The sequence below is a fragment of the Marinovum sp. 2_MG-2023 genome, assembly GCF_030548265.1.
Taxonomy (GTDB): Bacteria; Pseudomonadota; Alphaproteobacteria; order Rhodobacterales; family Rhodobacteraceae; genus Marinovum.
The window spans coordinates 1-115,343 of sequence record NZ_JAUOSD010000009.1; the positions used below are offsets into that span (position 1 = coordinate 1).

General features: G+C 59.0%; 106 protein-coding genes and 2 tRNA genes (1 of these 108 running past the window's edge). 51 read left to right on the forward strand and 57 right to left on the reverse strand.

Annotation, left to right across the window (positions count from 1 at the left end; genetic code table 11):
- Positions 1–121: 121 nt before the first annotated feature.
- Positions 122–553 carry an FISUMP domain-containing protein gene (locus Q4577_RS11745; protein ID WP_303469543.1) on the reverse strand — a complete coding sequence of 144 codons (432 nt, stop codon included), beginning with the start codon at positions 551–553 and terminating at the stop codon, positions 122–124.
- Positions 554–1,085: 532 nt separating this feature from the next.
- Here Q4577_RS11745 and Q4577_RS11750 point away from each other — a divergent pair.
- The 5 genes from Q4577_RS11750 to Q4577_RS11770 all read left to right on the forward strand — a co-directional run bounded on the left by Q4577_RS11750 (position 1,086) and on the right by Q4577_RS11770 (position 4,982).
- A complete protein-coding gene (locus Q4577_RS11750; protein ID WP_303469541.1) occupies positions 1,086–1,730 on the forward strand; it encodes a tyrosine-type recombinase/integrase in 645 nt (214 codons plus the stop codon).
- 69 nt (positions 1,731–1,799) lie between these two features.
- Positions 1,800–2,336: a hypothetical protein gene (locus tag Q4577_RS11755; protein ID WP_303469539.1), complete on the forward strand. Its 537-nt coding sequence runs from the start codon at positions 1,800–1,802 to the stop codon at positions 2,334–2,336.
- Positions 2,337–2,470: 134 nt separating this feature from the next.
- Positions 2,471–3,502, forward strand: coding sequence for a hypothetical protein (locus tag Q4577_RS11760; RefSeq protein WP_303469538.1), 1,032 nt, complete (start codon positions 2,471–2,473; stop codon positions 3,500–3,502).
- An 8-nt stretch (positions 3,503–3,510) separates the two neighbouring features.
- The gene (locus Q4577_RS11765; protein ID WP_303469537.1) at positions 3,511–4,020 is read left to right on the forward strand and encodes a hypothetical protein; all 510 of its coding nucleotides are present in this window, start codon (positions 3,511–3,513) and stop codon (positions 4,018–4,020) included.
- A gap of 218 nt (positions 4,021–4,238) precedes the next feature.
- Positions 4,239–4,982, forward strand: a complete 744-nt coding sequence (locus Q4577_RS11770; protein WP_303469536.1) for a hypothetical protein — start codon at positions 4,239–4,241, stop codon at positions 4,980–4,982.
- Positions 4,983–5,001: 19 nt separating this feature from the next.
- On the opposite strand, the gene Q4577_RS11775 is transcribed toward Q4577_RS11770, so the two are convergent.
- Both Q4577_RS11775 and Q4577_RS11780 read right to left on the reverse strand, forming a co-directional pair.
- Entirely contained in the window at positions 5,002–5,217 is a 216-nt protein-coding gene (locus tag Q4577_RS11775; protein ID WP_303469535.1) for a hypothetical protein, read from the reverse strand.
- 131 nt (positions 5,218–5,348) lie between these two features.
- Positions 5,349–6,068 (reverse strand): vWA domain-containing protein, encoded by a 720-nt coding sequence (locus Q4577_RS11780; protein ID WP_303469534.1) that lies wholly within the window; start codon positions 6,066–6,068, stop codon positions 5,349–5,351.
- Positions 6,069–6,211: 143 nt separating this feature from the next.
- Here Q4577_RS11780 and Q4577_RS11785 point away from each other — a divergent pair, with 143 nt between their 5' ends.
- Both Q4577_RS11785 and Q4577_RS11790 read left to right on the forward strand, forming a co-directional pair.
- Positions 6,212–7,522: a protein phosphatase 2C domain-containing protein gene (locus Q4577_RS11785; protein ID WP_303469533.1), complete on the forward strand. Its 1,311-nt coding sequence runs from the start codon at positions 6,212–6,214 to the stop codon at positions 7,520–7,522.
- 217 nt (positions 7,523–7,739) lie between these two features.
- On the forward strand, positions 7,740–10,025 hold the full coding sequence (locus Q4577_RS11790) for a CHAT domain-containing protein (RefSeq protein ID WP_303469532.1): 2,286 nt from the start codon (positions 7,740–7,742) through the stop codon (positions 10,023–10,025).
- On the opposite strand, the gene Q4577_RS11795 is transcribed toward Q4577_RS11790, so the two are convergent.
- Positions 10,006–11,019 carry a hypothetical protein gene (locus Q4577_RS11795; protein WP_303469530.1) on the reverse strand — a complete coding sequence of 338 codons (1,014 nt, stop codon included), beginning with the start codon at positions 11,017–11,019 and terminating at the stop codon, positions 10,006–10,008. The two genes, Q4577_RS11790 and Q4577_RS11795, sit on opposite strands and share 20 nt — an antisense overlap.
- Positions 11,020–12,325: 1,306 nt before the next feature.
- Between Q4577_RS11795 and Q4577_RS11800 the strand changes: the two genes are divergently transcribed.
- The 3 genes from Q4577_RS11800 (at position 12,326) to Q4577_RS11810 (ending at position 15,389) form a co-directional block, all read left to right on the forward strand.
- Positions 12,326–13,309 carry a tripartite tricarboxylate transporter substrate binding protein gene (locus Q4577_RS11800; protein WP_303469529.1) on the forward strand — a complete coding sequence of 328 codons (984 nt, stop codon included), beginning with the start codon at positions 12,326–12,328 and terminating at the stop codon, positions 13,307–13,309.
- Between the two features lie 87 nt (positions 13,310–13,396).
- Entirely contained in the window at positions 13,397–13,870 is a 474-nt protein-coding gene (locus tag Q4577_RS11805) for a tripartite tricarboxylate transporter TctB family protein (protein WP_303469528.1), read from the forward strand.
- Between the two features lie 4 nt (positions 13,871–13,874).
- Complete coding sequence (locus Q4577_RS11810; protein WP_244691536.1) at positions 13,875–15,389, forward strand: tripartite tricarboxylate transporter permease; 1,515 nt, start codon at positions 13,875–13,877, stop codon at positions 15,387–15,389.
- Between the two features lie 260 nt (positions 15,390–15,649).
- On the opposite strand, the gene ychF is transcribed toward Q4577_RS11810, so the two are convergent.
- Positions 15,650–16,747, reverse strand: coding sequence for a redox-regulated ATPase YchF (gene ychF / locus Q4577_RS11815; RefSeq protein ID WP_303469527.1), 1,098 nt, complete (start codon positions 16,745–16,747; stop codon positions 15,650–15,652).
- A gap of 227 nt (positions 16,748–16,974) precedes the next feature.
- Here ychF and trpA point away from each other — a divergent pair, with 227 nt between their 5' ends.
- On the forward strand, positions 16,975–17,766 hold the full coding sequence (gene trpA, locus Q4577_RS11820; RefSeq protein WP_244688911.1) for a tryptophan synthase subunit alpha: 792 nt from the start codon (positions 16,975–16,977) through the stop codon (positions 17,764–17,766).
- Positions 17,767–17,768: 2 nt separating this feature from the next.
- Here trpA and Q4577_RS11825 read toward each other — a convergent pair whose 3' ends face one another.
- Both Q4577_RS11825 and Q4577_RS11830 read right to left on the reverse strand, forming a co-directional pair.
- Positions 17,769–19,199 (reverse strand): ATP-binding protein, encoded by a 1,431-nt coding sequence (locus tag Q4577_RS11825; RefSeq protein ID WP_303469526.1) that lies wholly within the window; start codon positions 19,197–19,199, stop codon positions 17,769–17,771.
- Positions 19,200–19,203: 4 nt separating this feature from the next.
- Positions 19,204–19,752 carry a heme NO-binding domain-containing protein gene (locus Q4577_RS11830; RefSeq protein ID WP_303469525.1) on the reverse strand — a complete coding sequence of 183 codons (549 nt, stop codon included), beginning with the start codon at positions 19,750–19,752 and terminating at the stop codon, positions 19,204–19,206.
- 140 nt (positions 19,753–19,892) lie between these two features.
- On the opposite strand from Q4577_RS11830, the gene Q4577_RS11835 reads away from it, so the two are divergent.
- The gene (locus Q4577_RS11835) at positions 19,893–21,077 is read left to right on the forward strand and encodes an alpha-hydroxy acid oxidase (RefSeq protein ID WP_303469524.1); all 1,185 of its coding nucleotides are present in this window, start codon (positions 19,893–19,895) and stop codon (positions 21,075–21,077) included.
- Positions 21,078–21,096: 19 nt separating this feature from the next.
- On the opposite strand, the gene Q4577_RS11840 is transcribed toward Q4577_RS11835, so the two are convergent.
- Both Q4577_RS11840 and Q4577_RS11845 read right to left on the reverse strand, forming a co-directional pair.
- Positions 21,097–21,714: an N-acetyltransferase gene (locus Q4577_RS11840; protein WP_303469522.1), complete on the reverse strand. Its 618-nt coding sequence runs from the start codon at positions 21,712–21,714 to the stop codon at positions 21,097–21,099.
- Positions 21,704–22,867: an MFS transporter gene (locus Q4577_RS11845; RefSeq protein ID WP_303469520.1), complete on the reverse strand. Its 1,164-nt coding sequence runs from the start codon at positions 22,865–22,867 to the stop codon at positions 21,704–21,706. Before Q4577_RS11845 ends, Q4577_RS11840 begins: the two co-directional genes overlap by 11 nt.
- Before the next feature lie 207 nt (positions 22,868–23,074).
- Between Q4577_RS11845 and Q4577_RS11850 the strand changes: the two genes are divergently transcribed.
- The 3 genes from Q4577_RS11850 to Q4577_RS11860 all read left to right on the forward strand — a co-directional run bounded on the left by Q4577_RS11850 (position 23,075) and on the right by Q4577_RS11860 (position 24,985).
- Entirely contained in the window at positions 23,075–23,719 is a 645-nt protein-coding gene (locus Q4577_RS11850) for a 50S ribosomal protein L25/general stress protein Ctc (RefSeq protein ID WP_303469519.1), read from the forward strand.
- 151 nt (positions 23,720–23,870) lie between these two features.
- Complete coding sequence (gene pth / locus Q4577_RS11855) at positions 23,871–24,593, forward strand: aminoacyl-tRNA hydrolase (protein ID WP_303469518.1); 723 nt, start codon at positions 23,871–23,873, stop codon at positions 24,591–24,593.
- A gap of 20 nt (positions 24,594–24,613) precedes the next feature.
- Positions 24,614–24,985, forward strand: a complete 372-nt coding sequence (locus Q4577_RS11860) for a DUF2237 family protein (RefSeq protein WP_303469517.1) — start codon at positions 24,614–24,616, stop codon at positions 24,983–24,985.
- Positions 24,986–25,133: 148 nt separating this feature from the next.
- Here Q4577_RS11860 and Q4577_RS11865 read toward each other — a convergent pair whose 3' ends face one another.
- From Q4577_RS11865 to Q4577_RS11880, 4 genes are all read right to left on the reverse strand, one after another.
- A complete protein-coding gene (locus tag Q4577_RS11865) occupies positions 25,134–27,017 on the reverse strand; it encodes an acyl-CoA synthetase (RefSeq protein WP_303469516.1) in 1,884 nt (627 codons plus the stop codon).
- 130 nt (positions 27,018–27,147) lie between these two features.
- The gene (locus Q4577_RS11870; protein WP_303469515.1) at positions 27,148–28,941 is read right to left on the reverse strand and encodes an ABC transporter transmembrane domain-containing protein; all 1,794 of its coding nucleotides are present in this window, start codon (positions 28,939–28,941) and stop codon (positions 27,148–27,150) included.
- Between the two features lie 174 nt (positions 28,942–29,115).
- Positions 29,116–31,026, reverse strand: a complete 1,911-nt coding sequence (locus Q4577_RS11875) for a caspase family protein (protein ID WP_303469513.1) — start codon at positions 31,024–31,026, stop codon at positions 29,116–29,118.
- Between the two features lie 138 nt (positions 31,027–31,164).
- Positions 31,165–31,238: transfer RNA gene (locus Q4577_RS11880), tRNA-Gly, on the reverse strand.
- A gap of 166 nt (positions 31,239–31,404) precedes the next feature.
- Between Q4577_RS11880 and Q4577_RS11885 the strand changes: the two genes are divergently transcribed.
- The gene (locus Q4577_RS11885) at positions 31,405–33,303 is read left to right on the forward strand and encodes an amylosucrase (protein ID WP_303469512.1); all 1,899 of its coding nucleotides are present in this window, start codon (positions 31,405–31,407) and stop codon (positions 33,301–33,303) included.
- Positions 33,304–33,473: 170 nt separating this feature from the next.
- On the opposite strand, the gene Q4577_RS11890 is transcribed toward Q4577_RS11885, so the two are convergent.
- The 4 genes from Q4577_RS11890 to Q4577_RS11905 all read right to left on the reverse strand — a co-directional run bounded on the left by Q4577_RS11890 (position 33,474) and on the right by Q4577_RS11905 (position 37,454).
- Entirely contained in the window at positions 33,474–34,133 is a 660-nt protein-coding gene (locus Q4577_RS11890; protein WP_303469511.1) for an SOS response-associated peptidase, read from the reverse strand.
- 5 nt (positions 34,134–34,138) lie between these two features.
- Positions 34,139–35,338, reverse strand: coding sequence for a class I SAM-dependent methyltransferase (locus tag Q4577_RS11895; protein WP_303469510.1), 1,200 nt, complete (start codon positions 35,336–35,338; stop codon positions 34,139–34,141).
- Between the two features lie 167 nt (positions 35,339–35,505).
- Positions 35,506–35,811, reverse strand: a complete 306-nt coding sequence (locus Q4577_RS11900) for a DUF1992 domain-containing protein (RefSeq protein WP_303469509.1) — start codon at positions 35,809–35,811, stop codon at positions 35,506–35,508.
- A gap of 83 nt (positions 35,812–35,894) precedes the next feature.
- Entirely contained in the window at positions 35,895–37,454 is a 1,560-nt protein-coding gene (locus tag Q4577_RS11905) for a bifunctional UDP-sugar hydrolase/5'-nucleotidase (RefSeq protein ID WP_303469508.1), read from the reverse strand.
- Positions 37,455–37,646: 192 nt separating this feature from the next.
- On the opposite strand from Q4577_RS11905, the gene Q4577_RS11910 reads away from it, so the two are divergent.
- Positions 37,647–37,985, forward strand: coding sequence for a DUF952 domain-containing protein (locus Q4577_RS11910; RefSeq protein WP_303469507.1), 339 nt, complete (start codon positions 37,647–37,649; stop codon positions 37,983–37,985).
- Positions 37,982–39,040, forward strand: a complete 1,059-nt coding sequence (locus Q4577_RS11915) for a quinone-dependent dihydroorotate dehydrogenase (RefSeq protein WP_303469505.1) — start codon at positions 37,982–37,984, stop codon at positions 39,038–39,040. The genes Q4577_RS11910 and Q4577_RS11915 overlap by 4 nt, the downstream gene beginning before the upstream one ends.
- A 303-nt stretch (positions 39,041–39,343) precedes the next feature.
- Here the strand turns inward: Q4577_RS11915 and Q4577_RS11920 are convergent, their stop codons facing one another.
- Positions 39,344–40,762, reverse strand: a complete 1,419-nt coding sequence (locus tag Q4577_RS11920; RefSeq protein WP_303469550.1) for a serine hydrolase — start codon at positions 40,760–40,762, stop codon at positions 39,344–39,346.
- Positions 40,763–41,223: 461 nt separating this feature from the next.
- Here Q4577_RS11920 and clpS point away from each other — a divergent pair, with 461 nt between their 5' ends.
- The 5 genes from clpS (at position 41,224) to Q4577_RS11945 (ending at position 45,441) form a co-directional block, all read left to right on the forward strand.
- Complete coding sequence (gene clpS / locus Q4577_RS11925) at positions 41,224–41,580, forward strand: ATP-dependent Clp protease adapter ClpS (protein WP_244688893.1); 357 nt, start codon at positions 41,224–41,226, stop codon at positions 41,578–41,580.
- A gap of 18 nt (positions 41,581–41,598) precedes the next feature.
- Positions 41,599–42,573, forward strand: coding sequence for a class I SAM-dependent methyltransferase (locus Q4577_RS11930; protein ID WP_303469503.1), 975 nt, complete (start codon positions 41,599–41,601; stop codon positions 42,571–42,573).
- Between the two features lie 80 nt (positions 42,574–42,653).
- Entirely contained in the window at positions 42,654–43,454 is an 801-nt protein-coding gene (locus tag Q4577_RS11935; RefSeq protein ID WP_303469502.1) for an SDR family NAD(P)-dependent oxidoreductase, read from the forward strand.
- Positions 43,455–43,632: 178 nt separating this feature from the next.
- The gene (gene hemF / locus Q4577_RS11940) at positions 43,633–44,526 is read left to right on the forward strand and encodes an oxygen-dependent coproporphyrinogen oxidase (protein WP_303469501.1); all 894 of its coding nucleotides are present in this window, start codon (positions 43,633–43,635) and stop codon (positions 44,524–44,526) included.
- Between the two features lie 6 nt (positions 44,527–44,532).
- Entirely contained in the window at positions 44,533–45,441 is a 909-nt protein-coding gene (locus Q4577_RS11945) for an AEC family transporter (protein ID WP_303469500.1), read from the forward strand.
- Positions 45,442–45,690: 249 nt separating this feature from the next.
- Here the strand turns inward: Q4577_RS11945 and Q4577_RS11950 are convergent, their stop codons facing one another.
- Positions 45,691–46,239 carry an rRNA large subunit pseudouridine synthase E gene (locus Q4577_RS11950; RefSeq protein ID WP_303469499.1) on the reverse strand — a complete coding sequence of 183 codons (549 nt, stop codon included), beginning with the start codon at positions 46,237–46,239 and terminating at the stop codon, positions 45,691–45,693.
- Positions 46,236–46,685, reverse strand: a complete 450-nt coding sequence (locus Q4577_RS11955; RefSeq protein ID WP_303469498.1) for a nucleoside deaminase — start codon at positions 46,683–46,685, stop codon at positions 46,236–46,238. Before Q4577_RS11955 ends, Q4577_RS11950 begins: the two co-directional genes overlap by 4 nt.
- A 52-nt stretch (positions 46,686–46,737) precedes the next feature.
- On the opposite strand from Q4577_RS11955, the gene Q4577_RS11960 reads away from it, so the two are divergent.
- From Q4577_RS11960 to dtd, 11 genes are all read left to right on the forward strand, one after another.
- Entirely contained in the window at positions 46,738–47,523 is a 786-nt protein-coding gene (locus Q4577_RS11960) for a pseudouridine synthase (RefSeq protein ID WP_303469496.1), read from the forward strand.
- Between the two features lie 96 nt (positions 47,524–47,619).
- Positions 47,620–48,438: a TerC family protein gene (locus Q4577_RS11965; protein ID WP_244688886.1), complete on the forward strand. Its 819-nt coding sequence runs from the start codon at positions 47,620–47,622 to the stop codon at positions 48,436–48,438.
- A 52-nt stretch (positions 48,439–48,490) separates the two neighbouring features.
- Positions 48,491–48,679: a hypothetical protein gene (locus tag Q4577_RS11970; protein ID WP_244688885.1), complete on the forward strand. Its 189-nt coding sequence runs from the start codon at positions 48,491–48,493 to the stop codon at positions 48,677–48,679.
- Positions 48,679–49,557 carry a 5-bromo-4-chloroindolyl phosphate hydrolysis family protein gene (locus Q4577_RS11975; RefSeq protein WP_244688884.1) on the forward strand — a complete coding sequence of 293 codons (879 nt, stop codon included), beginning with the start codon at positions 48,679–48,681 and terminating at the stop codon, positions 49,555–49,557. Before Q4577_RS11970 ends, Q4577_RS11975 begins: the two co-directional genes overlap by 1 nt.
- Before the next feature lie 32 nt (positions 49,558–49,589).
- Complete coding sequence (locus Q4577_RS11980) at positions 49,590–50,789, forward strand: toxic anion resistance protein (protein ID WP_303469494.1); 1,200 nt, start codon at positions 49,590–49,592, stop codon at positions 50,787–50,789.
- 3 nt (positions 50,790–50,792) lie between these two features.
- A complete protein-coding gene (locus Q4577_RS11985; protein ID WP_303469493.1) occupies positions 50,793–51,749 on the forward strand; it encodes a DUF2927 domain-containing protein in 957 nt (318 codons plus the stop codon).
- 3 nt (positions 51,750–51,752) lie between these two features.
- The gene (locus Q4577_RS11990; protein WP_303469492.1) at positions 51,753–52,430 is read left to right on the forward strand and encodes a DUF6338 family protein; all 678 of its coding nucleotides are present in this window, start codon (positions 51,753–51,755) and stop codon (positions 52,428–52,430) included.
- 152 nt (positions 52,431–52,582) lie between these two features.
- A complete protein-coding gene (locus tag Q4577_RS11995) occupies positions 52,583–53,731 on the forward strand; it encodes an SPFH domain-containing protein (protein ID WP_303469491.1) in 1,149 nt (382 codons plus the stop codon).
- A gap of 198 nt (positions 53,732–53,929) precedes the next feature.
- A complete protein-coding gene (locus Q4577_RS12000) occupies positions 53,930–55,057 on the forward strand; it encodes a primosomal protein N' (replication factor Y) - superfamily II helicase (RefSeq protein WP_303469490.1) in 1,128 nt (375 codons plus the stop codon).
- A 186-nt stretch (positions 55,058–55,243) separates the two neighbouring features.
- On the forward strand, positions 55,244–56,155 hold the full coding sequence (locus Q4577_RS12005) for a carbohydrate kinase (protein WP_303469489.1): 912 nt from the start codon (positions 55,244–55,246) through the stop codon (positions 56,153–56,155).
- On the forward strand, positions 56,152–56,595 hold the full coding sequence (gene dtd, locus Q4577_RS12010) for a D-aminoacyl-tRNA deacylase (RefSeq protein ID WP_303469488.1): 444 nt from the start codon (positions 56,152–56,154) through the stop codon (positions 56,593–56,595). The genes Q4577_RS12005 and dtd overlap by 4 nt, the downstream gene beginning before the upstream one ends.
- Before the next feature lie 5 nt (positions 56,596–56,600).
- On the opposite strand, the gene Q4577_RS12015 is transcribed toward dtd, so the two are convergent.
- The 5 genes from Q4577_RS12015 to Q4577_RS12035 all read right to left on the reverse strand — a co-directional run bounded on the left by Q4577_RS12015 (position 56,601) and on the right by Q4577_RS12035 (position 66,105).
- On the reverse strand, positions 56,601–57,089 hold the full coding sequence (locus Q4577_RS12015; RefSeq protein WP_303469487.1) for an alkylphosphonate utilization protein: 489 nt from the start codon (positions 57,087–57,089) through the stop codon (positions 56,601–56,603).
- A 134-nt stretch (positions 57,090–57,223) separates the two neighbouring features.
- Positions 57,224–58,411, reverse strand: a complete 1,188-nt coding sequence (locus Q4577_RS12020; protein WP_244688877.1) for an HlyD family type I secretion periplasmic adaptor subunit — start codon at positions 58,409–58,411, stop codon at positions 57,224–57,226.
- Complete coding sequence (locus tag Q4577_RS12025; protein ID WP_303469486.1) at positions 58,411–60,744, reverse strand: ATP-binding cassette domain-containing protein; 2,334 nt, start codon at positions 60,742–60,744, stop codon at positions 58,411–58,413. The genes Q4577_RS12020 and Q4577_RS12025 overlap by 1 nt, the downstream gene beginning before the upstream one ends.
- The gene (locus Q4577_RS12030; protein ID WP_303469485.1) at positions 60,741–62,021 is read right to left on the reverse strand and encodes a TolC family protein; all 1,281 of its coding nucleotides are present in this window, start codon (positions 62,019–62,021) and stop codon (positions 60,741–60,743) included. The genes Q4577_RS12025 and Q4577_RS12030 overlap by 4 nt, the downstream gene beginning before the upstream one ends.
- A 160-nt stretch (positions 62,022–62,181) precedes the next feature.
- Positions 62,182–66,105, reverse strand: a complete 3,924-nt coding sequence (locus tag Q4577_RS12035) for an Ig-like domain-containing protein (protein WP_303469484.1) — start codon at positions 66,103–66,105, stop codon at positions 62,182–62,184.
- Between the two features lie 620 nt (positions 66,106–66,725).
- On the opposite strand from Q4577_RS12035, the gene Q4577_RS12040 reads away from it, so the two are divergent.
- From Q4577_RS12040 to Q4577_RS12050, 3 genes are read left to right on the forward strand one after another with little or no spacing between them, the layout of a single operon-like run.
- Entirely contained in the window at positions 66,726–70,148 is a 3,423-nt protein-coding gene (locus Q4577_RS12040) for a DUF2126 domain-containing protein (protein ID WP_303469482.1), read from the forward strand.
- Positions 70,149–70,195: 47 nt separating this feature from the next.
- Positions 70,196–72,583, forward strand: a complete 2,388-nt coding sequence (locus Q4577_RS12045) for a circularly permuted type 2 ATP-grasp protein (RefSeq protein ID WP_303469481.1) — start codon at positions 70,196–70,198, stop codon at positions 72,581–72,583.
- A gap of 6 nt (positions 72,584–72,589) precedes the next feature.
- Complete coding sequence (locus Q4577_RS12050) at positions 72,590–73,465, forward strand: transglutaminase family protein (protein WP_303469480.1); 876 nt, start codon at positions 72,590–72,592, stop codon at positions 73,463–73,465.
- Positions 73,466–73,557: 92 nt separating this feature from the next.
- On the opposite strand, the gene Q4577_RS12055 is transcribed toward Q4577_RS12050, so the two are convergent.
- Genes Q4577_RS12055 through Q4577_RS12070 form a run of 4 tightly spaced genes read right to left on the reverse strand, consistent with a single transcriptional unit; the run spans position 73,558 to position 77,513 of the window.
- Positions 73,558–74,310: an SDR family NAD(P)-dependent oxidoreductase gene (locus Q4577_RS12055; protein WP_303469479.1), complete on the reverse strand. Its 753-nt coding sequence runs from the start codon at positions 74,308–74,310 to the stop codon at positions 73,558–73,560.
- A gap of 31 nt (positions 74,311–74,341) precedes the next feature.
- The gene (locus Q4577_RS12060) at positions 74,342–75,190 is read right to left on the reverse strand and encodes a fumarylacetoacetate hydrolase family protein (RefSeq protein WP_303469478.1); all 849 of its coding nucleotides are present in this window, start codon (positions 75,188–75,190) and stop codon (positions 74,342–74,344) included.
- Complete coding sequence (gene eno, locus Q4577_RS12065) at positions 75,187–76,503, reverse strand: phosphopyruvate hydratase (RefSeq protein ID WP_303469476.1); 1,317 nt, start codon at positions 76,501–76,503, stop codon at positions 75,187–75,189. Before eno ends, Q4577_RS12060 begins: the two co-directional genes overlap by 4 nt.
- A 2-nt stretch (positions 76,504–76,505) precedes the next feature.
- Positions 76,506–77,513: a phosphotransferase family protein gene (locus Q4577_RS12070; protein WP_303469474.1), complete on the reverse strand. Its 1,008-nt coding sequence runs from the start codon at positions 77,511–77,513 to the stop codon at positions 76,506–76,508.
- A gap of 114 nt (positions 77,514–77,627) precedes the next feature.
- Between Q4577_RS12070 and Q4577_RS12075 the strand changes: the two genes are divergently transcribed.
- On the forward strand, positions 77,628–78,605 hold the full coding sequence (locus tag Q4577_RS12075; RefSeq protein ID WP_303469473.1) for a LacI family DNA-binding transcriptional regulator: 978 nt from the start codon (positions 77,628–77,630) through the stop codon (positions 78,603–78,605).
- A gap of 106 nt (positions 78,606–78,711) precedes the next feature.
- Here the strand turns inward: Q4577_RS12075 and Q4577_RS12080 are convergent, their stop codons facing one another.
- From Q4577_RS12080 to Q4577_RS12115, 8 genes are all read right to left on the reverse strand, one after another.
- Entirely contained in the window at positions 78,712–80,019 is a 1,308-nt protein-coding gene (locus Q4577_RS12080) for a TRAP transporter large permease (protein WP_303469472.1), read from the reverse strand.
- Complete coding sequence (locus tag Q4577_RS12085) at positions 80,016–80,579, reverse strand: TRAP transporter small permease (RefSeq protein WP_303469470.1); 564 nt, start codon at positions 80,577–80,579, stop codon at positions 80,016–80,018. Before Q4577_RS12085 ends, Q4577_RS12080 begins: the two co-directional genes overlap by 4 nt.
- Positions 80,580–80,766: 187 nt before the next feature.
- Positions 80,767–81,783, reverse strand: a complete 1,017-nt coding sequence (dctP, locus tag Q4577_RS12090; RefSeq protein ID WP_244688865.1) for a TRAP transporter substrate-binding protein DctP — start codon at positions 81,781–81,783, stop codon at positions 80,767–80,769.
- A 240-nt stretch (positions 81,784–82,023) separates the two neighbouring features.
- Positions 82,024–82,479 carry an OsmC family protein gene (locus Q4577_RS12095; RefSeq protein WP_303469468.1) on the reverse strand — a complete coding sequence of 152 codons (456 nt, stop codon included), beginning with the start codon at positions 82,477–82,479 and terminating at the stop codon, positions 82,024–82,026.
- A 99-nt stretch (positions 82,480–82,578) separates the two neighbouring features.
- Positions 82,579–83,469: an SMP-30/gluconolactonase/LRE family protein gene (locus Q4577_RS12100; RefSeq protein WP_244688863.1), complete on the reverse strand. Its 891-nt coding sequence runs from the start codon at positions 83,467–83,469 to the stop codon at positions 82,579–82,581.
- A complete protein-coding gene (locus Q4577_RS12105) occupies positions 83,466–83,675 on the reverse strand; it encodes a 4-oxalocrotonate tautomerase family protein (protein ID WP_303469466.1) in 210 nt (69 codons plus the stop codon). Before Q4577_RS12105 ends, Q4577_RS12100 begins: the two co-directional genes overlap by 4 nt.
- Before the next feature lie 147 nt (positions 83,676–83,822).
- Positions 83,823–84,554 carry a response regulator transcription factor gene (locus Q4577_RS12110; protein WP_303469465.1) on the reverse strand — a complete coding sequence of 244 codons (732 nt, stop codon included), beginning with the start codon at positions 84,552–84,554 and terminating at the stop codon, positions 83,823–83,825.
- A gap of 21 nt (positions 84,555–84,575) precedes the next feature.
- Positions 84,576–85,811, reverse strand: coding sequence for a GAF domain-containing sensor histidine kinase (locus Q4577_RS12115; protein ID WP_244688859.1), 1,236 nt, complete (start codon positions 85,809–85,811; stop codon positions 84,576–84,578).
- A gap of 900 nt (positions 85,812–86,711) precedes the next feature.
- Between Q4577_RS12115 and Q4577_RS12120 the strand changes: the two genes are divergently transcribed.
- From Q4577_RS12120 to Q4577_RS12140, 5 genes are read left to right on the forward strand one after another with little or no spacing between them, the layout of a single operon-like run.
- Positions 86,712–87,425, forward strand: a complete 714-nt coding sequence (locus Q4577_RS12120) for an amino acid ABC transporter permease (protein ID WP_303469464.1) — start codon at positions 86,712–86,714, stop codon at positions 87,423–87,425.
- 9 nt (positions 87,426–87,434) lie between these two features.
- Positions 87,435–88,091 carry an amino acid ABC transporter permease gene (locus Q4577_RS12125; protein WP_303469462.1) on the forward strand — a complete coding sequence of 219 codons (657 nt, stop codon included), beginning with the start codon at positions 87,435–87,437 and terminating at the stop codon, positions 88,089–88,091.
- A 32-nt stretch (positions 88,092–88,123) separates the two neighbouring features.
- Positions 88,124–88,930, forward strand: coding sequence for a transporter substrate-binding domain-containing protein (locus Q4577_RS12130; RefSeq protein ID WP_303469460.1), 807 nt, complete (start codon positions 88,124–88,126; stop codon positions 88,928–88,930).
- Between the two features lie 20 nt (positions 88,931–88,950).
- On the forward strand, positions 88,951–89,718 hold the full coding sequence (locus tag Q4577_RS12135) for an amino acid ABC transporter ATP-binding protein (RefSeq protein WP_303469549.1): 768 nt from the start codon (positions 88,951–88,953) through the stop codon (positions 89,716–89,718).
- A gap of 39 nt (positions 89,719–89,757) precedes the next feature.
- The gene (locus Q4577_RS12140) at positions 89,758–90,141 is read left to right on the forward strand and encodes a nuclear transport factor 2 family protein (RefSeq protein WP_244688855.1); all 384 of its coding nucleotides are present in this window, start codon (positions 89,758–89,760) and stop codon (positions 90,139–90,141) included.
- 71 nt (positions 90,142–90,212) lie between these two features.
- Here the strand turns inward: Q4577_RS12140 and Q4577_RS12145 are convergent, their stop codons facing one another.
- From Q4577_RS12145 to Q4577_RS12195, 11 genes are all read right to left on the reverse strand, one after another.
- Positions 90,213–90,839, reverse strand: coding sequence for a glutathione S-transferase family protein (locus tag Q4577_RS12145; protein ID WP_303469458.1), 627 nt, complete (start codon positions 90,837–90,839; stop codon positions 90,213–90,215).
- A gap of 4 nt (positions 90,840–90,843) precedes the next feature.
- Positions 90,844–91,473 (reverse strand): glutathione S-transferase family protein, encoded by a 630-nt coding sequence (locus Q4577_RS12150; RefSeq protein WP_303469457.1) that lies wholly within the window; start codon positions 91,471–91,473, stop codon positions 90,844–90,846.
- A gap of 36 nt (positions 91,474–91,509) precedes the next feature.
- Positions 91,510–92,043 (reverse strand): peroxiredoxin-like family protein, encoded by a 534-nt coding sequence (locus Q4577_RS12155; RefSeq protein ID WP_244688852.1) that lies wholly within the window; start codon positions 92,041–92,043, stop codon positions 91,510–91,512.
- An 89-nt stretch (positions 92,044–92,132) separates the two neighbouring features.
- The gene (locus Q4577_RS12160) at positions 92,133–92,819 is read right to left on the reverse strand and encodes a GntR family transcriptional regulator (protein ID WP_303469455.1); all 687 of its coding nucleotides are present in this window, start codon (positions 92,817–92,819) and stop codon (positions 92,133–92,135) included.
- Positions 92,816–94,303, reverse strand: a complete 1,488-nt coding sequence (locus Q4577_RS12165) for a tripartite tricarboxylate transporter permease (RefSeq protein WP_303469454.1) — start codon at positions 94,301–94,303, stop codon at positions 92,816–92,818. Before Q4577_RS12165 ends, Q4577_RS12160 begins: the two co-directional genes overlap by 4 nt.
- On the reverse strand, positions 94,297–94,782 hold the full coding sequence (locus Q4577_RS12170; RefSeq protein WP_303469453.1) for a tripartite tricarboxylate transporter TctB family protein: 486 nt from the start codon (positions 94,780–94,782) through the stop codon (positions 94,297–94,299). The genes Q4577_RS12165 and Q4577_RS12170 overlap by 7 nt, the downstream gene beginning before the upstream one ends.
- A 71-nt stretch (positions 94,783–94,853) precedes the next feature.
- Positions 94,854–95,804, reverse strand: coding sequence for a tripartite tricarboxylate transporter substrate binding protein (locus Q4577_RS12175; RefSeq protein ID WP_303469452.1), 951 nt, complete (start codon positions 95,802–95,804; stop codon positions 94,854–94,856).
- Between the two features lie 724 nt (positions 95,805–96,528).
- Positions 96,529–96,605 (reverse strand) — tRNA-Arg (locus Q4577_RS12180).
- 53 nt (positions 96,606–96,658) lie between these two features.
- On the reverse strand, positions 96,659–97,135 hold the full coding sequence (locus tag Q4577_RS12185) for a GNAT family N-acetyltransferase (protein WP_303469451.1): 477 nt from the start codon (positions 97,133–97,135) through the stop codon (positions 96,659–96,661).
- Positions 97,136–97,260: 125 nt separating this feature from the next.
- Complete coding sequence (locus Q4577_RS12190) at positions 97,261–98,187, reverse strand: MYG1 family protein (protein ID WP_303469450.1); 927 nt, start codon at positions 98,185–98,187, stop codon at positions 97,261–97,263.
- 111 nt (positions 98,188–98,298) lie between these two features.
- Positions 98,299–98,610 carry an ETC complex I subunit gene (locus Q4577_RS12195; RefSeq protein ID WP_303469449.1) on the reverse strand — a complete coding sequence of 104 codons (312 nt, stop codon included), beginning with the start codon at positions 98,608–98,610 and terminating at the stop codon, positions 98,299–98,301.
- A gap of 538 nt (positions 98,611–99,148) precedes the next feature.
- On the opposite strand from Q4577_RS12195, the gene uvrB reads away from it, so the two are divergent.
- Positions 99,149–101,320, forward strand: coding sequence for an excinuclease ABC subunit UvrB (gene uvrB / locus Q4577_RS12200; RefSeq protein ID WP_280520575.1), 2,172 nt, complete (start codon positions 99,149–99,151; stop codon positions 101,318–101,320).
- 36 nt (positions 101,321–101,356) lie between these two features.
- On the opposite strand, the gene Q4577_RS12205 is transcribed toward uvrB, so the two are convergent.
- Positions 101,357–101,929, reverse strand: a complete 573-nt coding sequence (locus Q4577_RS12205; RefSeq protein ID WP_303469448.1) for a hypothetical protein — start codon at positions 101,927–101,929, stop codon at positions 101,357–101,359.
- 261 nt (positions 101,930–102,190) lie between these two features.
- On the opposite strand from Q4577_RS12205, the gene Q4577_RS12210 reads away from it, so the two are divergent.
- The 3 genes from Q4577_RS12210 to Q4577_RS12220 all read left to right on the forward strand — a co-directional run bounded on the left by Q4577_RS12210 (position 102,191) and on the right by Q4577_RS12220 (position 103,748).
- Positions 102,191–102,376 (forward strand): PLD nuclease N-terminal domain-containing protein, encoded by a 186-nt coding sequence (locus tag Q4577_RS12210; protein WP_244688844.1) that lies wholly within the window; start codon positions 102,191–102,193, stop codon positions 102,374–102,376.
- 92 nt (positions 102,377–102,468) lie between these two features.
- On the forward strand, positions 102,469–102,849 hold the full coding sequence (locus Q4577_RS12215; RefSeq protein ID WP_303469447.1) for a VOC family protein: 381 nt from the start codon (positions 102,469–102,471) through the stop codon (positions 102,847–102,849).
- Positions 102,850–102,914: 65 nt separating this feature from the next.
- A complete protein-coding gene (locus Q4577_RS12220) occupies positions 102,915–103,748 on the forward strand; it encodes a 2OG-Fe(II) oxygenase (RefSeq protein WP_303469446.1) in 834 nt (277 codons plus the stop codon).
- Positions 103,749–104,141: 393 nt separating this feature from the next.
- Here the strand turns inward: Q4577_RS12220 and Q4577_RS12225 are convergent, their stop codons facing one another.
- Positions 104,142–104,411, reverse strand: a complete 270-nt coding sequence (locus tag Q4577_RS12225) for a DUF5665 domain-containing protein (RefSeq protein WP_244688840.1) — start codon at positions 104,409–104,411, stop codon at positions 104,142–104,144.
- 93 nt (positions 104,412–104,504) lie between these two features.
- On the opposite strand from Q4577_RS12225, the gene Q4577_RS12230 reads away from it, so the two are divergent.
- Entirely contained in the window at positions 104,505–104,885 is a 381-nt protein-coding gene (locus tag Q4577_RS12230) for a YbaN family protein (RefSeq protein WP_303469445.1), read from the forward strand.
- Between the two features lie 93 nt (positions 104,886–104,978).
- On the opposite strand, the gene Q4577_RS12235 is transcribed toward Q4577_RS12230, so the two are convergent.
- Both Q4577_RS12235 and Q4577_RS12240 read right to left on the reverse strand, forming a co-directional pair.
- A complete protein-coding gene (locus tag Q4577_RS12235; RefSeq protein WP_303469444.1) occupies positions 104,979–105,299 on the reverse strand; it encodes an antibiotic biosynthesis monooxygenase in 321 nt (106 codons plus the stop codon).
- A 78-nt stretch (positions 105,300–105,377) separates the two neighbouring features.
- Positions 105,378–106,220: a DUF6206 family protein gene (locus Q4577_RS12240; RefSeq protein ID WP_303469443.1), complete on the reverse strand. Its 843-nt coding sequence runs from the start codon at positions 106,218–106,220 to the stop codon at positions 105,378–105,380.
- Positions 106,221–106,362: 142 nt separating this feature from the next.
- Here Q4577_RS12240 and Q4577_RS12245 point away from each other — a divergent pair, with 142 nt between their 5' ends.
- Complete coding sequence (locus tag Q4577_RS12245) at positions 106,363–107,025, forward strand: hypothetical protein (RefSeq protein ID WP_303469442.1); 663 nt, start codon at positions 106,363–106,365, stop codon at positions 107,023–107,025.
- Positions 107,026–107,143: 118 nt separating this feature from the next.
- On the opposite strand, the gene Q4577_RS12250 is transcribed toward Q4577_RS12245, so the two are convergent.
- From Q4577_RS12250 to Q4577_RS12260, 3 genes are all read right to left on the reverse strand, one after another.
- Positions 107,144–109,429, reverse strand: a complete 2,286-nt coding sequence (locus tag Q4577_RS12250; protein ID WP_303469441.1) for a glycosyl hydrolase family 28-related protein — start codon at positions 109,427–109,429, stop codon at positions 107,144–107,146.
- A 199-nt stretch (positions 109,430–109,628) separates the two neighbouring features.
- Entirely contained in the window at positions 109,629–110,045 is a 417-nt protein-coding gene (locus Q4577_RS12255; protein WP_303469440.1) for a DUF4864 domain-containing protein, read from the reverse strand.
- 78 nt (positions 110,046–110,123) lie between these two features.
- The gene (locus Q4577_RS12260; RefSeq protein WP_303469439.1) at positions 110,124–111,767 is read right to left on the reverse strand and encodes a lysine--tRNA ligase; all 1,644 of its coding nucleotides are present in this window, start codon (positions 111,765–111,767) and stop codon (positions 110,124–110,126) included.
- A gap of 106 nt (positions 111,768–111,873) precedes the next feature.
- Between Q4577_RS12260 and Q4577_RS12265 the strand changes: the two genes are divergently transcribed.
- The gene (locus tag Q4577_RS12265) at positions 111,874–112,299 is read left to right on the forward strand and encodes a tellurite resistance TerB family protein (RefSeq protein WP_303469438.1); all 426 of its coding nucleotides are present in this window, start codon (positions 111,874–111,876) and stop codon (positions 112,297–112,299) included.
- Between the two features lie 11 nt (positions 112,300–112,310).
- Here Q4577_RS12265 and dacB read toward each other — a convergent pair whose 3' ends face one another.
- Entirely contained in the window at positions 112,311–113,813 is a 1,503-nt protein-coding gene (gene dacB, locus Q4577_RS12270) for a D-alanyl-D-alanine carboxypeptidase/D-alanyl-D-alanine-endopeptidase (protein WP_303469436.1), read from the reverse strand.
- Positions 113,814–113,913: 100 nt separating this feature from the next.
- Positions 113,914–114,516, reverse strand: coding sequence for a nicotinate-nucleotide adenylyltransferase (locus tag Q4577_RS12275; RefSeq protein WP_303469435.1), 603 nt, complete (start codon positions 114,514–114,516; stop codon positions 113,914–113,916).
- A 187-nt stretch (positions 114,517–114,703) separates the two neighbouring features.
- Here Q4577_RS12275 and ettA point away from each other — a divergent pair, with 187 nt between their 5' ends.
- Positions 114,704–115,343: the beginning of an energy-dependent translational throttle protein EttA gene (ettA, locus tag Q4577_RS12280; RefSeq protein WP_244688831.1), read on the forward strand. Its footprint extends 1,016 nt past the window's final position; 640 of the gene's 1,656 nt are visible here — the first part of the coding sequence; its start codon is at positions 114,704–114,706; the stop codon falls past the right edge of the window.

The following is a 115,343-nucleotide window of genomic DNA, read 5'->3' on the forward strand; positions in this document are numbered from 1 at the left end:
CTTCGCCTTTCAGCGCTTCCAATGCGACCTTGGCCTTGAACTCTGGGTGATGTTGCTTCCGTTTAGACATACCTGATCTCCTTCGTGTTGAAGATCAGCAGACTACAAATCGCAGCTTACGTCAGTGTCCGAATTTCGGGGGGTAGCTCAGAACGCCTCTCAAACGAAACTTTCCATTTTGAAGAATTAACTCTCCTGCCGCGAACTCACTTGGAGGCACGCCGACGTATATCAGTTTGGACTTTACTACCATAAAGTCCTCTAAGCCTATCTCACTTTCGAAACGGAAGAGTTCAGTTTCACATTGGCTAGTAACATGCCACCCCGTTGGACAAACGCCCTGAGTTCGTTCCTCGACTTCACCGTTCATGGCTGCATCCCAAGTGTAAAGCATTCCTTCACCGGGCGTGGGTTCTTCTTCAACTTCGTCATAAAAACCGTACCAGCCTTGATTCGTGCTGGGAGTTTCCTTGAGGTTGTCCGCGAACCAGCACTGGTCCCCAATCTCTACCAGCCGATAGGTGTTGCCCTGATCGGTGGTGATTTCTGTCATGCAGTCGCAGCCGGAAACTGAGATTAATTTGTCGTTGCAGTCCTCCGGTAGACCTGGGATGGTTTTGCCCAGAACAGGCGAGGTGCGTGAACTTTCAGCCGCTACATTGTTCGCGTTGGATGCGCTGTCAATTGGCAGCGGCCCTGTGTCTTCCTTTTGCGCATAATAGAATCAAATGCTGCCAAGCCCAAGCACCAACAGCCCGAAACAAGCCGCCAGCCACCAGTATGATTTCCTCATTTTCATAAATTAAATTCAGCCTGACATTATCACGAATAAACGATTTTTCAAAATTGCACTGGCTGTTTGGCGGGGGAGTGTCTGTTTTAGTCGTAAGCGACGGGTACGGCATACATCGCCCCTTTGCTTTTGCCAAAAGCGAAACTGTCCGTATCCTGATGTGGCGAAGCTTTTACAGGTTTCATAGCGTTGTCTCCTCTGCTGGAGCCACAGCCTAGCCGTCGCCCCCCGGGTTCATCGGCTCAAAATACCTTCGCTTTTGGCAGTAGCGAAACTGTAACCCCTAACAATCATGCGGCTGAGCCGCCCATCAAAAAAGAGCGCGTGGAACCGTGGCCGGATCATAGGGCAGAAACGGCCCCTTGCGCTGAGCGACATTCGAAAACTGGAAGCATCCCTGCCCCAGCGGGAACGCTGGCACGATCTGGCACTCTTGGGCGTAGCGCTCGATACGATGTTGCGGGCGACAGATCTGCTGGCTCTGCAGGTGAAAGACGTTCAGGCGGCGACGGGCGTGATCAAACCCCGCCTCGTACAAGCGCAACGCAAAACAGGGAACGTGGTGCAACCGGTACTGACCCCGACTACTCGGCAGTATCTGGCAAACTGGTTGAACAAAAGCGGCAAGCAACCGGGGCACTACTTGTTCACCCGCACCAAGCCGATGGGCGCGGCTCCGATTCCTCGGCCCCACTATGCCGAGTTGGTCAAATCATGGGCCGAGTGGCTGGGGTACGACCCCGCCGACTTTTCCACGCACTCACTACGGCGTACCAAGGCAGCCCATATGTATTGGGCGGGCGAAGACATCACCCTAGTGTCGCGCTTGCTCGGGCACAAGTCACTGACGCACACCGTCGAGTATCTGGGCATCAATCAGCATCAGGCGGAACAAGCGGCGCTAAGGCACGAGTTTTTGACGGGCTATACAGGATAGGCCTACGACGGTTTTTACCGTATCTAAACAAAAAGCCTGCTAAGTGGCTTGGTCATCGGACTGGTCAAAATGCCCCCCAAGTCAAACTTTTTTTGTCAAGAAAATTTGACTTTAAAACGGTTTTCGGTAGAAAATAGAGTTAACACTAAAATTTTGAAAATGGCAAAATTTGGAACGTTGGCTGCCGGAGCTTTGGTACTAACGACCGCCCTTAGTGCGGCAGAGCAGGCTGACGCGCAGGCAATTGAATTGACATTGCCACATCCAGACGGGGAAATATCGGTGGATGTTTCACGGGTCGCCTACGAAACACAGGCCGATATTTTGGCAGCGCTACAAGGTTGCCTTCAAGAGGGCTTCGCCTTTGCAGATGCCGATGAGAATGGTCAAATTGAAGGCAATGAACGATATGATTGGGATGATGAGCGCGCCTTTTGCGCTGAGACAGCTGAACGGGATTTTGGCATAGCAGAGGCAAACGTAAGAAGTGCTGAGTCACGAGCTGCTATAGCGGCAGCAGAAGCACGTAGTGCTGAAGCCCAAGCACGGATTGCCGCTATGACGGAAGAATTGATTCAAGGGGCACGCGAAGAGAACGATCTTTAGGAGCTAATTTGATAAAAAGTCGTGTTTCTGGTATAATCACGTGATTAATCTTTTTTAGAATGCCAGAAATTGGACCCAGTTCAGGTGAAACAGTGCCAACGGTTTCGTCTCCCGAACGTCCTGCCGAGGCGGTAATGGCTGAGGGTGAAGCGGCCGCAGCCGTGGTGCATGACCTCGAAGCTGATCACGCACGTGCGGAAGACCCTGAGCGACGGTGTGCTGATATCAAACTGTGGGTAGAAGCTGAGTTTGATTATTTTGGCGTCGAACCCAAAAACGACCCAGTGGCCGATCAACTAACGGAAATCCTGTTTGCCCATGAACAAACGCAGGTAGAACGTGGTCGTGATGATTATGATGTGACGGCAGAGGAGCGCCGCCGCCTAGATAGAGTGGTGGAGCGTGGATTTGTGGAGCAAGAGCAAGCGGAAGTACTTGATGCCGAGATAGCAGAAGCTGCAGCACTTGATGTCGAAGAGGTTAGAGCTGAAACAAATGCCGATGAAGATGTAGAAACGGCTGATCGATATGCTGATATCATTCGTGAAATGCAGGCTGAAGGGAAAAGCAACACCGAAATTATTGCTGAGTTGGCGAATAATGAAGCTGTTCCAGCCTCTGAGCGGGTGAAATTGCAGAGTTTTATCCGAATTTTGGATTTAGCGGCAGCTGTACCAGCAGATCGTGAAGTTATCGCAGCACGTATTAATCAGCTGGATATGAGCCAAGGGGTACCGGACCCGGTACAGTTTATTCAGACGGCAATTTTTAGTTCGCCCGACTACGACAATGGCGTGAGCCAAGCCACCCAAGACGCGATTGCCGCCGAATTTGGCATTACGCCCACGCGTCCGGCGCGACCGCGTAACGCTTCCGAAATGCAAACGACACTTCGTGAAGGCCGGGGAACGCGTGAAATACGGGAAATCCAAACCGTTGAAGAGCCGCCAGGCTCTGGCAACTTCGTGGAACGGGAGGTGGTGGTCGGGGAAGAACCGATTCCTTTTGATCCCGAAAACCCGCTGGTGCTATCCACCACCCCACCAATAACGGTGTTTCCGGTGTCTCCTGGTGGTGCCGAACACCGAGTGGAGGGCGTGGTTGAAGGCGGGGAGCCTGTTCGGTTGAAGTGCCAGAGTCGGGGGCGTTTCCTGCGGCAGAGGTGAACAACCGTATGAACGAGCAAATGATGAACACGGTGTTCCGCAATAGTGGGATGACTGGAGTCTTAGAACATTTTCATGGTCGGGGGGACTCAAGCCTAGGAGTCTCGGCGGAAACCGATTTTGCCTCGTTGGGGCAAAACGATATGACCCAATCCATCATGCAAGCCTTTATGGGCGAAAATACCACTTTAGGTGGACGGTTTTTAACCAACGGAGACCTGAATGCCTTTCGGGAAGGGTTACTCCATTTGACCCCTGATGGTGATTTAGGCGCCTTTAATCGTATGGATCCTGAAGTGGCTAACGGCTTGATGACAGCCATGTTTGGGTCTGACCGCGCTGATATTCAGGCCAATCTGGATCGAGCGCGACCGTTTATCAACACGGGAGGGGTGGAAAGCCCAAACTATTTAGCACTTTATAACAACCTATACCCAGAGGATGCCGCCAATGGCTATCCTAATCTTAGAGCTATTGGTGGACGCGGCGCGGATTTGCTTAATTTGCCTTCTGCCTAAGGTCAGTCATAATAAACAAAACTAACCTTTATCCCCTATAAGTGAATCAAATCATCCTCATCTGTATAAGGCCAGGACGGCACCGTTTATATTGGTTTTGGGAAGACAAGAAGTGTTCTCCAGATAGATACGATATTACCGGCTAGCTTGCGCGGACGGTCTAATGATGAAGTGAAAGGTTCTAAATCTATTAGTCAGTTTTTTTTGAGCTGGCGAATATGGTGTTGATTTCGGCAGAAGCGATGCAAGCTTATATGAAGTCAATAGATATGACCGGTGTCACCAAAGCAAATCCCGCTGAAGTACAGGTGCCAGCCTTCGATTTGGATCACCTGAAGTTGAGAGAAGCGGACGGCAATCTTCGAACACTGCGGATTCAAGCGCTGTTCACGGTGGTTGCGGCGTATTGGGAGCATACGCCCAAGCTGGCTTTGAAAACGGGCTTAGTGGCTGGGTTGTGGCGACACGGAATGCCCGCCCCAGATATCATACGGAGCATTGCGGTTTCAACTGGCAAGGATGGCCAGTTGATAAAAAGCTCTAGTTGCGACTCTGACATGATTCATGTGATCATTGACGCCTATTTCGCCAGTAAGGATCGCCCTACGCAAAGTGAGCTTTCTCAAGCGGATGCCAAGGAGATGCTTGATCGTTTGCTGGCAGCCACGCGCAGCGCGGTGCTTGGCAGTAAGGACGTGGCAAATACGGTTCTACACAGAGCCGATCTTCGTCGGCTGGGTTTGATCGACAATAGCGGCAAGGTTGACTTGGACCGAGTTAAAAAGGTCGCTGAACAGGTGTTTAGCGTAGAAAAACTGTCGTTTGACGATTTAGCCGCATGGGTGGATGAAAATTTCAAATCTGTCGAAACCAGTACCAATGACGTCACTAAGAAATCACAGGCAATGTTGAAAAAGAAACGAAAACAAGGTCGCCTCAATCGAAAACGCGGACGCCAGTAACGCGGTTAGTACGAGGCAATCAATCGTCCGGGGGATTTTGCTTTGGATCTTGAGCGAGCCGCTCAAAGGCTTCTTCGGCAATGCCGTAGAGTATTTCCAAGGCTTCAAAGACGTCATCATCCTCATAGTTCCGCGCGATCATTCCTAACATACCACGCGCGGATTCGATGCCGATGCGGCGTTCATTTTCTTGATGGTCGTCGAGTCCGCCGCTTGGTGGTTCATTTGCAGTCATGAATATTGGGTTAATGCAGCATGAGCATACCGTAACCCCATGCGTGACTTTTCGGCGGCGCGTTCAGGCGTGGAATTGGAAAGAGGGCGCCCCATGGCCGCCCTCCAATTCTACTTGGGAAAATGAAACAACTACATGGCCGCCTTGATGGTCGAGACCATAGTCGCGCCGACGGCGGCCAGAAAGTCGCGGAGCGCGCCGCCGTTGTCCCCGACAATATGCACCTGGCCGTCACTGGCGATCCGGGACAAAATGTCCTGATTGGCATCAGCCCCGTAGGCAACCGCTGTGACGTTCGCCCGTTCTTGCAGATCCTGAATATTCTTGTCGCTGACCCGTGATTGGCCGTCCGACAGGAACAGAACTTGCGGCTGCAAATACTGCCAGCCATCCGGGTTGGGACGGGCTTTGAAAGCTTCGATCTCGGAAATCGCAGCCAGGATCGGCGAGTCAAAATTGGTGCCGCCAGAAGCGATCAGGTTCAGGGCTGGCACAGAAGTTGCCGCCTCAGCCGCGCACAAAACATGGCTGGCATGGTTAAATGGGATGACTGTTACCAAGAAACCACCTTTGTTTGAGGGGTCCGCCAGCTGCAACAAGATTGACCCCATGGCCATTTCCAGTTCCTGAATCTTTTCGCCCGACATGGACGAGGAATGATCGAGCAGGAACAACACACGTTGCTTGACGTTGGACGCAACGCCGGTGGGCAGTTTCTTCTTCACCGTCATCTTCAGCGGCGGGAACGCCTGGGCGGCTGGAGCCGTGCTGCCCGACGGGAGAGTGGTTCCCGGCGCGGGGCTGGTTTGGCCCAGCGGAATGGTCGCGGCGGGGTGTTGGCTGATGGTCATCGTTGTCTCCTTTACTGTTTGGGTGATGAGCCACTGGTTTCATAGCCCGAGCCACCCGACCGGTAGCAGCGACGGAGTTCCGCCTCCTGACCTCCGCCTCGATCTGTGAAGATTGGAGAGCAGCTCAAATCACGGAGAGTGCCATGACCCAGTTGACCCGATTTCCCATCGACCAAAGTTTCAAGGATCGTCTAAAGACGCGTGAATTTTGTATTGATGACCCGGACAAGCGGCTTCCCACAAGAAACGAATTTCCGTCGCGGGTGCTGGATCTGCGCGGGCGTACTGGCAAGAACCAAGCCGCGCTGTTGCTGTCCGACCGGAATGGTCGTAACGGATCGGATCGATCCCGTGTGCTGCCTTGGCTTGCACCGCTCATCGGATGGGCCGGATGGCCCGAGCAGGCCAAAGCACATGATCACCAGCCGCCAATCTTTCAATGGCCAGCGGCCTCGCCCGCCGAGGGGATTGACCTCGCGACCAGAGCGTTGGACTGGCTGGGGCAGATCAGATTCGACGATCCGGTATTCTCTTCTGGAATGCTCGGGGCGCTGTTGATGACCCAGACTGTCGCGATGATGCAGCGACGGGCGATTCTGAAAGCGACGACCGCCACCGCACCTCCCGCCCAAGCCGACCTATTTGCGGACACCCTGCCAAATCCAAACAGAAGCGAAAAAGCGACGACATGGGCGGTGGACGCTGCCACCCGTCAAGGGCAGGTACGCGAAGAAAATCAGGACGCCCTGCGGGTGCTGCGCTTTGCTGATGACGTGGCGGTGATGATCGTCTGCGATGGAGCTGGTGGCATCGGCGGTGGGCATGAAGCCTCTCAATCGGCGGTTGCGGCGATTTCGGACGCGTTGTCTGCACGCTGGAACGATACCGCTACATTGGCCCGGGCGGATCTCGACGCGGCTATCGAAGCTGCCCGCGAAGCCGCACGCGTCGAAGACCTCGAAGGAGTCACTACGGCCCTTCTGGTGTTGCTGGATGGCGAAAACATGCATTTTGCCACGCTCGGCGATGGTGCCATTTCGGTCATTTGGCCCGATGGCATGGTCGGCCCAATGCAAGTCCCACACCATATCCTCGAAGGTCCTCACAACCCCCTAGTCGCGGATTGGGAGCACCGTGTGTACGAAGTCCCCGAGTGGGGAAGCTTCGCAGGGGTGGAATTCGACGAAAACGACCGCTTTGTCGTGCTGGCCCAAGGTCAATCTTTGACCGAACTGCCCACATGGCCTTACAAATGCGGCATGATCGGAGATATCCGTTCCTCGGATGGCGAATACCTGATCGTGGCCCCTAACGGGGGCTATGTAACGATGGTCGACAATCACGCTTATCTGGATGTCTTTCCTCCGCAAAAATTCGGCCTTAGCCCATTCCCATTCTGGGAACCGTGGCGCGATCTGGGCCAAGACCTCACCGACAAAGTCTTTGGTGAGTAAGCCACACGACCACCGAGCAGCTTCGCGCTCCGCCAGAATTCTGGCGGAGCGCTTTTCTTGGAATATCGTGCTTGCAAATGCTGATAAACAAGGCCCCAATCCCTCTGCAAAAAACCATTTCTGAGGCCTTGCCCTGACCGAAATAGATGAACTTTGGAGTGCTCTTCAGTCCGACCCGAGCGCCCGTGCCGATGACGTCATTCGTGCCTGGCTGCAGTTGGGCGTTTTGCTCTCAGACGGCGCACCCGAACCCTGGGATGGCCCATCGGCGCAGACCTGTTTTGCAACTGCATTGGATCTGGCCGCAGTGGGAACACCTGAATTTGCCGATGCACTGCTTGGTCATGCGTCGGCACTGGTCGACTGGAGCGACGCGCAATACGAACAGCGTCTCGAAGAAGCTATTCAACAACTGGAGCAGGCAGAAGACCTCTTCAAGCGTTTTGACGATGAAGTAGGGTGGCGTGAGGCAACCATTCGTCGTTGCCATGCCATATCCGAACTGGTTGGCAATCGTAGGTATGAGCTCATAGACACGGCAATCAAGGATGCGGAGGCGCTTCTGAAAGACAGTGCCGTCAAATTGGGGGCCGCTCAACGTGGAAACCTGAACTTGATCTTGGGTACTCTTTATCAGGATCGCCTTGAAGGTGAGCCCTCCGCCAACCTGGACGCGGCGGAAACGGCCTATCGTCAGGGATTGCAGGCCTTTCGACGAGCCAAGGATCCGAATGCAAAAGCTCAAATCTACCTTCAACTCGCGACAGTTTGCTTCACTAGGGTCGAGGCAGGCGACTTTGCTGCGGTTGGCGCGACAATCCGCTATGCGCGCAAGGCACGTACGTTAGTCAGCGACGTGGCACCGGTAGAGCTAAAAACTGGAATCATCAGCGTATTGGCACGCGCTTATGCTGCCCGAGAGGGTCGAGAATGGGTCTCCAACTTCAAAAAAGCCGAAGAGCTGCTTGCCGAGGGAATATCCTTAGCGGATGCTCAAGAATCTGTGGCTGGAGCGTTGCTACACCTCATACGCGCACAGATCTTCGTACATCTCTCGCAGCACCCGATGATTAACCGGTTACCGGACGCAATCGAAGATCATGATGTCGCGGGGCGTTTCTTCAGCCTCGAAGACACGCCGCAATGGTGGTTTCAGCATCGGGAAGTCGCTGGACAAATTGCGGGTATGTTAGATCAATCTGAAGGGATGATCGAAATCGCAGAAGATGCTTTTAGCGCGGCAAAAGACTATTTGGGAACCCGATCCAGCCACCTCGAACGACGGCACATTCTGTCTCTTTTGTCCCTGACCCTTGACCTTGGAGTGTTGGGCTACCTCGAACATCAAGGACCAGTGGAAGGGTTGCTGTTCGCGCGCCGATTGTTTGGGTTTTTGTCCGATTTCGATCCAACACCCATAGAGCACGGGCCAAACGCAGCCGAGATTCATTTTCTCAACCCCGCGACCGAAAATTATGGGTCTATCCTTTTGGCTTTTGGGGACGACTGCATCCGATATCCACTGGAAGGACTAGGGTTTGAGGCTTGGGAAGCGTCGCGCCTGGGTGAACTCAAAGACGCAATTAGCGGCTTGGCTGTGTTGTCTGACCCTGGAGGGGTTGCTGAGTTTGCGGATCATATCCAACGCTGGATTCATCTCGTATCCGGCAATCTCGACCCAGTCACTTCGGATATCGTCGACGAAGGCTTTGAAGAAATCATTGTTTTCGCATCCGGACCTTGGTCAACTTTTCCAGTCTCCGCTATCCAGCTGCCGGGGCCTGAAGGACGCCTTTTGGTTGATCAGGCCAGAGTCCTGCATGGTCCATGCGCGCATCAAGAAGAAAATACCGTCTTGGATAGGGTGCTCCACCTTTGTGACCCCAAGCTTGACCAGTCGTATGAAGAAGCTGCGTTAATAAAGGGCATGTCAAAGTCCTACACCCCCGTTGACCGACTAAGCGACATTCAACACATGCTGTCGTCCGGCGAACAATTTGATCTGATTCACGTAACTTGTCATGGCCAGTTCAATCCTGACTATCCTGATGGATCAGGCGTCATATGCCCAGACGGTGAAATTCTTACAGCTCTGTGGATATATGAGCATGCCCATTTGCAGTCTTGGCCTTTGGTTTGCATTGCCGCGTGCCTCAGTGGTGTTCCGGATTTTGAAAGTATGCCGCACGAAGGGTTTGGTCTCCCTTCGGCATTTATCAAAGCCGGTGCGCGAGCGGTGCTTGGGACACAATGGCCCGTTGACGACTTCGCGACCCGGCTCTTTGTGCAAGAGTTTTACAGCAACATCAAAAATGGAATGTTGGCCTCTCGGAGCTTTCATCAAACTCAGAAATGGATGCGATCTCTTGAGGAAGCCAAAATCGATCCAATCCAAGAGAGCTTTCCACGTTTCATCGACGGTGACAGCCACGTCTTCGACGAAGAACCATATCCCTTTAGACATCCCTACTTTTGGGCGGGCTTCACGCTCCATCTGGCGTAACCAGCCGATAGGTCGAGACGCCCACAAGCGCTGGGGTAGATGTTGCGGCTTGAGCCAAAAGTTCAGCGGCTATGTTCAGGAGATCTGAGTTTGTTAGTGGTTTCCGCACGTTTGCCGAACCATGAATGTTGTGCAACGCCAAACCGGCTCCGGATATGGCACAAAACCCGTACCGTCCGGGCGTGTTACCCATCATAAAGGGTCGCCCGCGTTTTGATATTCGCCAATTTCCGTAACCGTCCCCCTTGCGAATGGGTAGGGGCAATATCTGAGCTCTCACGGGGCGACCATCGGCTGTGGCCTCTTCCTGATCATCAATGAAATTTATAACCAGCGGTCGATCCTTCGCAACCTCTGCGTCAATCTCAAGAACAAATTCACTTTTGATTGGAAGGATCGTTTCAGAGGCAATGCTGACAGGTTCGCCCCCATCTTCAAGATCCATCCATCGCAGATTCTTGCCAGAAACAATCTGCGGCTCGATCCCCATGGGAGAACTTGCCGCTAGCGACTTGAGCACCATGATTGGATCAGCACCGCTCCAATTGACTTTGATTTGAACCCCGGAAAGCTGTCGCAACACTTGTTCAAGCGTACCGGCCCGTATTAATTCAGGATCAAGCGCATCAATCGCGTCCTGGCCGAACACACGGGCGAAACAAAGCGCCAAAAAATCCAGCTCGCGCTGGATCAGCGGTTTGTCATTTCCCTTCATGACATTGTCCAAACGGTTTCGGGCGGAGACGTCATTCAAAACCTCGCGCTGGCGCGTGTTTCCTTCATCGTCACGGTATTGTTCGGTAAAACTATGCGTAGCGTACATCCGCTGCGCGATCGCCGGGTATTTGGCCCCTCGACCGAACACGCCTACCGCCAATATGAAAGTGAATTTTGCCCGCAGATGTAAACCAAAGCCGATACTCTCCGAGGCCTTAATCTCCTCAGGCGTAATTTTGGTTTCAAATTCCGGTGGCGCTATGTCCTTAGTCGTCATGTCAATCTCCGATGCTCTTTGCTTTTGGCTTCCTAACATGAGTACGGCGTTGCGTCCCCCGACGGAGTTCCGTCGGAAGACGATGAAGCATGGAGAAACATCAGAAACCCGGGCTGTTTTGAGATGAGACACTCAGGCCTCTGCTGTGGTTTCACCTTGCCCCTGTCGCCACCTCGATCGGTTGTACTTGGTACAAATCTTGGTACGTTTTCGAGCCGAGGCGGTTGCGGACCTCTTGGCTCTTCGCCGCTAATCCCTTGAAGTTTGGCCACTTCTGGCTTACTTCTGGGGCGCAATCGGGTGAACCGTGCAATCCCTTCGTCTCCGCCACCTTCATATTTCATCCTTTATTTGCAGGGATTTATGAAGGTGATTGGCGAGCCTGAGAATTTGATTCGTCTAGGTTTGCGCCCCCTTTGGATCCCGCACAGCCTCGTGAAAGCTTCATCGGCATGCGGAGGGCGACTTGCGTCCCTTGTGTTAGTCACCTCAGCAAGAGTAGCGTGGCCAGTGACGGCCATGATCTCATGAGGGGATGCGCCGACCCCAGCCAAACGTCTCGCAATGGCTTTTCTCAAGCCGTGGGGGGCGCATTTCGGGAGGTTGGCGGCGTCGCGCCAGCTTCGCATTCTGTTTCCGAGTCCGTTGGCCGAACGCAGAACGAAATGCACAGGGAAGTCGATGAGAACGCCGCCGGTGTCTTCTTTTTTTGCCGCCGGTATTTCCAGGCACACCAAGCTGTTGAGATAAAGCGGGTTCGACGTCCTGTGGCATTTGGCGTCGTGAGCCAAAAATTCTGTCAACCCAGTGGCGCAGGGTTAATGGGTCCTAACCCCGGCAAGATCAGGGTAAGGTTGAATCCGACATAGTTCGCAAGTGACAGGCGCTTCCAGGTCGGCTGCACGTTTCACGCGACTGTGCAGGCGGGCAAGGGAAACGCCCTGTGGCAGCGAAGTCTTTGAAAATGATGCGAATGATCGCGACTGGGTTTTTGTGGCAAATGGGCGTTTCGACAATAGTCTGGTGGCCTGTCGAACCGGGGCCCGGCAGATCGAGGAAACGGTCTGATCGTCACGAACGCCTTCGCGATATCGCCGCTGGCGTGACTGCAGCAACCGCTGCACACCTAGCAGGCATTCGCCGAAAAACGTGAAGAAAATAGGCAAAAAACGCCACCGCCAACAGGTGCGAAGAATTTGTTGACCCACAAAGATTCATAGTATCTATTTCTTGAAATTGCCTGTGACCCGCAACTCCGGATTGTCCGGCTTTTGGGGGTGATGCAGGCAAAATGGGAGGAATAAAAATGATGAACCGCCGAAATTTTGCAGCGCTTGGTGCCCTTGCCGTCGCCGGAGCGATGACAGCCATGACGGCCACCCCGGCACTGGCCGAATATCCAGAGCGCCCGATCACGCTGATCGTGCCGTGGGGTGCCGGCGGGGGCACCGATGCCACCGGACGGATGATTGGCACGCTGTTGCAGGCGGAACTGGGTCAGCCCGTGGTTGTGGTCAACCGCGACGGCGGCAGCGGCGTTGTCGGGCACACTGCAATCGCCACCGCCGACCCGGACGGCTACACAATTGGCGTCGCCACGGTTGAAATCGGCATGATGCATTGGGCCGGTCTGACCGATCTGACATGGACCGCCTATACCCCGATCGCCCTTTACAATGCCGACGCTGCGGGCGTGATCGTGCGTGCCGACAGCGATTGGACCAGCGCCAGCGACGTGCTTGCCGCGGTCTCGGCGGAACCGGGAAAATACAAGGGCTCGGGCACCGGACAGGGCGGCATTTGGCATCTGGCATTGGCGGGCATGCTGAACGACGCAGGCATCAGCCCCGATGCGGTGCCATGGGTCCCCTCCAAAGGTTCAGCGGCAGGATTGCAAGAGCTGGCTGCGGGCGGCGTTGACATCGTGACCAGTTCGGTCGTCGAAGGCGCGGCAATGATCGCCGCAGGTCAGGCCAAGGCGCTGAATGTCATGGCAAGCGAACGCATCGGCGCCTTTGCCGATGTCCCGACGCTGAAGGAGACAACCGGTTCCGATTGGCAACTCGCGGCCTGGCGCGGCATCGTTGGCCCCGTCGGCATGCCGGATGAGGCAACCCAAAAACTGACCGTTGCCCTGGAAAACGTCTGGAATTCTGATGAGTTCCAGGAATTCATGAACGGACGCGGCTTTGGTCTGACCTGGAAATCGGGTGACGACTTTGCCGGATGGATGGAATCGTCCGACGCGTCGCTGGGCGCGGTCATGACTGCGGTCGGCTTGGCAAAATAGACCAACATTAGCGAAAAGCCATGCGATTGGGATTGGGCGGCGGCAGGCCGCCCAATTTCGCTCTGCAACAATTTTTGCGAGGTCGAAATGCGCTTCAATGATGCTGTTCCGGGCTGTTTCCTTATCCTTTTTGCGATAGCCGAGATCCTCTACACCCGGACCTTCCCCCAGCTACACGGACAGAACTTTGGCCCTGATCTGTTCCCGATCCTGATCGGCGGCGGGCTGATCATCTGCGGCGGCCTGCTGGTCTTTCAGGGCGTTGCGACACGCCGGACGGTGCCGTTGCTGACATTGGGTGATTGGTCCAAAGACCGCCGCACCGTTGTCAATCTTGGGCTGATGATCGGCAGCATGGTGTTTTATATCCTGTTTTCGGGCAGCCTTGGTTTTGTCGTGACCTCGACGCTCCTTATGACCTTGTTGCTGTCACGTCTGGGCACCGCACTTGTCCCCAGCATCGGGATCGCCGTGCTTGTCACGATGATCATTCACACCGTTTTCGCAAAAATCCTCCTGGTGCCGTTGCCCTGGGGCATTCTGCAAGCCATAGCGTGGTAAAAACATGACCTGGGACGTCCTTGTACAGGCTTTTGGTCTGGTTACTCAGCCCTATACACTGGGGGTTATGCTGCTGGCGGCGATGTTCGGCCTGTTTGTCGGCTCGATGCCGGGGCTGACGGCCACGATGGCCACGGCGCTGCTGATCCCCTTCACCTTTTTCATGGATCCGGTGCCGGCCATCTCGGTGATTGTCACCGCCGTTGCCACCGCGATCTTTGCCGGCGACATTCCGGGCGCCTTGCTGCGCATTCCCGGCACACCGGCCTCCGCGGCCTATTGCGACGAAACCTATGCCATGACCCGAAAGGGGCTGGCCGAGCGGGCGCTTGGCATCGGGCTTGTGACCTCGGTGATTGGCGGGCTGGTCGGCGCGGTGGTTCTGTCGTTCAGCGCGCCGTTTCTGGCCAAATTTGCCATCAAATTCTCGTCCTTTGAATATTTCTGGCTGGCCTGCCTTGGGCTGTCCTGTGCCGTCATCATTTCGTCGGGATCGACGATCAAGGGGTTTGTGTCGCTGTTGATTGGGCTGTTCATCGCAACAATCGGCATCGACGGCACAGCCGGGCATCCCCGGTTCACCTTCGGCAACGTCGAGTTGATGGCCGGGATCAGCTTTATCCCGGCAATGATCGGCATGTTCGCGATCTCCGAGGTGCTGCGCTATGTGGCTTCGACCCATAAGCCGCTGACAGTGCCAAATCATCCGCCCAGCCCGGTTTTCCGCGGTCTTGGACCGATCCTGCGCAAGTACAAGATGAATATCGTCCAAGGCAGCGGTCTGGGCGCAATCATCGGCATCCTGCCGGGTGCGGGTGCCGATATCGCGGCCTGGATCAGCTATGCGCTGGCCAAGAAACGCTCGAAAACGCCGGAAAAATTCGGAACCGGCCACCCAGAGGGGCTTGTCGCCGCAGGTGCTGCCAATAACGCCAGCATTGCCGGCGCCTGGGTTCCGGCCATCGTCTTTGGCATTCCGGGGGATTCGATCACCGCCGTTGTCATCGGCGTGCTCTATATGAAGGGCATGAACCCGGGTCCAATGGTATTCATTCAGAGCCCCGAGTTGATCTATGCCGTCTTCATGGCCTTCTTTCTGGCCAACCTTGCCTTGCTGCCGCTGGGCTTTGCAGCAATCCGGATGTCGCGCCAGGTCCTGCGAGTGCCGCAGCGCATCCTGATGCCGATCATCCTGATGTTCTGTGTGGTCGGCGCCTTTGCCATCAACAACACGGTGTTCGGCGTCACGCTGATGCTGGCATTGGGCATTCTTGCCTACATCATGGAAGAAAACGGTTTTCCCGTCGCCCCGGCCATTCTGGGCATCGTTCTGGGCGGCATGGTCGAAGACAACTTCATGTCGTCGATGATCAAGGCAGATGGCGAACTGATGGGGTTCTTCTCGCGTCCGATTGCCGCGACTTTGGGGGTCGTTACGATCCTGCTGTGGATGACGCCGCTTCTGCTGGCGCTATGGCGCAGAGCACGTCGCAGCGGAGCGGACAGCGCCGCCCCCTGACACGCACCCCCCGGCGGATAACCAATCGGTTCTTCGCCGGGTCGGATCAGGTCTGGCCATTACGGATCAGGCCAAACATGATCAGGCCAGACTTGATCAGACCAAACACAATCAAACAGACACAATCAAACCAGTGTGACAGGCCAAGCCACACCTGTTCCGCGTGAAGCGGAACAGGAAATCATCGCCATGCTGTCCCGGCACATTGCGCCGCGACGCCCGGACCGGGCCCCGCGCATGACGCTATGGCCTTGCAGACCTCAGGTGTTGAACAGGAAGTGCATTACGTCGCCATCCTTGACGATATAGGATTTGCCTTCAGCGCGCATTTTGCCCGCTTCCTTGGCGCCGTTTTCACCGCCACAGGCGACATAATCGTCATAGGCGATGGTCTCTGCGCGAATGAACCCTTTTTCGAAATCGCCATGGATCACGCCAGCGGCTTTCGGGGCGCTGGTGCCTTCGCGGATTGTCCAGGCGCGGGCCTCTTTGGGGCCGACGGTGAAATAGGTTTCCAGATGCAAGAGGTCGTAACCTGCACGGATCAAACGGGAAAGACCGGCCTCATCCAGGCCCATCTCGTCCAGGAACATCGCGGCCTCATCATCGTCGAGCTGGCTGATTTCCTCTTCGATCTGCGCGGAAATCACCACGGATCCCGCGCCCTCGGCCGCGGCCATTTCGGCGACACGGGCCGAAAATTCATTGCCTTCGGCGGCGCTCGCCTCATCGACATTACAGACGTAAAGGATCTTTTTCGAGGTCAGCAGTTGCAGGCCTTTCCAGGCTTTGACGTCCTCTTCGTCGACGTCGACCTGACGCGCGGGTTTGCCCTGATCCAGCATCTCCTGGGCCGCCGCCAGCAGTCGATCCTGCTGGATGGCCTCCTTGTCGTTGCCTTTCAGCTTGCGCACCAAACCAGCGCGCCGCTTTTCAATGCTTTCCATGTCGGCCAGCATCAGTTCCGTTTCAATCACCTCGGCATCGGCCACGGGGTCAACCCGGCCTTCGACATGGGTGACATCGCCGTCTTCGAAACAGCGCAGCACATGGGCAATGGCATCCACTTCGCGGATATTGGCAAGGAACTGATTGCCGAGGCCCTCACCCTTGGACGCGCCTTTGACCAGCCCGGCAATATCGACAAAGGTCATCCGCGCCGGAATGATCTGTTTCGACGTGGCGATCGCCGCCAATTTGTCGAGCCGCGGATCGGGCACCGCGACCTCACCCACATTGGGTTCAATGGTGCAGAATGGAAAATTCGCCGCCTGCGCCGCTGCGGTGCGCGTCAGCGCGTTGAAAAGCGTCGATTTGCCGACATTTGGCAGACCGACAATCCCCATCTTGAAGCCCATGACCGATGATCCTTTGACAGTGCGGGTGCATGTTCCGCGTGTTTTGCAGGCAATTTCACCCGGCGCTTCTATTTGGGCCGGAAGACAAGCGCAAGTCGTCGCCACATGTCACATCCTTTCGGGTCACGCCGCAAGGACGCCCCACAAGGGCCAGAGACGCCCCTGCCCCATTGCCAAGACCGCACAAATTCGGCACATGAAGGGAAAGATATCCGAAGGACAGCCGCATGACCCGTATCGACGCCAAATTCGCCGCGCTCAAAGCACAGAACCGTAAGGCCTTTGTCGCTTATGTCATGGCGGGTGATCCAGATTTCGACAGCTCGCTGGAGCTGGTGCGCGGCCTGCCCGGTGCAGGCGTGGATGTGATCGAACTTGGCTTGCCATTTACCGATCCGATGGCGGACGGCCCGACGATCCAGCTGGCCGGGCAACGGGCGCTGGAAAGCGGCATGACCCTGGACCGCACTTTGGAACTGGCGACAAAATTCCGCGAAACCGACAATGAAACGCCGATTGTCCTGATGGGGTATTACAACCCGATCTATTCGCGTGGGGTCGACACCTTTCTGGCGCAGGCCAAGACGGCGGGGATTGACGGTCTGATCGTGGTTGATCTGCCGCCGGAAGAAGACGAAGAGCTCTGCCTGCCTGCGCAGGCCGCGGGATTGAATTTCATTCGTCTGGCAACCCCGACCACCGACGCCAAACGCCTGCCCAAGGTTTTGCAGAACACATCCGGGTTTGTTTACTACGTGTCGATCACCGGAATCACCGGGTCGGCCGAGGCCCAGGCCGGCGACGTCGGACCGGAAGTGGCCCGGATCAAGGCAGGCACGGATCTGCCTGTGATTGTCGGATTTGGCGTCAACACACCGGAAAAAGCGGCGGATGTGGCCGGGGTGGCCGATGGATGTGTGGTCGGCTCTGCCATCGTCAAACGATTGGGCGATGGGGAACCGACAGCCGATGTGCTGGCCTTTGTCAAAACCCTGGCCGATGGCGCGCATAGCGCCTGACCTCACTCCTTTGGGGGCACTCCTTCGACCAAAAGATCCGCCATGCGGCGGATCAGCACGTCCCGTTTGACCGGCTTGGCCACATGGGCGTCAATGCCCCGCCGCAGGTATTCTTCGACCTGGTGGGTCATGGCGTTTGCGGTCAGGGCGATCACCGGGCAATGCGGCAGACCGGCCTCATCCTCATAGGCGCGGATCACGGCCGCGGCCTCCAGCCCGCCCATGACCGGCATGTTCACATCCATCAACACGATGTCATAGGCGCCACTGCGATAGGCGGTCACCGCCTGTGCGCCATCATCAACCATCGAAATGACCAGCGGATAGCGTTTCAAAAGGTGATGCAGAACAAGCCGGTTGGTCTTGTTGTCCTCTGCCACCAACACCTGCCAGGGCCGGGCGTATAATACGGCCTCGGCATCCAGCACCGGGCGTTTGCGGCGCAATTCACAATCCTCTGGCAAGCCAACCGCCACTGTGGCGGTAAACACCGACCCGCCTGTATCGGGCGCAGCAAATTCCAGGTCGCCGCCCATAAGGTGGCAAATCTTGCGCGAAATCCAAAGGCCAAGCCCGGTGCCGCCATGCTGTCGGGTGACAGAGGCATCGGTCTGTGAAAAAGGTTTGAACAGCTTTGAGCGTTTGTCAGGCGGGACACCGGGGCCCGTATCGCTGATCGCGACCACCAATTGCGCGCTATGCGCATTTTCCCCGGGTTCAATCTGGGCCGACAGGGTCACCCCGCCCTTTTGGGTGAATTTGATAGCATTTGATACCAGGTTCGACACCACCTGACGCAGTCGGGTTGGATCCGACAGCACCCGATATTGCCCGGTAATCGCAAAGTCGCGATCAAACGACAGTCCCTTTTCCAGCGCCTTCAATGCGTAAAGCCGGTAAACGGTTTCCAGCAGATCGTGCAGGTCAAAACCAACCCGCTCGATTTCCAACTGCTCGGCCTCGATCTTGGACAGGTCCAGAATATCGTTCACAATCGACAACAGCGCATTGCCGGAGGATGTCATGACATCCAGCATATCCTTCTGCGCCATGGCAAGTTGCGTGTCAGCCAAAGCCTCGGCCATCCCCAGAACACCATTCAACGGCGTGCGGATTTCATGGCTGATCATTGCCAGAAACGCGGTTTTTGCGTCATTGGCGCGTTCGGCTTCGGCCTTGGCCTCGGTCAGATCCGCAGTGCGCGACCGCACCTGATCTTCCAGGGTCGCGGCCTGACATTTCAGCGCTTCATTGGCTTCGAACAGCTCGCGGCTTTTGTGATCCAACAGGCGTTCTGCTTCTTCGCGGGCCTTGCGTTCGCGCAGATACCTGCGACGCGAAACAGGGCCATCACCCTGACTGCTGCCGCTGGTCGGGGTGTTTTCCGCGGGGGGACCGGTGCCATCGCCATGTCTTTGGCCGGCGCTATCCATCCAGCTATCCCGTCAATCGGATCAGAAATTGCGCGGTATTTTCATTGCCGGTCTCCGCATTGTCCAACACGGAAATTTCCGCCGGCGCGCCAAAATGCGCAACACAGGCTTCGATCATGCCATGACAGAACGGCACCAAGGGCCGGTCGGAACTATAGGTCATTTTCAACGCCTTGTCGCCCTGCCATTCGGTTTCAAAGGTCGGCAGTTCCGCATCAGGATAGAGTTTGCGCACCTCCACATGCACCTCGTTTTCGATCGCATCCAACATGACAAGGACATTGTCCTTGCCCTTGAAGAACCCCGGATAGGATTCAACAAAGCGGCTATGGATCCATCGGCCGAACTGACGTTGCAGATCCGGCACCGGGATTGTCGTCTGATCGCTGATCGCGCCAACGATCCGCATCAATTCCGAACAAGGATAGTTGCCGACCGCGCTATAGGCGCCGTCATTTTCCAACTCCAAAGTGTCCAGGATGTCGTCAACCGCTTCTTCACCGATGGCCTGTTCGGCCATGGCCATCAACTCGGTAAAAACCATACCCTTCATACGCGTCTCCTGTACTATTGCCGCGACGGTAGCGCAGATAGGTAAAGCACTGCTTAAATCGTTTGTGGCCTCTTGCCTTAAAACTCCAGTATTGGTAAAAGTTTCTGACCAATATCGACATCTCCCAGGAAAGACCCGGCATGGCAGTGATCACCTGTATTGAAGACCTGAAGCGCCTGTATCGGGCGCGTGCGCCCAAGATGTTCTATGATTATTGCGAATCCGGCAGCTGGACCGAACAAACCTTTCGGGAAAATGTTAGCGATTTCGACCAGATCCGCCTGCGCCAGCGCGTTGCGGTCGACATGACGAATCGCACCACAAAATCCCAGATGATTGGCCAGGATGTGGCCATGCCCGTGGCGCTGGCCCCGGTAGGCATGACGGGCATGCAACATGCGGATGGCGAAATCCTCGCGGCCAAGGCGGCAGAGAAATTCGGCGTCCCCTTTACCCTGTCGACCATGTCGATCTGTTCGATCGAGGATGTGGCCGAACACACCACGAAACCCTTCTGGTTCCAGCTCTACACCATGACGGACGAGGATTACGTCCGCCGCTTGGTCGAACGCGCCCGCGCGGCGAAATGTTCCGCCCTGGTGATCACGCTGGATCTGCAAATCCTGGGCCAACGCCACAAGGATCTGAAAAACGGCCTGTCCGCGCCGCCCAAACTCACCCCCAAGGTGATCGCCGATCTGGCGACGCGCTGGCGCTGGGGCTTGGGCATGTTGCAAACCAAACGCCGTGGATTCCGCAATATCGTCGGCCATGTCAAAGGCATTTCCGACCCGTCCTCGCTCATGGCCTGGACGGCCGAAAACTTTGATCCCTCGCTGGATTGGAACAAGATCGCCAAGCTCAAGGAACTGTGGGGGGGTAAGGTGATCCTGAAGGGGATCCTTGACGCCGAAGACGCCAAAATGGCGCTTAAGGTTGGTGCCGATGCCATCATCGTGTCCAACCACGGTGGGCGGCAATTGGACGGCGCGCTGTCATCTATCCGGGTTCTGCCGGAAATTCTTGACGCAGTGGGCGATCAGATCGAGGTCCATATCGACAGCGGCATCCGCTCTGGTCAGGACGTGCTCAAGGCCGTGGCGATGGGCGCCAAAGGCACCTATATCGGGCGCGCCTTTATCTATGGTCTGGGCGCAATGGGCGAAGCCGGGGTGACCCGCGCGCTGGAGGTGATCCACCGCGAAATGGATGTGTCCATGGCGCTGTGCGGCAAACGCGACATCGCGGATGTGGACCGCGATATCCTGTTGGTGCCCGAAGATTTTGGCGGCCGCTGGCAACGGGGCGCGCACAACGGCAAATGACGCGCTCCGCAAACGCCGGTCAGATTTCGAAGGCGGGTTCGTCAGTGAAAACCGGCACATGCGGTCCGGCATCCCGCGGCAGATCCCCGATCAGCCGCGGATCATCCGCAATCTCGATCTGTTGCCGTATCGGGGTAAATCCGCTGCGGCGGTAAAACCCCAGCGCCTGCGGGCTGTCCAGCGTGCAGGTGTGCACGTGGAAACGCTCGATTGGGCGGCCAAACGCGCGCTCGATCGCAAACGTCATCAGCGCCCGTCCCGCCCCCTTCCCGATCAAGGCAGAGGTCAGCCCGAAATAGGCCAGCTCACATTCACCTGTGACACGAAAATCCAGCTCCAACAGCCCCTCGGCCCGGCCCGCGACGTCAACGGTGAACACTTCGGTCCCCGGATCGCCCAGCACCGCGCTCAAGGCCGCATCGTCCAGCCGCAACCGCGAGAACCACAACCAATCCTGCCCCCCCACCCGGCAAAACAGATCCCGATACCAAGTCACGTCGGGGTCGGTGACACGCGAAATCGTCAGACCCGCAGGCAGAGCCGCGGATTTCGGCACCGGCGGGCTGCGCATCTCCAGATGGGTGACCACCGCCGCGACCTTGCCCTTTGGCACATCATGAAATCCATCAACCAGCATGGCGTCTCCTTTGACCTGCGGCCAGAAGCGGCGCAAGAATGCATGTGATAATCAAAAGCGCACCGCCCATCGCGACAAAGGATATGCGCAGGCCATAAGCCTCGGACACGAATCCCATGATCGGAGGGCCGATGAAAAAACCAGTGTAGCCAATCATGGAAATCCGCGCGATGGCGGCGGTGCGCACCCGGTCGCGCACATTCCGCCCGACGTGGGAAAATGCCATCGGCGCCACCACCGACACCCCGACACCCAAAGTGGCAAAACCGATATAGGCCATGGTCAGGCCATTGGCGAAACCGGCAACAAAGGCACCAAACGCCGCAACCGCTGCCGCAATTGCCATGACCGCGACCTCGCTGAACCGCGACACCATCGCCTGACCGCCCAGGCGACCCAACGCCATGGTCGCCCCCAGGATCGCCGGGCCCAATGCGCCCTCTGCCGCGCCGCCGCCCAGGGTGCGCTCCAGATGCAGGGCCGACCACCCCTCGGTGGCATTTTCCGCCATGAAGCCGACAAGGATCACCAAGCCGCCCAACAGCAGCAAACCGCGCGCTGCGGGCAAATGGCTGGCCTCGTCACTGTCCTCGGCAAGCGGCGCAGCCCGGTCGCCCATGGCCACCCGAACCAACCCCAGATTGACGACCGCCAAAAGCGCGAAAACCGCGATCGGCGACCAGCCCCCTTCGCGCAGCACCCCCGACACCAACGCCGCCACCGCATACGCCATGGAAAAGGTTGCATGGGCGAAATTCATCAACGGTCGCGCGCGTCGGGCCTCAATGGCGGACACTCTCGCATTCATGATGACATCCAGCGCCCCACTTGCCGCTGCAACGCAAAACATCGCCAAGGCAAAGCCCAGGGGCCCTGTCGCGATCCCCAAAGAGACCACCAGACAGCCCGCAACCAGCCCCAACGCGGCCAGCGTCCGCTGTCCGAGCTGCATGTCCAGCCGGGGCGCCAACCACATCGCCAGGATCGAGCCAGACGCCGCCACCAAAAGACAGATGCCAAACATCCCATCGGTGACATCGATCCGTGCCTTGATGGCGGGCACCTGCGCGGCAAATGCACCGAACACCAAACCCACCGTCATGAAACAGGCCAGAGGCGCGCGGGCGGCCGCAATATCGTCGCGTGAAATCATGGCCAATCCGTGCCATGGGTCTACAGGTTTGGCAATCGCCAAACTCTGCCCCGCCTCTTCCCGGCCTCTTCCCGGCAAAAACCCGGCCCAATCCCCCGGCAAGGGTGCAAAAATGACTTTTATTACCGGCTTTTTCGGTCTATAGGCGCGTCTTCACGCGGGGATACAGCCTTGGAGGATCCCCGCCCTAAACCAGGAGATAAACACATGGCAGGTGAGATCCCAGATCTTCACGCTTTGGAACGGACGGGGACAGGCAAGGGCGCCGCTCGTCAGGCACGCCGCGACGGCATGGTTCCAGGAATCGTATTTGGCGGCGACAACGATCCGCTTCCGATCCAGATTCCGTTCAACGTATTGCTGACAAAACTGCGCGCTGGCCGGTTCAAGTCGACGCTCTTCAACCTCAAGGTTGAAGGCCAGGAAGACGTGCGGGTGATTTGCCGCGACGTGCAACGCGACGTGGTCAAAGACCTTCCGACGCACCTTGACCTGATGCGTCTGCGCCGCACCACCAAGATCAACCTCTTCATTCCGGTCGATTTCATCAACGAAGAAACCGCGCCCGGCCTGAAAAAAGGTGGCGTGCTGACCGTTGTCCGCCCCGAGGTCGAATTGATCGTGACCGCCGGCGATATCCCCGAGCAGATCACAGTTGATCTGAGCGGCCTGGATATTGGCGACATCGTGCATATTTCGGACGTGAACCTGCCCGAAGGCGCCAAGCCGACGACAGACCGCGATTTCGTGATCTGCAACATTTCCGCCCCCTCGGGTCTGAAATCTGCGGATGACGAAGACGAAGATGCCGAAGCAGGTGATGTGCCCGCTTCCGAGCAATCGGCAGACTAATCCCGCCCAAAGCCGATCTCTTTGACCCGTGGTCAAAGTGGTTGGCCAGCATGATCTTTGAAAGCCCCGGGGTTGCACCTTCGGGGCTTTTTGCGTTGAAACAGGGCGCTGTGGCAGGGCAAGCTGTGGCGAGGGACAAAGGACAATGGCGATGCAGATCTTTGTGGGATTGGGCAATCCCGGTGGGCAATATGCAGGCAACCGGCACAACATCGGCTTTATGGCGTTGGACCGAATTGCCTCTGATCACGGGTTTGGCCCCTGGAAAGCGAAATTTCAGGGCCAGATCGCCGAGGGCCGGCTGGGCAGTGACAAGGTGCTGTTGTTGAAACCGGAAACCTTCATGAACCGCTCTGGCCAGGCAGTTGGCGAGGCGATGCGGTTTTACAAACTGGAGCCAAGCGACATCACGGTGTTCCATGATGAACTGGACCTCGCCCCCGGCAAGGTGCGGGTCAAGATGGGCGGTGGCCATGCGGGGCACAATGGTCTGCGGTCGATCCACGGCCATATCGGCGAGGCATACCAGCGCGTGCGGTTGGGGATCGGCCACCCGGGACGCAAGGAAATGGTGGCTGGCTATGTGCTGCATGACTTTGCCCGCGCCGATGACGATTGGCTGGTGCCGCTTCTGGATGGGCTTGGCCGGGGGGCACCGGACCTTGCGAATGGCGACAGCGGCAAGTTTCTGAACGCCATCGTACTGCAAGTGGCCCCTCCCCGCAATTCCAACAGAAGTGCCAACCGCACCGCCACCGCCACCGTCGGCACAACGCCCGCGAAGACACCTGCCAAGGTGAAGGAGCGGACCGCAGAGCCGGCACCCGAAGACACTCGCACCGCCCTGCAAAAGCTGGCCGACAAATTTCGCTGAGATCATTCAAGGGATACCCCATGGAAAAAGACCCCTCTGTCAATGTGCTTGGCGCCCCGCTGACCAGCTGTTCGATTGACCCGCTGACCGGATATTTTCGCGATGGCCATTGCAACACCTGCGCCGCAGATCAGGGCAGCCATACGGTCTGTGCCGTGATGACTGCGGAATTTTTGGCGTTTTCGAAATATGTCGGCAACGACCTGACCACGCCGCGCCCGGAATTCGGGTTTTCCGGTTTGATGGCGGGCGATCAATGGTGTCTCTGCGCCGCGAGGTTCCTTCAGGCCCATGACGAAGGCTGTGCGCCCAAGGTCAATCTGGCGGCGACCCATCAGAAGGCGCTGGAAATCGTATCGCTGGAAGTGCTGCGCGAAAACGCAATCGGCTAGCGGTCTGGATAGCTGGCGGGCGATAGTGCGGGCAATCGTCACGCCGTTGCGTGCCGACAGGCTGGGGGGCCAGCCCCCCAGACCCCCCGGGATATTTTCGGTCAGATGAAAGGCGAAAGGGTTAAGCCGGCACAGTCAGCAGCGGCGCCTACTCTGCCCATTCCCAGGGTCGGGTATAGGCCCCCAGCACATGGCTCACATCCTCTTCGCGGGTGATACCGGATTTCGCAATACGCGCCACCAGACCGCGTTTCTTGTCGTCGATCACGTCGGCCACATGGGCATTGACGCCACGTTCGGACAAGGCGGCGTTGTAGATGCGGGTGATGGCGTGTTTGCGCAGATCCGGTTTGAACACCTTGCCCACCGCCGTTTTCGGCAATTCATCCAGAATGGTGATATGCTTTGGATGCGCTGCCCGTTCATGCACATGGGTCTTGCAATGTGCCAGCAGCTCGGCCTCGGTGGTTTCGGATCCTGCCACCAGTTCGACAAAGGCACAGGGCAATTCGCCGGCATGGGCGTCGGGTTGGCCGATGGCCCCGGCAAATGCCACCGCCGGATGGGTCAGCAGCGCCTCTTCAATCTCGGCCGGGTCGATATTGTGACCGCCGCGAATGATCAGATCCTTGGCCCGGCCCGTGATCCAAAGATAGCCGTCGCCATCAATCCGCCCGAGATCGCCGGTGCGCAGGTAGATGTCTTCGTGGAACAGGTCGTGGTTTTTGTCGGCCTCGGTGTAGGTCGATCCGGCATAGACACCGGGATTGGCGACACAGATTTCGCCGATTTCGTCGACGCCGCATGCCTCGGGGCCATTGCCCGCGCGTTTGACGATTTTCACATGCGTATACGGCAGTGGCAGCCCGACAGAGCCGACTTTCTTCTGGCCTTCGGTGGGGTTACAGGACACCAGGCAGGTGGCCTCGGTCAGGCCGTAACCTTCGATGACTTGAACCTTCGACGAGGATTCGAACCGTTTGAACAATTCCATGGGCATCGGCGCCGAGCCGGAAAAGGCGGTTTTGACCGAAGAAATATCGGCATCCACCGGTCGTTGCATCAGGGCGGATACCGCGGTTGGCACGGTGATGATAAAGCTGATTTTCCAGCGCTCGATCAGTTTCCAGAAATTGTCGAACACCCCCTCGCCGCGATAGCCGGCGGGTGTTGGAAACACCACATGCGCCCCCGACGACAATGCCGCCATCAGGATGACATGCACGGCAAAGACATGGAACATCGGCAGCGGGCACATGATGTTGTCTTCTTCCGAAAACAACAGCCGTGCGCCCAGCCAACCGTTGTAGACCATGCCGGAATAGAGATGCTGTGCCACTTTCGGCATGCCGGTGGTGCCGCCGGTGTGAAAGAAGGCCCCGACCCGATCCTGTTGCGGATCTTCAAAATCCAGCACCTTGTTCTGGCGCGCCATTTCCGCGACGAAATCAAGAACCCTGGCGTGATGGCGATCCGGGGTTTTGGGCCGCAAGAACGGCACCAGCCAGCTTTTGGGCGGGCTGAGGTAGCTGTTGAGGTCAATCTCCAGCACATGGCCGACATCCGGGGCCTCTGCGACCGCGCGGGCGACCTTTTGCGCCACGTCGGTTTTGGGGAAACTCTTCAGCGTGACCACAACACGTGCCTTGGTTTCGCGCAGGATGGCAGAAATCTGTTCCGGCTCCAGCAGTGGATTGATCGGGTTCACGATGCCCGCGACCATGCCGCCCAGCAGCACATAAGAGGTCTCAAGACAATTGGGCAGGACAAAGGCCACCACATCCTTTGGCCCGATGCCGAGGCTGCGAAACAAATTCGCCGCCTGATTGGCCTTGGTCTGCAATTGCGACCAGGTCACGGTCTGGGCCGGGTCCTTTGGTCCCGACAGAAGTTGATAGCTGATGGCGGGCCGGTCCGGGAACCGTGTCGCAACCCGGTCGATCATCCCGTGAATTGTCGCCGGTTCCTGACGCGCAGCCCAAGGCATTTCAGTTTCAATGGCAACGCAATCGGCAGCTGATGCAAATCCCATGATAGTCCTCCCATGGCCCGTCTGATGCGGGCTTCATTCTTTGCCGACAGGATGCGTGTGAATATCCTACCACGCAAGAGTGACGCACCGGCGCAAAAAATGCGACGCTGCGTTCCAATTGCGCATTCGCCTATTCTGCGGCGATTCCATCGGTGAACTGCATGCGCGCCAACCGGGCATAAAGCCCATCTTCGGCGACCAGCGCATCATGCGTCCCGATGGCGGCGATCCGCCCCTGATCCAGCACCACAATGCGGTCGGCCTTTTTCACCGTGGCCAACCGGTGCGCGACGATCAGGGTGGTGCGATTCTGGCTCAGGGCGTCTACCGCGTTTTGCACCGCGCGTTCGCTTTCGGCGTCCAGCGCGCTTGTCGCTTCGTCCAACAGCAGCACCGGAGCGTCACGCAGGATGGCGCGGGCGATGGCGATCCGCTGTTTCTGCCCCCCCGACAACATCACGCCGCGTTCGCCCAACCCGCTGTCATAGCCATCCGGCAAGGCCGAAATGAAGTCATGCGCCGCCGCCGCGCGTGCCGCCGCCTCAATATCCTTGTCGCTGGCCTCTGGCCGCCCAAAGCGGATGTTGTCCCGCGCCGAGGCGGCAAAGATCACAGGATCCTGCGGCACCAATGCCATGGCCCCGCGAAAGGCATCCCGGCGCATGGCGGCAATATCGACCCCATCCAATGTGATGCGCCCCGATGCCGGGTCATAAAACCGCAGCAGCATCTGAATGATCGTGGTCTTGCCCGCCCCCGACGGGCCGACCAGCGCCACGGTTTCCCCCGGTTGAATGTCCAGCGACACCTGATCCAGCGCCGAAACATCCGGGCGCTGCGGATAGGTGAAGGTCACATTTTCAAACCGGATCGCACCGCGAATATTGGCGGGCAATGGCAAGGGACTGTCGGGATCATTGACCATATCCCTGGCATGCAGCAATTCAACAAGCCGTTCCGTGGCCCCGGCGGCCCGCTGCAATTCGCCGAAAATCTCGGACAGGGCGGCAACCGAACCCGCCACCATCACCGCATAGATCACAAATTGCACAAGGCTGCCGGCGCTCATGTCGCCGGCGCGCACATCATGCGCCCCGATCCACAGCACCCCGACCACGCCGGTGAACACCAAAAAGATCACGATGGCGGTCATCATCGCCCGCGTGATGATCCGCCGCCTGGCGGCGTCCAGCGATTTGTCCGTGACATCGGAAAACGCCTTTTGCGTCAACAGCTCATGGGTAAAGGCCTGGACGGTCTGCACCGCGCCGAGGCTTTCCGAGGCACGGCCAGAAGAGGCCGCAATCCAATCCTGATTTTCCCGGCTCAGGCTGCGCAACCGCCGGCCCAGCGTCAGGATCGGCACCACAACCGCGGGCACAATCAACAACACCAATCCCGTCAGCTTGGGCGAGGTCAACAGCATCAGCCCCATACCCCCCAGGAAAATCAACACATTGCGCAGAGCGATGGAAATGGACGAGCCGATGACCGACAGGATAAGCGTGGTATCCGTGGTGATCCGGCTGACCACTTCGCCGGTCATGATGCGTTCATAAAATGCCGGGCTCAATCCCATGACACGGGCAAACACCGCCTTGCGGATGTCGGTCACCACCTGTTCGCCCAGCCGCGTCACCAGCGCATAGCGCAGCGCCGTCCCAACCGCCAACAAGGCCGCAATCCCCAGTGCGGCGGCAAAATAGCGGTCCAGCAACGCGCCATCCACCCCGCCAAAATTGTCGATCACCCGGCGCACCGCCAAGGGCAGCACAAGCGAGGTCGCAGCGGTCGCGATCAGCGCCAGAATCGCCAGCGCCATCAGCCCCCGATAGGGCAGAATAAACGGCCAAAGCGCGCCCAGCGCCCCAATGCGTTTCGATTTGTCCCGCTCTTCCTGCGGTTGGGCCAATCCACGCGCCATGCGGCTCTCCTATCACGTCCGCTTGCGGTTTACGGAATGGAGCTGACGGGGGCAAGCGGTGGACGACCTGCCATAGGCTCTGCGTCAGGTTCAGATCAGGTTTGGGCCAGGTTTGGGGCTGGCGCTCTTGCCTGAAACCGTCTGGAACAATCCGACCGGTTTGACGCCCTGACGCTACTCTGCGGTCCGGGGTGCGCGCACCTGGCCCGCACGCCCAATCCGGATCAGCTGAAACCCATCCTGTCCCCCCGGTTCCGGCCGGATCGGTGTTTTCATTCCGATATCCAGAATCACGCCACCGTCCGCCAAACTGCGTGGGGTCCAGGGGAACTGATAGCCTTGGGAAAACCCCGGAATTTCAGCGAGCCAAAGATGCGACTGGCCCGAGATGTCAAAGCGTTCGACATAGGTTTTCCCCACCCCGTCATAGACCAGAACCATGCCGTTTTCATCCACCGCCGGCCAGACCCGTTCGGGAAACAGCGGGTCATGTTGCAACCGGATCTCGCGGCGGGTTTCACGCCCTGACCATTCCTTGATCATCAGGGTCATCTCATTGCGCCAGACCTGTTGTTCCTTGGTCCGATACAACAGGTAAAGCCCAAGCGGACCGGTGGTCCATTGCAACCCTTCGTGCCCCGCAACCGACACATCCGCCACAAACAATTGCTGGCCATCGGGCGCATAAACCTCGATCTCGCGTTCGGGTTTGTTGACGTAATATCCAATGGCGAAATGGCCGGATGGCTCAAAAAACATCGGTCGATAATCCGCCGGCTTCGTGAAAACCGGATCATGCACAACGCCGGTGGTCAGATCGATGTCAAACACCACATCCGGGGCATCCTCGGCCCGCGAATTTTTGCCATAGATACGCAACAACCGATCCGAAATCGGCACAGTCTTGTGGATAAACGCCACATCTCCGCCAATGAACCCTTTGGGATCACTCATGTTTCCCTGTTGGTCCACCAACCAGAACTTTCGGAAATCCATCAGCACCGCGCTGCCGTCCGGGCCCTCGTAAAGCGCATTGGCGAGGGTGTGCAACTCTTCTGACACCCGCTGTCTGCCCGCCCCGTCATAGCGCTCCAGGAACACTTTCAGGTATTGAAACTCTGTTTGTTTGTATTCCGCAACGCTGCGCAGAAACATCACGCTGCTGCCGTCCGGGGCGACAATCGGGGTGCCGTTCAGGTTCAGCGACATTTCCCCCGAAACCCGCTGTTCCACCGTCCAGCCGCCGCTGTCGATCACGGCTTCTTCGATCTGAGGCGGTGGCGGGGCCGATGTCGCGCCGCATGTGCCGCGCAGACAGGTTTTGCCCAGTTTCTGGCGATAGACCGCAGGGATTTGCAGGTGATTTTCCCGCCGCGCATCTTCGGCCGTGCGTTCCTGGGCCGCAAACACCGCATCCTCAAGATACATGTCAGAGGTCAGGACCGGCAGAAAATGGCGGGTAAAAACCGAATAGGGCTGATCCGGGCCATCCGATTGCAGCCGATCCAATGCGGTCTGCCCCTCGCCCGCGGAATAGATCACAAAAGAGCCCTGCACCGGCTCCACCCGCGCCAATCCGCGTGTATTTCCCGCGCTGCGCGTGCTTTTGCCCTCAAATGGATTGTCGCGACAGGCGTCGATGATGGCCAGGCTGAACAGCGCGCCCTGGGCCGCGATCTCGTCCAGCACCCCGTTCACACCGTTTTTCAACGCCAAAGACCGGCGCGCCAGCAGCCGGGCGGTGGCCTGTTTCGGGGCATCGACGGGAATCAGATAATTGATTCCATTGGCGCTCCAGCCATGGCCGGCAAAAACAAAAGCCACCTCATCCCCCGGCGCAATGCCATCGACAAACGTGACGATTGCCTCTTCCAGCGCCGATTCATCCAGATCCTTCAGATAGGTGACCACAAAACCCAATTCATCAAAGGCCGCCGCATAGCCGCCCGCGTCGCCATGGGTGTTTTGCAGCGAAGGCAGCTCTGAATAGGCGGCATTGCCGATGATCAGCGCCTGTTTGGCGGCCATTGCAGGCAGGCCCAAACAGCCAAAAACCAAGATCGCAAGCATCCGTATCGTGATCATCCGCCCCCTCCCCCCCGGTGTGGACTGGGGGAAGTATGCCGCAAAACCGCCAATTCTCAAAATGCGGCGGGCGCATGGCAATCACATCGGACCACCCGGCCCGGGAATTGTCGCTGCGTGATGTCGGTGGAGTTTGGCTGGAGCGGGCGGCGGGAATCGAACCCGCATCATCAGCTTGGAAGGCTGAGGTCTTACCATTACACAACGCCCGCCCAGCAGAAACGGTGATTACGTCATGCCGACGGGCAGGTCAACACGGGATTGACCAACATTGCAAAGCAACTGCGTTTTCCGCTCGCCCTCCGTTGACCAATGGCTGCGGCAATGCGACTTTCCCCGGCAATTCAATCCGATGTGACCAACAATCCAAGAGGTTCCATGCCCGATACGTCCCGCCCGGCCAGCCTGAGTGATCTTGACGTCTTCAAGCTGCGCTACGCCCGCAGCAAAGACGATCTGTGGCATATGCTGGAGCAGCTTTATGGCGATCACCCGGATTTCCAAGAGTTTCGCCGGGATTTGGACGACAGTTTGCGTCACGCGGCGCTGACACGCCCGGCGGCGCTCAAGGCGCTGGATATGGCACGCGATCTGGACCCGGACTGGTTCCAGCAGCCGGGCATGAATGGCTATGTGTTTTATATCGACCGGTTTGCCGATGATCTGGCGGGGGTGATCGAGCGGCTGGACTATCTGGTGGAATTGGGGGTGAGCTATGTGCATTTCATGCCCTGCTTGCATCCACGCCCCGGCGACAATGATGGCGGCTATTCCGTGATGGACTACCGCGCCATCAACCCTGACTTTGGCACCATGGCAGATTTCGAGGCCGTCACCGCCGCCTGTCGCGCCCGTGGGATCAGCGTCTGTGTCGATATGGTGGTGAACCACACCGCCAAGGAACATGAATGGGCGCAAAAGGCCCGCGCCGGGGATGCGACCTATCGCGATTATTATCTGATGTTCCCGGACCGCAGCCAGCCAGAGGCCTATGAGCGCAGCCTGATCGAAATTTTCCCCGACACGTCGCCCGGCAGCTTTACCTGGTACGACGACATCCAGCGCTGGGTCTGGACCACATTCAACGACCACCAATGGGATCTGAACTGGGCCAATCCGCGGGTCTTTCTGGATATGCTGCGCATCATGTTGTTTCTGGCCAACAAGGGCGTTGATGTCCTGCGGCTGGATGCGGTGGCCTTCATGTGGAAACGTCTGGGCACCAGATGCCAGTCAGAGCCAGAGGTGCATATGCTGCTTCAGGCTCTGCGCGCCGCCACCCGCATAGCGGCACCGGCGGTCATTCATCTGGAAGAGGCGATTGTCGGCCCTGCGGAAATGCTGCCCTATCTGGGACGTGGGGAGCATGACGGCAAGGAGGGCAACCTCGCCTATCACAACTCGCTTATGGTGCAATTCTGGTCCTCTCTCGCGTCGCGGGACACGCGGTTGATGACCCATGTGATGTCGACGCATTTCCCCCCGGTTCTGACCAATGCCACCTATGCCACCTATCTGCGCTGCCACGATGATATTGGCTGGGCGGTCACCGACGAAGACGCAGGCGCGACCGGGTTGAACGGTTTTCTGCACCGCCGGTTTCTGGCGGATTTCTATGATGGCAGCTTTCCCGGAACTTTCGCCAAGGGCGCGTTGTTCCAGTACAATCCCGACACCGGCGACAAACGCAACAGCGGCACCACCGCATCATTGGCCGGTTTGGAGCGCGCCCAGGACAGCGACAATGCCCTGCAAATCGCGCTGGCAATCGACCGCATCCTGATGGGGCATGCGCTGATCGCGGCCTATGGCGGAATCCCCTTGATCTATATGGGCGATGAGATCGGACTGACCAATGATTATGGCTATCGTGACACCCCGGCCCATCGTCATGACAGCCGCTGGCTGCACCGGCCCAGAATGAACTGGGACCGGGTTGCCGCCGCACATCAGGATCGCGAAAGCGTGCCGGGCCGGGTGTTCCACGGGATACGCCACATCCTGGCGCGCCGCGCCGAAACCCCCGAATTTCACGGCAAGATCCCGATCGAGGTGCTGGACACCGGCAACTCTGCGCTTTTTGCATTTGCCCGCCGCGCGCCGACCGGCGCAATGGCATGTGTTTTCAATTTCACCGAGACCTGGCAGGTATTGCCGACCAATTGGGTCATGTCCCAAGGCGCAACGCGGCTGTTCGATGTGTTGAGCGATCAGGAGGTCGGTGACCATCACGGGACCATCGCCTTGCCGCCCTATTGCGCGCTCTGGATACGGTGACGGGCGCAGTCAGGGCTTGCGGTGTTGGCCCCGGATGAGAACCCGCGCCAATCCGCCAAATGCTGTGTCAGGTGGCAACCGCAGAAGGGGGCCGGCCCCCTCGGCCTTTGGCCTCACCCCCGGGATATTTTTGGTCAGATGAACGTGGGAGAGAGATCTGAGCGCCGTTTTTACAGTGGCGAAATCAGGGTCTCGCCGGTTGCCCGGTTCGAATTCACCTTTGGATCGACGCGGTAATATTCCAACACATCCTCGTCCGCGGCCTGCATCAGCCGTGCCGCGCCTTTGCCGTGTTCGCCCAGCCACATTGCCCACTCTTCCGGTGGCAGGATCACCGGCATTCGGTGGTGGATTTTCTGCATTGCCACATTTGCGCCGGTTGTGACCACGGCGCAGCTGCGCAGATCCACCCCGTCCTGTGACCAATCCTGCCAGATCCCGGCCATGACCAGCGGCGCGCCGTCGGCGCGGAAGATATACCACGGCAGGCGATTGCCGTCGGCATCCTTGGTCCATTCATAAAACCCGGTCGCGGGGATCAGACACCGGCGGGTGCGACAGGCGCTGCGAAAGGCGGGTTTTTCGGCAATCGTTTCGGCGCGGGCATTGATCAGCAAGGGGCCATCATTGGGTGTCTTGTACCAATGCGGCAAGAACCCCCACCGCATCGGTTGCAACATGCGATGGTCTTCGCCCGCGCGGATCACAGCAATCCGGGTTGTCGGACAGACGTTATAATTTACCGGGTCAGGCAGGTCATTGGCCGGCGTGGCCTCGAACAGCTGCGCCATGGCATCATGGGGGAGAGTGACCGCGAAACGTCCGCACATGGGATTTAACGTAAAAGACCGGAGTAAAGAAGCAAGCCCCAGCCGGACAGCTTGTCCGCGGCCCTGCCCCAGAGCGCCGCGAAGCGGATCGGGTCCAGCCCGGCCCCTTTGGCAATGTCCCCTAGCGTATGCCGCCCGTTGACCTGCGCCAGCAATGGCGCGGCATCGCGCGGCAATTTCAGCGCGTTGCGCTCACCGCCCATGGTGACGGGGATTGGGCGGCCTTCGGCCACGGCTTTGGCCAGGACACCGGGGGCCACGCCGATCAGATGCGGCACCAGCGTCGGCGCGCGCCCATCCGCGATGCGCCCCGCGCTGGCGTCGGCCGCGACCGCATAGGCGATATGCAACCGCATGGAGCCGCACAATTGTTCCGCCAGCGCCATGCGCGCCACCGGATCCATGCCCGCAGGCACCGGGGCAAACCGCGTCGGATCATAATAGGACGGCGTGGTGAAGGAGCTGAGCGCCCAGCCCGTGCGCCCCAGCGTGGCCACCAGATCGGGCACGTCATAGGCCCGGTCCTGACCATGCAGCAATAAATCGTAAAACCCCGCATCCGAGTCGCGGTGATCGCCAAGATGTGGATTGCGCTTGAACGGGTGGCCTTCTGGCAGTTTTGCAAATGCCGCCTTGGCCGCCTTCAGGCGCTTTTTCGGCGGCAGATCAGCGAACATTGCACCAAATGCGGCCTGTAGCGGATAGACACCCGAACGCCCGAGCGGCGCATAAACCATGAACCCCATGCCACCACCGGGCGCAAGTGCTGCGCGCAAGGCGCGAAACCCGGCATCCGGATCAGGCAGGTGATGCAGCACGCCGCAGCAATCAATATAGTCGAAGTCCCCGAAGTCCGCCGCATCCAGCAGGCTGGCGGTGTGAAACGTGATATTCTCGGTCACCCCGCGCAGGCTGGCGCGTTCCTCGGCCACGGCGCGCGATGCGGTCGACAGGTCGACATAGGTGATCTGATGCGGGCGTTTCGCCAGTTTCAGAAAATGTGCCAGTTGGATCAGCCCGTCACCGGTGCCACCCCCCGCCACCAGAACCCGCAGCGGTTTTGTCCAATCGCGCTGGCCCGCAAACAGATAATGATCAAGCTCAACCGGATGCGAGGGCGAGCCGGTGATCAGGCGCTTGCCCTCATCCTTGGGATTGCGTTCGGGATAGGGATAGGCCTCGTAGTGTTCCTTGACGCTGACCATATGTCCCCCGTTTTGCCGCCTGTGTCATCCTTTGGGCCTCGGTGTGCCCCAGCGGTGATGCGGGGCCAAGGGCGAATTTCACGCGATGAAGGCGTTTCGCGAAACTTGATGCATGTGAGGCGGGAATTCCCTGCACGGAAATTGCGGGTTTAATCCGGGAACGTCCCCTACCGATAGGCTTTGCGCGCCAGTTCGATACGTGCGTCCATCAACGACATTTCTTTCAGAATATCCTGACGCCGGGTGCGGTCGCCGGTGTCGCGCAATTCCGCGCGCAGGCGTTCCAATTCACGCGACAGGCTGACAAATTCAGGCACGCCGCCGCTTTCCCTGACAAGACGGTTCAGCATCGCGTTTTCCGGGTCGTCACAATGCGGCAAGGGTTTGCCCGCGCCGGGAAGATCGTCAAATGCGCCCTCGGCCTCGGCCTTTTGAATGCGTTGGTTGATGAGATCGATCAGCGGATGGTCCATGATGCAATATCACCGATCTGATGCGGCCCGGCAAGGGATGGGAAACACGCGGCGCCGGACCCCGGCGCCGCGCAAAGGCAAGATTATTTCGCCGAAATACGGCCATCTGTATAGGGCATGAACGGACCTTGCGCCGCCAGATATTCCGCCGTCACATCGGCCAGATCCGGGCCATAGTCATAGGCGTTCATGGCATCGACGAACATCTTGTAGCCGTCACCGCCGTTACGCACATAGTTGTTCGACACCACGCCATAGACCGTTTCGGCCTCGATCGGGGAACCGCCAACCATCACGTCGGACACACGTTCGCCTGCGGGCATCGACGCGTCAAAGGCAAAGCTCATCCCCGCGACCTGCGGGAAACGACCGGCGCCCTCTTCGATCTGGCTGACGCCATTTTCCAGCGCCTCCAGCATGGTTGCGCCGGTCACCTGAAAGGTCGACAGCGTGTTCTGGAATGGCAGAACGGTAAGGACCTCGCCCATGGTCACTTCGCCCGCGTCAATCGAGGCACGGATGCCGCCGCTGTTGGCGATGGCGATCTGGATGCCCTGATCCGCAACGCGATCCAGCATGGCATCGGCAATCAGGTTGCCCATCGAACATTCCATCGCGCGACACACCGACCGGTCACCTTCGATCAGTTCTGCGGCTTCGGCCACGACCCGGTTGCGAATCTCTTCCAGCGGTTTGGCGGCTTCGGCAATGCGTGCCGCAACGGCTTCGTCCGCCAGAATCGCCGCGTCGACCAGCACAGGGTTGCCCGATGCTTCGGTCACGTTGCCGTCGTCGTCGAAGGTCACGTTCAATTCACCCAGATATTTGCCATAGGCATAGGCCTGCACGATCTGAACGCCGTTGACGACAGTCGGATAAGGACCATCCGCATTGTCATCATTATTGGCCAGATAGGTGTTCGAGTGGCCACCGACAATCACATCAACCCCGGTGGTATTGGCGGCAACATCCTGGTCCACCGCATAGCCGGAATGCGACAGAACGATGATCTTGTTCACGCCCATTTCGCTCAGCTTGTCGACCTCGCCCTGAACCGCATCGGCGGGCGGGGTGAAGATGATGTTTTTGCCGGGGCTCGCCAGCTCGTCGGTGTTTTGTGGCGTCAGGCCGATAAAGCCGATCTTTTCACCGCCCTGCTCGATCACGGTCGATTTCATCAGCTCGCCGGCCAGCAATGGCTCGCCCGAGACATCGGCATTCGACATCAGAATCGGGAAATCAATTGCATCCATGAAGCCGCGCAGAACCTCTGGGCCGTCATCGAATTCGTGGTTGCCCACGGTCATCGCGGTATAACCCATCTGGTTCATCATTTCGGCGGCCAGTTTGCCCTTGTAATAGGTATAGAACAGCGAGCCCTGGAACTGGTCGCCCCCGTCCACAAGCACCCAGTTGTTGGACCGCGCCTTGGCTTCGTTGATTGCGGTCATCAAACGGGCAGAGCTGCCGAAACACTTGCCTTCGGCGTCATCTTCGGCGGAACAGGGGCCATCATATTTGCTGACCGATTCAAACCGCGCATGAAAGTCGTTGGTGTGCAGGACAGTCAGTGAATAGTCGGCACTGGCCACACCCGCCGTCAGGGCAAGGGCAGCAGCGCTGGTCATAAGACGCACAGACATGGGAAACCTCTCAGTTGAATTTATGTCGTGATGCTGCATCGGGATTGGTTGCTTGTCAAAGCAAACCCGGCGCAAACCGGCGCAGCCGGCCACCCCGAAGCAGCCTCTGACATGTGATGGCCAAAATTTGCGACATGCGCATGACCCTGATGCCCTCTTGACCCCGGAACAGCGGCACGGCAAGCAACGCATATGCTGATATACAAGATATTCCGCGCCCCGGAGTGGGCAGAGCTGAAGCAAAACGGGGAAACCACTGGGGCGCCGGTGGATGTCACCGATGGCTATGTGCATTTTTCCACCGCCACACAGGTACAGGAAACCGCAGCCAAGCATTTCGCTGGCGAGACCGGTCTCGTGCTGTTGGCCTGTGATACCGATGCCCTGGCCGATGACATAAAATGGGAGCCTTCGCGCGGCGGTGCCCTGTTTCCCCATCTGTACCGCAATCTGCGAATTGCCGATGTGCTGTGGCAGCGGGATCTGCCCTGGGGTGGTGATGGCCATGTCTTTCCCGAGGATCTGCAATGACATTTCTGGAACAACTGGGGCTGAAGGCGCTTTATCGGGTTGATCCCGAAACCGCCCATGGTTTGGCGATCAAGGCGTTGCAATGGGGGCTGGCCCCAGCAGCGGGGGTTGTGACATCACCCCGATTGCAGACCGAAGTTGCCGGTTTGTCACTGGCCAATCCCGTCGGGCTTGCGGCCGGGTTCGACAAGAACGCCACCGCCCTGAACGGGCTGTCACGCGCCGGATTCGGCTTTGTCGAAGTGGGTGCCGCCACGCCCCTGCCACAGCCCGGCAACCCGCGCCCGCGATTGTTTCGCCTGACCGAGGATCGCGCCGCGATCAACCGTTTCGGGTTCAACAATGACGGTATGACCGCGATTGCCGCACGGCTGGCACAACGTCCGAGCGATGCAGTGATCGGCCTGAACCTTGGCGCCAACAAGACCAGCGAAGACCGGTCCGCCGATTTCGCGCGGGTGTTGGCGGCCTGCGGGCCGCATCTTGATTTCGCAACCGTCAATGTCAGCTCGCCCAACACCGAACGCCTACGTGACCTTCAAGGCCCCGAGGCGCTGCTGGCGCTGCTGGCCGGTGTGATGCAGGTGCGGGACGATCTGGACCGCAAGATCCCGGTGTTTCTGAAAATCGCGCCGGATCTGGATGCCGCGGCCCTGAGCGACATCGCGGGGGTGGCGCAAGAATCCGGGATCGACGGCATCATTGCCACCAATACAACCCTGGATCGTGAGGGGCTGGCATCTGACCATCGACAAGAAGCCGGCGGATTGTCCGGCGCGCCGTTGTTTGAGAAATCCACCCGCGTTCTGGCCCGGCTCTATGCCGAGACCGGCGGCAAAATCACCTTGATCGGGGTTGGCGGGATTTCCAGCGCCGAACAGGCCTATGCCAAGATCAAGGCGGGGGCATCTGCGGTGCAGCTCTATACCGCGTTGGTTTATGGCGGATTGTCCCTGGCGGGTGAGATCGCCCGCGGTTTGGACGAGCTTTTGCAGCGCGATGGGATTTCATCGGTCCGCGATGCGGTGGGAATCGATCTGAAACGCTGGCTCTGACCGCCACGCGGGGGCAAATCGGGCATTGTGGGCAAATTGGCCAGAATATCCGATTTGGACAAGCACTGGCCAATTTAGACCAATCTCGATCAATTTTATGTTCGATATGGATAGTGCCGAGCGCCGGCTGTGAACGCATTTTGTCCGGGATGAGCCCTGCCCGCACCCCGGGCCGACGATCGCCGAACCATCACCTTCAGGTATTGTGATTACCCTCTGACAGTGAACGATTTTTCCTGTTACTCACAGCCCCGTTCCGTATGGTTTCGCGGGGCTGCGTCATGGTGCCGTTCAGGAGGTCGTTCAGGACGGCCCGATCATGAAACAGGAGATATTGCGCGACTGTAGCCGACGACAGGCCAGATCCGCAGTTTCACGCGTCAACCCCATGAAATTGGCGTCAAATCCGTTCTTGCGTTTGGCCACTTTGCGCAATGCGCCGTCCAAGGTCGACATCTCGGTCAGGGCGGTTTTCAACAACACCTTTTCCGCCGCAAAATGCGATCCGTAGCGCCCGACATTGATGCCCCAATGGCGACCGCCGGATGTGGAAACGCGGGTGATGATTTCCTGCACTTGCTCACGCACAATGGGGTCCGGCGCGGCCGGTTTGATTGCCCCGGCGCTGGCCAGAACCACACCATTCGGACGTGCGGCCGGACGAATGGTCGGCCGGATCTCTGGGGTTGTGGCGCTTGCGGCCGGTGCCACATCCGCCAGCGAGGCCTGAGCAATCTTTTCGGCTGTGACCTCGGCCATGGCGTCGGCGATCCCCTCTTGCATCGCGGCAACAACAGCCGCTTCCGGCATTTTGGAGGTGGCGCCAGGACGCATTTTGGGACGTGGGCTTGTCAGCACTGCCAATTTGACCGCAATGGTCTTGCCCGCAGCAGGCTTACCGCCGCCGACCGGCGCGGTCGAGGCAATCGCCGTATCCCCGCCATTCGAAATCAAACCTTTATTGCCGTAATAGCGCGGTTTTTTCGGGCGGGCCAAAGCGACATGGGTGGGCGCACGTTTGAACCCAAGGTCCAGCAGCTCAGCGACCCGTGCGTTGCGCGTCGTGGTGGAGCGGCCGCCAAACACCGTGGCAATCACCCGTTCACGCCCGCGTTCCGCCGATGCAACAAGGTTAAAACCGGCTGCACGCGTGTAGCCGGTCTTGATCCCGTCGGCCCCTTTATAGCTGCTCAACATGCGGCTGTTGGTATGGGACACACTGCGCACGCCGGCATCGACCGTTTTGCGCGAGAACAGGTTGTAATACATGGGGTAGTCGTAAATCATGTGCCGCCCCAGAACGGTCATGTCCCGCGCGGTGCTCAGGTGGCCCTCCTGGGTCAATCCATGCGCGTTCTTGAACGTCGTGCGCGTCATGCCCATGGCCTTTGCGGTGCGGTTCATCCGTTGGGCAAAAGCCGCCTCAGACCCGGAAATCGCTTCGGCGATGGCGGTGGCAGAATCATTTGCGGATTTGACCGCTGCCGCCCGCACCAGATACCGAAGCTTGATGCTTTGCCCGGCCCGCAACCCCAACTTCGAGGGCGGTTCCGATGCCGCTTTGGACGAAATCTTGACCATCGTGTCCATCGAGATTTCGCCGTTCTGCACCGCTTCGAACGCGATATAGAGCGTCATCATCTTGGTCAGCGACGCAGGATGCAGCCGCGTGTTGGCATTTTCGGAATGTACAACCTTGCCCGATCGGGCATCCATGACCATCGCCGCATAGGGTGCCGCCGCCACACTGAGCGGAAGAACCACACACAGCCACAATAACGCAAGTACGACTACGCCCAAACGGGCCGAATCCACATTTCGGACCTTCACGATAAACTGCCTTCTGCCTCGTGCCGCCAGTATTCTGGTCAGCTTATTTTATTTTTGATTAAGGCTAGCCTACCATATGAGCTTAATTCTTTAAACCCTTAAGTTTACTGGAAATTCCAATAAAGTCCGGACTATGGAAACCAGATATTGGGCACGACAAGCGCGCCACCGCTAAACCGGCGATTGTGGCAACAATGTGGCCAACCCGACTCACCCAGGGCGCGATCCGCCAAACAGAGATTCCACAGCGAATTGGTGAAATGCATGTCAGCCCCTCTTTTCTATGAGGCCAATCGCGTTATATACATGGCTCCCGACGGATGCGTACCTCAGCTGGAGCCGACCCACCCAAGATGACCAATGCCCCCCTCATCCTGGCAGATCCGATCCTGTCGCAAGGCGACAAGAAAGACGGCACCGATAGTGGCGTCGTGGTCGAAACACGTCCCAAGACCAAGCGCCCGCCGCTTTACAAGGTGCTGTTGCTGAACGACGACTATACCCCGATGGAATTTGTGGTGCATGTGCTGGAACGGTTTTTTGGTCTCAACCATGCCCAGGCCTTCGAAATCATGCTGACCGTCCACAAGAAGGGCGTTGCCGTCGTCGGCGTCTTCAGCCATGAGATTGCCGAAACCAAGGTGGCCCAGGTGATGGATTTCGCCCGCCGCCATCAACATCCGCTGCAATGCACGATGGAAAAGGAATAGGCGCCCGCGCCGCCCCCGATGGCCCAGTCCCGTCTGTCCCTTGCGCTGTCTCAGGCTGCGCTGCCCGATGAGGGCACAATTGCGGTTTTCGAACCCACGCCCGACAGCGACCTGTCGGCCCTGCCCGCACATCGTGTCCAGATCATCAGCCGCGATGCGGTGACCCATGGCGCGCGCGCTGGCTTTGACTGCCGGACCACGGCAGACGGCCCAATTGCCGCCGCCGTGATATTCATGCCCCGCGCCAAGGCCGCAGCACAGGCCATGCTGGCCGATGCGGTTGCCGCCTGCCCGGATGGCGTGATCCTGGTGGATGGCCAGAAAACCGACGGGATCGACACAATGTTCAAGGCCTGCCGCGCGCGGGTCGAGGTGACCGGACAGATGACCAAGGCGCATGGCCGCGCGTTCTGGTTCAACGCCGCACCGGCCTTTGCGGATTGGCAGGCCACGGTAAAACTGGTCGATGGCTTTACCACCCGCCCCGGCGTCTTTTCCGCCGATGGGATTGATCCGGCGTCGGATCTTCTTGCCCGCAGCTTGCCTGCGAAACCCGGACGTCTTGTTGCCGATCTCGGCGCAGGCTGGGGGTTTCTGGCCGCACAGGCGTTGCAGGACGGCCTGATCGAAGAGCTGCACCTGGTGGAAAGTGACGCCATCGCGCTGGACTGTGCGCGCATCAACGTTCCCGATCCACGCGCGCGGTTTCACTGGGCCGATGTGACCCAATGGGCCCCGCCCGTCCAATTTGATACCGTCTTGATGAACCCGCCCTTTCATCAGGGACGCAAGGGCGCGCCGGAATTGGGACAGGCGTTTATCGCCACCGCCCGCCGCATCCTGCGCCCCTCTGGGCAATTGCGCCTTGTCGCCAACCGCCACCTGCCTTATGAGGCCGCGCTTCAGGCCGGATTTGGGCAGGTTGAGGAAATCGCAGGCAACAGAAAGTTCAAAATCCTGTCAGCGCAGCGGCCCTCTCGCCGCAAGGGGTAAGCCGCGCTAGGCTCCCTCTAGAGAATCAAGTCAAATGAATCAGGTCTAGGATTTCACGCCTAGAATATCAGGAGCGACAGATGGGTTTCTCGATCGAAGGCAAAACCGCGATTGTCACCGGGGCGGCCAACGGCATCGGCCTGGCCATTGGGCGGCATTTCATCAGCAAGGGCGCGAATGTCGTTTTTGCCGATATGGATGAAACCCGGCTGGCGGACGAACTGGACGGCACCGCCGAAGATGGGCCGGCACGATATTTCGCCGGCGACCTGCGGGAACGGCTGACACAGGCCAATCTGTTGTCGGCCGCACTCGATGCCTTTGATCGCGTGGACATCCTGATCAATGGCAGCCGCCAGATCCTGCCCTCCGATCCATTGGATATGGAGGACACATCGGTCGAGACCCTGTTGCAACAGAACCTGATGACGGCGCTGCGCCTGTCGCAACTGGTGGCAAAGCGTATGATCAAACAGGGCGAAAATCAGGAAAGCGGTCAGTTGGGCTCGATCATCAACATGTCGTCGATTGCTGCGCGCCGCACCCACCCGGATCTTTTGGCCTATTCAGTCTCTACCGCCGCATTGGACCAGATGACCAGATCGCTTGCCGTGGCCTTTGCGCCGTATCGCATTCGGGTCAATGCGGTTTCTTTTGGCTCTGTCATGTCGGCCAGCCTGAAAGGCGCGTTGAAGGAACACAAGGAATTTCGCGCCGATATCGAAGGGCACACACCCCTGGGCCGGATCGCCAGCCCCGGCGAACTGGCCGAAGCCGCGCAATTCCTTGCCTCGGACGGCGCGGGATTTGTCACCGGTCAGATCATGACGGTGGATGGCGGGCGCACGCTGCTGGATCCCGTGACCTCGCCCGCGCATTAACCACAGACAAAAACGCAGATCAGAAACACCGGCCAGAAACTCGGGCCAGAAACACCGGCCAGGAACTTGGGCCAGACACAGGCAAGCCGCCCGGAAAACCGGCGCGCGCAGATGGTTGCGCTTTGCCGCGCAGGCAGGCAAAGAACCCTTGCTGCGATACCCACAAAGGAGACGGGTCATGTCCATGGATTTCACAACAGAAAAACAGACGGCCGCCTCCTGGTTCCGCGACCTGCGCGACAGCATTGTTGCGGCCTTCGAAGCGCTGGAGGCCAGCCATGACACCGGCCCCTTCGCCGATATGGCCCCCGGTCAATTCGAAGTCAGTGAAACCAAACGCAGCTCTGATGACGGATCGGACGCCGGTGGCGGGTTGATGAGCGTCATGCGGGGCGGTCGGGTGTTCGAAAAGGTCGGGGTCAATATCTCGACCGTCTATGGCCAGCTTGGCGAAGCGGCGCAAAACGCAATGGCCGCGCGCAAGGGGCTGGCGGGCATGAAGGAAGACCCACGTTTCTGGGCTTCGGGCATCTCTTTGGTCGCCCATATGCGCAACCCGCATGTACCGGCCGTGCACATGAACACCCGCATGTTCTGGACCCCACATGGCTGGTGGTTCGGCGGCGGATCGGATCTGAACCCCTGTATCGAATATGACGCGGATACCGCGCATTTTCATGCGGTGCAAAAGGCCCATCTCGATCCGCATGGGATCGAAGAATATCCCCGGCTCAAGGCCTGGGCGGATGACTATTTCTATATCCCGCACCGCGGTCGGGCACGCGGGGTTGGCGGCATCTTCATGGATGACCGCAACACCGGCAACTGGGCGGCGGATTTCGCCCTGACCCAGGATATTGGCCGCGCCTTCCTGCCCGCCTTTGTGCCGCTGGTGGAAAAACGCCGTGTGATGGCGTTCAACGATGGCGACAAGGACACCCAGCTGATCCATCGCGGGCTCTATGCCGAATACAACCTTGTCTATGATCGCGGCACCAAATTCGGCCTGACCACAGGGCATGATGCCAATGCGGTGCTGATGTCCCTGCCGCCCATGGCCAAGTGGGTCTAGGACCACATGCAAACCCTGGCCGTCCTTCAGGACCCGATCCTGCCGGTGTTTGCCATCATGGCGCTTGGCTTTGTCATGGGGCGAATGGGCGTGGTCAGCGAAGACGACGCGCAATTGGTCAACCGTATTGCAATGTCGGTCTTTCTGCCGCTGATGCTGTTTGGCGTGATAGCCCGCGCCCCGATCCGCGATTTCGCGCCCGTGCCGACATTGATCTATCTCGCGGCGGAATTCGTGGTCTATGGGTTCGGGTTCTGGCTGGCTTACCGGGTGTTCAAACGCGGCGCACGTGAATCGGTGCTGCTGGCGTTTTCCGGCATCTTCGCCAACAATGCCCTTTATGTCCTGCCGATTTCCGTGCTGCTCTATGGCCGAGAAAACGTCTTGCCGGTCACCACGCTGATCACGCTGGATGCCATCGTCACCTTTGCCGGGGCGATGATTGCACTGCAATTGATGGAATATGGCCGGGTGTCACCGGGCACGGTGTTTCGCACCGTGGCGCGCACGCCGATGTTGATCGCCATTCTGCTTGGCATTCCCTTTGGCCTCAGCGATTTCGCCATTCCGGGGCCAATAGAAACCTTCCTTGATTTCAATGGTGCGGCGGCCGCCCCCCTGGCCCTGTTTGCGCTTGGGGTGGTCCTGTCCAGCACACCATTCCGCGTTGACCGAACGGTGGCGAGCTTCACCCTGATCAAACTGGCGGTATTTCCAACCGCGGTCGGCGGCGGCCTTTGGCTGATCACCGGCAATGATCCGGCATATGCGCTGTTCCTGTTGGGGGCCGCGGGCCCGGCCGGGGCAATGGCCTTTTCGCTGGCGCTCCTCCATGGGGTGCGCACCGATGCGATTGCCCAGGTCGTGGTCTACACCAGCATTTTGACACTGCTTTCCATGGCCTGGCTCGCCTGATCTTCTTCTGTTTTCAAATATCCTGGGGGGTGCGGGGGGGCCCCCCCCCCCCCCCGGGGGGGCGCCGGGGGGGGGGGGGCCCCCCCCAACAACACCACCCCCCCCCCCCCCCCCCCCCGCCCCCCCCCCCCCCCCCCCCCCCCCGGCCCCCCGGCCCCCCCCCCCCCCCCCCCCCCCCCCCCCCCCCCCCCCCCCCCCCCCCCCCCCCCCCCCCCGGGGGGGCGCGCGGGGGCGCCACGACACCAAAGATCAACCGTCGCGCCATTCCCCGGGGCGCAATCCCCCCAGATGCCATTCCCCGATCTGCGCCCGGATCAACCGCAACGTCGGATGCCCCACATGCGCCGTCATGCGCCGCACCTGACGATTGCGACCTTCGGTGATTGTCATCTCCAACCAGCAATCAGGCACCGATTTGCGAAACCGCACCGGCGGGTCGCGCGGAAACAGCGGGCGGGGTTCGTCCATCCGCCGGACCTTGGCCGGTCTTGTGCGGCCATCTTTCAGCGTCACGCCCTTGCGCAGCGCGTCCAACGCAGGCTCATCCGGGATCCCCTCGACCTGCACCCAATAGGTTTTGGGCTGTTTGGCATTGGGATGGGCAATGCGATGCTGCAAGCGCCCATCATCGGTCAACAGCAACAACCCCTCGCTGTCGCGATCCAGCCGCCCGGCGGCATAGACCTTGGGCACGTCGATATAGGCCGACAATGTCGGGCGGGTGGACCCTTCGGTGCCTTTGTCCGTGAATTGACTGAGCACCCCAAAGGGTTTGTGAAACAGAATCAATCGCGTCATCGCCGCCCCGCAAAGAATGATTTCAACAGCGTCTCTGCCGCATCCGCGCCGATGCCGTCATAGATTTCCGGCTGGTGATGCGCCTGTGCATGGCTGAACACCCGCGCGCCATGGGCCACACCCCCGGATTTCGGATCAGATGCGCCATAATAAAGCCGCGCAATCCGCGCCGCCGCGATGGTGCCCGCACAGATCGCACAAGGCTCCAGCGTGACATAAAGATCATGCCCGACCAGACGTTCAGACCCCAGTGCCGCACAGGCGGCCCGGATCGCCAGCACCTCGGCATGGGCGGTGGGATCAGACAATTCGCGGGTGCGATTGCCCGCCCGCGCCATGACCGCGCCGGTGGGCGCGACCACAACCGCGCCCACCGGCACTTCGCCGCGTTCCGCCGCTGCGCGTGCCTCGCTCAGGGCGGCCTCCATGTGAGATCGAAAAACCATGGCCTGTCATGCCCGCTTGCACGGCAATCTGCAACGCTCTAAGGCTGGCGGCATGGCTCAGAAAACTCCAGAAGGCGACCGTATCGCCAAAGTCCTTGCCCGCGCCGGTGTTGCCTCGCGGCGCGAAGCGGAACGCATGATCGAAGCCAGGCGCATCAGCGTCAATGGCAAGGTGATCGAACGCGCCGCATTGAATGTCACCGATGCCGACAAGATCGCGGTCGACGGCAAGCCACTGGATGCGCCGGAACCGGAACGGCTTTGGCTGTATCACAAGCCTGCCGGCCTGGTGACGACCCACAAGGACGAACAGGGCCGTGCGACCATCTTCGACGAACTGCCCGAAGAGATGCCACGCGTGATGAGCGTGGGGCGGCTTGACCTCAACTCCGAAGGTTTGTTGCTGCTGACCAATGACGGCGGCATCAAGCGCCGGATGGAGCTGCCCTCGACCGGTTGGTTGCGCCGCTACCGCGTGCGGATCAAAGGCCGGCCCAGCGACGCCATGCTGGAACCCCTGCGCAAGGGCACCCATGTGGATGGCACCGATTATCTGCCGATGATTGTCACGTTGGACCGGCAACAGGGCGCCAATGCCTGGCTGACCGTGGGGCTACGCGAAGGCAAGAACCGCGAAATCCGCCGCGCGATGGAAAGCCTGGGCCTCAGCGTGAACCGACTGATCCGAATCTCTTATGGTCCGTTCCAGTTGGGTCAGCTCAAACCCGGCGAGGTCGAAGAAGTGCGCCGCCGCGTGATGCGGGACCAATTGGGCTTGGAAGGCGCGCAGCCAGATCGCCCAAAACCTCAGCGCACCCGCCGCAACCGCAATAGTTGAGGTCGCCACCGGCATTTTCCCCCTGCCTGTCGTTGTTTTTTCATGAACATCTGCGCTATGCAGAGGCAACGTTATTTTTAAGGGCATTTCAGGAACATGGCCGATCTTCTGACCATCGAAAACCTGGGCAATCTGGTAATGCTGTGCTTTTTGCAGGCGGTGCTGGGGTTCGACAACCTGCTCTATATCTCGATCGAGAGCCAACGCGCGCCCGTCGCGCACCAGAAAGCGGTGCGGTATTGGGGCATTATCATTGCGGTCGCCCTGCGGGTGGTGCTGTTGTTTGTCATGATCCGGCTGATTGATGCGCTGTCAGAACCCTTCTGGATCGCCAATTGGGAAGGCGTTCTGACCGGCGGGATCAATTTCGCCACGCTGGTGTTCATCATCGGCGGCGTGTTCATCATCTATACCGCGGTCAAGGAAATCGGTCACATGCTGTCGATTGAGGATCTGCATACCGATGTCGAAGGCAAATCCGGCAAATCCGCCGCTCAGGTGATTGCGATGATTGTGTTGATGAACCTGATCTTTTCCTTTGATTCGGTGCTGTCGGCGATTGCGATTACGGATGTCTTTATCGTGCTGGCCACTGCGATCATCCTGTCCGGGCTGGCCATGTTGCTGCTGGCGGATGGGGTCACTCGGTTTCTTGAGAAAAACCGCATGTACGAGGTTCTCGGCCTGTTCATCCTGTTGATCGTCGGTGTTGTCCTGCTGGGCGAGGCCGGTCAGGCCGCCGCCCATGCCATGCATGACGATACGCTGGCGCTGAAGCTGTTTGGCTACGAAGTCATCCCGATGTCCAAGACCACATTCTATTTCTCGGTTGTGGTGCTGTTTGCGGTCGAAATCATTCAATCGGGCTACACCCGCAAATTGAATTCCGAACGCCGCACCACAGCTCGGCACTAGCGATGACAGGGCACATCACCTATCTTGAACGCGTAAGCGAGAGGGGGATCGCATGATCCGGTTTGTCATGCTGTTGGTGCTGGCTGCGGTTGTGGTCACGGTTGGGGCGATTGCGGTGGCGGTCTGGTCCACCGGTGACAACGCCCGTTCCGGCAAGCTGAACGGGGTTCAGAAAGTGGCCTATATCTGCCTGTTTGCGATGATGACCGGCGTGGCAACCGGCTGGCTGGGGGCAGAGTAATGGCGCAGAGATTTGGCGGCACCTTTAGCCCCGCTGGCAAGAATGACCGTGATTACGATGCCCGCCCGCTGAAGGTGACGGTGTCACCCACCGGCGCGCGGTCAAACCTGTTGTTTGTGCCCGGTGTGATCCTGGCCTTCATGTCCTTTGGGTCCGGGCCGGAATCGCTGGCTCTTGGGCTTGCCGGGGCCGGGACATGGACCTTGGCGGCCTGGTTGACCCGAGAGGGGCTAAAAGCCGAATCGGCCTATCATTCGCGCAAGGTGGCGCGCCGCCCTGCCCTGCCGCGCAAGATCATCGGATCGCTTCTGATCGGCGGCGGCACTGTTTTGGCGGGCTTGTCACAGGACACCGGCCTTGCGGCGGCGGCGCTTTATGGTGTGATCGGCGCGGCACTGCATATGACCGCATTTGGCCCCGATCCGCTGCGCAACAAGTCACTGGAAGGTGTGGACGAGTTCCAACAGGATCGTGTGGCCCGCGTCATCGACGAGGCCGAGGCCCATCTGGACGCAATGAAATCCGCCATTCGCCGCGCCCAGGATCCACGGATGGAGGCCCGCGTCGAACGGTTTCAGCAATCGGTGCGCGAAATGTTGCGCACGGTCGAGGAAGATCCGCGTGATCTGACCGCCTCGCGCAAGTTCCTTGGCGTCTATTTGATGGGCGCGCGGGATGCGACAATCAAATTTGCCGACATCTATGCCCGCAACCGGGATAGCGCGGCAAAGTCAGATTACCTGATGCTGCTGACCGATCTGGAAGAGAATTACATCGCCAAGACCCGCAAATTGCTGGAAGACAGCAACAGTGATCTGACGGTGGAAATTGATGTGCTGCGCGATAGGTTGCAGCGCGAAGGTGTACGGCTCGACTGAGCCGGGTATGTCATAACGGGGAAGGATGACCCATGTCGCAGAACGTAAGAGAGAAGGCCCAGGAAGCCCTGGCACTGGTTGAAGAAGTAAGTGCCGTTGTCCTGCCCGAACCGGTAGATGCGACTGCGATCGTGTCCCTGGATCAGGCCGACGCCACTGTCAGCACCGAAATCCGCCAGCGGATGGAAGAGATCGACATGGAGGACACCAATTCCATCGTCGCTTTCGGCTCTGCCGCCCAGGCCGAGCTTCAGGAAATCTCTCAGGCGATGCTGGCTGATGTCCGCAACAAGGATGTCGGCCCGGCCGGCGATTCCCTGCGCAGCATTGTCACCACCATTCGCGGCTTTTCGGTCAACGAACTGGACGTGCGCCGCGAACGCAGCTGGTGGGAAAAGCTTCTGGGCCGCGCCGCGCCCTTTGCCAAATTCACCGCGCGCTTCGAAGAGGTGCAGGGCCAGATCGACCGGGTGACCGACAATCTGCTGGAGCATGAGCACAAGCTGCTGAAAGACATCAAATCGCTCGATATGCTCTATGAAAAGACGCTCAACTTCTATGACGAACTGGCGCTTTATATCGCTGCCGGTGAAGAGAAGCTGAAAGAGCTGGATACCGTGGTCATTCCCGCCAAAGAGGCCGAGGTGAAGGCCGCGCCGGAAGACAAACAGGTGATGGAAGCACAGGAATTGCGCGACCTGCGTGCTGCACGCGATGACCTGGAACGCCGTGTTCATGACCTCAAACTCACCCGACAGGTGACCATGCAGTCGCTGCCCTCGATCCGATTGGTGCAGGAAAACGACAAATCGCTGGTGACCAAGATCAATTCGACCTTGGTCAACACCGTGCCGCTGTGGGAAACCCAATTGGCCCAGGCCGTGACAATCCAGCGCAGCGCCGAAGCGGCTGCGGCGGTGCGTGACGCCAATGATCTGACCAATGAATTGCTGACCGCCAATGCCAAGAACCTGCGCGACAGCAACAAGATGATCCGCGAAGAAATGGAACGTGGCGTGTTCGACATCGAGGCGGTGAAACAGGCAAACGCCGATCTGGTTGGCACCATCGAGGAAAGCCTGCAAATCGCGGACGAGGGCAAAGCCCGCCGTGCAGCCGCAGAGGCCGAACTGAAGAAGATGGAAAAGGAACTGCGCGACACGCTGGCCTCGGCCAAGGCACGCAAAACCGGGCTGGGCGACACCGCCGGCACCGCCGTTCCGGCGGCCTGAGCTATGGCGCGGGTACGGATCATTGCCGGTCTGGTGGCCAGCGCCTTGGCGCTGTCCGCCTGTGTTGCTCCGGTGGATCCGGTGCCCGTGCCGCCCGATCGGCCGGCGCCCGCACCTGTGGTCAAGCCGACCCCGAAACCACTCGGCCCCTCGCCGCAAAGTTTGGCGCTTGCGGCCTATTACACCCAGGTCGAAAGCCAATCTGTGGCCCAGGGGCTGCTGCGCACCGATGGTGGTGGCCCGGACACCCAATTCAGCCGCAGAATGCTGATCGAGAATTTCGAACGCATCGCGTTTTATGATGAATACGCGCGCGGTGCCGGGCTTCAGGCCGCGCGCGGTGGCCAAAGCCGCCTGAAACGCTGGGAACAACCGATCCGCATGCAGGTGGAATTCGGCGACGCCGTGCCAATCGAACAACAGGCCACCGACCGGGGCGAGGTGACGCGCTATGCCGCGCGGCTGAACCGGATCACCGGCCATCCGATCACCATTTCCTCCAATGATCCGAATTACTTCGTGCTGTTCATGTCAGAAGACGACAGCGCCGCCCTGCCCGCGCGGATCAAGGAGATTGTGCCGAATATCAACCAAAACGCCCTCGACATCTTTCGCAGCCTGCCAAAGTCGATCCACTGTCTGGTGATTGCCTTTTCCAGCGAACCGGGCGGGCATGAATATGCCAAGGCGATCGCGCTGATCCGCTCGGAGCACCCCTCTCTGCTGCGGAAATCCTGTGTGCACGAGGAATTGGCGCAGGGACTTGGCCTTGCCAATGACAGCCCACGCGCGCGCCCGTCGATCTTTAACGACGACGACGAATTCGCCCTGCTGACCACACATGACGAATTGCTGCTCAAGATGCTGTACGACCGCCGCCTGTCGGCTGGCATGTCCTGGCAAGAGGCACAGCCAACCGCCGAAATCATCGCCGACGAATTGCTTGGCGGACCCAGCTAACTGATGACCAATCTTCTGACACCCGACACGTTCGAGTTCTTCGCTAGATACCTACTTGCTGGATATGTCGTGATCTTTGTCAGGTCTGCCTTTGTGGTTGGCTTGCGGCCAAAGCCCGCGGAGTTGCTCATGGAAGCAGTGATCCTCAGTCTCGTAGCGCAGTTTCTGGTCGTGGGAATTGAGGTCGGTCATGATAGCGTAGTCTCAAGAAAGTGGTCCACTGACAAGCTTCCCGAATGGCTCTTGGTCCCGCCTGAAAACCTGAAACTAATTGTACGCGTCTTACTAGTACCGGCAGCACTCGGTTGCACGCTGGGGCTTTTTCTACAGTCGAATTGGCGCAACGGTGTCCTGAGACGGTTTTCGTTACCGGTTGTTCATCCAGTCCGAAAAGCGCACGACTATGCGTTTGGTCACGAAAGACCCCCTGGATTGGTCGAAATTACATTTGAGGACGGCACGAAAATTGGAGGATGGTTCGGCGAAAACTCTCTTGCCGCTACCGATGAGACTAGAAGTGACCTATATCTAGAGCGTGCCTATCTCATAAATGACGATGGCGACTGGCAGGAAACAGTCACACCTCGGGCGATTTTGATAAAACTACGGAACGTTAGATCTATAGAATTCTTGCTATCGGAGGACAGTATCGATGACGACGAAACGGCCAATGCTGGTTGACGGATACAGCGCACGACCAAAGCCTTCCGGGACTATTTACACAAACGGCCACCAAGCTACGGCGGCGTCTTCATCTAAGCCGCCCTCAGCGTCGCGACTGCCACGTGGAGAGCAATCTACAGTAAAACCACCAAAAAAAAGCTGACGCAAAAATGGGTATTTTCGATTTCCTCACCGGTGAATTCATCGACGTCATCCATTGGATCGACGACACCCGCGACACCATGGTCTGGCGCTTTGAACGCGAAGACCACGAGATCAAATATGGTGCCAAGCTGACGGTGCGCGAAGGTCAGGCGGCGGTGTTTGTCCACGAAGGCCAGCTGGCGGATGTCTTCACCCCCGGACTCTATATGCTAGAGACCAACAACATGCCGATCATGACCACGTTGCAGCACTGGGATCACGGCTTCAAAAGCCCGTTCAAATCCGAGATCTATTTCGTCAACACGACGCGGTTCACCGACCTGAAATGGGGCACCAAGAACCCGATCATGCTGCGCGACCCGGAATTCGGGCCGACCCGCATTCGCGCCTTTGGCACCTATACCGTGCGGGTCAAGGACCCGGCGCTGTTCATGACCGAAATCGTCGGTACGGACGGTGAATTCACCATGGACGAGATCAGCTATCAGGTCCGCAACATCATTGTGCAGGAATTCAGCCGCGTGATTGCCGGCTCGGGCATCCCGGTTCTGGACATGGCCGCCAACACCGCCGATCTGGGCAAGATGATTGCCGCAGAGATCAGCCAGATTGTTGCGGGCTACGGTCTGTCGATCCCCGAATTCTATATTGAAAACATCTCGCTACCGCCTGCGGTGGAAGAGGCGCTGGACAAGCGGACCTCGATGGGATTGGCGGGGGATCTGGGGAAATTCACCCAATATTCCGCCGCCGAAGCAATGACCAAGGCGGCCGCGAACCCCAATGGCGGCGGCGGCATGGGCGCGGGCCTTGGCATGGGGATGGGCATGGCGATGGCCAACCAGATGGCGGGAAACCAGGGCCCCTGGGGCGCACAGCCCACTGCCCAGCACGCCCCCGTCCAGCACGCCACAGCAGCCGTACACGCCGCGCCGCCCCCGCCGCCGGTCGAACATGTCTGGCACATTGCCGAGGCTGGCGAAACCAAAGGTCCGTTTTCCAAAGCAAAACTGGGCCGTATGGCAACCAGTGGCGAGATCACCCGCGAAACCTATGTCTGGACCGCCGGTCAGGATGGCTGGCTCAGGGCCGAGGACGTGCAGGAGCTGGCGCAATTGTTCACTATCCTGCCGCCCCCGCCGCCGGGCATGTGACACGCACCGTTTTTTCGGTCCGCTGGCCGAGGCAGTCCCGGACTTGATCCGGGACCTCCACCGCCGGTTTGAACAGAGGTCCCGGAGCAAGTCCGGGACCGCGCCTTTGCATTGGCAGACACCTCTGCCTCCACCGTTGTTGCAGTCTGGCGCGCACCCACCCTAAGGTAGATCATAGATTCCCCGGGATACCGTTTTATGGCCGACAGCATTTCCCCTCCCCCACCACCCGACGCCCCTGAGGCTGAGCATCGCTTCCCCTGCGACGAATGCGGCGCGGATTTCCGGTTTGATCCCGGCACCGGCGGGCTGAAATGTGACCATTGCGGCAATACGGATGTGGTTCAATCTGGACCTTGGGCCGGTGCCGCCCTCAAGGAACTGGATTTCCAGGCCGCCATACGCCAGCAATTGCCCCAGGAAGACATCGAAGAAACCCGTGTTTCCAAATGCCCCAATTGCGCCGCGCAGGTGGAATTCAACGACGTGGATCACGCCCGCGAATGTCCGTTCTGTGCCACCCCCGTGGTCGTCGACACCGGCACGCACCGCCATATCAAACCCCGTGGCCTGCTGCCCTTTGCGCTAGAGGAACGCGCCGCCCACAAGGCGATGACCGATTGGCTGGGCAAGTTGTGGTTTGCCCCCAACGGGTTGCAGGAATACGCCCGCAAAGGCCGCAAGATGGACGGCATCTATGTCCCCTATTGGACCTTTGATGCCGATACCAAATCTGCCTATCGTGGCGAACGCGGCACCGTCTATTACGAAACCCGCACCGTGACCCGCAATGGCAAGTCCGAAACACGCCGGGTCCAAAAGGTGCGCTGGCGCTCGGTTTCCGGCCGGGTGGCGCGGTTTTTTGACGATGTGCTGGTGTTGGCGTCCCGCTCGCTGCCCAAACGCTATACCGACAATCTGGAACCCTGGGATCTGACAGAGCTGGAGCCGTATCGCCCTGAATTCCTTGCTGGTTTTCGCGCCGAGGGCTATGCGGTCGAGCTTGACGAAGGCTTTGCCGAGGCCCGCAACCACATGGACCGGATGATCCAGCGCGACGTAAAATTCGACATTGGCGGCGATCGCCAGCGCATTCATGACATCGACACCGATATCAGCGCCATCACCTTTAAACATATTCTCTTGCCGGTCTGGCTGGCGGCCTACAAATATCGCGGCAAGACCTATCGCTTTGTGGTAAACGGACGCACGGGCCGGGTACAGGGCGAACGCCCTTGGTCGGCCATCAAGATCGCCATTGCCGTGGTGATCGGATTGGTTGTCGCGGGGGCGATTGGCTATGTCTGGGCCACGACACAACAATGATCACGCGGCGTGGCGCGGCGCACCCTGTACATGTCGCCCCGCGACCCGACGCCACATCCGGGCCACATCCGGTCCAATGGCTTGCCACAGACGGCAAATTACGTCATGTTAGCGCAAACAAATGGGCGCAAAAAGTGGCGCACTCACATCTGACCCCGGAGTTCCGGGCCCGAACAGGAATATCCCATGATCCTTTGCTGCGGTGAATCACTGATCGACATGCTGCCCCGCGAAACCACGTTGGGTGAATCGGCCTTCGCCCCTCATACCGGCGGCGCAGTTTACAACACCGCCATCGCGCTGGGCCGGCTGGGCGCGCCTGCGGGGTATTTCGGCGGGCTCAGCCGCGATCTGTTTGGTCAATTGCTTGAGGCCGACCTGACCGCATCCCATGTCGACAGCAGCCTGGCACCACGCAGCGACAATCCGACAACCCTGGCCTTTGTCACGCTGAAAGACGGTCATGCGACCTATGCCTTTTACGACGAAAACACCGCCGGCCGGATGATGGATCCCGCGGATCTGCCTGCCCTGCCCGAAGCGCTGACAACGCTGTTCTTTGGCGGCATCAGCCTGGTCAGCGAACCCTGCGCCGACACCTATGCAGCCTTGGCCAGCCGGGAAGCCACCAATCGCCTGATCATGATCGACCCCAATATCCGCCCCGGTTTCATCCGCGATGCCGCGCGCTATCGGGCCCGGCTGGACGCGATGATTGCACTGACTGACATCGTCAAGGTCTCTGACGAGGATCTGGAATGGCTGACCGGCGGCACCGATCCACAGGCCCTGATTGACCAGGGCGTCGGCGTTGTCCTGATGACCCGCGGCGCACAGGGCGTTCTGGCGCTCAGCGCCAAGGGCAGTCTGGACCTGCCAACCGAAAAGGCCAAAGTGGTCGATACCGTGGGCGCGGGCGATACGTTCAACGCCGGCATGTTGGCCGGATTGCACCAATCGGGACTGGCCGACAAAGCTGCCTTTGCCGCCGCAGATCTCGACGCTTTGAAACCCGCCATCGAACTCGGCATGCGCGCCGCCGCCATCACCGTCAGCCGCGCGGGCGCCAATCCGCCCTGGTCACACGAACTGGCATGAGAGCGGTCCTGCAACGGGTGTCAGAGGCCGCTGTCCGGGTCGATGGCCAGCGCATCGGCCAATGCGGCCCCGGCCTGATGATCCTGATCTGTGCCATGCAGGGCGACACCACAGCCGAAGCGGAAAAATTGGCGGCCAAAACCGCCCGCCTGCGGATTTTCCCGGATGAGACCGGCAAGATGAACCGCGCGCTGCGCGACATCAACGGGTCCGCCCTGGTGATCAGCCAATTCACCCTCGCTGCGGATTGTCGGCGCGGCAATCGGCCCGGGTTTTCCGCCGCTGCCCCGCCCGACATTGGGGAAACGCTGTACCTCGCCTTCGCCGAGGCGCTGCGCGGCGAAGGCATCACCGTCGAAACCGGCCGATTCGGCGCCAACATGCAGGTCAGCCTGATCAACGACGGCCCGGTGACAATCCCGCTGGATACCGACGGCTAGGGGGATCACCCCTGCCGTTTTACAAATTCGGTCAAAATCACAATGCGCTGGCCGTCGACCCGGCCCTCGATATGCCCGGCATTCTCGGCCACCAGCGAAATCCCCCGCACAGCAGTGCCGCGTTTTGCAGTGAACCCGGCACCCTTGACCGGCAGATCCTTGATCAACACAACCGTATCACCCGCCGCAAGGACCACACCATTGGTGTCGCGATGCACGACCTGCGGCACCGCACCGCCCTCGGCTTCTGCCAGAACCGCTTCGGGCAAGGCCCCCATGGCCAGAACTTCCTGCGCCCAAGGGGCCTCCAGCTTCACCAGGATCCGTGCCGCCGCCAATTGCACCTCTGGCCGCTCGGCCCAAACCGCACCGTGCAAACATTGCCAATGTGGATCGTCGCTGACATCCCCTGCCAAACCGGCCGCACATATCGCACAGAGCTGCACCTCGCCAACGGCAACCGCCTCTGGTGCATCACATAATTCACAAACCATCTGGTCCCAATCTTCTTCTCTTGAAAAATACGCATGCCGCCGCCGCCAAAAGCGCGGACAGTCGAACCCCGGGGGCTCATGTCGCCACAAACACCAAGATACTGCGCCTCCGCAAGGAGGCAAATTGAAATCAATCAGGGTTCGCGCAAAGCCTCACGGCTCTTGTAGAGGGGTTTCAACAGATATTGCAGCACGGTCTTTTCGCCGGTGTGCAATTCTACCTGAGCCTGCATGCCGGGCCGGATCTCGATCTGCGCCTGGCGGTCGGTCAGGCTCGACATATCAACGCGCAGGGTCACCTTGTAATGCGGGTCCTGCTCGGCTTCGCGCACGCGATCATCCTTGAAGGTATCCGCAGAAATGAAATCCACCTGGCCCTTCAACGTGCCATAGATCGTGTAATCATAGGCCGACAGCTTGACCGTGGCTGCCTGACCCCGGCGGATATTGGCGATGTCTTCGGGGCGCACCTGGGCCTCGACAAACAATTCCTCGTCCAGCGGAATGATTTGCAGGATTTCTTCGCCGGGGCGGACAACGCCGCCAATCGTAGTGACCGACAGATTGTTGACCATGCCATGCATCGGCGAACGCAACGTGGTGCGGTTCAATTGATCCAGGCTGGATTTCAAGGTCTGTTTCAGCGTCGCCAACTCTTTCAGAGTATCGGAATAGCCCTGTGCGCGCTCAAGCTCGGTTTGGGTGATCACCTCGTTATAGCGCACCTTCGCATCCGCATGTGCCTTGCGGGCGCGGGTCACTTCGATCAGGGCAACCACCTCTTTCGCCAGCATGTTCTCCATCAGCTGCAATTCGCTGGCAGCTTGTTCCAATACCAGTTCGGCACCGTCGCGGCGGCTGACATAATCCCCCTGCCGGGCCGCCAACAGCACGCGTTCCGACGCCACCATTTCCGGCAGCCGGACAATCAGATCGGCCGGCACCTCGAATTCCTTGGCGCCGTCCATTTCGGCCTCAAGCCGGATACGACGAATTTCCAGTGCCGCGATCTGATCCTGAAGGTCGTCAACCGAGGATTGGAACTGGGTGGCATGCAGACGGGCGAGCATATCGCCCTGCATCACGACATCGCCCTCTTTCACCATCAGTTCGGCCAGAATCCCGCCTTCGAGGTTCTGAATGATCTGGGGCCGCGACGACGAAATGATCTCGCCATCGGCGCGCACGATCTCGTCAATCCAGGCAAAGGCCGCCCAAAGGACAAACACCAGAACCGTGACCCCGCAAAGCCAGATCGTCAACGAGGGCCCCCGCAGCTGGCGACCGGCAAAGCCCGAAATATTGGTCGCAGACGCAGCCATCACGATGCCCCCCGCGTGTTGGTCAGATGTTCCAGAACCTTGTCGCGCGGCCCATCCACAGCCATGCGGCCGTTTTGCAGCACCATGGTGCGCGTGGCCAGCGACAGGATGGGCACCCGGTGGGTGGCAATCAACGCGGTGCGCCCCTCAAGCCAGGTTTCCAGCCGGGAAATCAACGTCTTTTCCAACGTTTGATCCAGCGCCGCCGTCGGTTCATCCAGAAGACAGACCACCGGATCCTGCAACCACAACCGCGCCCAGCCAATCGACTGGCGCTGCCCGATAGACAGGCCCGATCCGCCGTCGCGGATCTCCAGATCCAGCCCCTTGGGGTGGCTTTTCACGAATTGGCCAAGCCCGGCGAAATCCAAAGCCTCGAACAGCCGGCCGTCGTCCTGTTCCAGCATGTTCAGGTTCAGGTTGTCGCGCAGCGTGCCGGAAAACAGCCGCACATCCTGGCCCAGATACCCAACCGAGCGGCGGATGTCGCGCGGCGCGATCTGGCCCATATCCGTGCCATCCAGCAGGATACGGCCACTGGTCGGCGCATAAAGCCCGCTCATCAATTTCAGCAATGTTGATTTTCCGGACCCATTGGCCCCCAACACCGCAATTTTCTGGCCGGGCGTGATGCCAATGCCGGGAATGTCCAACACCGCCGGTGCATCTTCTTCATAGCGATAGGTGACTTCGCGGATTTCAAACCCGCCGTCCAGCCGGTCACGGCGCAGATAGCTGCGGGCGGGATCCTGATCCTGCGGCGCCAGCGCCACCCCGTCCAACCCTTCCAATGCCGCGCGCACATTGCCCCAGCGCGCCATTGTCGACGCAAGTTGCGTCAACGGGGCCAGCGTGCGCCCGGTCAGAATGCCGGTAGCAATGATCGAACCCACCGTGAACTGCCCCTGAAACACCAGATATGTGCCGGCAATCACCGCGCAGACATAAGTGGCCTGCTGCACGCCCTGGCTCCAGAATGTCAGCGCAGAGGCCAGCCGCCGCTGATCCGAAGACTTCAGCGATTGCAGCGTCGTCAGTTCCAGCCAAAGACGGCGAAACCGGTCTTCGCCGCGCTGTGTCTTGATCGTGTCCAGTTCCGATACGGCCTCATGCAACAGCCGCGATGCCTTGGTCGAGGCGCCCTGCATTTCCTGCGTCAGACGGATCATGCGTTTTTGCAGGAACACCGACGGCAACACCATCAACACACCGCCAAGGATCAACACCCAGACCACATTGCCCGCGATCGACGCCACAAGCAGCAGGAAGATGAACACAAACGGAATATCCGCCACCGCACCAACGCTGGAGGCGGTAAAGAACTCTCGTACCGAGGAAAATTCGCGCATCGACGCAAAAAGCGACGACGGGGACCGCCCCGGCATATCCGACCGCATCCCCAGAATCCGGTTCATCAACAGGGTCTGCACGTTCAATTCGATCTGCCGCCCGGCGCCGTCAATCAACCGCGCCCGCGCCAGTTTCAACGCTGCCTCCAGCAGCAAGGCAAAGCCGGCCCCGGCCGCCAGCACCCAGAGTGTCGCCTCACTCTGATGCGGGATCACCCGGTCATAGACCTGAAGTGAAAACAGCGCGACAGCAACGGCCAGAAGGTTCGCCACCAAAGACCCAAGTGCAACCTCGCCAAAATAGCGCGAGAATTTGGGAAACTGTCCCCAGAACCAATGGCCCTTGGATTGGCCGTTATTGGCGCCGGCCGATTGACCCGGGGTCTGGTTGGGATCACGCGCGGGGCCTTCGCCCTGCTCAGCTGTGGTCCGCGCGGGCACCGCAGAGGCCGCATCGGCCCGCACCAGACGTCCGGCAAAATAGGGCGTGAATTCCGCCAGCGGCACCGGCGCGCGGTTGTCGGGAAAGCTTGTGTCGAACAGATGGACCACATCGCCGTCCTGCCCCAGCACCAGCACCCATTGCCCGGAGGTCATCCATGCCAGCGCCGGCCAGATGTCGGCGGAAAGTGTCGGGTCGGGGTCCACCTTGGCCGCAACCCCGTTGGCCCCAAGCGCCGCAGCCATCAGCGCGGCATCAATGTCACCTTCTGGCCCAAGCTTTGCCTGCAACGCCTGTTCCAGATCCTGAACCACCACATCACAGCCCAAAAGCCCGGCATAGGTCCGCATCAGCAATGCGCGCGATTTGACCCGCTGTTCCTGTGCCGCCCGATCATGCTTCACCTGTTCTGCCGGTGCCGTGTCCGGGGTTTTTGATCTTGTCTCGTCCTTTGGTGCGGTCATCACCGGATCAGACGCCACCGCACGCAAGGGCGTGGGGCTGGCTTTGCGCCCACCCACGGATTTCAACCAGCGGCTCATATCTCTGACCCGTTGGCCAGCAACCCATAGGCCCGCGCCAGTGAGATCTGCACCCGCGCCAGATCATATTTCAGCGTGATCGCCGCCCCGCTTTGCCGGGCCCATGTTTCATAGACACCAACCACATCCATCACCTGTCGCGCCCCGGCCTCATACTGGGCCTGAAAGAGGTCAAGGTTATGTTTGGCTTGCCGCGCCAAGGTGTTTGCATCGGTCAATTGCCGGGCCAGCGCGACTTCGCGTTGGCGCAAGGCAGAGATTTTGCGCCGGGCATCTTCATCGGCTTGGGTGACCTTGCGGCCTGCGGCCTCCTTGGCGGCCTCGATCGCCTTGAGGCTGGCACCAGTGCCCAGACCCAGAAGTTGATCCGCCGCCAGCGAGAGACCAAAATCGGAATTGTCGCCGGACACGGTTCCCCCGGCCTTGAGCCCCGGAAGATGACCGGCACGGGCGATCTTGGCTTCTGCGATGCTGCGATCCCGATCGGCCTTCGCCTTGAGGACCGTCAGCGGCTCTGTGCCTTCTGCGTCGACCCGAAGCGCCGGAACGCCGCGCAGTTCCTCCAACGGATGCCCGGCCATGGCCGCCAGTTCCGCCAGCGCCGCGCGGGAATCGCCCAACGCGGTATCGCGTTGCGACCGGATTTCGGCCAGCTTCTGGCGAATGATGTTCAGATCAGACCGGTCAGAAACACCGCCCTGCACGCGTTCGTTCATCACCCATTCGAAATGCCCCATATCCTCCAGCGATCTTTCGGCCACGGTGATCTTTTCCCGGCCTTCTTCTGCGGCCAGATAAAGCCCCAACGCGTCATGCACCCGGGTGTTGCTGTCCTGTGACAGGGTCACAGCGGCAAATTCCACGTCATGGGCGGCAAAATCACGTTCGGCCTTTTTGCGGCCGTTGTCATAGATCACCTGTTCGATGAACAGCGATGTGACGAATTCCCCCATCGAATTCAGAGAGATGTTGGGACCAATCGACGGCAGCCAATTCTTGGAGGCCGCCTGCGCCCGCAGGCGTGCTGCGCGCAGCTCTGCTTCTGCGGTACGCGCAGAAGAGGCCATGACCGCGCCCGCCACCGCGCCATAAGGCGATGCCGGATCAAGGATGCTGCGCCGCTCCTGCAAGGTGGCAATGATCGGTGACGCCACCCCCTGTTTTTCCGCAGCAGCAGCAGTGTCGGCTTCGCCGCCCTGCTCTGCTGACCCGTTCAACATCGGTTTGGATTGCAAAAACCGCGTCACGGAATTACCCGCGCCGTCGCCATCGGACATACAGCCCGCCAATACCAACAGACACGGCAGAAGCCCTGCCGCCCGATTTGCCCTGTAGATGTCCCGCCTCATCCGCGCACTGCCTTTCGCGCTTGTTTTTATGGTCGGTCTTGTACGAAGCACGGGCCGCGGCATCGCCGCGGCCCTGCTAATGTTGGTGTCAGATGACAACGTTGGTGATGTCTTCGTCGATCAATACCGTCGCATCGCCCAATTGATATTCAGCAAAGCTCTGGCCATCGCCATTGGTTACGCGGCCCAGATGGGTCGCCCCGGTCAGGGTCACCTGATCGTCGCCATCGCCATAAACGGTCAGCGTATCGCTGGCACCGGACAGCGCCAGAACATCTGCCTCGCTCAGGGTCAAATGCGCCTCTTCGGCAAATTCCAGATCAACCGCTTCGACATTATGCGCGCCCAATCCGGGATTGCCGAGGCTGACCTCGGTGCCGACAACCTCGTCGTCAAGTACCAGATAGTTCGACCGGCTGTTGCCCGCATCATCCGTTGTGCTGACAATCAGATCCGACCCATCCGGCACGTTTTGTGCAAAGATGAAGTTGGTCTCGTTGATTGCCGGAATGTCGACGGCGGTCATGTTCACATCACTGACCACCCCGGCTTCAGACACTTGCAGAACATCCTGTGTGTCTTCGCTGAGCTGGGTGGAAATGCCACGAATACCGGTGACACCCTGGGTGATGCTTTCGATGATCGCCCCATCCGGGGCTTCGGTGTCGATTTGCAGAGTTTCGGTGATGGTATCGGTGTTGCCCGCCGCATCGGTGGCCGACACCGCGAAAGAGGCTTCATATTCGCCCAGCGGCACATTTGCTGCCGGGATATCCACCGTCCAGGCACCGCTGGCGGCCACCGTTGCCACATAATCCTGACCGTTGAAGGCGACAGACACCACCGACCCCGGTTCCACCTGCCCTGCAAGTTGCAGCGCATCGCCGGATTGCAGTTCTTCGATGTTGACCACCCCATCGCTGCCCGCAGAAGAGGACGTCAGCGCCAGCGTGTTGACAAAGGTGTCGATCCGCACAGGTTCGCTGATTTCGGCGACGTTGCCGACAGCATCGGTGCTTGTGACGCTTACGGTCGTGTCATATTCGCCGGCGGTGATCGATCCGTCTTCGAACATGGCCGACCAATTGCCATTGGCATCCACAACCCCGGGGCGGCTCTCGCCTTCGATCGTGACCATGACGCTTGCGCCCGGCTCGGTGGTGCCGGTGATGGTCACCCCCTGGCTGGCTTCTGCGGCGTTGATCACATCGTCGGTTCCGGCCGAAACGTCGAGATTGGCAAAATTCACCACCTCGGTGTCGACCTGAACACTGTCGCTGACCTGCAATGTGTTGCCCGCCGCATCGGTGGTTTCAGCCGTGATGTCGGCCTGATAGGTGCCGGGTGCGATCTCGTTCGCGCCATAGGTCGTGGTCCAATTGCCCGCCGCATCGGTCAGCGCGGTATGGGTCACCCCCGCCAATGTCACAGTGACAGTCGCGCCGGGATTGGACGTGCCCTGGATCACCACCCCGTCCGAAGCTTCGACCATATTGATGACATCGTCACCTTCGATCGCCTCAGACGACAGTGTCAGCGTCCCCGCATCGGTGTCAAAGCTCGCCATCTGGGTCTCGGTCCGGGTGTTGCCGGCCTGGTCCGTCGCGGTCAGATCAAGAGTGACAGATTGCTCGCCAGACGGCAGATCGGACGCCGGGAAGGCCACGCTCCATGTGCCATCCGCCGCCACGGTCGCGGCATGGCTGACACCATCAAGGGTGACAGTCAGGCTGCTGCCGGGTTCAACAACGCCCGTCAGGGTCAGACCCTGAAGCGCCTCTTCGGCATTCACAACCGCATCGCTGCCGCCGGGCAGCGCATCCAGCTGCAATGGTGTGACCAAGCTGTCGACCTGCACAGAACCGCTGGTCGTGGTCACATTGCCGTTGCTGTCGGTGGCGGTCACATTGATCGGCACCGAAACCTCGCCCGTGGGGACATCCGCGGTCGAATAGGACACAGACCATTGGCCATCAGCCCCGGCCAGCGTGGTCAGCGTCGCGGTGCCCATGGTCACCTCAACCGTTGCGCCCGCCTCGGCTGTGCCGGTCACCTGGACCCCATCGGCCCGCTCTTCCGCATTGATGACACCATCGGTTTCGATGCTGGCATCGTTCAGCGTGACCGAAACCTCGGTATCAATCTGTACCGTGCTGGCGGTGCCGCTGGTATTGCCTGCGGCGTCGGTCGATGTTGCGGTGATCGGCGCATCATAGACGCCCGCCGCAAAGCTGCCACCCGGCAGGGTAAAGCCCCAATTGCCGGATGCATCCGTGGTCACCGATTGGGTCACCCCCGCAACGGTCACATCCACCACAGCGCCCGGCGTCGCCGTGCCGGTGATCGCTAGATCCCCCGCCGCTTCACCGGCATTCACCACGCCGTCGCCGCCGATGATCGCAGTGTTGATGGTGATGTCATTGGGCACAGTGTCGATCGTGACCTGGCCCGACACAGAAGACGTATTGCCCGCCGCATCGGTCGAAGTTGCGGTGATGGTGGCATCATATTCACCAGGCTCAAAGCTGCCGCCGGCCAGGGTGAAACCCCAATTGCCGGATGCATCCGTGGTCACCGATTGGGTCACGCCCGCAACGGTCACATCCACAACGGCGCCCGGCGTCGCGGTGCCGGTGATCGCCAGATCGCCGGTCGCTTCATCGGCGTTCACCACACCGTCGCCACCAATGATGCCCGTGTTGATGGTGATGTCGTTCGGGATAGTATCCACCGCAAAGCTGCCCGATACCGACGATGCGTTTCCGGCACCATCGGTCGACGTCACGGTGATCGGCGCATCATATTCACCTGCGGCCAGGGTGCCGCTGGGCAATGTCGTGGTCCAATTGCCATCCGCGTCAGCCGTCACAGATTGGGTCAGGCCAGCCACCGCAACCTCAAGCGCTGCGCCGGGTGTTGCCGTGCCGGTGATCACAACCTCGCCGGCGGCCTCATCCGCGTTCACCACGCCTTCGGCGCCGATGACGGCGGTATTGATCGTGATGTCATTCGGGATCGTGTCGACCACAACCGTTTCGGTCAATGTGGTGGTGTTGCCAAAGCTGTCTTCCGACACCACGGTCACGTCGGTGGTATATTCCCCACCGGCAATTTCGTCCTGGGTGAAATCGACGGACCAGCCACCGGTTTCGTCCACGGTGGTTTCATGCGTGACGTCGTCGATGGTCACGGTGACCCCGGCGCCAACTTCGCCCGTGCCGGTAACCGTCAACCCACTTGGGTGCGCTTCGAGGTTGATCAGATCGCCCGCCTCTGCGGTGCCCCCGGTGACGGCCGTTGCCGGACCGGTCAGGTCAATCACCACTTCGGGACCGGTCAGCTCGGTCACGTCATCTTCGCCGTCGCCGGAAACTGTTACCTCAACAGGATAGGTGCCGTCGTCGGGGAAATTCTCACCCTCAAAGACAACTTCCCATTCGCCATTGTCATCAACAACGGTGTTCACGGTTTCGCCGCCAATGACCACTTCGACTTCGTCGCCAGGTTCGCCCGTGCCGGTGACCGTCACGGTTTCATCGGCACCATCGCCGCCCACGACAACAGATGTGTCGTCAACGGTCGGCGCAACCGGGCCCGCCCCGTTGCCTCCGCCGCCACTGCTGCCGCCACCAAGGGCCGCAAGACCAAGCGCCGCCGCACCCGCCGCACCAGCCGCCCCCAAGAGCGATCCACCGCCCAAAAGACCCGCGGCCAGCATCGACACTTCGTTGTCTTCCGCGCCATACACCTCGGCTGTCACCACCTCGGGACGGCCAGAGTGGATCAGCGCGTCGTTCGGCGACCACTTGCCCCATTCGGCGCTTTGACCATATTCGGCGAACAGAACGCCATTGTTGCCTTCGGCAAAGAATACTTCGTGCAGGACACCGTCGCTGCTGATGAACAACCGCGGCTCGTCCGCGACATCGGCAAAATAGCCTTGCAGCGTGATGACCCGGCCATCGGCCAATTCAATATGCAGATTTTCGCCGCTGCGGGTATATCCGCGCATGTCCGACTGCATCAAATTTAGTGAGACTTCCGCCCCGGGCGCCACTGCGATAACCGCGTTTTGGTCACCCGACTGTAATACGTCACGTTGAATTGCGCCCGCAGATGTGCGGACGACATAATCTATCGCATTCATAACTTTCACCGCTCTACCTCGCGTGACCTCTTTACACAGTGGGTCACGTCGTTTCATTACTTCGACATTACCTGATCCCCACGCCCCAAAAAAGACTTTTTTCGTTGTCGGGTCTAATTTTTGCGGGGAATCCAGAGACATCGGCATCACATGTGATGTGGATAAGTTCCGGGGCTTCAATGTTTTCGGGGAATTTGTGCCGTTTTTCGGGGGTCTGCCGCACCGATTTGCAACCGATTTCAACTGCGCCAGCCGTGACACAGGTTTGTCAGACAAATCGTCGACCCCTGCCCTGGGGCCTCGATGTTTGTTGCAGGACGGCAACGCATTGACCATCCGCGACCGCCACCGCCAGTCCCGATGCCGAAAAAGCAGGCAATCGCGCAAAGCTTTTATATTGCCGGGCCGTTGAAGGAAGCAGAGCTTTACATTGACTTACCCGAACAGGCATCAACTATGTCGGGGACCAAATGTAGGCGGACAATATGACTATTACGGCAAGCATCAGACATCTGACCCATTACAAATACGACCGCCCGGTCACATTGGGGCCGCAAATCATTCGCCTTCGACCGGCCCCGCATTCGCGAACGCGGGTCATCTCGCACTCGCTGAAGGTGACGCCGGAAGATCACTTTGTGAACCACCAGCAAGACCCCTATGGCAACTGGCAGTCCCGGTTTGTGTTCCACGAACCGGTGCGGGAATTCCGCATCGAGGTCGATCTGGTGGCCGATATGACGGTCTATAACCCGTTTGATTTCTTTGTTGATGAAACCGCAGAGAAGTTCCCGTTCAAATACCCGGACGAATTCGGCGACGATCTGGTGATTTATCGCAAACCGGAAAAAACCGGGCCGCGTCTGGCGAAATATCTGTCGAAGCTGCCAAAGAAGGCAAAGAATACTGTCGATTTTCTGGTTGCGCTGAACGCACAGCTTGAAAAAGACATCGGTTATGTCATCCGCATGGAACCCGGCGTTCAGACGCCCGAGGTGACACTGAAAAAGAAAAAGGGCTCTTGCCGGGACACATCCTGGTTGCTGGTGCAGATCCTGCGCAACCTGGGATTTGCGGCGCGCTTTACCTCTGGATATCTGATCCAGTTGAAGCCCGACCTTGTGTCGCTGGACGGCCCCGCCGGCACCGAAGTGGATTTCACCGATCTACATGCCTGGTGCGAGGTGTTTCTGCCCGGTGCCGGCTGGATCGGGCTTGATCCGACCTCTGGCCTCTTGACCGGCGAGAGCCACATTCCCCTCTGTTCGACACCGCATTACCGCAACGCCGCACCGATCACCGGCGGGTTCACCGCCGACGGCCAGCCCGAGGTCGAATTTGATTTCGACATGACGGTCAATCGCGTCGCCGAACACCCCCGGATCACCAAACCGTTTTCCGAAGACTCCTGGAAGGCGCTGGACAAGCTTGGCCACAAGATCGACGCCGAAATGGAAGAACAGGACATGCGCCTGACCATGGGCGGCGAGCCGACATTCGTGTCGATCGACGATTACGAAAGCCCGGAATGGAACACCGCGGCCGTCGGTCCGCAAAAGCGCGAGCTTGCGGATCAATTGATCCGCCGGTTGCGCGACCGCTTTGCCCCCGGTGGGTTCCTGCATTACGGTCAGGGCAAATGGTATCCCGGCGAAACCCTGCCGCGCTGGACCTTTGGTCTTTACTGGCGCCGCGATGGCAAACCGATCTGGTCCAACCCGGACCTGATTGCCAAGGAAAAGCCCGAGAAGCCCGCAGGCATCAAAGAGACCGAGGCGTTTCTGACCAAATTTTCACAGAACCTGGGGCTGGAGCCGGATTATGCCCAACCCACGTTTGAGGACCCGGCGGTCTGGGTGCTGCAAGAGGCGGATTTGCCAGTCAATGTCACGCCCGACGATCCCAAACTGAAAGACCCGGAGGCAAGAGCGCGCATTGCCAAGGTGTTTGCCCGTGGTCTGAACGAGGCCGCCGGCTTTGTCTTGCCGATCCAGCGCTGGCAGGCCAAATCGCAAAGCGGCTGGCGGTCGGAGCGCTGGAAAACCCGGCGCGGCCATCTGTTCCTGATCCCCGGCGACAGCCCGGTGGGGTTCCGCCTGCCATTGGGCGCCCTGCCCCATGTGCCAGAGGTGTCTTACCCATATGTCTATCCGGCCGATACCTCGCTTGATGTCGAAGATCTGCCGAACTTCCACGAAGAGGTCGACGAACGTCGTCGCCTGCTAACCGAAGAGCTGACGCGCATCGCCAAGGAAGAGGCCGCCGCAACGCCGGATGTCTCGAAGGAGCACAAACAACCGGTCACCGCCCCCGTGGATGACGGCGAAGGCGAGCGTCAGACCCGGATGGACCAAATGGCCCGCACCGGGATCGACCCGACCGAAGGCGCCGTGCGCACCGCAATCGCGCTGGAGCCGCGCGACGGCAAGTTGTGCCTGTTCATGCCGCCGGTGGAACGGCTGGAAGACTATCTTGATCTGTTGGCCACAGCAGAGAAAACCGCCGAGGAACTGGGCCTGCCGATCCATGTCGAGGGCTATTCACCGCCCAACGATCCCCGGATCAACAATATCAAGGTCGCGCCCGATCCCGGCGTGATCGAGGTCAACGTGCAACCGGCCCACAATTGGGATGACTGCAAGGCGATCACCAACGGCGTTTATGAAGAGGCGCGCAATTGCCGTCTTGGCGCAGACAAATTCATGATCGACGGCAAACACACCGGCACCGGCGGCGGCAACCATGTGGTTGTCGGTGGTTTGACGCCCAATGACTCGCCCTTCCTGCGCCGTCCTGACCTGCTGCGGTCGCTGATCCTTTATTGGCAGCGCCACCCCTCGCTCAGCTACTTGTTCTCGGGCCTGTTCATTGGCCCGACATCGCAAGCCCCACGGATTGACGAGGCACGCCACGACACGCTTTACGAGCTGGAAATCGCGCTGTCACAGATCCCGGCACCGGGCGAAGGCCCGGCGCCCCAACCTTGGTTGGTTGACCGTCTGTTGCGTAACATCCTGATTGACGTGACCGGCAACACCCACCGCGCCGAGATCTGTATCGACAAGCTGTTTTCGCCTGACGGCCCGACCGGGCGTCTGGGTCTGGTCGAGTTCCGCGGATTTGAGATGCCGCCGGATTCCAAGATGTCGCTGGCACAACAGGTGCTGATCCGCGCGCTTCTGGCACGTTTCTGGAAGGCGCCGATCCAGGGCACGCCGGTCCGCTGGGGCACGGTGCTGCACGACCGTTACATGCTGCCGCATTTTGTCTGGCAGGATTTCCTGGGCGTGCTGCGCGATCTGAAGCAACACGGGTTCGAGTTCCGCTCTGAATGGTACGAGGCCCAGCGCGAATTCCGTTTCCCCTTTGCCGGCGAGGTCGAGGCCGATGGCGTGCATCTGGAGGTGCGGCAAGCGCTGGAACCCTGGCATGTTCTGGGCGAGCGCGGCGCAATCGGCGGCACGGTGCGCTATACCGACAGTTCGGTGGAACGCATGCAGGTGCAGCTGACCGCGACCGAACCGGACCGCTATATCGTGGCCTGCAACAAGCGCCGGGTGCCGATGCATACGACCGACAGCTCCGGCGTGTCGATCGGTGGCGTGCGGTTCAAGGCCTGGCAACCGGCCGAAGCATTGCACCCGGTCCTGCCGGTCGATGCGCCACTGACCTTTGACATCTTTGACACCTGGACCGGTCACGCGTTGGGGGGCTGTACCTATCATGTGGCCCACCCCGGCGGGCGGAACTATGACCACTTCCCGGTCAACACAAACGAAGCGGATGCAAGGCGCCTGGCGCGGTTCGAAAAATTCGGCCACACACCGGGATCTTACTGGCCACCGGCGGAAAACCCGCATCCAGAGTTTCCAATGACGGTAGATTTGCGGCGCGCGCCGGGTGTATAGGGTCCGTTACGGGACCGACCCCACCCAAATAGAAAGACGCCGCATAAATGCCCAAGGCCGAGGCACCCTTTGACCTGATTTCAGGTTACGCGCCGCCCGAAGGCGTGCCGGACGAGCTGTTGCATCGCAATGGCACCATGCGGGATGTCTGGAAGCCATTGATCCGCCATCTGACGGGTCAAACACCAGAGGGTCTGTCGCGCGCCTTCACGCGCGGCGACCAATATCTGCATGATGCCGGGGTCTATTTCCGGCAATATACCCAGGACGGCTCTACCGAACGGGATTGGCCGCTCAGCCATATCCCGGTGATGATCGACGGCAGCGAATGGCAAACCGTGGTCGAAGGGATCACCCAGCGCGCCGACCTGCTGGAGCGGGTGATGGCCGACCTTTACGGTCCCGGCGATCTGATCCGCAACGGAATGCTGCCCGCCGAGCTGGTGGCGCAGAACCCGGAATGGCTGCGCCCGATCGTGAATGTCACGCCCCGGTCGGGGAATTTTCTGCATTTTCTGGCATTTGAAATTGGCCGTGCGCCCGACGGACGCTGGTTTGTTCTGGGCGACCGGACCCAAGCCCCGTCGGGGTCCGGTTTTGCGCTGGAAACCCGGATGGCAACAAGCCATGTGTTCCCGGATCTGTTTTCCGGCATGAATATCGAACGGCTGGCGGGATTTTATCGCCATTTCCGCGATGCGCTGATCGGGTTGCGGGAAACCGATATGGATCTGGTGGCGATCCTGACGCCCGGCACCAACACCGACACCTATTTCGAACATGCCTACATCGCCCGCTATCTTGGCTTTCTGCTGCTCGAAAGCGAGGAATTGAAGGTTGAAAACGGCCGCCTGACGGTCAGCACCATTCATGGCCCGCAACCGATCAGCGTGTTGTGGCGACGGCTGGATTCGCGATTTGCCGATCCGCTGGAACTTGACGAAGGCTCGGCACTTGGCACGCCGGGCATGGTTTCGGCGCTGCGCGGCGGCGCGGTGACCATGGTGAACTGCCTCGGCTCGGGTGTGCTGGAATCCCGTGCCATGCTGGCGTTTTTGCCCCGGATCTGTCAGCGGCTGCTGGGCGCGCCGTTGAAGATGCCCAATATCGCCTCGTGGTGGTGCGGGCAGGCCAAAGAGCGCAATTATGTGCTGGGAAATCTTGACCGCATGTTGATCGGCCCGGCCAATTCCACCCATCTGCCGTTTGATTCCAATGCCAGCTATACGCTCGGCGACGAGGTGCGCAGATCCACCCCCGGAACGGTACAGGATTGGGTCACTCAGGAAGGCAAAGCTCTGGTCGGTCAAGAGGCCGTGCGCCTGTCGACCACGCCGGCCATGATCGACGGTGCCTTGGTGCCGCGTCCGATGGTGGTGCGGGTCTTTGCAGCGCGCACACCGCGCGGCTGGGTGGTGATGCCCGGGGGCTATGCCCGGATTGGCCGCACCGCCGATCCAACCGCCCTGGCGATGCAGGCCGGCGGGTCGGTGGCGGATGTCTGGATCGTGTCGGACAAACCGGTGGCCAAGGACACGCTGGCGGAAACCCCCAAAGGTCCGTTCCTGCGCCGGATGCCGGGGCTTCTGCCCTCGCGCGCGGCGGACAATCTTTATTGGTTGGGCCGCTATGTGGAACGCGCCGAAGCGGCGGTGCGGATGCTGCGGGCCTATCATGGGCGGCTGGAAACCTATGGGCCGGACACCCTGCCCCTGACCGAAGCGATGGCGCTTTATCTCGAAGGCTGGGGCATGTCCCCGCATGAGCCCCTGCCGGACGGTCTTTTGGGATTGTTTGACTCGAGCCTTGGTTGCGCCTCCAAGGTGCGGGACAGATTTTCCACCGATGGTTGGAACGCGCTGTCGGATCTGGCCTCGACCGCGCGGGAATTCGCCCCCCGGCTGAACCACGGCGATGATGCCGCCCGCGCCATGGGCGTGCTGCTGCGCAAACTGGCGGGGTTTTCCGGGCTGGTGCATGAAAACATGTTCCGCTTCAACGGTTGGCGGTTCCTGTGGATCGGGCGCGCGTTGGAACGCGCCAATCAGACCGCCGCATTGCTGGCGCGGTTTGCCGATCCCGGCATTCCCGATGGTGGTCTGGATGTTGCCGTCGAAATCGGCGAAAGCGTGATGAGCCACCGGCGGCGCTATTCGGTGGAGACCAGCCGCGATACGGTGATCGACCTTTTGGCGCTGGACGACGACAACCCGCGATCCATCGCCTATCAGATCAATGAAATTCGCCGCGCCGAGGCCCATATGGCCGAAGGGTTGCATTTGTCGCGCATGGGTGATGCCAGCCGCCTTGTGCTGCGCATTCATACCCAATTGCGCGTGGCCCAGCCCGGCGACATCACCACCGAAAGCCTGATTGCGATGCGCGGCGAGCTGATCGAAATTTCCGACGCCCTTACAACAACATACCTGAGTTGATCCGCCATGCTCTATGATGTCAGACTACGGATCGCCTATCGCTACTACCAACCTGCCGCCGCCAGCCGCACCGTTTTGCGCATGGCCCCACGCGAAATGGCGGGGCAACAAACGCTGAACAGTCGGATCGACATCACGCCAAACCCGAACTATCGGCTGCCGGGTCAGGATTTCTTTGGCAATCCCACAGTCGAGGTTGCCCACGACATGCGGCTGGATGAGATCGAATTTGTCTTTCAGGGCCGGATCCAGCGCGATACGGTCGACACCTCTCTGGACCTCAGCTGCTCTGTCGCGGACATTGGCGGCGAGCTTGGCGGATTGCGCAGCATATCCCCGGCGTCGCCGCATCATTTCCTTGGTGTTTCTCCGCGAATTGCCGCCGACCCCGATATTGCGACTTTTGCCCGCGCGACGGCGACCCCACAGATGTCGACCCTTGATGCGGTTCGCGCCATCAGCCGCGCCATTCACGATACATTCGATTTCGACCCCGACGCCACCCATGTGGCCACCACCCCGCTTGAGGCGTTTCAGGCCCGGCGCGGGGTCTGTCAGGATTACAGCCACGTGATGATCTCGGCGCTGCGCGCACTTGGGATACCTGCGGCCTATGTCTCTGGTTTCTTGCGGACCGAACCGCCAGAGGGGCAACCGCGACTGGAAGGGGCGGATGCGATGCACGCTTGGGTCCGGGCATGGTGCGGGATGGAAAACGGCTGGATCGAAATTGATCCCACCAACAATGTTCTGGTCTCTGCCGATCATATCACCGTGGCTTTTGGCCGTGACTACAGCGATGTCGCCCCGGTCAAGGGCAGCCTGCGATCCTCTGGCGATCAGGACACGCTGCATACGGTGGATGTGGTGCCGGTGAGCTAGGCCATGCCGAAAGGCGGTGTGCGCCAACCCGCCCTCCGGCAACCTCGCCAAGCGGTTCCCCCCCTTACAGCCGCCCGCATCGCGCGGCCTGCTCAATAGGTCGCGCGCCCACCGGAGAGGTCGAAAACCGCCCCCGTCGAATAAGAGCATTCCTGCGAACACATCCAGCCGACCATCGCGGAAATCTCTTCCACCGTGCCCATGCGCCCCATCGGGATCTTGGCCAGCATATAGCCGATTTGTTCCTCTGTGACGTCGTCCAGCATTTCCGTTTTGATCACGGCTGGGCAAATCGCATTGACGCGGATGTTGCTTGTCGCCAGCTCTTTGCCAAGGCTTTTGGTCAAGCCGATCACTCCAGCCTTGGACACGGAATAGGCCGACGCATTGGGATTTCCCTCTTTGCCCGCCATGGACGAGATGTTCACAATCCGCCCGTAATCGCCCGTTTGCATATGGGGCACGATGGCCCGACAGGTGTGGAAGATCCCGTTCAGGTTCACGTTCATCACCGCGTTCCAGGTGTCGATCGGATAATCGACCAGCGCCGTGTTCACCCCCGCGATCCCCGCCGCGTTGACCAATATGTCGATACCGCCCAGCGCCTCGGCGGCCTGTGTAGCGGCGGTTTCGACATTGGCATAATCCGACACATCGACCCTGTCGGTGATCACCTTGCCTAATGGATCAAGCGCCGTTTTGGCCCGCTGCAGCGCCACCTCATTAACGTCCCACAGGGCGACAGAGGCCCCGCTTTCCAAAAACCGTTTGGCAAAGGCGAACCCCATACCGCGGGCACCACCTGTGATCACGGCCCGACGGCCCTGAAGATCCAGAGTATTCATATGTGTTCCCTTCTTCGATCCGCGCCTGCCGTTAAAAGGCGACAACCTTCTGTTTTTGTGAACCTAATCCGTCGATCCCAAGGGATACTTCATCGCCGACGTTCAACCAGACGGGCGGTGTCATGCCTGCGCCCACACCCGGCGGTGTGCCGGTGCAAATCAGATCGCCGGCCTCCAGGCGTGTGAATTCGGACATGTAGCTGACGATGGTTGCCACATCGAAAATCATCGTTGCGGTATTGCCGGTTTGCATGCGCGTGCCATTCACATCAAGCCACATGCCCAGGTTTTGCACGTCCTCGATTTCGTCTCTGGTTGCCAGAAACGGCCCGGTCGGACAGAAATTGGGAAAGCTTTTGCCTTTGACCCATTGACCCGACCGTTCCATCTGCCACGCCCGTTCCGACAGGTCGTTCACCACGACAAAACCGGCGACGTGATCCATTGCCTCTGCTTTGGAAATGTTGAGCGCAGGTTTGCCGATGACGATCCCCAACTCGACCTCCCAGTCCAGTTTTGTCATCTGGGCAGATTTGAGGATATCGTCACCCGCACCACAGTAGGTCACTGTGGATTTGTTGAACAAAATGGGCTCGTCCGGCACCGGTAGACCGGCCTCTTTTGCGTGGTCCGAATAGTTCAGGCCGACGCACCAGATGTTGAAGGGCTGCGCCACGGGCGGCGCCAACCGTTTGCCAGCGATATCCGCGACAGGCAGGCTTTGGGGATCGGTGGCTGCAAGCGTCGCCAACAATTCGGGCGACAGGGTTCGCGGGCCAAAGTCCTGCACAATGGACGAGGCATCGCGCGCCACGCCATCGGCATCAAGGATACAGGGAATTTTGGCGCCATACCGGTCACCATAACGTGCGAGCTTCATGATTTTTGTCCCTTGTTATTCTGTTGGCCCCACCATGTGTTCGCCAAGGGCGCCCCCCCGACAAAGGCCTGTGCGCCAAGCGTGTCCTGAATTCGGAGGCATTCGTTCCATTTCACCATCCGCTCTGATCGGGTGAACGAGCCGACCTTCAGCTGCCCCCCGCCCAATCCGGTCGCCAGATGGCTGATCGAGACGTCTTCGGTTTCGCCAGAGCGCGCCGAAACAATCGCGCCCCAGCCCCCGGCCCGTGCCTTGCGGAAGGTGTCAAAGCTTTCAGTGACGGTGCCGGCTTGATTGACCTTGATCAGCACCGCGTTGCAGGCGCCATCTGTCTGTGCCTGTTCCACAAGGGCCGCGTTGGTCACAAGGTAATCGTCGCCGATGATTTGCACCTTGTCGCCAAAACGGCGCGTAAACTCGCGCGTGCCGTCCTTGTCGGTTTCGGCAAGCGGGTCTTCGATTGAAACAATGGGATAGGCATCAAGCCAGCCGCCCAACATGTCGATCATGGCGCTGCTGTCCATGTCGCGATTTTCAAGCGCCAGCTGATAACGGCCATCGCTGCAAAACTCAGAAGCCGCAATGTCGAGCGATATGACAACCCGTTCACCGGGTTTCTCGCCCGCTTTTTCGATCGCACCGATCAGCGTTTCCAGCGCCTCTTCGTTGCTGTCAAACATCGGCCACCAGCCGCCCTCGTCGGCGACACCCGCCAGTTTCCCCCTGGACCGCATGATGTCGCCGGCCGCGAAATAGACTTCGTTCGTGATCTCCATCACTTCGTCAAAGCTGCTGGCGCCGGGGACCATGATCATGAAATCCTGAATATCGACGCGGCGTCCCGCATGGGCCCCGCCGCCAAAAATCTGGATTTCGGGCAATGGCAATGACGGTGTGAACCCGGTCTGATCCGCCACATGCCGCCACAAGGCACAGCCCGCATCCGCCGCCGCCGCATGCAGAACCGCGAGGGATGTCGCAACCGTGGCATTGCCGCCCAAGGTGTTTTTCAACGGTGACGGATCAAGAGCAAGAATGGCCGCGTCTGCGCCGGATTGATCCTGCACATCCCGCCCCTTGAGCACGGCTGCAATGGGGCCATTCACATTTTCCAAGGCACGCCCGACGTTCTTGCCCTGCAGCGCGGCACCACCATCGCGCAGATCAATCGCCTCACGCGTGCCACGCGACGCCCCTGCCGGTGCAATGGCACGCCCGATTGTGCCAGTGTCCAGAACGACATCCACTTCGACCGTTGGATGCCCGCGTGAGTCCCAGACCCGCCGCCCGATTACATCTTTGATATGTGACACGTTTATGTTTCCTTCAAACCTGTTGTCAGACGCTCAACCACCGCTGAAAGGGTTGAGGCCGGTTGTTCGATCAGGGAAAGGGCCAAGCCGCGCACCTGCGCGCGCTCGGCCTCATCCAGATATTCTACGGGGGATTTTCCGTCGACCCGCGCCAACATCAATGCCGGCAGCAGCCGGGCAACCCGACCTTCCAGCTGCGCCTGCGGCTCCCATGTTACATGGGGTGCATAGGCCGACCAGAAAGCGCCGATTTCCGCCAGCAGCGCGCGACGTGTTTCGGGGATATGCACGGACTTAAGCACCAGATGATTGAGGCAAAATGCCGTGTCGAAGCTGGCGTCCCCCATCGTCGCGCATTCGGCGTCCAGAACAATTGCCCCGCCGTCGCGAAACAGGATGTTCTTTGGGCTGACGTCGCCATGCACCAGAACGGCGGAACTGTCATAGAGCATAGCCGCCAATGCGTTCAGCTGCCCCGCCACTTCGGGATGGGCGCTGGCCGTGAAGGTCAGATAGGGCTCGATCCTGAGGGCGCGGAAATCGTCGTGATTTTGAAACGGGGTTTTGTTGAATGCCGGGGCGGTCGAGGCCGCATGAATGCGTCCGATCATGTCACCGACGATTGCGGCCTCGCCCTTTGGGGCGGCCCCCGCAAGCATCCGGACCTTCCACAGATAGACACCCGCGCCGGTGACAAACTCCATCGCAAAGCCATGTGCCGTATCCGACCTGCCAAAAAGCTGCACGGCGTTTTGTGGCAGGATGTCTGCGGCGACCTGTAACCACGCGTATTCTGCGGCGTTGCGATGCACCGGCGCGCGCCAATCCGCAGCGACCTTGAGCTTGGGCAAGGCAAACTTGACGCAATACTGCGCCTCGCCCACCGCAACACGCGCGATGTCAGAGGCGACCCCCCCCGTCAGCGGTACAATCGACGTAATTTCCGCGATACGGCCAAGCCCCAGATCCACGATCAGGTCTTTGCATCTCTGTTCCAGTGTCTGGGTCATTTGGCGTGGGTCCATGTATATGTTCACGTGAACATTTAAGATAAAGCACCTTTTTCTGTCAAGACACATCGCAAACTAAATGCTAGTAAACCGAAGTCTTGAAAGGTATCCGCTTTGACCCGCGTCACCATCAAATCGATTGCCAAAGACCTTGGCATTTCTCACATGACAGTCTCGCGCGCGCTGTCGAACAACCCGAATGTCCTGAAAGAAACGCGAGACGCCGTTCAAAATCGCGCACGTGAGCTTGGCTATGTGAAAAACGCCGCTGCGATGGCAATGCGGGGGGATGGGGCCAAGATTGTCGGCTTGGTTCTGCCCAATATCGTCAACGAATTTTACGCGCGTTTTGCCAATGCGATGGCCCTTGCTTGTGATGCCCATGCCTTGCAGCTTGTCATTCATCTGACCAATGACAATATCGAAACGGAACAACAGGCGCTTGACCGGCTGCGCGAAATTCAGGCCGCTTGTGTGGTGATGGTTCCCGCACCCGGGGATACACCCGCCAAGGTGTCGCCGCCGGATTCCATGCGGCTGATCGAGCTGATCCGCCGACGCGAAAGCCCGAACCCGAACCCGTCAATCCTTGTCGAAGATTCCCCCGCCATCATCGCGGCGGTGGCGCATTTGGCACAGGCCGGGCACAGCCGCATTGCCTATATCGGGGCGGATGAAACCCTGTCGAGCGGCCGAGGCCGCCTTGCGGCGTTTCTGGCCGGTGCGCATGATCTTGGGCTGGAAACCCCTGCTGAATTGATCCGAACAGGAACGCCCTCTTTCGAAATGGGCCGCAGCAATGCCGTCGAAATCCTGACGTCGCGCCAGGCCACGGCCCTGGTCTGTGGCGGTTTCGAAATCTCGAACGGCGCGCTCAGTGCCTTCATGGACAGCCTGGGCGCAAACGACAGTCAGCCGGCCTTTGTGGGCTATGGCGATCCGTCATTTTACCAATGGATAAATGGCGGCATGACGACAATCAGGGTGCCGGTGGAACCTCTGGTCGAAAGCGCCATTGCCTTGATTTCCGCCACCTCGCCCGCAGAACAGGTTCTGAAAACCTCTTTTCCGGCAGAGCTGGTCCTGCGCTAGGGCGAGCACCGCCACCCTGCCCCCCAAAACAAATGCGGCCAACGATCGGGAAACCACCCAAATCATTGGCCGCATCTGGTGCGCTTAAAGGGCGAAGGTCACGCCGTCATTTGGCATAGGCCAATTCGGGCAAGAAGGTCGCGATGACCGGAATGAAGAGGATCATCAGCAGGGTGATCACCTCAACCTGCAGAAACCACCAGATACCGCCGAAAATCTCTTTTAACGAGAAGGACGGTGCGACCCCTTTGAGCACAAAGGCATTCAATCCGACCGGGGGCGTGATCAATCCGATCTCCAGCGTTTTGACCACCACAATCGCCAACCAGATCGGATGCGCGCCCAGTTCGATCAGCGGCGGCACAAAAATCGGCACGGTCAGGAACATCACCGACACCGGATCAACCATACAGCCCAACACCAACAAGAGCAGGACATAGATACAGACAATGCCCATCATCGACATATCAAGACCGACGATATATTCGGACACCGCCCCCGATGCGCCGCTTACCGCCAGGTAGGACGAGAAGATCAAGGCCCCGACGAGAATGATGAAGATCACCGATGTGGTCTGCGCGGTGTCAAGAAAGACCTCTTTCAAAACCGCAAAGGACATCCGTTTGCGCAGCAATGCGATCAGAAAGGATCCGATGGCCCCAATTGCACCGGCTTCTGTCGGGGTGATGATGCCAGCATAGATGCCACCGATCACGACGCTGCCAAGTACCAGAAAGCTCCAGACGCCTTTCAAAGATTGCAGACGCTCTTCGATCCCGGCTTTGGGCAGGGCCGGCGCCATGTCGGGGTTACGGCTCACACGGATATAGATCATCACAAGGTATGCAAACGCCGTCAGCAGCCCCGGAACAATGCCGGCGATCAACAGCTTGGGCACAGATTCCCGCGCGATAATCCCGTATACGATCAAGTTGATGCTTGGCGGGATCATACCGGCAAGCGTGCCCACCGTGGCCACACAGCCAGCGGCCAGTTTGCGGTTCACCTTGAGACGCAGCATTTCCGGGATCGCGACACGCCCGAACACCGCAGTCGACGACGTTGTCGACCCGGAACACGCGGCAAAGGCAACGGCCGCAACCGTCGTGGAAATCACCACACTGCCCTTGAGATGCCCCAACCAGGCGCGCGTCGCCCGATAGATGTCCTGCGTGATGCCAGCCTTGGCCGCGACATGCCCCATAAGAAGGAACAGCGGCACCGCGCTCAGCGCATATCCCGACCCGATGTCGAACAACCGCCCGCCGATGGCGTCAAAGGTGATTGTTGTCCCGCGAATGAACGCAAATCCGGCGGCACCTGAAATCAACAATGAAATGCCCACGGGAACACGCATGACCATAAGGACCGCGACCATCCCAATCACAAACGGTAATTGCAGTGATTCAATCATGGCATTGCCTCATCTTCAGCGGGGTCGTTTTGCGGGACATCATTTTGTCCGTTTTCCTCAAACAGCTCGTCTCTGGTGATCAAATGGATCAACTGCGTCAGAAACCGGAGCGAGAACAGCGCCAGGCCAACCGGAATACCCGCACGGGCCCACCAGGTTTTCACTTCGACAATGCCCAGGACAGTGTCGCCCATGACATAGTTGCTCCATGCGGATTCCGCGCTTGTCCAGGTCAGGATGGCAAAGAACAAAAACGCAGCAAGAAGGTAGACACCCTCGACAACCTTTCGAAGGCCACGGGGCAAGTGATCGTACAGGATACCCACAGTGATATGGGCGTCATGGCGCTGGGAATATCCCAGGCCCAGATAGATCAGATACACAAACATCAAACTGACGTACTCATAAGCGCCGGGCAAGCTTATGGAAAACAGGGCCCGTGCAAAAACTTCGAGTACGGTGATGGTCATCATTATCGCAACGGCCATGGCCGACGCATAACAGGCGATTTCCTCCAGCTTTCTTTGCACCGCCAAGGTGCTGCTGGCCAAATTTGTCATTGAGACGTCCCTCCCTCAAATCACAGGCATTCGAACAGGCGGAACACATCGCGATCCGCATCGGGCCAAGGCCGGCCCACACTGCGCAGCGGTGTTTCGAAATCGTCGCGCCGCCCACAGCCTGTTCAGGTATTTTGGGCGGCGCGTTGAATGATCAGACGATATGTCTGGTCCAGTGCAGCTGAATTCAGCCGCCGTGCTCTTTCAGAAGCTTCAGGAAATCATCCAGAACCGCTTGACCGGCAAGACCATCTGCTTCGCGGGCCTCGACCCAGCTCTGCCATGCCGCGTCACGCACGCCCTGCATCTTGGCTTGTTCGGCTTCGTCCAGCTTGACGATTTCTGTCTGCTCTTTCAGCGCGGCAACCGCTTCAACTTCGGCTTCTTCAAGAAGGTTGCGGGCCTGGGCGACGGTTTCGTCTCTGACTTCTTCGATCACGGCCTTCACATCGTCCGGAAGGGCATTCCAGGTATCGAGGTTCATGGACACCGGCATCGGGAAGTAGAACCAATCCACATCGTCCCAGTAGCTGAAGATTTCGCCAAACCCAAAGGCATAGGCATCCGCAGGGGCACCGATGATCGCGGCGGTCACAACGCGGCGTTCTGCGGCGGCGGGCAGTTCACCCCATGGGATACCGTAAACAGTGATGTCCAACTCTTTCAGGATCTCGGCCGCGCCACCATGCGCACGGATCTTGGCAGACTTCAGATCGGCAATCGTGCGGATCGGATCATGCGACAGCAGCTGGATCGACCCCCACTGCCCCGGGAACAGGTACTTCTGGTTCATCGCGGTGAATTCAGCTTCGACCGCCGGTGTTTGGAAAAGATCGTGACCGGCCTGAACATGGGCCATCGGGTTTTCGGTCATGAACGGCAGCGATGTCACGTTCGCCAGCGGAAACAGACCGGGGTTATAGACCGGAGAGAATTCCCCCATGTCAAATGCGCCGACCTTGATGTTTTCGGGCTGGCCCGAAAGCTTGCCCAGTGCGCCGCCGAAAATGCGGGTGAATTTGACCTTGCCGTCCGAGCGCTTTTCGACTTCATCCATGAACCAGCGCGTCGCCAGGTTGGACGGGCCTTTGCCGGTATATGCATGGTATTTGAGGTTGATTTCCTCTGCCATGGATAGTGTCGGCGCGACCAGCGTGGCCGCCGCGACCAAGGCGCTTGCACATAGCGTTTTGACGAGTTTCATTGTTAAACCTCTCCCTTTTGTGTTTTACCGCGTTTGCAGATGCAAAGCGGCCTCCCTTAGCAGCGACCCATTTTCCGGGCGGTCTTGTGACCGCAGAAAATGCCGGATTGACGGTGTCGCTTAATCGTTGCTTAACGATCCTTTAAATACTTCGGCACGGGGGATCGCGCCGTGACTTTGCGGAAACCCGCACCAAGACAGGGCACATCCGCAAAATCGTTTTGTGATGCCAAGCCGCCCTTACTTGCGGACCCAGCTTTCCTGAATGTCACAGCCCGCCCGACGCAGCAAAACCGAAACCGGGCATTTCTCGCCCACGATTTTTGCCAGCTTCGCGATCTGTGCATCATCGGCATCGGTGTCGAGAATGACCTTCAGCTCAATCACCGGAAACGGTGTGCCGATCTCTGCCTTGCCGAACACCCCACGGGTGTCAAAATGACCGCATACATCGAATTCCATGCCGCGCAGATCAATTTTGAGAACGCCGGCCACATAGTTCGTGATGACATTCGTGCAGCCCAGAAAAGACGACAACATCGTCTCAAGCGGTGTCGCAAAAAGATCTGTCCCGCCACGCTCTGGCGGCTCGTCGGTGGTGACCACCTTGCCACGCGCAATCATTTCCGCGCGCGCATGGGTCACCGCGTGACCAGAGACGTCGATTTTGAACAGGTCGGGCATCACATGTGCCATGTTTCTTTTCCCTTTAGTGCATTTGTGGGTTGAAAAGACGGGGCCAGAAGACCCCGTTTCGGATTGCCGCGACAAAAGGCATGCAGTGTCGAGGCCTGATCAGAACAGCGCAAGACCCGGCGTTTTGACCTTGATGCGGTACAGCGATGTCGAGGACGTGAAATAGAGATCCCGCAGATCTTCGCCGCCCCATGCAAAGTTCGCAGTGAACTCTGCCATGCGGATCACACCCAGCGTTTCGCCCATCGGGGTAATCACATGAACCCCACCCGGACCGGTGCAATAGACATTGCCCCTGCTGTCGATCTTCATGCCGTCAGGATGGCCTTCGCCCTCGCCTACGGTCACGTCGACCCAGACGTCGCCGCCCGTCGCAGAGCCGTCTTCGGCAATGTCGAATTTCCGAATGTGCTTGCGCTCGGTGTCATTCACATAAAGCGCAGAGTGATCGAGTGAAAAGCACAGCCCGTTCGGTTGGGCAAAATCATCCGCAAGCCGGGTGATCGTCTTGCCATCAGGTGTCACGCAATACACTCCCTGCGCGCCCATTTCGAGGTCGCGTTCAACGCCAAAATAATCCAGGCGCCCATAGGTCGGATCGGTAAAATAGATCAGCCCATCCTTGCGCACCACGATGTCGTTCGGGCTGTTCAATTCTTTGCCGTCGAAATGGGTGGCGAGCGTCGTGATTGATCCGTCGGCCTCGGTCCGTGTGACCGCACTGTTCGCGTGCTGACAGGTCAGCAACCGGCCCTGCGCATCATAGGTGTTGCCGTTGCCCATGTGGCTTGGCTTGCGGAACGATGTCACCTTGTCATCCGAATCCAGCCGGAACATTTCGTTTCCGGGAATGTCGGAAAACGTCAGGTGCTTTTCCACCGGATGCCAAATCGGGCCTTCGGTGAACAGGAAACCGCCGGCCACTTTTTCAAGCACCGCTTCGGCGTCGACAATGACATGCATCCCCTTGGTACGGACCTCGATTGTCATGAGCCCGCCCTCAGCTCTTTGACCCGCACGCCGCCGGCGAACCAATCGGTCTCATCAATTTCATCAAACGTCACCCAGACGTTTTCAGCAGGGATTCCAGCGGCTTCTGCCAAAGATGCAGTGACGTCAGCCTGCACCTTGGCCTTAATGCCATCGGGGTCTTTTTCTATAACTTGTTTCACAATGCGGATGTTCACAAACGGCATCGAGCTTCTCCCTTTTGCTACTGCGCTGGATCAAATCCAGAACAGCCAGTTGTTCTGAGAGAAGGAGTAGAAGATATGAAACCCACGGTATGCGTAGGGTCGCGCATCATAAATGCGGGAACCCGCAGAACTTCGGCGACCGGTGGCTCAGGTCGATGATTGCGCCAGCCACGCCTGAAGCTTTTCCTCTTCGCGGCGCAATGTATCGGCGTTCAAAATGCCCTGTGTCAACGCTAGGGAAATCGCGCGCGTGCGTGAATTGAAGCTCGCCCCCCAGGCACCGGAGGGGATGTCGACCTTGTCCAGCCCGAGCTTCTGATAAAGGCTCTGCAATCTGCTTTGTGCACCGCGCAAGGACACGTTGCGCCGGGCTGCCATCGCCTTGTCCGTCAGGCCAAGGCACAGATCCACAAGCGCCTCGAACTCAAGCTCGCTCAAACCCGACAACCGATTGCCTGCCCTTTGCTGGACGCCCCGCACTTCGCGGTCGATGACACATTGTTCCGCGACAAAGACGCCCTGCAAGGCAAGCTTCAGCTGCTCATCCGGCGCGGATTTGAGGATATAGCCATAGACGGCGGCCTCTGGCACGATTTTGGTTATACCGCGAATATAGGCTTCTTCGGTGTAGTTCGACCAAAACAGGATCTTCGTTGCCGGCGCTTTGGCCCAGATTGATTTTGCAACATCAACGCCCGTGACCTTGGGCATTTGCAGATCCAGAAGAACACAATCGTATTGCGAAGACTTGAACGCCTCGATCGCGCCGGATCCGTCACTGGTCAGGGTCAGCTCTTCCAATTCGGCAAAGGTATTGCGTGCCAGACTTTCCAGGAAAGTCCGATGCAATTTGTCGTCCTCAGCAATCAACAGCCGCATGCAATGCCCCGCTTCAAAAAGTTATGTGATGTCACTTTCGACTTGCCCTGCATTCATCGGAACCACGATCCTGACCCGTGTGCCCACCGGCCCATCCGGGCGTTCGAAAAAGACCTGCGCCGAAATCAGATCCGTGCGGGTTTTGATATTGCTGATGCCACTTTGCGACTGCAAATCAGCGTCCTGAATACCTGTGCCATTGTCGTCGATTGTCACGGTCATATTGGTCCCGGCCTGGGCAATCCGCACGTCAAGCCGGCTGCATTCGCCATGTTTCAGCGCGTTGTTCACGGCCTCCTGGACAATCCGGTACACCGCAGTGCGCACGGTGTTTTGCAGGTCATCCATCTTGCCATCAGAGGCGTCATCCACATGCATCTCCATCGGGCGATGCATGTTCTTGAGACAGCGCTGCAAATGCGCATCCACGGCATCCGCAAACCCGAAAAGCTGCAACACACCGGGCTTCATGTCCTCAACGATACCGCGGACCTCGTCCAGACAATGATCCAATTCACCCTGGATGGCGGCAATTTCGTCCATCGCAGCCTTTGAGCCGCCCTCAATCCGCGACATCCGCCGTCGAATACGCGACAGGTCGGCCAGCGTCTGATCATGAAGATCCATCCCCAGCCGCTGGCGTTCACGTTCCATCCCTTCGGTCAGGCGAAGCGCCCCAATGCGCAAGGTGCGTTCGCGCCCCGTCGCCTCAAGCTCGGTTACGGCGGATTCCTTGGCTTCTTTGCCGCGTTCCAGTGCAAACAGATAGGCCGACACAAGATCCGCAGCACCTTGCGCCAGCACAAGCAGTTCTTCGCTGTAGAAGTTCTTTTTGTGGCTCGAAATGGCAAGCGAGCCGATCAATTCGCCCTGCACACGCAAAGGCACCACGATGCGGCTGCGCAGGTTGGCTTCGAAAATCGGTTTGCTGTCTGATCCTTCGAAATGAAACACCGGATCGGTCCAGGCATCATCGGTCAGAATATGCGCCACGTCGCCGCGCAACACGTCACGGATCGGGCTTTCCTCGGTGGGTTTTGCCGGGTTTTGTGTGTGGCTCCATGACGTGTGCATGCAAGCCTCGTAACAAATCTGCGTGCCCTTGGGATGCAGAAGCACAATGTCGAGGTGATCATGCGCAATCAACGCGCGCAGACGGTTGGCAAAATTTTCCAGAACCAGTTCATAATCTGTCGGACCGGCAATGGCCTGCGCAATCGACAAATAGCAATCCAAAGCCTCTTCTGCGTTTGGCATAAGAGCACACCCTCCCTCTTTGGATGTCACCAGTTGAACATATTCTGACCTGCTTATCAATTTAACCTCTTAATATCTGGCCGGTTTTTGGGTGTGGGCGGGGTAAGGCGCGCGCGGCACATCCCGCGCGGTGCGGCCATTTCGGACCCAACCGCCGAACGCGAAAAATGCGCTTTTTGCACGGGGCTCTGCGTGCCGGCCGGCAATGGTGCGGTGCCTGTGTTGTCCGGGCCAGTGGTGTCCCGGCCTGTGCTGCCTGAATGTGCCGTCAATGTGCGACCGCCAAAGAGAACCGCACCCTCACCCCGCGATGCTGGGGCTGATCCGCGCCAATTGCTTCGGCTTTTACCGGCTGAACACCTCTTGGGGTCGCGATGATGTTCTGTGCCATGATGGATCTGCCAATGTGTCGGGTCAGGTTTCTCTTGTTGGGGCGATCTGTTCACCTTTCGATCGGCTGCTGACGTGCAACCGGTTGCGGACAAGCCATAAATTGTTTGGCGCGCGACCGTAGCTGCGATGCACGCAGGAATTTTGCGGGAACCCGCAACGACGCATCGAATAATCCCCCAAAACAGGTGCCTCGCACCGGCAATAACCGCCGCCTGAAACAGGGCACACCGACCAAGGCGACCACGAAGAGCCGCACCTCAGCCGTCAGTCGGCAGGATGGCGACGTTCACTTACCCCCAGCTACGGCAAAAGAATCTGCCCATAATTCCACATAAATCTCAGCGCCTTACCCGGCGCCCGTGGGAATCCGGGACATTACCAGTTGACAAGATCTATAAATATACGCTGATATATTAACGTGTATCATGGGAAAATGTCCGCGATCTGGCCGCAAAACGCCCGAGACAAACGGACAGTTTTACACGTCTGCGGAGGAGCAGACCGCCAATGGCCGTTTCCATTTGGGAACGGCGCACAAAAAGGGGGGAACAGGTGTATCAGTTCAACTTTGCACCAGTATTCAATGCGCTCGACATGCTCTTGGTCGGTGTCTGGTTCACAATCCAGATGTCGGTCGCGGCGATGTCGCTTGGGCTGGTGGTGTCGCTTGTCGGTGCCGCAATAAAAACATCAGGACCGCGACCGCTGCGGCTCTGCGTCGATATCTATGTCGAACTGATCCGGAACACGCCGTTTCTGGTGCAGATCTTCTTTATCTTTTTCGGCCTGCCCGCGCTTGGCATTCGGCTGTCGCCCAATACAACCGCGCTTCTGGCCCTGACCACCAACTTCGGCGCCTACGGCACAGAGATCATCCGCGCCGGGATCAAATCCATCAGCAAAGGCCAGATCGAAGCGGCGCAGGCCATAGGCCTGTCATGGCTGCAAGTGCTGCGATACGTCGTGATCAAACCGGCGCTTCGGGCGGTTTATCCGGCGCTGACCAGTCAGTTCATCTTCTTGATGCTGGGGTCCAGCGTGGTGTCGGCGATTTCGGCAACCGACCTGACCGCAGCGGCCAATGATCTGAACTCGCTCACATTTGCCAGCTTCGAAGTCTACCTGGTGACAACGGTCATCTATCTGGCGTTGTCGATACTTTTTTCCACCATTTTTGCGGGCATCGGGCGGCTTTGTTTTGCCTATCCCGTCAACCGGTAGGGGGGCGTCATGATACGTGAATTCGGGACCAACGAGGTTATTTATATCGTGCTTGCGCTGCGCTGGACCATTGCGCTGTCGTTGATTGCCTTTGCCGGCGGGGCCGTGGGCGGATTGGCCATCGCATTGATGCGGGTGTCACGTCTGGGGGTTGCGCGGCTGTTTGCGGTGGGTTTCATCCGGGTGTTCCAGGGCACACCCCTGTTGATGCAATTGTTCATCGTCTACTTCGGTCTGAACATCATCGGGCTGCCAACCAATGCCTGGCTGGCCGCTGCCGTGGCCTTGGCGCTGCACGCCGCCGCCTTTCTGGGTGAAATCTGGCGCGGTTCCATCCAGGCGGTGCCATCCGGCCAGGGCGAGGCAGCGGATGCGCTGTCCTATGGCTATGTCACCCGGATGAAGGACGTGATCCTGCCCCAGGCCGCCCGCATTGCCGCCGCCCCGACAACCGGGTTTCTGGTGCAATTGATCAAGAGCACGTCGCTGGCGTCGATCATCGGTTTCACCGAATTGACCCGCGCCGGCCAGATCATCAGCAACGCCACCTTCAAACCCTTTCTGGTGATCAGCCTGGTCGCGGTTTTGTATTTCCTGCTGTGCTGGCCGCTGTCCCTGGCGGCGCGGCGGCTGGAAACCCGATTTGACCGGATCGCGGCACGATAAGCCACGACCACTTTTTTAACGGAGGAGAAACGATGAAACGTTCAATGACACGCGGTTTGATCGCCCTGTCCACGGCCATGGTGCTGGGCCTGTTTGGCACCGCACCGACCCAGGCGCAGGAGATTTCCGAAATCCAGCAAGAGGGCCTGATCAAGGTCGGTATGTTGGTGGATTTCCCGCCAGTGGGCTTCATGAATTCCGACAATGAACCCGACGGCTATGACGCAGACATTGCGGCCCTGCTGGCTGATCGGATCGGCGTTGACCTGACCATCGTGCCGGTCACCGGCCCCAATCGCATTCCCTATCTTCTCAGCGGCCAGGTCGATCTTTTGATTTCATCGCTGGCGATTACCGAAGATCGCGCCAAGAAGGTGGATTTCAGCGAACCTTACGCCGCCGTGCGCATCGGCATTTTCGGCCCAAAAGATCTTGAGTTGGCCACCGCCGCGGATCTGTCCGGCCATGTGATTGGCGTGACCCGCGCCAGCGGTCAGGACGCGACACTGACAAAGATCGCCCCGGCCGACACCGACATCCGCCGCTTTGACGATGATGTGAGCGCGGTTCAGGCGCTGCTGAGCGGTCAGGTCGAAGCCATCGGCGTTTCCAATATCGGCATGAAGCAGATTCACCAGATCGCGCCGGGCAAATTCGAAGAAAAATTCGAAATGAACCGCTTTATTCTGGCGCTGGGTGTGCACCCGGAAGGCGACGAAATGCTGGCCTACGTCAATACGTTCCTGAGCGATCTGAAGGCCAGCGGCCAATTGGAAGAGGTTTACCAGAAGTGGTTCGAAGAATCCTTGCCTGACTTTTCGGGTGTGGAAACCAAATGAACGCCCTGTCCTCGGCGAACATGCCATCAAAACCCGGGTCTGCACCAAAGGTGCAGGCTCCTCCCGCTGTCCGTCTTGTCGGTATAGAGAAATGGTATGGGGCGTTTCAGGCGCTGAAATCCGTGGATCTTACGGTACACAGCGGCGAACGGATCGTGATTTGCGGCCCCTCGGGGTCGGGCAAATCCACCTTGATCCGATGCATCAATCAGCTTGAATCAATAGAGAGCGGCACAATCGAGGTGAACGGGACAAAGCTGTCTTCTTCGCCGGCGCGGGTGCGTGAAAATCGACGCGAAATCGGGATGGTGTTTCAACAATTCAACCTGTTCCCGCATATGACGATCCTGCAGAACTGCGTACTGGGGCCGATCAAGGTGCGCGGGCTGGACCGCACCGAAGCCGAAAAAATCGCGCGTCATTACCTGGACCGGGTGCGCATTCCCGAACAGGCCGACAAATACCCGGCGCAATTGTCCGGCGGCCAGCAACAGCGGGTCGCGATTGCCCGGGCGCTTTGCCTGCAACCACAGATCATGTTGTTTGACGAACCGACCTCGGCGCTTGACCCGGAAATGGTCAGCGAGGTGCTCGATACGATGATCGACCTTGCCTCGGACGGGATGACGATGATTTGCGTGACCCATGAAATGGGCTTTGCCCGCAAGGTCGCGGACAGGGTGATCTTTATGGATCACGGCGAGATCATTGAAGAAAACGACCCGGTTGGCTTCTTCGATGCGCCGCGCCACGCCCGTACGCAAAGTTTCCTGGGCCAAATCTCCTGAGATTTCCCTCCCTCCCCCCAACCTGAAAAAGGACTGAAAATGGCTGACACGATTGATCCGATCGTTGAATTGAAACAAGCAGAGGCCGCGCGCTGTGACGCCCTGATGCGTGGCGACGTCGAGGGATTGGGCCAGATCCTGGCCGACAACCTGGCCCATGTTCATCTTCACGGCGGAATTGACGGCAAAGACGGCTATCTGGCCGGCGTGCGCGACCGGTTCCGCTTTTTGTCTGTCAAACGGGACAACCTGAACATTCGGGTTCTCGGCGACACGGCGGTGATGATTGGCGATCTGATCCAACAGACCCGCGCATTGGAAACCGACAGTGTTTTTGACACCAAAGCGGTGACAACCCAGGTCTGGGAACGGCGCGATGGGCAATGGCTGTTGAACACCTGCCACAACGCGCTTCCGGCCTGAACCTGATTGGACGGCCCCCGAAACAATGACCCGGACGCAGGCCACATCGGGCGCGCGTCCGGGACAGATCTTCAGGTCAGCGGCAACATGACATGGTCGCGGTACGCCGCTCGTTGACAAAGCCGCTTGTACCATGCGTCAAGTCCGGGCAAAGCCGGGCGGTCAATGTCCAGCGCATTCCAACGATAGGCCGAACACCCCAAGGGGATATCAGCCATCGAGATGTCGGCCCCCAACAGATAGGCCCGTTCGCTCAGATGCCGGTCAACCTGGGCCCATAGCGCGCAACAGGTGGCAAACGCCCCTGCAATGGCGGCGTCATCGCGATCCGCCTTGGCAGTGCGCACCAATTGCCAGAACAGCGTCGTCATCGGCGGGTGTATCGTCGTAAGATACCAATCCATCCATTGATTGGCGGTGCCAAGATCCTTTGGGTTCCCCAGCTGCCACCCTGCCCCATAGTTGGCGCAAAGATACCGGACAATGGCGTTGGATTCATAAAGTGCAAAATCCCCGTCCATCAGGACGGGGATTTGCCGGTTCGGGTTCAAATTGGCAAAATCCGCACTGTCAGTGCCGCCAAATGCGCCGCCGATGTCGTGCCGCGTCACGGCAAGATCCAGCTCGGCCGCGCACCACATGACCTTTTGCACGTTGATCGAATTGGCGCGGCCCAGAACCTCCAGCATGTGGGTCATGGCGTCAGCCCGCCGGGATCGCGCCAGCGTCATGCGGCACATGATATCCGCGAATGACCTGGGGGCGTGCGGCAATGGCCTGATACCAGCGCCGCACATTGGGATAGTTGCCAAGGTCCACCTGGTGCCATTCATGGCGCGAGACCCAGGGCCAGATTGCCATGTCGGCAATCGAATACGCACCAGCCACAAAATCATTATCCGCCAGCTGCCGGTCCAGAACCCCATAAAGCCGCGCCAGTTCTGTGGAAAGCCGCTCTGCGGCATAGTCCGACGCGCCTGGATTGAATCTGAGATAATGGTGCGCTTGCCCCGCAATCGGGCCCAGCCCGCCCATCTGCCACATCAGCCATTGCAGCACGTCGGAACGGGCCGGGCCATCAGAGGGCAAGAACCGGCCGTGACGTTCGGCCAGATAGATCATGATTGCCGCAGACTCGAATATCCTCTGATCTGTGTCGAGATCATGGATCGCCGGGATCTTGTTGTTCGGGCTGATGGCAAGGAACTCTGGCGCGAATTGCTGGTCCTTGCCGATATCCACGGCGATTGTGTCATATGGCAGACCCAGTTCCTCCAGCAAGATGGAAACCTTGCGGCTGTTCGGGGTTGGCCAGGCGTAAAAGCGGATCATGTGTGTACCCTCATATGATGTCCGGTGCGTGCGGGTTCAGTCGGCCTGAACTTCGCCGCGCGCCGGATAGTTGGCCGCCATGGCGCCATCGACCGCTGCCAGCAGCTCGTTGAAATGCGGACGCACGAATGGCATCGTCTGGACCGACATATAATACAATGCGCGATCGGGCTGAACGAGGAAAACACCAGGCTCGGAAAACAGGTCCGGCTCAACGATCCCAAGCGAGGATTTCCCGCGCGACGTCGAAATATAGAGCCCCCAGCTGCGGGCGTCTTCGATCGACAAACCGTAGCCCAGCCGCAGGTTGGACATGCCGACCTTTTCCGCCATCGCTTTGGCGCGTTCTTCCACGTCGGTCGAAACCGCCACAGTCCCGATGCCGCGTTCGGCAAACTCTGGGGTCAGACGTTCCAGTTCCTTGAGATAGTTGGCGCAGATCGGGCAATGCAGCCCGCGATAAAAGCAAATGACAGTGCCGCGTTCATTCGCTTCTTCGGACAATTTGAATGTCTCCCCTGTCACCAGTGGAACGGTCAGATCGGGGGTCTTTTTACGTGGCATCAACATAGGCTGTCCTTTCATTTGACATAAGAATTCTGTCACCGGCCCCAAGGTCCAGTGTTGCCCGCAGGCAAAGGTGGTGAAGTTTCGACTGTTCAGGCTAATTCGAAGGCGATTTGTCCTCGATTGACCATTTCTTCCACGCGCAAGGCGGTGGATTGTGAGGTTTCAAAAGTTTCGTCCAAAGCTTTCAATGCCGCTTCGGTGTCCCCCGCGGCCAAGGCCCGCGCCATGCGGCTGTGGGTATCGACGGCATTGCCCGGCCCGGCATTGGTCTCGCGCGCCAGAAGATAGCCGATCCGCCGCGAAATCGCGTGCAACGGGAATACCACACGACAGGCGATGTCATGGCGGGCCGCCTGGGCGACGCGATTGTTCAATTCCCGGTCCAGAGCCATGAAGGCATGGGTGTCCCCGGCAGCGCCCGATTCCTCGATCCGTTCGGCAAGTTGCCCGAAGCGCCAGCGCTCTGTGTCATCGGCATTGCGCACAGCGCGTTCTGTCAGAAACGGCTCAAGCCGACGGCGCACATCCAGCGATTTGATGGCGCGTTGCGCATCAATCGGCTCAATCAGGATGCCACGCCGGGGCATGACCGAAACCAGCATGTCACGTTCCAGCTTCTGCACGGCTTCGCGCACGGGCGTGCGGCCATAGCCACTCAGATCACAGAGGTTCTGTTCCGTCACCAGACGCCCCGGCGCGATAACAAGCGTGACAATCTTTTCCTCGATGTCGAGGTATACTGCGGATGAACGGCTTTCTGGGCGCTCGATACTCATGTGGCTTGCCTTCGACTTTTGATCAGGACGTACACTAAGGGAGCAATGACCAATGCGATAGTTGTCGCGCCCAAAGTTCCTGCGATGGGACGCGAAAAGAACTCGGTAAAGGCGCCCTGGCTCTTGGCCAGTGATGCCAGAAACGTGGATTCGAGGATCGGACCAAGCACGATCCCAAGAATGACCGGCGCCAGGGGGAATTCATTTTCCTCAAGGTAATATCCCAACAGCCCCGCCCCAAGCATCACCGCAATCGCGAATGTGGTATTTTCCACTGCGAACGCACCAACGATACAGGCCATGATAACCAGCGCCATCACCACGCCCGGCGGGGCCGAAAGGATGCGGCGAAACATCACGATTGCGCCAAAACCAAAGGGGACAAGCACGATATTGGCAATCAGAAAGGCGATGAAAACCGCATAGAGCAACGTCGGCTGCATCAGGAAAACCGTCGGCCCCGGATTAAGCCCCTTCATGTACAGCACGCCAATGATCACCGCAGTCAGACTGTCGCCGGGGATGCCGAACACAGTCGCCGGGATCAACGCGCCCCCGACGGCGGCATTGTTGGCCGCGGTTGCCGGAACGATGCCGTCCACCGTGCCAGTGCCGAATTTATCCTTGTTCGGCGACAGACGCCGCGCCACCGCATAAGAGATATAGGCTGCGATATCTGCGCCTGCGCCCGGTATCGCGCCAACCACCGAACCAATGATCCCGCCGCGCAGGATTGGCAGTTTCAGCCGGCCGATATGACCAAAGACGCCCTTGAACATGGCCGCGGGTTTCAGCGGCAGCATCTCGGGGCGCGCGACGGGGGATGCGCCAAAGCGAAACGCCTCGGATACGGCGAACAAACCGATCAACACCGGGATAAACGCCAACCCACCGACAAGGTTCACATTGCCAAAGGTAAACCGTTGCTGTCCAAACACCGGGTCCAACCCGACCATGCCAATGGTCAAACCGATGAAAAGCGATATCGCCCCCTTGGCCGGTGTGGCGTTCGAAGCCGCGATTGCCGCGACAAGCCCCAGACAGGCCAACCAGAAATATTCGAAGCTGGAAAAGCTCAGCGAGATTTCTGCCAGTGCCGGCGCCGCAAAGATCAACAGAAGCGCGCCAAAGATCCCGCCCAGAGCCGAGGCAACAAGACTGGTGCCGAGGGCAGTTTCCGCCTCGCCGCGCCGCGCCATCTGAAAGGATTCATCGGCATAAGCGGCCGAGGCAGGCGTGCCCGGCATCCGCAGCAACGCGCCGGGAATATCGCCGGCAAAAATGGCCATCGCCGCCAATGTGACAATACCGGCCAGCGCGGGCACCGGATCGAGGAAATAGGTCATCGGCACCAGCAGCGCGACGGCCATTGTCGCTGTGAAGCCGGGGATCGCACCAACGACCAACCCATAGATCGCACAGCCGATGATCACCAACATGGTCGACGGCTCCAGCAGGAGCATGAGAGAGTCAAAGGCTACCATGTGAGCACCCCGGAATATTTGGTCAAAATTCCCCAGGGCAGCGGCGCTTGCATGATCTGATAGAAAAAGCTGTGCAGCGCCAGCGTGCCAAACACCCCGACCAATGCCGCCAATTTCCAACGCCGTTCAAACCAGAAAACGAGACCAAAGATCAGAAACGGTGCCAGCAACAGAAATCCGATGGTCTGCGCCAGAAGGATATAGATCAGGATCGTTCCGACAAAGAGGCCAACACCCATGGCCCCGCGCCGCCCCTTGCCTTTGAAGGCGACCAAACCGGCAACACCCCCGGCCCCGGTCACGATCCGGCGCAGGATCAGGGCCAGCCCCGCCAACGCCATTCCTGTTCCCACAATGCCCGGCAGAAAGCCGGACCCATATTCGATTTGCGGCTGCTTCTGCAGGGTCTGCGCATAAAGCGCGATGCAAAGCCCAAGCGCCAGAAACAGAATGCCATTCAGTGTATCATCAAGTTTCATCCACCTTCCTTTCGTCAGGTTTGCCGGATGTCGTCAGGGCCGGTGGGCGGCCCTGACGACACGGCCACATGTCAAAGCCCGAGGGTAGACACGATTTCACGGACACTGATTTCTTCGGATTTCATGAACTCGGAAAAGCCATCGGCATCACGCCACTGAATGCCAAATCCACGCTCGGACATCTGGTTTTGCCAGGTCTCATCCTCGACGATATCGCCAATCGCGGCCTCCAGTTCCGCGGCGACATCCTGATCCAGCCCCATGGGGCCAACCACGCCGCGCCACGCCCCAAGCGAAAGCTCCAGCCCGACCTCTTCTGCGAGTGTCGGAATATCCGGGAAGGCCGCGAGCCGGGCATCACCGAACACCGCCAGCGATTTGATCCGGCCAGCCTGGATAAGCGGGCCTGCCTCTGGCACCGAAGTCGGCACCACGTCAAAGCCACCTGCGACCATATCCTGCAACGCGCCTGCTGCGCCCTGGCCCGCGATCATCCGCACCTGGGACAGGTCGACACCCCATTCAGACATGAGCGTTGCGGTCGCAATCGGCCAGGACCCGCCGCAGCCGCCGCCGCAAGCGATGGAATAGGCATCCGGCGCTGCCTTGATGGCGTCCAGCGCCTCGCCGATGGTGTTCCATTCGCTGTCGGCACGCACGTTAAAGCCGGCAGGGTCGAAATTATACTGTGCGATTGCGGTGAAATCATCCGCGTTGAAATCAGCCTGCCCCATGGGGGCGTAATGCGCGAAATTGTAGATCACGCCGATGGTGTAGCCATCTGGATCTGCTGATTTGATCGTGTTGATGCCGACAACGCCACCGCCCTGCCCCTGATTGACGACGTTGAACGGCACGCCGAATTTTTCTCTAAGGCGTTCGGCCAGCATCCGGGCCGTGGCATCGGTGCCGCCACCGGCGCCGGCCGGGACGACGATGGTCACGGGCCGTTCCGGCCAGTCAGCCAGCGCCATACCGGGAATCAATGCGGTCAGAGCCGCTGCAATAAACTTGAGCTTCATGGGAAAATCTCCTCCTATTCTCCGTTGATATATTACAGTATATTATTGCGGACCTGTCAACAGAGTTGGTGAAATTTTGGAAATTCGCAGGGCACGGCAGCCAGAAGTCATTATTTTGTATGGGAAATTTACAGCAGCCCGAAACGCGGCGGCCCAAGGCCCCGGACACACAGATCGCTGTGTCGCCAACAGATGAACAGAGCGCGGCTGACGTTCCACTCTGTGTCGGTAAGCACCCGATCCCCCGAATCTGCCACCGCTTTGACGGTCCTTTCGGTGCCCGCGAACCCCGGCCACTTTTGCGGTTTGGCGGTCGCTGTCGGGGTCACGGCCAATTTGTTGCCCCGCATTGGCGCAACCGGGGCGCTTTTAACCCATTTTTTCCGCGCAAAAAGCCGTCACCTTACGGATACAGCTGCGTCCAATAATCCCGCATTATCGGAATCCCAGCCAAAACCGCGATAGGGCCGCACGCACATAGGATAGATTTTGTCGGCAATGTCTGAATTCACGGGGCCCAAAGTCGCCCCGAACAACCAACCGTGCACATCAGCCCCACCAGCAGCCGAAAATTCAGTGACAGGAATTCATTGCCACTCTTCCAGACCCGCACCCCCAGAGATGCAAACATCGGCTAGAGGCGCTGTGCGCTATAATATGTCTGTCAGGCAGACACAGCTCAGCCTTGCGCGATAACGCAATGACATCTCATCAAGCTTGGAAATGGCGATCCCTGAAGGACTCGAACCCTCAACATCCTGATTAGAAGTCAGGTGCTCTATCCAGTTGAGCTAAGGGACCGCTGACCCCTATTTGCCGAAATTCACCACCGGGGGCAAGGGTCAGAAGCGGCGTCACAATTTCCGGGTCATAAAGACGCTGAGCGGGTCGTCGCGATATGTGCCGAACGGCGGACAGGGCGCAAATCCATTGCACAGATACAGCGCACGCGCCGCGGCAAAGAAATCCGCGGTGCCGGTTTCCAGACTGATGCGGTCATGCCCCTTGGCCTGCGCTGCGGCCAGGATGGCGTCCAGCATCCGCTGACCAACCCCCTGCCCGCGCAGGGCCGCGTCGGTGTGCATGGATTTCAGTTCTGCATGGCCCGCGCCCAGCGATTTGAACGCCCCGACCGCGACCACCGCGTCACCGCGCCGGGCGGCATACACATCTGCGCCATCCCGCATCAATTCCGCGACGGTTTGCACATGGCAGCTTTCTTCCGGGCTGCCCGCGCGCATCGCGGTATGATGGCGCGTCAAAAGCGCCGCAACCTGGCGATCATCGGCGGGTGCCGGGGCAATTGTGATGTCGCTGTTTTTCATGGCCATGTCGCGGACATGCTACCCGGACGCCGGGCATGGATACAATGGCGCAGCGCGCCGATTATGCCCTGCCGGGATCAAGATTTGCCCGACAGGACATCACGCGCTGTTATGGAAATCGCCGCGACAGCTTAGGCTGCTGCGGCCTCGGACACGGCCAGTTCGGCCATACGCACAATCGCCTCGCGGCTGCTGGCCACGGCAATGAACAACCCGTTGTGACAGAACTTGGCACCCGCCACGCCACAGGCCGCCTCCAACGCGGCATCGGTCAACCCGGCCCAGGCCGCAGGCAGATCGGCGCGGGTGTCAAATGTGTCGTCGCCGGTGCGGATCGTGGTCAGCGCCCAATCACTGCCGCGCGGATGGATCACAAACAACAGATGGTCGGCACCGGATTTTTCCACCCCGGCGCGAAACGGCATCCCCATCGGCAATTCCAGAATGCGGCCCTCTCCGGCGGCTTCGATGGCGGCCATGACCATGGCCTCTGCCCGGTATTTCGCGGCGCGACGGGCGATTTGCGCCTCGACAAAGGCACGCGCCACGGAAAGCGCCGCCAGAAACGCCCGATCATCGGCCCCCTCTTCGCGGTCATCGAACACCGGCTTCAGGCTCTCCAACAGCACCGGCAGGGTCAGGCCGGCAAACAGCGGCCCCGCCTCTGCGGCATTGACCGCGCCATTGTCCAGCAGATCGACCGGCAGCACAAAGCCACGGTCGAAAGACCCATGAATCGCCTCGACATCCTGTTCTGGCACCGCCATCACGCGCAGATAGTCCCGGCCATACTGGGCCCAGATCAATCCAAAAGAGCTGAACGGCTGGCCATCTTCGCGCAAGGGATTGGGCCGCTGATGGTGGTCAAAGATTTGCAGCGCGGCGTCAAACTGGCCACCAACATCATAGATGATCCGATCCTCGGCCGGGGTGATCCAAGCCTTGTCCCGGCTGCGCTTCAACTCTGCATCGGGAAAGAGACGCGTCAGAATGACAGAGGACAAAAGTTCGTCCGCATGAAATCCGCCGGAATGGGTGACAAGATGGGTGATGGTCATGGCTGCGCCTCAAAAGAATTGGGCGACCAGAGGGCCGCCCGTATATGTCGAATTATATTGCTTGATTGGTGGCGCAGGGTGGGCTGCACCGGCCCGCTGCCGCCGTCGGCCTCAGTGGGTCCAGGGACCGCGCCGATCAACGGCAAAATTCTCTGCATAGCCGCGCGCGCGAATGTTGGGCTTGCGCTTCTTCGGCTCGGTCACAATCGCGTCGATCCCGTGATCGCGGGCATAGGCCAGCGCCGATTCCTTGCTGTCAAAGCTCATCCGCACCTGGGTCTGGGTATCCACAGACGAAGTCCAGCCCATTAGCGGATCAACCTCACGCGATGTGGACGGCGCATATTCCAGCATCCAATTTTTGGTCTTCGCAGTGCCCGATTGCATGGCATTGCGGGCGGGTTGGAAAATACGTGCACGCATTTGGGTCCCTCCGGGGTGTTTGCCCGGTTATCGGCAATTTCGCGGCGCTGTTCAAGCGTTTGCAGCACCGGTGACCGGCGAAGCCTGCGGTAATTTGGGGGGGTGCAAACCAGACTTGGCCGACAATCGTGCCGCGGGGAGCGAGGGATGGGATAAAGCGACCCAATGACAGCCAAGTCTGATGCTTGCAGAAATGAAAATACATGTGCTGTCAGTGGCTTGGCAATTGATTTCAGGCAGAAAATTCTTGCGCCCATTTGGGTGTTTTCCGCATCAAACCATTAAGATGCTGTAAACACTCACACTTCACCCAATCCAGCGCGATACAAAAATTCAATTCCGCGCGAGGTTCAGCAACTTTCTGAAACCTTTTGTCACAATGCGGCAGCGAATCCAGTGGAATCGGTATTTGCCATATCTTTTCAAATGTCCGGCCCCGCACCGCGCCCCGTGGCGCAACCGCCCTTGCAAAAGAACAAAAAGGGGGCAAGTTAAGGGCGCAAGGAGCTGCCCCATGTCCGACACCGATCACCACACCATGCCAATGATGACCGCCCCGACCCCCGCGGTGGCGCGCCGCCCCAAGCTGGAGGGCGGGCATCGCTTTGTCATGAAAACCGATTTTGAACCGGCCGGGGACCAACCGACCGCGATTGCCGACCTGACCTCGGGTCTTCATGCCGGTGACCGTGATCAGGTGCTGCTTGGCGCGACCGGCACCGGCAAGACGTTCACCATGGCCAAGGTGATCGAGGAAACCCAACGCCCGGCCATCATCCTTGCCCCGAACAAGACGCTTGCCGCGCAGCTCTATGGTGAATTCAAAGGCTTCTTTCCCGACAACTCGGTCGAATATTTCGTCAGCTTCTATGACTACTATCAGCCAGAGGCCTATGTCGCCCGCTCCGACACCTATATCGAGAAAGAAAGCCAGATCAACGAACAGATCGACCGCATGCGCCACTCGGCCACACGGGCGCTTCTGGAACGCGATGACGTGATCATCATCGCCTCGGTCTCTTGTATCTATGGTATCGGCTCGGTCGAAACCTATAGCGCGATGACCCTCGATCTGAAGGCCGGGCAGGAATACAACCAACGCCAGATCATGGCCGATCTTGTCGCCCAGCAATACAAACGCAACGATCAGGCGTTTCAGCGTGGCTCATTCCGGGTGCGCGGCGATGTGCTGGAAATCTTTCCCGCCCACCTCGACAGTCGCGCGTGGCGCCTGTCGTTCTTTGGCGAGGAGTTGGAGGCGATCACGGAATTCGACCCCCTGACCGGCGAAAAGACCGATACCTTCGACCAGATCCGGGTCTATGCCAATTCCCACTATGTGACGCCGAAACCGACCCTGAAACAGGCGGTCATCTCGATCAAACAGGAGTTGCGGCAACGGCTCGATCAACTGGTGGGTGAGGGCAAGCTGCTGGAGGCGCAGCGGCTGGAACAACGCACCAATTTCGATGTCGAAATGTTGGAGGCCACCGGCCATTGCAACGGCATCGAAAACTATTCCCGCTATCTGACGGGGCGTGCGCCGGGGGAACCGCCCCCCACCCTGTTCGAATTCATTCCCGACAATGCGATTGTCTTTGCCGATGAATCCCATGTTTCCGTGCCCCAGATCGGCGGCATGTACCGGGGCGACTATCGCCGTAAATTCACGCTGGCGGAACATGGCTTCCGCCTGCCCTCCTGTATGGACAACCGCCCCCTGAAGTTTGAGGAATGGGACGCGATGCGCCCGCAGTCGGTCTTTGTATCGGCCACGCCATCGGCCTGGGAGCTGGAGCAATCCGGCGGTGTCTTCACCGAACAGGTGATCCGCCCCACCGGGCTGATCGACCCACAGGTCGAGATCCGACCAGTCGAGATGCAGGTCGACGATCTGTTGGACGAGGTCCGCCGCGTCACCGCCGACGGCTATCGCACGCTCTGCACCACGCTGACCAAACGCATGGCCGAGGATCTGACCGAATATCTGCATGAACAGGGCATCAAGGTGCGCTATATGCATTCCGACATCGACACGCTGGAACGTATTGAAATCCTGCGCGATCTGCGGCTGGGGGCCTTTGACGTGCTGATCGGTATCAACCTGTTGCGCGAAGGTTTGGACATTCCCGAATGTGGGCTGGTGGCCATTCTGGACGCCGACAAAGAAGGCTTCCTGCGCTCGGAAACCTCGCTGATTCAGACCATTGGCCGCGCGGCGCGCAACGCCGAGGGCCGGGTCATCATGTACGCCGACCGCATCACCGGGTCGATGGAACGCGCGCTGGCCGAAACCGACCGCCGCCGCGCCAAACAGGTCGCCTATAACGAAGAGCACGGCATCACCCCATCCACGATCAAGAAAAACGTCGAGGATGTGCTTTCCGGCCTCTACAAAGGTGACACCGACATGAACCGCGTCACCGCCAGCATCGACAAGGGGCTGGCCGGGTCGAACCTTCAGGCTGTGCTGGACGGGCTGCGCGCCGATATGCGCAAGGCCGCCGAGAACCTGGAATTCGAAGAAGCCGCAAGACTGCGGGACGAGGTCAAGCGCCTGGAGGCAGTGGATCTGGCCGTGGCCGACGACCCGCTGGCGCGGCAATATGCGGTGGAAAAAGCATCAGAAGCGGCGGTCAAGGCCAAGGGTCGGTCGACAGCCGGGCGGCCGGGGCAACGCGGCGGAAATGTGAAACGGCGGGGGCGCTAGCGGTCGCCCCCCTGCCCCGCGCAGTTCATGACACCGTCAATTCGTGACGATTTTCACGTCAAGCCCAACCCCAAGCCGCGCGGCGATTTCGTCAAGAAAGCGCTTTTTGTCTTTGGTGCTGCTGTGCGTTTTCACAAAGTATCCGTTGATTTCTATGTCGCGGTATTTGACCGAAGGTGTTTTTGACACCAGATTTTCGTTGTTTCGGGTCAACCCCAATGCGGACACCCGCGCCAACCCCAGCCTTTCAATGGTATCGGCAAATGTCTGGGCCGCCACCGGATTTGCAATAACGTCGCCCTCGGGGAACCGGACCAACAGGGTGGTTTTTGCCGATTTCTGTGCAAACATTATTGTGCGGCGCGCCGCTTCGACCGCGTCTGGCACCACCTCTTCGGGAAATTCCTGGGAAAAGTCCTCCTGCCATTCCTCGGCCAGGGTCTGAAGCCGATCCCGGAATGCTTTTAATTTACGCGCCTTGTCGATCAATTCCTGTGCCACGTCATATTCCGAATTCTGGAATGCGTCGGCACCTTTGCTGTTAAGACCTTCTTCTTCTCCATCCAGCTCGACAAACATTAATTCAAAAGCGGTTGAAACACTGTCCACGGCCAATTCTCTTTCCAAACAAATGTGATGGCTGCCAGTGTCCAGCAAGCCGCGGCCAGTTTCAAGAGAGGCCGATGTGGACCATTGCCAAAAGGCGCCCAAGCCCTGTGGCGAGGTCCGGCGTTACAATCAAATTTGAGGTTTTTCGTGAATTCCCGCCGGATCGCCCTAGGTTCAGGGCCAAGGTCGAAACCTCGACCCTGTCGGCCATGAGAATGCGCCGATACGTTATCACTGCAAAGACCTTCGGAGGTCGTAAAAATGGAATATGGATTCTTCGGTCTGCTGATCCTGGTTGTGGACATCTTCGCGATTTACCAGGTTTTGTCGTCCACCGCGTCAACAATGGCCAAACTGATCTGGACCTTGGTCATTCTCGCCCTGCCTGTGCTTGGCTTTCTCGCCTGGTTGCTGGCCGGTCCGCGTGGCGGCAACAGTCGCGTCTGACACCGGTCCTTGCGGGGCGCTGCGGAGGTTTTCCGCGCGCCCCGCAGGCAGATCGCCGTTGCAATGACGCTCTGCGCTGCTAGGCTCTTGCCATGCTTACAGGTTTTGATCACGTCAACATCCGGACCACCAATCTTGACACGATGATTGCGTGGTACGGTGACATTCTGGGCCTTCATCCCGGCAAACGCCCACCGTTCCGCTTTCCCGGCGCGTGGCTATATCTTGGCGATCGCGCGGTTGTGCATCTGGTCGCGGTGGACGGCACACCACAGGCCGGCGGCGACATCACGCTGGAACATTTTGCGTTTCGCGCCAAGGGGATGACCGATTTTATTGCCCTGCTCAATCAAAACGACATCTCCCACAGCGTCGATCCGGTGCCCGGCATTCCGCTGACCCAGATCAACCTGCGTGACCCGGACGGCAACCACATTCATGTTGATTTCGATACATCAGGCGGTGATGGTTAAAATCATCCACATTTCTGCCAAATTCACTTGTTACATCGTGTCAAACCTTTGCAAGGATTGTAATTATGGCTGTTATTCAAATTGATCCCGACACTCTGGCCGTTGATGCCGCCGCTGCCAAAGCGGCAGGTCAGGCCGCTGCGGAAACCTATCAAAAACGCAAACCATATCCCTATGGCAGTTTTGACGATTTCCTGCCCGATTCTGTTCTGGACAAGGTCATTGCCGAACTGAAGACCCTGCCAGAGGCCGAAGACAGCTTTGACCGCCCCCAAGAAAAGCTGAAAACATCCTATCTGCCAGAGCGTCTGCCGCCATACACTCGTCAGCTGTTTTACGTGCTGAACTCCCGTCCCTTTGTGCGCTATCTCGAAGAGATGACCGGCATCAGCGGTCTGATCCCCGATCCCTATTTCGCCGGTGGCGGCGTGCATGTGGTCGCCAATGGCGGACATTTGGACATTCATGCGGATTTCAATCACAATCAGAAACTCAATCTTGAGCGGCGATTGAATATTCTGATCTACCTCAATAAGGATTGGAAACCCGAATACGGCGGGTCCTTCGAAATCTGGAATGACGGCATGACCGAAAAGGTTGAAAGCTTCACACCGGTTTACAATCGCATGTGCTGCTTCAATACCGGGTCTGACACCTGGCACGGCAATCCAGAGCCGGTCAACCACCCCAATGGTGAATCGCGCATGTCATTGGCGCTGTATTATTACACGGCAACCTGGGATCATACAAAGCGCAGCCACACAACGCTGTTCCGCCCCCGCCCCGGCACCACGGATCAGGTGGATCGCGAGGTAAAGCGGCTGGAAACGCTTCAGGATCTTCTGCCCCCGATTTTGTTCCGTCGGGTAATTGGCCCATTGCGCCGTTTGGGGTTCTGATTTTCTAAGTGAGGTTGAAAATCAGACGCCCTCACCATTCATGATGCGCAGTTGACCAATCGCGATGTGGCATCGGGTGTTTTGCAAAAGCATCCCTGCTTCAATGCTTCTGCTTGACCGCGCCATTTTTCGGCGCCATGCTAAAACGCGGTGCACTGCTGTTTAGGTGGTACAAATCATGATGGATTGCCGCGTCGGCAACACACCAGGCACGGCGTGGCTTTGGCTGAAACCACGCTGACACCGCTTGATTTCGAAACCTTTGCACTTCGCGCCATAGTCACTGCGGCGCGCAAACGCCAGCAACCCTATACCCGAATTGTCCAAGCCGTTGGATCAACCAAAACGCTTCTCAGATCCGCCTAACCACGGCCGAACCACAGGGGCCCGGCGTCATTCGCTGACATTGGTCACAATATCAGCGATTTCACGGGCCCATTCGCCGATAATGGGGATGAATTCGATCTGGGCCAATGTCCAGACCAGCACCGACAACAACAATGTCGCGCCGATGACCGTGCCGAGACCCATCATCAGCCCACGCGCCAATGAATGCCAAAGCATGGTCCAGAATTTATCATGGATGCGAAAGAAGCGGTGGTTGTTCAACTTTTCCACTTCTTTACGCAGGGCTCTGATTTCGGTGCCAAGATCCTGTGTCATACGGCATAGCTAGCGCGGGTTTCCGCCAATCTCCAGCCCCAAACCGGTGCATTTTTGCGGTCTTTGCCAAATCGCTGTGATAGGTCCGGCCACATGCGGATGTTTGCCCTCTCACGTGCGATCTGGATGATCCTTGGATGCCTGGCGGTGGCGCTTGGCGTGTTGGGCATTGTCCTGCCGTTGTTGCCCACCACGGTTTTTCTGTTGATGGCGGCCTATTGTTTCGCCCGATCTTCGCCCGTTTTGCACGACTGGCTGGTAGACCATCCAACGTTGGGACCACCAATCACCAATTGGCGGGACCATCGCGCGATTTCGCGCCGGGCCAAATGGCTGGCGTTGACCTCTATGGTGGTGATTCTGGCCGCCGGGGCAATCTTTGGGCTGGGCGCGACGATCCTGACCATTCAGTCAGTTGTGCTGAGCTGTGCCGCGTTGTTCATTGTCACCCGCCCATCGCCCCCCGCGGCCTGAGGTATTGCTGCAAATGCCGATGCGCGCGGGGCTGGCACCGACGGACCTGGCGCACCGTCCATGCGCTCATATCCGCCGGGAACCAATCTCAGCTCAGCCGAATGTTGCCGCCACGTCGTACATCACCGGCTCAAAACTGCGGCACAATTCGTTGATCTTGCGATTGCGGGCGCGCATTTCGTCGGATCGCAACATCGCCAGAAAATCTTCCCGTCGGGCCCATTGCGAATAATTGGCAATGCGGGTCTGGGCGTCATTCACATGCAGACCGGCCGCGATAAAACCCGGCTGTTTTGAAATGAAGCTGTCATAGGCATCCTGCAATGCATCCAGAAGATCCTGGCAGGTGCCGGGGGTCATTTCAAAGGTGGTGATGACGGTTTGGATTTGCGCATCTCTTTTGATTTCGGGCATGGCTGGTCCTCCTGTGGGTATCCTGCCACGGGGGTAGAGGCCGGTCAAAGCCCGAAATGTTTGCGTAAATCTTCCGCCTCAGACGTTGGGTTCGCCCTGAAGCCCCAAAAGCTTGCGCATGCCGGTCCAATATCCCGGCAATTTCGGCGGGCGCTGCAACTCTGGCAGTGCCTCATCCGCCCAGCGCGGCATTTCACGGTTCACAAAATCGCGCCCCCAGGCGAGGAACGCCTGACCATCGTCGGGTCGCAACCGACAGGCCGATCCCACAAGCCCGACAAGTGTTTCCGGCGCGGAATACCATTCGTCCTGAATGCCGGTCACCCGGCCCTTGAACACCGGCCCCACCGCCCGCATCAGCGCGCTTTCGGAAAAGATCAAAAGCATCTGCCCCATTTCGGCACGGGAATAGTGGATCAGTGGCGGAAAGGTATCAAAGAAGGTCGCCTGCCCCCCGGCCACGGCAAAATTCCGGATCGACGGATGGAACCCGATGCGGGTGCCAAACTGATCGGCATTGTTCCAGAACCGGGCAATCACCTGTCCCGCCGCCTCCATCAGGTCGATGGCGTCCTCCACCGGGGCCGCCTGCATCTGTGGCCGCATCATGGTGTCGGCGGGCAAGGCCGTCTGAACGATCACCGGGATCTGATGCGCGCCCTCCGGCAGCAAATGGAATTCCGTGTCCGGCACCGGCACACCGGTGGTGCGCAACGCCGAAAGGTAATCGTCATGCGCCGCCGCCAGCCGCGCCATAAGCGCATGGTCCGGCGACGCCCGATAGACCTTGATGACTTTGTCGGAAAATGTTCCCGACTTTGGGCGAAACGGCGCACAGAAATAGCCAAGTTTCGACACCGGCTGCCCGCGTGCCCCGCTGTCATCGCGGATCAACCGCGCCAATTCGTCAAGATCGCTCATGTTTCACCCTGCCATTTGCAGCGCGCTATATCCTGTTGGCCGCGCTTTTGCCAGCGTCGCCCGAACCGGATCAATTAACCACTTGTTTACCAAGATCCGCCACGCTCGGCAAAGAAAGCCGTCAAAATCGGAAGGTCTGCGTATGCTGCGCTTGGCCGTATTGTTTAGCCTGACTGCCAATATTGCATCTGCCGGGGCCTGGCCCCGTGACGAAGGCGCTTGGTTTCTGGCCATCGCAACCGAGCTTGGCGGTTTCAACGATCTCGGCCACGTCAGTGATGTCACGGTCTATAATTCGTTTTACGCCGAATACGGCCTCACCGCGTCGCTGACCCTGGGCCTGCATGGCGGGTATGGCCCGGCGGCGGAACTCGACACGCGATTGTTTTTTCGCCTGCCGGTCTTGCAACATGATGTGCACAAACTGGCGCTGGAACTCAGCGTCGGCCAAGTGGATGAACTGAATTACTCCGGCATCGGGCTGCATTATGGTCGTGGCATCACCCTTGGCGAAACCTCGGGCTGGCTCTCTGTCGAAACAAGGATCGACCATGTCTTTGACAATCAAAAGATGGAGGTGCGCCAAACCAAACTTGATTTGACCGTCGGGCTGACGCACAAAAGTGGCATCCAATCCATGGTCCAGATTTTCAACACCGAAATCGACGACACGCTTTATTCGACCCTGGCCACGGGGCTGGTGTTTCCGATCAGCGATGATTTCAGTGTCGATACCGGCGTGTTGTTTGACCTGCAAACCGACCGGTCACCCGGCATTCGCATCGGGTTCTGGCACAATTTTTGAACGTCCGTCGGATACCCCAGACATGGCACAAGACCGCAGCGCATCACTGCGCCACGGCCTGCTTGCACCGCTCCCCTACCGCGTTGGGGCAATGACCGATGATCGCCCCAATCCGGTATCAGACATCCATGCGCATGGTCACATTCACCTTGCCTTTGACGGCTGTTGGCCAAAACAAATCGACCCGTTTATTGTTGGTCCCCTGCCCATGTTTGACATAGGGCATGTTCCATTGTGCCACATTGGAACTGTTGGAAATCTTGTCTGTGGCCACCACCGCATCAACACCACGCGCTTCACCGCCAAAGGCCAAAATATCCGCTCCCGGAATTTGCCAAGTGGTGGCTTCGGTGGCTTGGGTATGTGACACGACCACCGGGTTTTCGGTGACCTTCAGGACATTATTGAACGTGTTGTTCGAGAAATACACGTTCTTCATGTTGCCATAGTCCATGTCGTTGTGGCTGGTATCAATCCTTTCGGCCTGCCGGATCACCGTGCCGACGCCGCGGAACAAATTGCCGTTGACGTTCAACCCGTTCAGACGATGACCGCTGCCATAGGGTTTGACCACAATCCAGGCAAAGCTATCCAACACGTCCCCGCACAGGAACACATTGTTGGTGATCGACAGCCCGGCAAAGCCGAAACCGCCCACATAGTCTGGCTCGACCTCGCGTTCATTGGTCCATTCGATAAAGCAATTGTCGACGTAATTGCCCACCACCGTGGCATTACAGGACCGCAGCGCCAGAACCAGCCCGGCCATGCGAACGCCATTTGGCTGACCGTCGCCCTGAAAGAAGTGGTTGCCCGACACAACAGAGTTGGACCCGCTCAGGATACAGAAATGCCGGAACTGGCTGGCGCGGTTGTTGCGCAGCTTGACGTCATTGGCGTTGGCATTGATCGCGATCGACACCCGGTTTTGCGCCGCAATGCCGCCTTCGGATGACAGGAACTGACACCGGTCCACCAACATCCCCTGACAGCCATACCCGATAGAGGTAATGCCGCGATATTTCGGGCGGGTGAAATAACAATCCCGCACCTGAAACACCGTGCCGGTCTTGGCCAGCATGATGGCGCTGGCCTTGTTGTTGCACTGGAATTCGACGTCCGAAAACGACAGGCTGGTCAGCTGCTCAAAGCCGCTGAAATCCAGCATGTATTTGAACCGTGTAAAGGTAAAGGTCTGGCTGCCCGTCGCCGCGCCCAACGGTTGGGACAGGGTGATTTCCTGTGCCGCGATATTGACCGATCGCACATAGACTTCGCGCCCGACGCCCACGCCGGTGATCAATGATCCAACCGGGATATTGGCGATATTGCCGACATTGGTCAGCTTGTCATCGTCACTGGCGGAATAGGTCGCAGCACTTGTGCGCACCTCTGGTTCCCAAACCGTATCGCCAGTGGCATAGAACTGGCCGTTGGCGATATGCCGCCGCTGGGCATAGGAATTCTTGTTGTTCACCACGGCCTGCATGTCCATCGGACCGGAAATCGAAATCCGGCGACCACCCATATCCAGGCTCTCGTGATCCGAATTGTTCAAAAGCGATTGGAACGCTTTTTTGAAACCGGTCTCTTCATTGCCAAACGCATCAATATAGGTGCCAAGATCAAAGTTCTGCGTCAGGGACAGGATGGCAGAATCGGGCATCGTCACCGTGCCCTCGAAACGAATGCGCGAATTGATCGTCACATCGCTGTTCAGACGATAGGTGCCGTCGGACACCACAATTTCGCGTCCGTCTGCCGCGTCATCGGCGGCCTCGAACGCGGCACTGTCGTTGGTCGTACCGTCGCCAATTGCGCCGAAATCCCGCACATCTACGGTGGCCAGCATGTCGGCCAGAAAAGCACTGGTGATGTCTTCGATCACCAGATCGTCGATCCGAACGACACCACCGTTCGACCCCGTCAGATCCAATCCCAAATGGGCAAAGACCGGGGTGGTGCCCCAAACCATGTCCACACCGCCGCGGTTGCCCGCCCCCAGGATGGCCGAGACCTCGGTCACGTCGCCATAGGTGTTCAGCGAAACCTGAGGCCCGAACACCGTCAGCCCGCCAACCTCAGTGCCATTGGCCTGCGCCGGATAGCCGGCAATTCGCACATTGGGCAGATTGCCGGAAATCGCCTTTACCCGTGCACGCACCCGGATGTAACACCCTGGCAAAAGCGGGGTTTCGCCCATATAGCGCAGCTTTTGGGTCGAAGCGGTTTTCTGCAATTCAAGGCAGCCACCGAAATCCTGATCCGCAGGCACAAAGGCCGCATTAGCTGCATTTTCATAGGTGTCGTCGCCCGGTCGTCCATTCTGGCTCGACCATTCGTCCAAACCACTGGCGAACGGCGTCGGCATGAAAACCACGCCCTCGGTAATCGCTTTGTTCATGAAGATCCCTTTCCCACATCACGCGTAAACCACGAGAAAGGCGGGCAAAGACCCGCCGATGAGGGCAATGGGTATCAATTGGACCTTAAACTGCGGTGAGGCCACCGTGCGTTGGTCGCGCAACACAATGTGCGCTGTGCGCGCAATACAACTACGCAACATACCTCAACGCACGCGCCGTGGACGTGCCTGTGGCGGCTCAGACGGCGATATCGGGCGCAGGCAAAATCTGGACCCCACCGATTTTCCAGCCGGAACCATCGGGGATCATCTCGTAGCCAAGGTAATGACGCCCGCCATTTTCATCCAGGATCTCGACCCGCTGCCACAATCTTCCGTCAATATCGGCAAGCTCCAGGTAACGGGTCGCGCCGGGGCGCCAAACCATCGGGTAGCCACGTTCCACCATCTGGCCGAAATTTTCCGGGGTTCGAAAAATCCGGCGGATATTCGGCGCGGCGAATTCAAATGCGCCACTCACATCCTCTGCCTTAAAGGCATCAAGCTGCGCGCCGATCACCGTTTCAATCTCTGGATTTCGGGGTTGAGTGTCTTGGGCGGCGGCAAGTCCGCCGGACAAAAGGACCGCGCATAACAGCGCCAGAATTCGCAACATTTGAACCACCTCTGCAACAGTTAATGCAGCAGAGGTAGCCCAGGTTAATGAAACGTCAAATTCAACGGTCTCGGCAGCTTAGCCGAGCTTGCCCGCCAGGCCCGCGTCAATCAGGTCGGCACTTTCTGTCACGCCATAAAGCGCGATAAACCCGCCAAAACGCGGCCCCTGCGAGGCCCCCAGAAGCACCTCGTAGATCGCCTTGAACCAATCGCGCAGCGGCTCGAACCCATGCACCTTGCCCACCGCGAACACTACGGATTGCAGGAATTCCTCATCCGCGAAATCAACCTGCGGCAATGGCTCGTCCTTGCCGACAATCGCGTTCTTGCGCCCGATCAGGTCCAGTGCAAAATCGCCATCGCGCAGGGCCTTGGCCAGATCTTCCAGCGCAGCGCGCTCTTGATCGGATGGGGCGCGGAACACCTTGGCCGGTTTGACAAAATCCTGGAAATACCGCACCGCATGGCCCGCCGCTGCATCCATGCCCGGATGGGTTTCGGCTGTGGCGTCGGGGGCATATTTGTTGATGAACCCCCAAAGCGTTTCCTTGTCCTCTGCGCTCGACGCGCTGGCAAGGTTTAGCAGCATCGAGAACGGCACAACCATGTCCGAGGCCGGCACGTTGTGGCCATGAATGTGATACACCGGGTTGGCCAGACGCGCCTTGGTGTCCTGCGTCGCATAGGCCCGCAACTGTTGGTGGTATTCATCCACCGCTTTGGGGATCACGTCAAAATACATCCGCTTCGCGGTTTTTGGCTTCTGGAACATGAAATAGCTCAGGCTCTCGGTCGAGGCATAGCTCAGCCATTCATCAATCGAGATGCCGTTGCCGGAAGATTTGGAAATCTTCTGACCCTGATCATCCAGGAACAATTCATAGGTAAAATGCTCTGGCGGGCGCTGTCCCAGGATCGAACAGATCCGGTCATAGATCGGCGTATTGGTCGAATGGTCTTTGCCATACATCTCGAAATCGACGCCAAGGGCCGCCCAGCGCGCGCCGAAATCCGGCTTCCACTGCAATTTCACATTGCCGCCGGTGACCGGCAGCGTCCATTCGCGACCGTCATTGTCGTCAAAGGTGATCTCGCCCTTGGCCGCATCAACGTTTTTCATCGGCACATACAACACGCGCCCGGTTTCCGGGTGGATCGGCAGAAAGATCGAATAGGTCTGGCGACGTTCCTCGCGCAGGGATTTCAACATGACGGCCATCACGTCGTCATATTTCTCCGCCGCACGCAGCAGCACCTCGTCAAATTTGCCGGTGCGATAGAACTCGGTCGCCGAATAGAATTCGTAATCGAACCCGAACGTATCTAGGAACCGGCGCAGCATCGCATTGTTATGATCGCCAAAGCTGTCATGGGTGCCAAACGGATCGGGCACCGATGTCAGCGGCTTTTGCAGATGTTCCTGCAACATGTCCTGATTGGGCACATTGCCCGGAACCTTGCGCATCCCGTCAAGATCATCCGAGAAACAAATCAGCCGCGTGGGAATATCCGATATCACCTCGAATGCACGACGGATCATCGTTGTGCGCAGCACCTCGCCAAAGGTGCCAAGATGCGGCAGCCCCGACGGACCATAGCCGGTTTCGAACAGAACATATCCCTTTTCCGGGGGCGTCTTGGCAAACCGTTTGAGCAAGCGGCGCGCCTCTTCAAAAGGCCAGGCTTTCGAGACAAGAGCGGCATCGCGCAGTTCAGACATTTCAGGACTTCTCCGGTTTGCAGCGCGCCCTATGCACGCAGGCCCGCTCTCCCTATTGCGGGCGGGGCGCGGGGTCAATATTCTGCACCGCAACAGGAGATCGCAAATGACCGAAGAAATCGCCCATTCCCTCAGCCCGCAGGACTGTCTTGTCGGATTGATGATCGCCGTTTCGGCCTCGGACGAAAACATGCGCACCGCCGAGCTGATCAAAATCGAATCTGCCGTAAACAACCTGCCGGTTTTTGCCGACTACGATATCGACCGGATGAACGTCATCGCGCAGACCGTGTTTGACCTGTTCGAACAGGAAGACGGGCTTGACGCCTTGTTCGGGCTGATCCGTGACAACCTGCCGGAACGGCTGTTTGAAACGGCCTATGCGCTGGCCTGCGATGTTGCCGCCGCAGATGGAAAGCTGCGCGAGGCCGAACTGCGCCTGCTGGAAGAAATCCGGTATGAGCTGGATATTGACCGGTTGCATGCGGCCGCCATCGAACGGGGCGCCCGGGCGCGGCATATGTCGGCCTGAGCGATCCGGCGTCAGCTGTTGGCAAATGCCTGTCCCCAACGTTGCAGCAATTGTTGTTGCAACAAGCGGGATTTGCGGTTCCAGGCGAGACCGCCCTCTGGGCGCTCGCGCTCTTCGCGGGGGATCGTGGCGCGGCGGGCATTGTCGGCGGTAAAAATCGCAAAGGCCATCTCGACCCCATCAACGCCGGTGCAATAGCCGCCCAGCGCGGATACGAAATTCAAGGTGCCGGTCTTGGCGCTGACCTGAACCGGATGATCCTTGATCACCTTGTAATCCGCATCCCGTATCGGAATCGGCTTCAGCAGCGACCGCAGCGGCCCGGCCTGACGCGCCGCCCGCAGCATCAACACCATATCCGCCGCGGTCATCCGCGACGCATCGCCAAGACCAGAATGGTCGACAAACACCACATCCGGGCTCAGCGCATATTCCTGCCGCAGCCATTCGGTCATCGCCTGGGCCGAGGTCTTGATGTCGCCCGCATCGCCAAGCCGCGCACGGGTTGCCGCCAATCCGACAACTTCGGCTGTCAGGTTGGTGGAAAACTTCAACATATCAAATAAAATCTGGGTCAAGGGCGGGCTGACCACCTGGGCCACGACGCTGCCACCCGGCGCAATGGTCGCAATCTGCGGCACCGCCAGCTTGATCCCATGACTGCGGGCAAAGGTCTGAAACACTTCGCCGGCATAAAGTTCTGGCTTGCGCACCGGCAACCACCGCGCGCCCCCATTGCCCAGGGCCGTTTTTGCAACGGTCCATTCATCGCGCCCTGACCGGTCAGTATAGGTATAGATTGGCGTCGAACGATTTTCGATCGCCATCCGGGCAAAAGCGACATCTGGGCGAAACTTTTCGCTGCGACCATCCATCGTGACGCGATAGGTACTGCCCTGTTTCACCCATTGGAAATGCACACGGTTGAAATTGAGGTTCAGCCCCGACACCGCCGGGTTATAGCCGACATGATCCGGCTGGCCGGGATCTATGTCGCGGGAAAACGGCAGGAACCCACCCCAGACATAAAACGCACCGCGCACCTCGCGGATGCCGACATCCTTCAGTTTCGCCGCCAGTTCCGCCAGAGCATCGGTATCCAGCGTTGGATCCCCCCCCCCTGCAAGGATCAAATCACCGTCGACCACGCCATCGGTCACCGAACCCGTGACATGCAGCGATGTGGCAAAACGGTGCTCTTCCCCCAGGGCATCCAGCGCATAAAGCGCCGTGATCGTCTTGGCGACGCTGGCGGGCGGCAGGCCGACATCGGCCTTCCCCTCTTCGCGCATCAATCCGGTTTCAATATCCATCACCGCATAACCGACTTCGCCGGGCAGTTTTGCCTTGGCCACAAGCTCATCAGCAGAGGGGAAAACAACCGGGATCGGGATGGTACTGCCGGGGCGCGCTACCGGGCGTAGCGACCGTACCGGCGCATCACCCAAGGCCTGCCCGGCCACAAACCCAATTGCGGCGCCAAGAAACAAACGTCTGGAAATAACTTTGGTCATGGCGCGATTTAACCCAAGCACCGCTGATCAAACAAGTCTGACATTCCTGACCTGACGCGGAATTTGACCGCAGGCGCCAAGCCGGGACCGCTTGAACCGATCAGGATTGCACCCATCCACCCCGCGCCCGGATTGCGCTGGAACTCTCGTTGCTCATCGGGACGTTGATGAAACACCAGGCCGGGGCCTGCGACAGACCCAGTTTCTGCGAATCGCGGCCCCGAATACGCGCCCCGGCATAGACCCGTGCTGCCTTGGAATTCCGCGCGCGAATGCGGTCGCCGGGCCGGGCAAGCACACCAATCGGCACAGAGTTCACGATCTGCTGCCAATCCTGCCATTTCGGCAGCTGAATAAGATTGTCCGCCCCCATCAGCCAAACAAAGTTGGTGCCGCGATATTCCTGAATCAACGCTTTCAGGGTTTCGGCGGTATAGCGCGTGCCGGCCTCGGCTTCGAAATCGCTGATATCCACGCGGGGGTGGCGCATGATTTTGCGCGCCGCCGCCATGCGTTCGTCCAGCGGGGCGGGTCCGTGTTCCTTTAACGGATTGCCGGGGCTGACCAGCCACCACACCCGATCCAACCCGAACCGTGTCAGCGCCTGTCGCGTGATGTTCACATGACCCTGATGCGGCGGGTCGAAAGAGCCGCCAAGCAAACCAATGGTTTGGCCGGGCCGAATGGCGGGGAAATGGGGCACCGGGGCGGCTCCTTGGTCAAAACGCCGGTATCCAAAGCATTTTTCTCGGGCTTGTCAATCAAGCCGCGCCAAACCCATGCGCTTTGCCACCCCCCAAAAGCAGTCGCAAAGCCATATCCGCCTTTGCCAATTGCGAATTCGCCTGCGCACAGCTATCTACGGCCAAAGACAACCGAAGGGGCAAAAGATGGCGGCTTATCAATACGTGTATCACATGGACGGCGTGTCCAAGACCTATCCGGGTGGCAAGAAATGTTTTGAAAACATCCGCTTGTCCTTCCTGCCGGGGGTCAAGATCGGTGTTGTCGGCGTCAACGGCTCGGGTAAATCGACCTTGATGCGCATCATGGCGGGCATCGACAGCGATTTCACCGGCGAGGCCTGGGCCGCAGAAGGTGCCAAAGTCGGCTATCTGCCACAGGAACCCGAACTTGACGCATCGCTCGATGTGCGCGGCAACGTCATGTTGGGTGTGGCTGCGAAAAAGGCCATTCTCGACAAATACAACGAATTGGCGATGAATTACTCGGACGAGACCGCCGATGAGATGGCCGCCTTGCAGGATCAGATCGACAGCGAGAACCTCTGGGATCTCGACAGCCAGATCGACGTCGCAATGGAGGCGCTGCGCTGCCCGCCGGACGAAGCCGATGTTTCGCAACTCTCAGGGGGTGAAAAACGTCGTGTCGCGCTGTGCAAATTGCTGCTCGAAGCGCCTGACATGCTGCTGCTTGACGAACCGACCAACCACCTCGACGCCGAAACCATCGCCTGGTTGCAGCAGCACCTGATCGACTACAAGGGCACGATCCTCTGCGTCACCCACG

Coding starts and splice junctions, on each gene's coding strand:
- Q4577_RS11745 (WP_303469543.1), bottom strand. CDS start 553: ATGACAGAAATCACCACCGATCAGGGCAACACCTATCGGCTGGTAGAG.
- Q4577_RS11750 (WP_303469541.1), top strand. CDS start 1,086: ATGCGGCTGAGCCGCCCATCAAAAAAGAGCGCGTGGAACCGTGGCCGG.
- Q4577_RS11755 (WP_303469539.1), top strand. CDS start 1,800: ATGCCCCCCAAGTCAAACTTTTTTTGTCAAGAAAATTTGACTTTAAAA.
- Q4577_RS11760 (WP_303469538.1), top strand. CDS start 2,471: ATGGCTGAGGGTGAAGCGGCCGCAGCCGTGGTGCATGACCTCGAAGCT.
- Q4577_RS11765 (WP_303469537.1), top strand. CDS start 3,511: ATGAACGAGCAAATGATGAACACGGTGTTCCGCAATAGTGGGATGACT.
- Q4577_RS11770 (WP_303469536.1), top strand. CDS start 4,239: ATGGTGTTGATTTCGGCAGAAGCGATGCAAGCTTATATGAAGTCAATA.
- Q4577_RS11775 (WP_303469535.1), bottom strand. CDS start 5,217: ATGACTGCAAATGAACCACCAAGCGGCGGACTCGACGACCATCAAGAA.
- Q4577_RS11780 (WP_303469534.1), bottom strand. CDS start 6,068: ATGACCATCAGCCAACACCCCGCCGCGACCATTCCGCTGGGCCAAACC.
- Q4577_RS11785 (WP_303469533.1), top strand. CDS start 6,212: ATGACCCAGTTGACCCGATTTCCCATCGACCAAAGTTTCAAGGATCGT.
- Q4577_RS11795 (WP_303469530.1), bottom strand. CDS start 11,019: ATGACGACTAAGGACATAGCGCCACCGGAATTTGAAACCAAAATTACG.
- Q4577_RS11800 (WP_303469529.1), top strand. CDS start 12,326: ATGATGAACCGCCGAAATTTTGCAGCGCTTGGTGCCCTTGCCGTCGCC.
- Q4577_RS11805 (WP_303469528.1), top strand. CDS start 13,397: ATGCGCTTCAATGATGCTGTTCCGGGCTGTTTCCTTATCCTTTTTGCG.
- Q4577_RS11810 (WP_244691536.1), top strand. CDS start 13,875: ATGACCTGGGACGTCCTTGTACAGGCTTTTGGTCTGGTTACTCAGCCC.
- ychF (WP_303469527.1), bottom strand. CDS start 16,747: ATGGGCTTCAAGATGGGGATTGTCGGTCTGCCAAATGTCGGCAAATCG.
- trpA (WP_244688911.1), top strand. CDS start 16,975: ATGACCCGTATCGACGCCAAATTCGCCGCGCTCAAAGCACAGAACCGT.
- Q4577_RS11825 (WP_303469526.1), bottom strand. CDS start 19,199: ATGGATAGCGCCGGCCAAAGACATGGCGATGGCACCGGTCCCCCCGCG.
- Q4577_RS11830 (WP_303469525.1), bottom strand. CDS start 19,752: ATGAAGGGTATGGTTTTTACCGAGTTGATGGCCATGGCCGAACAGGCC.
- Q4577_RS11835 (WP_303469524.1), top strand. CDS start 19,893: ATGGCAGTGATCACCTGTATTGAAGACCTGAAGCGCCTGTATCGGGCG.
- Q4577_RS11840 (WP_303469522.1), bottom strand. CDS start 21,714: ATGCTGGTTGATGGATTTCATGATGTGCCAAAGGGCAAGGTCGCGGCG.
- Q4577_RS11845 (WP_303469520.1), bottom strand. CDS start 22,867: ATGATTTCACGCGACGATATTGCGGCCGCCCGCGCGCCTCTGGCCTGT.
- Q4577_RS11850 (WP_303469519.1), top strand. CDS start 23,075: ATGGCAGGTGAGATCCCAGATCTTCACGCTTTGGAACGGACGGGGACA.
- pth (WP_303469518.1), top strand. CDS start 23,871: ATGCAGATCTTTGTGGGATTGGGCAATCCCGGTGGGCAATATGCAGGC.
- Q4577_RS11860 (WP_303469517.1), top strand. CDS start 24,614: ATGGAAAAAGACCCCTCTGTCAATGTGCTTGGCGCCCCGCTGACCAGC.
- Q4577_RS11865 (WP_303469516.1), bottom strand. CDS start 27,017: ATGGGATTTGCATCAGCTGCCGATTGCGTTGCCATTGAAACTGAAATG.
- Q4577_RS11870 (WP_303469515.1), bottom strand. CDS start 28,941: ATGGCGCGTGGATTGGCCCAACCGCAGGAAGAGCGGGACAAATCGAAA.
- Q4577_RS11875 (WP_303469513.1), bottom strand. CDS start 31,026: ATGATCACGATACGGATGCTTGCGATCTTGGTTTTTGGCTGTTTGGGC.
- Q4577_RS11885 (WP_303469512.1), top strand. CDS start 31,405: ATGCCCGATACGTCCCGCCCGGCCAGCCTGAGTGATCTTGACGTCTTC.
- Q4577_RS11890 (WP_303469511.1), bottom strand. CDS start 34,133: ATGTGCGGACGTTTCGCGGTCACTCTCCCCCATGATGCCATGGCGCAG.
- Q4577_RS11895 (WP_303469510.1), bottom strand. CDS start 35,338: ATGGTCAGCGTCAAGGAACACTACGAGGCCTATCCCTATCCCGAACGC.
- Q4577_RS11900 (WP_303469509.1), bottom strand. CDS start 35,811: ATGGACCATCCGCTGATCGATCTCATCAACCAACGCATTCAAAAGGCC.
- Q4577_RS11905 (WP_303469508.1), bottom strand. CDS start 37,454: ATGTCTGTGCGTCTTATGACCAGCGCTGCTGCCCTTGCCCTGACGGCG.
- Q4577_RS11910 (WP_303469507.1), top strand. CDS start 37,647: ATGCTGATATACAAGATATTCCGCGCCCCGGAGTGGGCAGAGCTGAAG.
- Q4577_RS11915 (WP_303469505.1), top strand. CDS start 37,982: ATGACATTTCTGGAACAACTGGGGCTGAAGGCGCTTTATCGGGTTGAT.
- Q4577_RS11920 (WP_303469550.1), bottom strand. CDS start 40,762: ATGGTCATGGATGCCCGATCGGGCAAGGTTGTACATTCCGAAAATGCC.
- clpS (WP_244688893.1), top strand. CDS start 41,224: ATGACCAATGCCCCCCTCATCCTGGCAGATCCGATCCTGTCGCAAGGC.
- Q4577_RS11930 (WP_303469503.1), top strand. CDS start 41,599: ATGGCCCAGTCCCGTCTGTCCCTTGCGCTGTCTCAGGCTGCGCTGCCC.
- Q4577_RS11935 (WP_303469502.1), top strand. CDS start 42,654: ATGGGTTTCTCGATCGAAGGCAAAACCGCGATTGTCACCGGGGCGGCC.
- hemF (WP_303469501.1), top strand. CDS start 43,633: ATGTCCATGGATTTCACAACAGAAAAACAGACGGCCGCCTCCTGGTTC.
- Q4577_RS11945 (WP_303469500.1), top strand. CDS start 44,533: ATGCAAACCCTGGCCGTCCTTCAGGACCCGATCCTGCCGGTGTTTGCC.
- Q4577_RS11950 (WP_303469499.1), bottom strand. CDS start 46,239: ATGACGCGATTGATTCTGTTTCACAAACCCTTTGGGGTGCTCAGTCAA.
- Q4577_RS11955 (WP_303469498.1), bottom strand. CDS start 46,685: ATGGTTTTTCGATCTCACATGGAGGCCGCCCTGAGCGAGGCACGCGCA.
- Q4577_RS11960 (WP_303469496.1), top strand. CDS start 46,738: ATGGCTCAGAAAACTCCAGAAGGCGACCGTATCGCCAAAGTCCTTGCC.
- Q4577_RS11965 (WP_244688886.1), top strand. CDS start 47,620: ATGGCCGATCTTCTGACCATCGAAAACCTGGGCAATCTGGTAATGCTG.
- Q4577_RS11970 (WP_244688885.1), top strand. CDS start 48,491: ATGATCCGGTTTGTCATGCTGTTGGTGCTGGCTGCGGTTGTGGTCACG.
- Q4577_RS11975 (WP_244688884.1), top strand. CDS start 48,679: ATGGCGCAGAGATTTGGCGGCACCTTTAGCCCCGCTGGCAAGAATGAC.
- Q4577_RS11980 (WP_303469494.1), top strand. CDS start 49,590: ATGTCGCAGAACGTAAGAGAGAAGGCCCAGGAAGCCCTGGCACTGGTT.
- Q4577_RS11985 (WP_303469493.1), top strand. CDS start 50,793: ATGGCGCGGGTACGGATCATTGCCGGTCTGGTGGCCAGCGCCTTGGCG.
- Q4577_RS11990 (WP_303469492.1), top strand. CDS start 51,753: ATGACCAATCTTCTGACACCCGACACGTTCGAGTTCTTCGCTAGATAC.
- Q4577_RS11995 (WP_303469491.1), top strand. CDS start 52,583: ATGGGTATTTTCGATTTCCTCACCGGTGAATTCATCGACGTCATCCAT.
- Q4577_RS12000 (WP_303469490.1), top strand. CDS start 53,930: ATGGCCGACAGCATTTCCCCTCCCCCACCACCCGACGCCCCTGAGGCT.
- Q4577_RS12005 (WP_303469489.1), top strand. CDS start 55,244: ATGATCCTTTGCTGCGGTGAATCACTGATCGACATGCTGCCCCGCGAA.
- dtd (WP_303469488.1), top strand. CDS start 56,152: ATGAGAGCGGTCCTGCAACGGGTGTCAGAGGCCGCTGTCCGGGTCGAT.
- Q4577_RS12015 (WP_303469487.1), bottom strand. CDS start 57,089: ATGGTTTGTGAATTATGTGATGCACCAGAGGCGGTTGCCGTTGGCGAG.
- Q4577_RS12020 (WP_244688877.1), bottom strand. CDS start 58,411: ATGGCTGCGTCTGCGACCAATATTTCGGGCTTTGCCGGTCGCCAGCTG.
- Q4577_RS12025 (WP_303469486.1), bottom strand. CDS start 60,744: ATGAGCCGCTGGTTGAAATCCGTGGGTGGGCGCAAAGCCAGCCCCACG.
- Q4577_RS12030 (WP_303469485.1), bottom strand. CDS start 62,021: ATGTCCGATGGCGACGGCGCGGGTAATTCCGTGACGCGGTTTTTGCAA.
- Q4577_RS12035 (WP_303469484.1), bottom strand. CDS start 66,105: ATGCGCGGATATACCCGCAGCGGCGAAAATCTGCATATTGAATTGGCC.
- Q4577_RS12040 (WP_303469482.1), top strand. CDS start 66,726: ATGACTATTACGGCAAGCATCAGACATCTGACCCATTACAAATACGAC.
- Q4577_RS12045 (WP_303469481.1), top strand. CDS start 70,196: ATGCCCAAGGCCGAGGCACCCTTTGACCTGATTTCAGGTTACGCGCCG.
- Q4577_RS12050 (WP_303469480.1), top strand. CDS start 72,590: ATGCTCTATGATGTCAGACTACGGATCGCCTATCGCTACTACCAACCT.
- Q4577_RS12055 (WP_303469479.1), bottom strand. CDS start 74,310: ATGAATACTCTGGATCTTCAGGGCCGTCGGGCCGTGATCACAGGTGGT.
- Q4577_RS12060 (WP_303469478.1), bottom strand. CDS start 75,190: ATGAAGCTCGCACGTTATGGTGACCGGTATGGCGCCAAAATTCCCTGT.
- Q4577_RS12070 (WP_303469474.1), bottom strand. CDS start 77,513: ATGACCCAGACACTGGAACAGAGATGCAAAGACCTGATCGTGGATCTG.
- Q4577_RS12080 (WP_303469472.1), bottom strand. CDS start 80,019: ATGATTGAATCACTGCAATTACCGTTTGTGATTGGGATGGTCGCGGTC.
- Q4577_RS12085 (WP_303469470.1), bottom strand. CDS start 80,579: ATGACAAATTTGGCCAGCAGCACCTTGGCGGTGCAAAGAAAGCTGGAG.
- dctP (WP_244688865.1), bottom strand. CDS start 81,783: ATGAAACTCGTCAAAACGCTATGTGCAAGCGCCTTGGTCGCGGCGGCC.
- Q4577_RS12095 (WP_303469468.1), bottom strand. CDS start 82,479: ATGGCACATGTGATGCCCGACCTGTTCAAAATCGACGTCTCTGGTCAC.
- Q4577_RS12100 (WP_244688863.1), bottom strand. CDS start 83,469: ATGACAATCGAGGTCCGTACCAAGGGGATGCATGTCATTGTCGACGCC.
- Q4577_RS12105 (WP_303469466.1), bottom strand. CDS start 83,675: ATGCCGTTTGTGAACATCCGCATTGTGAAACAAGTTATAGAAAAAGAC.
- Q4577_RS12110 (WP_303469465.1), bottom strand. CDS start 84,554: ATGCGGCTGTTGATTGCTGAGGACGACAAATTGCATCGGACTTTCCTG.
- Q4577_RS12115 (WP_244688859.1), bottom strand. CDS start 85,811: ATGCCAAACGCAGAAGAGGCTTTGGATTGCTATTTGTCGATTGCGCAG.
- Q4577_RS12120 (WP_303469464.1), top strand. CDS start 86,712: ATGGCCGTTTCCATTTGGGAACGGCGCACAAAAAGGGGGGAACAGGTG.
- Q4577_RS12125 (WP_303469462.1), top strand. CDS start 87,435: ATGATACGTGAATTCGGGACCAACGAGGTTATTTATATCGTGCTTGCG.
- Q4577_RS12130 (WP_303469460.1), top strand. CDS start 88,124: ATGAAACGTTCAATGACACGCGGTTTGATCGCCCTGTCCACGGCCATG.
- Q4577_RS12135 (WP_303469549.1), top strand. CDS start 88,951: ATGCCATCAAAACCCGGGTCTGCACCAAAGGTGCAGGCTCCTCCCGCT.
- Q4577_RS12140 (WP_244688855.1), top strand. CDS start 89,758: ATGGCTGACACGATTGATCCGATCGTTGAATTGAAACAAGCAGAGGCC.
- Q4577_RS12145 (WP_303469458.1), bottom strand. CDS start 90,839: ATGACCCACATGCTGGAGGTTCTGGGCCGCGCCAATTCGATCAACGTG.
- Q4577_RS12150 (WP_303469457.1), bottom strand. CDS start 91,473: ATGATCCGCTTTTACGCCTGGCCAACCCCGAACAGCCGCAAGGTTTCC.
- Q4577_RS12155 (WP_244688852.1), bottom strand. CDS start 92,043: ATGTTGATGCCACGTAAAAAGACCCCCGATCTGACCGTTCCACTGGTG.
- Q4577_RS12160 (WP_303469455.1), bottom strand. CDS start 92,819: ATGAGTATCGAGCGCCCAGAAAGCCGTTCATCCGCAGTATACCTCGAC.
- Q4577_RS12165 (WP_303469454.1), bottom strand. CDS start 94,303: ATGGTAGCCTTTGACTCTCTCATGCTCCTGCTGGAGCCGTCGACCATG.
- Q4577_RS12170 (WP_303469453.1), bottom strand. CDS start 94,782: ATGAAACTTGATGATACACTGAATGGCATTCTGTTTCTGGCGCTTGGG.
- Q4577_RS12175 (WP_303469452.1), bottom strand. CDS start 95,804: ATGAAGCTCAAGTTTATTGCAGCGGCTCTGACCGCATTGATTCCCGGT.
- Q4577_RS12185 (WP_303469451.1), bottom strand. CDS start 97,135: ATGGCCATGAAAAACAGCGACATCACAATTGCCCCGGCACCCGCCGAT.
- Q4577_RS12190 (WP_303469450.1), bottom strand. CDS start 98,187: ATGACCATCACCCATCTTGTCACCCATTCCGGCGGATTTCATGCGGAC.
- Q4577_RS12195 (WP_303469449.1), bottom strand. CDS start 98,610: ATGCGTGCACGTATTTTCCAACCCGCCCGCAATGCCATGCAATCGGGC.
- uvrB (WP_280520575.1), top strand. CDS start 99,149: ATGCCAATGATGACCGCCCCGACCCCCGCGGTGGCGCGCCGCCCCAAG.
- Q4577_RS12210 (WP_244688844.1), top strand. CDS start 102,191: ATGGAATATGGATTCTTCGGTCTGCTGATCCTGGTTGTGGACATCTTC.
- Q4577_RS12215 (WP_303469447.1), top strand. CDS start 102,469: ATGCTTACAGGTTTTGATCACGTCAACATCCGGACCACCAATCTTGAC.
- Q4577_RS12220 (WP_303469446.1), top strand. CDS start 102,915: ATGGCTGTTATTCAAATTGATCCCGACACTCTGGCCGTTGATGCCGCC.
- Q4577_RS12225 (WP_244688840.1), bottom strand. CDS start 104,411: ATGACACAGGATCTTGGCACCGAAATCAGAGCCCTGCGTAAAGAAGTG.
- Q4577_RS12230 (WP_303469445.1), top strand. CDS start 104,505: ATGCGGATGTTTGCCCTCTCACGTGCGATCTGGATGATCCTTGGATGC.
- Q4577_RS12235 (WP_303469444.1), bottom strand. CDS start 105,299: ATGCCCGAAATCAAAAGAGATGCGCAAATCCAAACCGTCATCACCACC.
- Q4577_RS12240 (WP_303469443.1), bottom strand. CDS start 106,220: ATGAGCGATCTTGACGAATTGGCGCGGTTGATCCGCGATGACAGCGGG.
- Q4577_RS12245 (WP_303469442.1), top strand. CDS start 106,363: ATGCTGCGCTTGGCCGTATTGTTTAGCCTGACTGCCAATATTGCATCT.
- Q4577_RS12250 (WP_303469441.1), bottom strand. CDS start 109,429: ATGAACAAAGCGATTACCGAGGGCGTGGTTTTCATGCCGACGCCGTTC.
- Q4577_RS12255 (WP_303469440.1), bottom strand. CDS start 110,045: ATGTTGCGAATTCTGGCGCTGTTATGCGCGGTCCTTTTGTCCGGCGGA.
- Q4577_RS12260 (WP_303469439.1), bottom strand. CDS start 111,767: ATGTCTGAACTGCGCGATGCCGCTCTTGTCTCGAAAGCCTGGCCTTTT.
- Q4577_RS12265 (WP_303469438.1), top strand. CDS start 111,874: ATGACCGAAGAAATCGCCCATTCCCTCAGCCCGCAGGACTGTCTTGTC.
- dacB (WP_303469436.1), bottom strand. CDS start 113,813: ATGACCAAAGTTATTTCCAGACGTTTGTTTCTTGGCGCCGCAATTGGG.